This window comes from Nocardia sp. NPDC059240, from assembly GCF_042753865.1.
GTDB lineage: Bacteria > Actinomycetota > Actinomycetes > Mycobacteriales > Mycobacteriaceae > Nocardia.
The window spans coordinates 1-114,003 of record NZ_JBHZAC010000010.1 but is presented as its reverse complement, the minus strand read 5'-3'; the positions used below and the strand labels follow the sequence as shown (position 1 = coordinate 114,003).

The 114,003-nt window shown below is 67.1% G+C and carries 112 protein-coding genes; 68 read left to right on the top strand and 44 right to left on the bottom strand.

The genetic code is table 11. The features are described from left to right. The first annotated feature begins 130 nt into the window (after positions 1-130). The 3 genes from ACFXHA_RS32490 (at position 131) to ACFXHA_RS32480 (ending at position 4,546) form a co-directional block, all read left to right on the top strand. Positions 131-1,897: a protein kinase gene (locus tag ACFXHA_RS32490; RefSeq protein WP_379362886.1), complete on the top strand. Its 1,767-nt coding sequence runs from the start codon at positions 131-133 to the stop codon at positions 1,895-1,897. A 236-nt stretch (positions 1,898-2,133) separates the two neighbouring features. Next, a complete protein-coding gene (locus tag ACFXHA_RS32485; RefSeq protein ID WP_379362884.1) occupies positions 2,134-3,306 on the top strand; it encodes a cytochrome P450 in 1,173 nt (390 codons plus the stop codon). A 10-nt stretch (positions 3,307-3,316) separates the two neighbouring features. Continuing rightward, on the top strand, positions 3,317-4,546 hold the full coding sequence (locus ACFXHA_RS32480) for a cytochrome P450 (protein ID WP_379362882.1): 1,230 nt from the start codon (positions 3,317-3,319) through the stop codon (positions 4,544-4,546). A 45-nt stretch (positions 4,547-4,591) separates the two neighbouring features. Here ACFXHA_RS32480 and ACFXHA_RS32475 read toward each other — a convergent pair whose 3' ends face one another. Next, positions 4,592-6,010, bottom strand: a complete 1,419-nt coding sequence (locus tag ACFXHA_RS32475; RefSeq protein WP_379362880.1) for an amidase — start codon at positions 6,008-6,010, stop codon at positions 4,592-4,594. Between the two features lie 282 nt (positions 6,011-6,292). Between ACFXHA_RS32475 and ACFXHA_RS32470 the strand changes: the two genes are divergently transcribed. Both ACFXHA_RS32470 and ACFXHA_RS32465 read left to right on the top strand, forming a co-directional pair. Further along, complete coding sequence (locus tag ACFXHA_RS32470; RefSeq protein WP_379362878.1) at positions 6,293-7,534, top strand: PucR family transcriptional regulator; 1,242 nt, start codon at positions 6,293-6,295, stop codon at positions 7,532-7,534. 77 nt (positions 7,535-7,611) lie between these two features. Then, complete coding sequence (locus ACFXHA_RS32465) at positions 7,612-8,580, top strand: transcriptional regulator (protein WP_379362876.1); 969 nt, start codon at positions 7,612-7,614, stop codon at positions 8,578-8,580. A 37-nt stretch (positions 8,581-8,617) separates the two neighbouring features. On the opposite strand, the gene ACFXHA_RS32460 is transcribed toward ACFXHA_RS32465, so the two are convergent. Further along, complete coding sequence (locus ACFXHA_RS32460; RefSeq protein ID WP_379362875.1) at positions 8,618-9,625, bottom strand: MaoC family dehydratase N-terminal domain-containing protein; 1,008 nt, start codon at positions 9,623-9,625, stop codon at positions 8,618-8,620. Positions 9,626-9,799: 174 nt separating this feature from the next. On the opposite strand from ACFXHA_RS32460, the gene ACFXHA_RS32455 reads away from it, so the two are divergent. Continuing rightward, positions 9,800-10,990, top strand: a complete 1,191-nt coding sequence (locus ACFXHA_RS32455) for an esterase/lipase family protein (RefSeq protein ID WP_379362873.1) — start codon at positions 9,800-9,802, stop codon at positions 10,988-10,990. Here ACFXHA_RS32455 and ACFXHA_RS32450 read toward each other — a convergent pair. Next, on the bottom strand, positions 10,907-11,638 hold the full coding sequence (locus tag ACFXHA_RS32450; RefSeq protein WP_379362871.1) for a TetR/AcrR family transcriptional regulator: 732 nt from the start codon (positions 11,636-11,638) through the stop codon (positions 10,907-10,909). The genes ACFXHA_RS32455 and ACFXHA_RS32450 overlap by 84 nt on opposite strands. A gap of 104 nt (positions 11,639-11,742) precedes the next feature. Between ACFXHA_RS32450 and ACFXHA_RS32445 the strand changes: the two genes are divergently transcribed. The 4 genes from ACFXHA_RS32445 (at position 11,743) to ACFXHA_RS32430 (ending at position 16,679) form a co-directional block, all read left to right on the top strand. Further along, positions 11,743-13,119, top strand: coding sequence for an ABC1 kinase family protein (locus tag ACFXHA_RS32445; protein ID WP_379362869.1), 1,377 nt, complete (start codon positions 11,743-11,745; stop codon positions 13,117-13,119). Between the two features lie 137 nt (positions 13,120-13,256). Further along, the gene (locus ACFXHA_RS32440) at positions 13,257-13,664 is read left to right on the top strand and encodes a hypothetical protein (RefSeq protein WP_379362867.1); all 408 of its coding nucleotides are present in this window, start codon (positions 13,257-13,259) and stop codon (positions 13,662-13,664) included. A 212-nt stretch (positions 13,665-13,876) separates the two neighbouring features. Beyond that, complete coding sequence (locus ACFXHA_RS32435) at positions 13,877-14,902, top strand: alpha/beta hydrolase (protein WP_379363449.1); 1,026 nt, start codon at positions 13,877-13,879, stop codon at positions 14,900-14,902. Between the two features lie 94 nt (positions 14,903-14,996). Beyond that, a complete protein-coding gene (locus ACFXHA_RS32430; RefSeq protein WP_379362865.1) occupies positions 14,997-16,679 on the top strand; it encodes an MFS transporter in 1,683 nt (560 codons plus the stop codon). Between the two features lie 457 nt (positions 16,680-17,136). On the opposite strand, the gene ACFXHA_RS32425 is transcribed toward ACFXHA_RS32430, so the two are convergent. Further along, positions 17,137-18,573, bottom strand: coding sequence for a DUF222 domain-containing protein (locus ACFXHA_RS32425; RefSeq protein ID WP_379362863.1), 1,437 nt, complete (start codon positions 18,571-18,573; stop codon positions 17,137-17,139). A 285-nt stretch (positions 18,574-18,858) separates the two neighbouring features. On the opposite strand from ACFXHA_RS32425, the gene ACFXHA_RS32420 reads away from it, so the two are divergent. Continuing rightward, entirely contained in the window at positions 18,859-19,422 is a 564-nt protein-coding gene (locus ACFXHA_RS32420) for a flavoprotein (RefSeq protein WP_379362861.1), read from the top strand. A 57-nt stretch (positions 19,423-19,479) separates the two neighbouring features. Here ACFXHA_RS32420 and ACFXHA_RS32415 read toward each other — a convergent pair whose 3' ends face one another. Continuing rightward, positions 19,480-20,928: an MFS transporter gene (locus ACFXHA_RS32415; protein ID WP_379362859.1), complete on the bottom strand. Its 1,449-nt coding sequence runs from the start codon at positions 20,926-20,928 to the stop codon at positions 19,480-19,482. A gap of 148 nt (positions 20,929-21,076) precedes the next feature. Between ACFXHA_RS32415 and ACFXHA_RS32410 the strand changes: the two genes are divergently transcribed. After that, the gene (locus ACFXHA_RS32410) at positions 21,077-21,643 is read left to right on the top strand and encodes a TetR/AcrR family transcriptional regulator (RefSeq protein WP_379362858.1); all 567 of its coding nucleotides are present in this window, start codon (positions 21,077-21,079) and stop codon (positions 21,641-21,643) included. Positions 21,644-21,689: 46 nt separating this feature from the next. Here the strand turns inward: ACFXHA_RS32410 and ACFXHA_RS32405 are convergent, their stop codons facing one another. Continuing rightward, positions 21,690-22,214, bottom strand: a complete 525-nt coding sequence (locus tag ACFXHA_RS32405) for a PadR family transcriptional regulator (RefSeq protein ID WP_379362856.1) — start codon at positions 22,212-22,214, stop codon at positions 21,690-21,692. A 98-nt stretch (positions 22,215-22,312) separates the two neighbouring features. Between ACFXHA_RS32405 and ACFXHA_RS32400 the strand changes: the two genes are divergently transcribed. Next, positions 22,313-22,876: a hypothetical protein gene (locus tag ACFXHA_RS32400; protein ID WP_379362854.1), complete on the top strand. Its 564-nt coding sequence runs from the start codon at positions 22,313-22,315 to the stop codon at positions 22,874-22,876. Positions 22,877-22,898: 22 nt separating this feature from the next. Further along, positions 22,899-24,203, top strand: coding sequence for a carotenoid oxygenase family protein (locus ACFXHA_RS32395; RefSeq protein WP_379362852.1), 1,305 nt, complete (start codon positions 22,899-22,901; stop codon positions 24,201-24,203). Positions 24,204-24,260: 57 nt separating this feature from the next. Here the strand turns inward: ACFXHA_RS32395 and ACFXHA_RS32390 are convergent, their stop codons facing one another. Beyond that, positions 24,261-25,238, bottom strand: coding sequence for a sigma-70 family RNA polymerase sigma factor (locus ACFXHA_RS32390; RefSeq protein ID WP_379362850.1), 978 nt, complete (start codon positions 25,236-25,238; stop codon positions 24,261-24,263). 136 nt (positions 25,239-25,374) lie between these two features. Between ACFXHA_RS32390 and ACFXHA_RS32385 the strand changes: the two genes are divergently transcribed. Beyond that, positions 25,375-25,956: a dihydrofolate reductase family protein gene (locus tag ACFXHA_RS32385; RefSeq protein WP_379362848.1), complete on the top strand. Its 582-nt coding sequence runs from the start codon at positions 25,375-25,377 to the stop codon at positions 25,954-25,956. Positions 25,957-25,986: 30 nt separating this feature from the next. Here ACFXHA_RS32385 and ACFXHA_RS32380 read toward each other — a convergent pair whose 3' ends face one another. The 3 genes from ACFXHA_RS32380 to ACFXHA_RS32370 all read right to left on the bottom strand — a co-directional run bounded on the left by ACFXHA_RS32380 (position 25,987) and on the right by ACFXHA_RS32370 (position 29,914). Next, positions 25,987-27,408, bottom strand: coding sequence for a S1 family peptidase (locus tag ACFXHA_RS32380; protein WP_379362847.1), 1,422 nt, complete (start codon positions 27,406-27,408; stop codon positions 25,987-25,989). Between the two features lie 125 nt (positions 27,409-27,533). Next, on the bottom strand, positions 27,534-28,631 hold the full coding sequence (locus ACFXHA_RS32375) for a ferredoxin reductase (RefSeq protein ID WP_379362846.1): 1,098 nt from the start codon (positions 28,629-28,631) through the stop codon (positions 27,534-27,536). A 32-nt stretch (positions 28,632-28,663) separates the two neighbouring features. Further along, positions 28,664-29,914 carry a fatty acid desaturase family protein gene (locus ACFXHA_RS32370; RefSeq protein ID WP_379362844.1) on the bottom strand — a complete coding sequence of 417 codons (1,251 nt, stop codon included), beginning with the start codon at positions 29,912-29,914 and terminating at the stop codon, positions 28,664-28,666. Positions 29,915-30,176: 262 nt separating this feature from the next. Here ACFXHA_RS32370 and ACFXHA_RS32365 point away from each other — a divergent pair, with 262 nt between their 5' ends. From ACFXHA_RS32365 to ACFXHA_RS32340, 6 genes are read left to right on the top strand one after another with little or no spacing between them, the layout of a single operon-like run. Beyond that, positions 30,177-31,364: an NAD(P)/FAD-dependent oxidoreductase gene (locus tag ACFXHA_RS32365; RefSeq protein ID WP_379362843.1), complete on the top strand. Its 1,188-nt coding sequence runs from the start codon at positions 30,177-30,179 to the stop codon at positions 31,362-31,364. A 43-nt stretch (positions 31,365-31,407) separates the two neighbouring features. Then, positions 31,408-32,745 (top strand): type III glutamate--ammonia ligase, encoded by a 1,338-nt coding sequence (glnT, locus tag ACFXHA_RS32360; protein WP_379362841.1) that lies wholly within the window; start codon positions 31,408-31,410, stop codon positions 32,743-32,745. A gap of 30 nt (positions 32,746-32,775) precedes the next feature. Next, positions 32,776-33,675, top strand: coding sequence for a glutamine amidotransferase family protein (locus ACFXHA_RS32355; protein WP_379362839.1), 900 nt, complete (start codon positions 32,776-32,778; stop codon positions 33,673-33,675). After that, positions 33,660-34,355 (top strand): protein glxC, encoded by a 696-nt coding sequence (locus ACFXHA_RS32350; RefSeq protein WP_379362837.1) that lies wholly within the window; start codon positions 33,660-33,662, stop codon positions 34,353-34,355. The genes ACFXHA_RS32355 and ACFXHA_RS32350 overlap by 16 nt, the downstream gene beginning before the upstream one ends. A gap of 35 nt (positions 34,356-34,390) precedes the next feature. Then, the gene (locus tag ACFXHA_RS32345) at positions 34,391-35,719 is read left to right on the top strand and encodes an FMN-binding glutamate synthase family protein (RefSeq protein WP_379362836.1); all 1,329 of its coding nucleotides are present in this window, start codon (positions 34,391-34,393) and stop codon (positions 35,717-35,719) included. After that, complete coding sequence (locus ACFXHA_RS32340) at positions 35,716-36,969, top strand: allantoate amidohydrolase (protein WP_379362834.1); 1,254 nt, start codon at positions 35,716-35,718, stop codon at positions 36,967-36,969. The genes ACFXHA_RS32345 and ACFXHA_RS32340 overlap by 4 nt, the downstream gene beginning before the upstream one ends. 6 nt (positions 36,970-36,975) lie before the next feature. Here the strand turns inward: ACFXHA_RS32340 and ACFXHA_RS32335 are convergent, their stop codons facing one another. After that, complete coding sequence (locus tag ACFXHA_RS32335; RefSeq protein ID WP_379362832.1) at positions 36,976-37,635, bottom strand: helix-turn-helix domain-containing protein; 660 nt, start codon at positions 37,633-37,635, stop codon at positions 36,976-36,978. A gap of 84 nt (positions 37,636-37,719) precedes the next feature. On the opposite strand from ACFXHA_RS32335, the gene ACFXHA_RS32330 reads away from it, so the two are divergent. From ACFXHA_RS32330 to purU, 7 genes are read left to right on the top strand one after another with little or no spacing between them, the layout of a single operon-like run. Beyond that, positions 37,720-38,112, top strand: a complete 393-nt coding sequence (locus tag ACFXHA_RS32330) for an ethanolamine utilization protein (RefSeq protein WP_379362831.1) — start codon at positions 37,720-37,722, stop codon at positions 38,110-38,112. 17 nt (positions 38,113-38,129) lie between these two features. Next, positions 38,130-38,591 carry a dimethylamine monooxygenase subunit DmmA family protein gene (locus ACFXHA_RS32325; RefSeq protein WP_379362829.1) on the top strand — a complete coding sequence of 154 codons (462 nt, stop codon included), beginning with the start codon at positions 38,130-38,132 and terminating at the stop codon, positions 38,589-38,591. Next, positions 38,588-39,520 (top strand): PDR/VanB family oxidoreductase, encoded by a 933-nt coding sequence (locus ACFXHA_RS32320; RefSeq protein WP_379362827.1) that lies wholly within the window; start codon positions 38,588-38,590, stop codon positions 39,518-39,520. The genes ACFXHA_RS32325 and ACFXHA_RS32320 overlap by 4 nt, the downstream gene beginning before the upstream one ends. Continuing rightward, positions 39,517-40,509 carry a DUF3445 domain-containing protein gene (locus ACFXHA_RS32315; RefSeq protein ID WP_379362825.1) on the top strand — a complete coding sequence of 331 codons (993 nt, stop codon included), beginning with the start codon at positions 39,517-39,519 and terminating at the stop codon, positions 40,507-40,509. The genes ACFXHA_RS32320 and ACFXHA_RS32315 overlap by 4 nt, the downstream gene beginning before the upstream one ends. Further along, positions 40,510-42,804, top strand: a complete 2,295-nt coding sequence (locus ACFXHA_RS32310) for a DUF1989 domain-containing protein (protein WP_379362823.1) — start codon at positions 40,510-40,512, stop codon at positions 42,802-42,804. Between the two features lie 12 nt (positions 42,805-42,816). Continuing rightward, positions 42,817-44,154 (top strand): flavin-containing monooxygenase, encoded by a 1,338-nt coding sequence (locus ACFXHA_RS32305; RefSeq protein ID WP_379362821.1) that lies wholly within the window; start codon positions 42,817-42,819, stop codon positions 44,152-44,154. After that, positions 44,106-45,002 carry a formyltetrahydrofolate deformylase gene (gene purU / locus ACFXHA_RS32300; protein ID WP_379362819.1) on the top strand — a complete coding sequence of 299 codons (897 nt, stop codon included), beginning with the start codon at positions 44,106-44,108 and terminating at the stop codon, positions 45,000-45,002. Before ACFXHA_RS32305 ends, purU begins: the two co-directional genes overlap by 49 nt. 63 nt (positions 45,003-45,065) lie before the next feature. On the opposite strand, the gene ACFXHA_RS32295 is transcribed toward purU, so the two are convergent. From ACFXHA_RS32295 to ACFXHA_RS32280, 4 genes are all read right to left on the bottom strand, one after another. Then, positions 45,066-45,539, bottom strand: coding sequence for a hypothetical protein (locus ACFXHA_RS32295; protein ID WP_379362817.1), 474 nt, complete (start codon positions 45,537-45,539; stop codon positions 45,066-45,068). Next, the gene (locus tag ACFXHA_RS32290) at positions 45,536-47,026 is read right to left on the bottom strand and encodes an APC family permease (RefSeq protein ID WP_379362815.1); all 1,491 of its coding nucleotides are present in this window, start codon (positions 47,024-47,026) and stop codon (positions 45,536-45,538) included. Before ACFXHA_RS32290 ends, ACFXHA_RS32295 begins: the two co-directional genes overlap by 4 nt. A gap of 321 nt (positions 47,027-47,347) precedes the next feature. Beyond that, a complete protein-coding gene (locus tag ACFXHA_RS32285) occupies positions 47,348-48,667 on the bottom strand; it encodes a family 1 glycosylhydrolase (protein ID WP_379362813.1) in 1,320 nt (439 codons plus the stop codon). Between the two features lie 53 nt (positions 48,668-48,720). Continuing rightward, positions 48,721-50,403, bottom strand: coding sequence for an ABC-F family ATP-binding cassette domain-containing protein (locus ACFXHA_RS32280; RefSeq protein WP_379362811.1), 1,683 nt, complete (start codon positions 50,401-50,403; stop codon positions 48,721-48,723). A 189-nt stretch (positions 50,404-50,592) separates the two neighbouring features. On the opposite strand from ACFXHA_RS32280, the gene ACFXHA_RS32275 reads away from it, so the two are divergent. Both ACFXHA_RS32275 and ACFXHA_RS32270 read left to right on the top strand, forming a co-directional pair. Beyond that, the gene (locus ACFXHA_RS32275) at positions 50,593-52,224 is read left to right on the top strand and encodes an ABC-F family ATP-binding cassette domain-containing protein (protein WP_379362809.1); all 1,632 of its coding nucleotides are present in this window, start codon (positions 50,593-50,595) and stop codon (positions 52,222-52,224) included. Positions 52,225-52,588: 364 nt separating this feature from the next. Next, positions 52,589-52,834 (top strand): helix-turn-helix domain-containing protein, encoded by a 246-nt coding sequence (locus ACFXHA_RS32270; RefSeq protein ID WP_033087059.1) that lies wholly within the window; start codon positions 52,589-52,591, stop codon positions 52,832-52,834. Positions 52,835-52,959: 125 nt separating this feature from the next. Here ACFXHA_RS32270 and ACFXHA_RS32265 read toward each other — a convergent pair whose 3' ends face one another. The 6 genes from ACFXHA_RS32265 to ACFXHA_RS32240 form a co-directional block, all read right to left on the bottom strand. Beyond that, positions 52,960-53,919 carry a hypothetical protein gene (locus ACFXHA_RS32265; RefSeq protein ID WP_379362807.1) on the bottom strand — a complete coding sequence of 320 codons (960 nt, stop codon included), beginning with the start codon at positions 53,917-53,919 and terminating at the stop codon, positions 52,960-52,962. A gap of 11 nt (positions 53,920-53,930) precedes the next feature. Then, complete coding sequence (locus ACFXHA_RS32260; RefSeq protein ID WP_379362805.1) at positions 53,931-54,392, bottom strand: hypothetical protein; 462 nt, start codon at positions 54,390-54,392, stop codon at positions 53,931-53,933. 192 nt (positions 54,393-54,584) lie between these two features. Further along, on the bottom strand, positions 54,585-55,001 hold the full coding sequence (locus ACFXHA_RS32255; protein WP_379362803.1) for an acyl-CoA thioesterase: 417 nt from the start codon (positions 54,999-55,001) through the stop codon (positions 54,585-54,587). Positions 55,002-55,140: 139 nt separating this feature from the next. Beyond that, positions 55,141-56,694 carry a multicopper oxidase family protein gene (locus ACFXHA_RS32250; protein ID WP_379362801.1) on the bottom strand — a complete coding sequence of 518 codons (1,554 nt, stop codon included), beginning with the start codon at positions 56,692-56,694 and terminating at the stop codon, positions 55,141-55,143. A 44-nt stretch (positions 56,695-56,738) separates the two neighbouring features. Further along, on the bottom strand, positions 56,739-57,311 hold the full coding sequence (locus tag ACFXHA_RS32245; RefSeq protein ID WP_379362799.1) for a hypothetical protein: 573 nt from the start codon (positions 57,309-57,311) through the stop codon (positions 56,739-56,741). Between the two features lie 101 nt (positions 57,312-57,412). After that, positions 57,413-57,925 carry a cupin domain-containing protein gene (locus ACFXHA_RS32240; protein WP_379362797.1) on the bottom strand — a complete coding sequence of 171 codons (513 nt, stop codon included), beginning with the start codon at positions 57,923-57,925 and terminating at the stop codon, positions 57,413-57,415. Positions 57,926-57,996: 71 nt separating this feature from the next. On the opposite strand from ACFXHA_RS32240, the gene ACFXHA_RS32235 reads away from it, so the two are divergent. Beyond that, complete coding sequence (locus tag ACFXHA_RS32235) at positions 57,997-58,503, top strand: MarR family winged helix-turn-helix transcriptional regulator (RefSeq protein WP_379362795.1); 507 nt, start codon at positions 57,997-57,999, stop codon at positions 58,501-58,503. A gap of 16 nt (positions 58,504-58,519) precedes the next feature. Here ACFXHA_RS32235 and ACFXHA_RS32230 read toward each other — a convergent pair whose 3' ends face one another. Further along, positions 58,520-59,098 carry a TetR family transcriptional regulator gene (locus ACFXHA_RS32230; protein ID WP_379362793.1) on the bottom strand — a complete coding sequence of 193 codons (579 nt, stop codon included), beginning with the start codon at positions 59,096-59,098 and terminating at the stop codon, positions 58,520-58,522. An 85-nt stretch (positions 59,099-59,183) separates the two neighbouring features. On the opposite strand from ACFXHA_RS32230, the gene ACFXHA_RS32225 reads away from it, so the two are divergent. From ACFXHA_RS32225 to ACFXHA_RS32215, 3 genes are all read left to right on the top strand, one after another. Beyond that, positions 59,184-59,489, top strand: coding sequence for a hypothetical protein (locus ACFXHA_RS32225; RefSeq protein WP_379362791.1), 306 nt, complete (start codon positions 59,184-59,186; stop codon positions 59,487-59,489). Between the two features lie 403 nt (positions 59,490-59,892). Then, complete coding sequence (locus ACFXHA_RS32220) at positions 59,893-60,498, top strand: DUF4291 domain-containing protein (RefSeq protein ID WP_379362789.1); 606 nt, start codon at positions 59,893-59,895, stop codon at positions 60,496-60,498. A gap of 68 nt (positions 60,499-60,566) precedes the next feature. Beyond that, a complete protein-coding gene (locus ACFXHA_RS32215) occupies positions 60,567-61,442 on the top strand; it encodes a hypothetical protein (RefSeq protein ID WP_379362787.1) in 876 nt (291 codons plus the stop codon). Here the strand turns inward: ACFXHA_RS32215 and ACFXHA_RS32210 are convergent, their stop codons facing one another. Beyond that, positions 61,443-62,009: a TetR/AcrR family transcriptional regulator gene (locus ACFXHA_RS32210; protein WP_379362785.1), complete on the bottom strand. Its 567-nt coding sequence runs from the start codon at positions 62,007-62,009 to the stop codon at positions 61,443-61,445. Between the two features lie 199 nt (positions 62,010-62,208). Continuing rightward, entirely contained in the window at positions 62,209-65,001 is a 2,793-nt protein-coding gene (locus ACFXHA_RS32205) for an aconitate hydratase (RefSeq protein ID WP_379362783.1), read from the bottom strand. A 182-nt stretch (positions 65,002-65,183) separates the two neighbouring features. On the opposite strand from ACFXHA_RS32205, the gene ACFXHA_RS32200 reads away from it, so the two are divergent. Next, positions 65,184-65,726 carry a DUF6676 family protein gene (locus tag ACFXHA_RS32200; protein ID WP_379362781.1) on the top strand — a complete coding sequence of 181 codons (543 nt, stop codon included), beginning with the start codon at positions 65,184-65,186 and terminating at the stop codon, positions 65,724-65,726. Positions 65,727-65,993: 267 nt separating this feature from the next. Then, positions 65,994-67,409, top strand: coding sequence for an NlpC/P60 family protein (locus tag ACFXHA_RS32195; protein ID WP_379362779.1), 1,416 nt, complete (start codon positions 65,994-65,996; stop codon positions 67,407-67,409). Positions 67,410-67,442: 33 nt separating this feature from the next. Here the strand turns inward: ACFXHA_RS32195 and ACFXHA_RS32190 are convergent, their stop codons facing one another. After that, positions 67,443-67,865: a hypothetical protein gene (locus tag ACFXHA_RS32190; protein ID WP_379362777.1), complete on the bottom strand. Its 423-nt coding sequence runs from the start codon at positions 67,863-67,865 to the stop codon at positions 67,443-67,445. A 112-nt stretch (positions 67,866-67,977) separates the two neighbouring features. Between ACFXHA_RS32190 and ACFXHA_RS32185 the strand changes: the two genes are divergently transcribed. The 5 genes from ACFXHA_RS32185 (at position 67,978) to ACFXHA_RS32165 (ending at position 72,157) form a co-directional block, all read left to right on the top strand. After that, a complete protein-coding gene (locus ACFXHA_RS32185; protein ID WP_379362775.1) occupies positions 67,978-68,373 on the top strand; it encodes a hypothetical protein in 396 nt (131 codons plus the stop codon). A gap of 161 nt (positions 68,374-68,534) precedes the next feature. Next, positions 68,535-70,190, top strand: a complete 1,656-nt coding sequence (locus ACFXHA_RS32180) for an FAD-dependent oxidoreductase (protein WP_379362773.1) — start codon at positions 68,535-68,537, stop codon at positions 70,188-70,190. 32 nt (positions 70,191-70,222) lie between these two features. After that, on the top strand, positions 70,223-70,699 hold the full coding sequence (locus ACFXHA_RS32175; RefSeq protein WP_379362771.1) for a hypothetical protein: 477 nt from the start codon (positions 70,223-70,225) through the stop codon (positions 70,697-70,699). A gap of 52 nt (positions 70,700-70,751) precedes the next feature. Continuing rightward, positions 70,752-71,654, top strand: coding sequence for an aminoglycoside phosphotransferase family protein (locus tag ACFXHA_RS32170; protein ID WP_379362770.1), 903 nt, complete (start codon positions 70,752-70,754; stop codon positions 71,652-71,654). Between the two features lie 146 nt (positions 71,655-71,800). Continuing rightward, positions 71,801-72,157, top strand: a complete 357-nt coding sequence (locus tag ACFXHA_RS32165) for a hypothetical protein (protein WP_379362768.1) — start codon at positions 71,801-71,803, stop codon at positions 72,155-72,157. A gap of 10 nt (positions 72,158-72,167) precedes the next feature. On the opposite strand, the gene ACFXHA_RS32160 is transcribed toward ACFXHA_RS32165, so the two are convergent. Continuing rightward, the gene (locus tag ACFXHA_RS32160; RefSeq protein WP_379362766.1) at positions 72,168-72,656 is read right to left on the bottom strand and encodes a GNAT family N-acetyltransferase; all 489 of its coding nucleotides are present in this window, start codon (positions 72,654-72,656) and stop codon (positions 72,168-72,170) included. Positions 72,657-72,739: 83 nt separating this feature from the next. Here ACFXHA_RS32160 and ACFXHA_RS32155 point away from each other — a divergent pair, with 83 nt between their 5' ends. Continuing rightward, positions 72,740-73,942 (top strand): alginate lyase family protein, encoded by a 1,203-nt coding sequence (locus ACFXHA_RS32155; protein ID WP_379362764.1) that lies wholly within the window; start codon positions 72,740-72,742, stop codon positions 73,940-73,942. 58 nt (positions 73,943-74,000) lie between these two features. Here ACFXHA_RS32155 and ACFXHA_RS32150 read toward each other — a convergent pair whose 3' ends face one another. Further along, the gene (locus ACFXHA_RS32150) at positions 74,001-74,480 is read right to left on the bottom strand and encodes a diadenosine tetraphosphate hydrolase (protein WP_379362762.1); all 480 of its coding nucleotides are present in this window, start codon (positions 74,478-74,480) and stop codon (positions 74,001-74,003) included. A 75-nt stretch (positions 74,481-74,555) separates the two neighbouring features. Between ACFXHA_RS32150 and ACFXHA_RS32145 the strand changes: the two genes are divergently transcribed. After that, positions 74,556-75,146, top strand: a complete 591-nt coding sequence (locus ACFXHA_RS32145) for a hypothetical protein (protein WP_379363447.1) — start codon at positions 74,556-74,558, stop codon at positions 75,144-75,146. Between the two features lie 100 nt (positions 75,147-75,246). Here the strand turns inward: ACFXHA_RS32145 and ACFXHA_RS32140 are convergent, their stop codons facing one another. Continuing rightward, positions 75,247-75,816 (bottom strand): TetR/AcrR family transcriptional regulator, encoded by a 570-nt coding sequence (locus tag ACFXHA_RS32140; RefSeq protein WP_379362760.1) that lies wholly within the window; start codon positions 75,814-75,816, stop codon positions 75,247-75,249. Between the two features lie 39 nt (positions 75,817-75,855). Here ACFXHA_RS32140 and ACFXHA_RS32135 point away from each other — a divergent pair, with 39 nt between their 5' ends. Beyond that, positions 75,856-79,107, top strand: a complete 3,252-nt coding sequence (locus tag ACFXHA_RS32135; RefSeq protein ID WP_379362758.1) for an arabinosyltransferase domain-containing protein — start codon at positions 75,856-75,858, stop codon at positions 79,105-79,107. Here ACFXHA_RS32135 and ACFXHA_RS32130 read toward each other — a convergent pair. After that, positions 79,104-79,433, bottom strand: a complete 330-nt coding sequence (locus ACFXHA_RS32130; RefSeq protein ID WP_379362756.1) for a winged helix-turn-helix transcriptional regulator — start codon at positions 79,431-79,433, stop codon at positions 79,104-79,106. The genes ACFXHA_RS32135 and ACFXHA_RS32130 overlap by 4 nt on opposite strands. 108 nt (positions 79,434-79,541) lie before the next feature. Here ACFXHA_RS32130 and ACFXHA_RS32125 point away from each other — a divergent pair, with 108 nt between their 5' ends. Continuing rightward, complete coding sequence (locus tag ACFXHA_RS32125; RefSeq protein ID WP_379362754.1) at positions 79,542-80,411, top strand: alpha/beta hydrolase; 870 nt, start codon at positions 79,542-79,544, stop codon at positions 80,409-80,411. A gap of 77 nt (positions 80,412-80,488) precedes the next feature. On the opposite strand, the gene mqo is transcribed toward ACFXHA_RS32125, so the two are convergent. After that, positions 80,489-81,964, bottom strand: coding sequence for a malate dehydrogenase (quinone) (mqo, locus tag ACFXHA_RS32120; RefSeq protein WP_379362752.1), 1,476 nt, complete (start codon positions 81,962-81,964; stop codon positions 80,489-80,491). A 92-nt stretch (positions 81,965-82,056) separates the two neighbouring features. Between mqo and ACFXHA_RS32115 the strand changes: the two genes are divergently transcribed. Further along, positions 82,057-82,980: a LysR substrate-binding domain-containing protein gene (locus ACFXHA_RS32115; protein ID WP_379362750.1), complete on the top strand. Its 924-nt coding sequence runs from the start codon at positions 82,057-82,059 to the stop codon at positions 82,978-82,980. Positions 82,981-82,992: 12 nt separating this feature from the next. Here the strand turns inward: ACFXHA_RS32115 and ACFXHA_RS32110 are convergent, their stop codons facing one another. From ACFXHA_RS32110 to ACFXHA_RS32095, 4 genes are all read right to left on the bottom strand, one after another. Beyond that, positions 82,993-83,529 (bottom strand): dihydrofolate reductase family protein, encoded by a 537-nt coding sequence (locus ACFXHA_RS32110; protein WP_379362748.1) that lies wholly within the window; start codon positions 83,527-83,529, stop codon positions 82,993-82,995. A 3-nt stretch (positions 83,530-83,532) separates the two neighbouring features. Next, on the bottom strand, positions 83,533-84,450 hold the full coding sequence (locus tag ACFXHA_RS32105; RefSeq protein WP_379362746.1) for a helix-turn-helix domain-containing protein: 918 nt from the start codon (positions 84,448-84,450) through the stop codon (positions 83,533-83,535). A gap of 65 nt (positions 84,451-84,515) precedes the next feature. Then, positions 84,516-85,856, bottom strand: a complete 1,341-nt coding sequence (locus tag ACFXHA_RS32100) for an FAD-binding oxidoreductase (RefSeq protein WP_379362745.1) — start codon at positions 85,854-85,856, stop codon at positions 84,516-84,518. A 32-nt stretch (positions 85,857-85,888) separates the two neighbouring features. Continuing rightward, entirely contained in the window at positions 85,889-86,308 is a 420-nt protein-coding gene (locus ACFXHA_RS32095; RefSeq protein WP_379362743.1) for an NUDIX hydrolase, read from the bottom strand. A 236-nt stretch (positions 86,309-86,544) separates the two neighbouring features. Here ACFXHA_RS32095 and ACFXHA_RS32090 point away from each other — a divergent pair, with 236 nt between their 5' ends. From ACFXHA_RS32090 to ACFXHA_RS32050, 9 genes are all read left to right on the top strand, one after another. After that, entirely contained in the window at positions 86,545-87,216 is a 672-nt protein-coding gene (locus ACFXHA_RS32090; protein WP_379362742.1) for an NAD(P)H-binding protein, read from the top strand. A 117-nt stretch (positions 87,217-87,333) separates the two neighbouring features. Further along, the gene (locus ACFXHA_RS32085) at positions 87,334-88,563 is read left to right on the top strand and encodes an AAA family ATPase (RefSeq protein ID WP_379362741.1); all 1,230 of its coding nucleotides are present in this window, start codon (positions 87,334-87,336) and stop codon (positions 88,561-88,563) included. Between the two features lie 26 nt (positions 88,564-88,589). Then, entirely contained in the window at positions 88,590-89,564 is a 975-nt protein-coding gene (locus tag ACFXHA_RS32080) for a DUF58 domain-containing protein (protein ID WP_379362740.1), read from the top strand. Next, positions 89,561-90,586: a VWA domain-containing protein gene (locus ACFXHA_RS32075; protein ID WP_379362739.1), complete on the top strand. Its 1,026-nt coding sequence runs from the start codon at positions 89,561-89,563 to the stop codon at positions 90,584-90,586. The genes ACFXHA_RS32080 and ACFXHA_RS32075 overlap by 4 nt, the downstream gene beginning before the upstream one ends. 49 nt (positions 90,587-90,635) lie before the next feature. Beyond that, positions 90,636-91,355 carry a 3-oxoacyl-ACP reductase FabG1 gene (gene fabG1, locus ACFXHA_RS32070; protein ID WP_379362738.1) on the top strand — a complete coding sequence of 240 codons (720 nt, stop codon included), beginning with the start codon at positions 90,636-90,638 and terminating at the stop codon, positions 91,353-91,355. Between the two features lie 73 nt (positions 91,356-91,428). Beyond that, complete coding sequence (gene inhA, locus ACFXHA_RS32065) at positions 91,429-92,268, top strand: NADH-dependent enoyl-ACP reductase InhA (RefSeq protein WP_157387901.1); 840 nt, start codon at positions 91,429-91,431, stop codon at positions 92,266-92,268. A gap of 34 nt (positions 92,269-92,302) precedes the next feature. Then, positions 92,303-93,391: a ferrochelatase gene (locus tag ACFXHA_RS32060; RefSeq protein ID WP_379362737.1), complete on the top strand. Its 1,089-nt coding sequence runs from the start codon at positions 92,303-92,305 to the stop codon at positions 93,389-93,391. A gap of 10 nt (positions 93,392-93,401) precedes the next feature. Next, a complete protein-coding gene (locus tag ACFXHA_RS32055; protein WP_379362736.1) occupies positions 93,402-93,635 on the top strand; it encodes a hypothetical protein in 234 nt (77 codons plus the stop codon). Between the two features lie 38 nt (positions 93,636-93,673). Next, on the top strand, positions 93,674-94,192 hold the full coding sequence (locus ACFXHA_RS32050; protein WP_379362735.1) for a hypothetical protein: 519 nt from the start codon (positions 93,674-93,676) through the stop codon (positions 94,190-94,192). 12 nt (positions 94,193-94,204) lie between these two features. Here the strand turns inward: ACFXHA_RS32050 and ACFXHA_RS32045 are convergent, their stop codons facing one another. Further along, a complete protein-coding gene (locus ACFXHA_RS32045; RefSeq protein ID WP_379362734.1) occupies positions 94,205-94,897 on the bottom strand; it encodes a hypothetical protein in 693 nt (230 codons plus the stop codon). Between the two features lie 112 nt (positions 94,898-95,009). On the opposite strand from ACFXHA_RS32045, the gene msrB reads away from it, so the two are divergent. From msrB to ACFXHA_RS32030, 3 genes are all read left to right on the top strand, one after another. After that, positions 95,010-95,465 carry a peptide-methionine (R)-S-oxide reductase MsrB gene (msrB, locus tag ACFXHA_RS32040; RefSeq protein WP_379362733.1) on the top strand — a complete coding sequence of 152 codons (456 nt, stop codon included), beginning with the start codon at positions 95,010-95,012 and terminating at the stop codon, positions 95,463-95,465. After that, entirely contained in the window at positions 95,462-95,971 is a 510-nt protein-coding gene (gene msrA, locus ACFXHA_RS32035; RefSeq protein ID WP_379362732.1) for a peptide-methionine (S)-S-oxide reductase MsrA, read from the top strand. Before msrB ends, msrA begins: the two co-directional genes overlap by 4 nt. 173 nt (positions 95,972-96,144) lie before the next feature. Next, on the top strand, positions 96,145-97,362 hold the full coding sequence (locus tag ACFXHA_RS32030) for an FAD-dependent oxidoreductase (protein WP_379362731.1): 1,218 nt from the start codon (positions 96,145-96,147) through the stop codon (positions 97,360-97,362). Here the strand turns inward: ACFXHA_RS32030 and ACFXHA_RS32025 are convergent. Together ACFXHA_RS32025 and ACFXHA_RS32020 are read right to left on the bottom strand one after the other, a co-directional pair. Then, positions 97,359-98,303: a DUF4232 domain-containing protein gene (locus ACFXHA_RS32025; RefSeq protein ID WP_379363445.1), complete on the bottom strand. Its 945-nt coding sequence runs from the start codon at positions 98,301-98,303 to the stop codon at positions 97,359-97,361. The genes ACFXHA_RS32030 and ACFXHA_RS32025 overlap by 4 nt on opposite strands. Positions 98,304-98,369: 66 nt before the next feature. Further along, the gene (locus ACFXHA_RS32020; protein WP_379362730.1) at positions 98,370-98,849 is read right to left on the bottom strand and encodes a hypothetical protein; all 480 of its coding nucleotides are present in this window, start codon (positions 98,847-98,849) and stop codon (positions 98,370-98,372) included. A 471-nt stretch (positions 98,850-99,320) separates the two neighbouring features. Here ACFXHA_RS32020 and ACFXHA_RS32015 point away from each other — a divergent pair, with 471 nt between their 5' ends. Then, on the top strand, positions 99,321-99,947 hold the full coding sequence (locus tag ACFXHA_RS32015) for a class I SAM-dependent methyltransferase (protein ID WP_379362729.1): 627 nt from the start codon (positions 99,321-99,323) through the stop codon (positions 99,945-99,947). On the opposite strand, the gene ACFXHA_RS32010 is transcribed toward ACFXHA_RS32015, so the two are convergent. Beyond that, entirely contained in the window at positions 99,936-100,130 is a 195-nt protein-coding gene (locus tag ACFXHA_RS32010; RefSeq protein WP_379362728.1) for a hypothetical protein, read from the bottom strand. The two genes, ACFXHA_RS32015 and ACFXHA_RS32010, sit on opposite strands and share 12 nt — an antisense overlap. A 236-nt stretch (positions 100,131-100,366) precedes the next feature. On the opposite strand from ACFXHA_RS32010, the gene ACFXHA_RS32005 reads away from it, so the two are divergent. Both ACFXHA_RS32005 and ACFXHA_RS32000 read left to right on the top strand, forming a co-directional pair. Further along, complete coding sequence (locus tag ACFXHA_RS32005) at positions 100,367-100,699, top strand: hypothetical protein (RefSeq protein ID WP_379362727.1); 333 nt, start codon at positions 100,367-100,369, stop codon at positions 100,697-100,699. Positions 100,700-100,784: 85 nt separating this feature from the next. Beyond that, positions 100,785-101,840 (top strand): FAD-dependent oxidoreductase, encoded by a 1,056-nt coding sequence (locus ACFXHA_RS32000; protein ID WP_379362726.1) that lies wholly within the window; start codon positions 100,785-100,787, stop codon positions 101,838-101,840. Positions 101,841-101,937: 97 nt separating this feature from the next. On the opposite strand, the gene ACFXHA_RS31995 is transcribed toward ACFXHA_RS32000, so the two are convergent. Then, positions 101,938-103,173 carry a lipase family protein gene (locus ACFXHA_RS31995; RefSeq protein ID WP_379362725.1) on the bottom strand — a complete coding sequence of 412 codons (1,236 nt, stop codon included), beginning with the start codon at positions 103,171-103,173 and terminating at the stop codon, positions 101,938-101,940. A 446-nt stretch (positions 103,174-103,619) separates the two neighbouring features. Between ACFXHA_RS31995 and ACFXHA_RS31990 the strand changes: the two genes are divergently transcribed. Further along, positions 103,620-104,276 (top strand): hypothetical protein, encoded by a 657-nt coding sequence (locus ACFXHA_RS31990; protein ID WP_379362724.1) that lies wholly within the window; start codon positions 103,620-103,622, stop codon positions 104,274-104,276. Positions 104,277-104,390: 114 nt separating this feature from the next. On the opposite strand, the gene ACFXHA_RS31985 is transcribed toward ACFXHA_RS31990, so the two are convergent. Continuing rightward, positions 104,391-105,533: an acyl-CoA dehydrogenase family protein gene (locus ACFXHA_RS31985; RefSeq protein ID WP_379362723.1), complete on the bottom strand. Its 1,143-nt coding sequence runs from the start codon at positions 105,531-105,533 to the stop codon at positions 104,391-104,393. Positions 105,534-105,607: 74 nt separating this feature from the next. Here ACFXHA_RS31985 and ACFXHA_RS31980 point away from each other — a divergent pair, with 74 nt between their 5' ends. Both ACFXHA_RS31980 and ACFXHA_RS31975 read left to right on the top strand, forming a co-directional pair. Further along, positions 105,608-106,204, top strand: a complete 597-nt coding sequence (locus tag ACFXHA_RS31980; RefSeq protein WP_379362722.1) for a TetR/AcrR family transcriptional regulator — start codon at positions 105,608-105,610, stop codon at positions 106,202-106,204. A gap of 104 nt (positions 106,205-106,308) precedes the next feature. Beyond that, the gene (locus ACFXHA_RS31975; RefSeq protein ID WP_379362721.1) at positions 106,309-107,823 is read left to right on the top strand and encodes an FAD-binding oxidoreductase; all 1,515 of its coding nucleotides are present in this window, start codon (positions 106,309-106,311) and stop codon (positions 107,821-107,823) included. A 2-nt stretch (positions 107,824-107,825) separates the two neighbouring features. On the opposite strand, the gene ACFXHA_RS31970 is transcribed toward ACFXHA_RS31975, so the two are convergent. After that, complete coding sequence (locus ACFXHA_RS31970; protein ID WP_379362720.1) at positions 107,826-108,572, bottom strand: S1 family peptidase; 747 nt, start codon at positions 108,570-108,572, stop codon at positions 107,826-107,828. A 73-nt stretch (positions 108,573-108,645) separates the two neighbouring features. Between ACFXHA_RS31970 and ACFXHA_RS31965 the strand changes: the two genes are divergently transcribed. Both ACFXHA_RS31965 and ACFXHA_RS31960 read left to right on the top strand, forming a co-directional pair. Continuing rightward, positions 108,646-109,161: a pyridoxamine 5'-phosphate oxidase family protein gene (locus tag ACFXHA_RS31965; RefSeq protein WP_379363443.1), complete on the top strand. Its 516-nt coding sequence runs from the start codon at positions 108,646-108,648 to the stop codon at positions 109,159-109,161. Positions 109,162-109,263: 102 nt separating this feature from the next. Continuing rightward, entirely contained in the window at positions 109,264-110,034 is a 771-nt protein-coding gene (locus ACFXHA_RS31960; RefSeq protein WP_379362719.1) for a helix-turn-helix domain-containing protein, read from the top strand. On the opposite strand, the gene ACFXHA_RS31955 is transcribed toward ACFXHA_RS31960, so the two are convergent. The 3 genes from ACFXHA_RS31955 to ACFXHA_RS31945 are packed head-to-tail and all read right to left on the bottom strand — an operon-like array spanning position 109,974 to position 112,082. Next, on the bottom strand, positions 109,974-110,366 hold the full coding sequence (locus ACFXHA_RS31955; RefSeq protein WP_379362718.1) for a VOC family protein: 393 nt from the start codon (positions 110,364-110,366) through the stop codon (positions 109,974-109,976). The two genes, ACFXHA_RS31960 and ACFXHA_RS31955, sit on opposite strands and share 61 nt — an antisense overlap. Before the next feature lie 59 nt (positions 110,367-110,425). Continuing rightward, positions 110,426-111,235, bottom strand: a complete 810-nt coding sequence (locus ACFXHA_RS31950; protein ID WP_379362717.1) for a hypothetical protein — start codon at positions 111,233-111,235, stop codon at positions 110,426-110,428. 22 nt (positions 111,236-111,257) lie between these two features. Then, positions 111,258-112,082: a DUF3097 domain-containing protein gene (locus ACFXHA_RS31945; protein WP_379362716.1), complete on the bottom strand. Its 825-nt coding sequence runs from the start codon at positions 112,080-112,082 to the stop codon at positions 111,258-111,260. Positions 112,083-112,245: 163 nt separating this feature from the next. Between ACFXHA_RS31945 and ACFXHA_RS31940 the strand changes: the two genes are divergently transcribed. Next, complete coding sequence (locus ACFXHA_RS31940; protein WP_379362715.1) at positions 112,246-112,677, top strand: NfeD family protein; 432 nt, start codon at positions 112,246-112,248, stop codon at positions 112,675-112,677. After that, complete coding sequence (locus ACFXHA_RS31935) at positions 112,677-113,927, top strand: SPFH domain-containing protein (RefSeq protein ID WP_379362714.1); 1,251 nt, start codon at positions 112,677-112,679, stop codon at positions 113,925-113,927. Before ACFXHA_RS31940 ends, ACFXHA_RS31935 begins: the two co-directional genes overlap by 1 nt. Positions 113,928-114,003: the final 76 nt, after the last annotated feature.

Here is a 114,003-nt window from a genome sequence, read left to right as displayed (position 1 = left end):
AAAGTTCCAGCCAGAAGCATATCGAATTCGGGGGTATCGCGGCCAGGCCGCTTGACAGGGGGCGGTGTCACTGCTTCGGTGTCGGCGATGCCCGGTATTGTCTGCGGTGCAGGTGGATCGGGAGGATTGGTTGGGTGAGCAGCTCCGGCAGGGAATGACCTTCGCCGGGTATCGGATCGAGCGCCTCCTTGGCGCCGGCGGAATGGGTGAGGTGTACCTCGCCCACGATCGGGATCTACCCCGTTTCGTCGCATTGAAGCTGCTCAACCGCGTGGTCGGGGATGACGGCGAGGTGCGGCAGCGTTTCCTGCGCGAGGCCAACATCATTGCGCGGCTGTCGCATCCGAACATCGTCACCATCTTCGCGCGCGGCGAGGAGGACGGGCGACTGTGGCTGTCGATGGCCTATGTCGACGGCTCGGACCTGGCCGCCGAACTGCTGACCGGACCGCTGGAACTCGCGCGCACCGCCGCCCTCACCGCCGATGTGGCCCGCGCCCTGGACTACGCACACGATGTGGGCGTACTGCATCGGGATGTGAAGCCCGCCAATATCCTGCTCACCGCGCAACCACGAGAATGGGCGCTGCTCACCGACTTCGGCATCGCGGAGTCCAATCACGAAACCCGCGGCATCACCGCCAGCGGCGAGGTGATGGCCAGTTTCCAGTACACCGCGCCCGAACGTTTCCACGGCGAGGCCCGCGTCGACCGCCGGGCCGACGTGTACTCGCTGGGCTGCACCCTGTTCCAGATGCTCACCGGCGCCGCCCCGTTCGCCGACGGCGACCTGCCGCAGCTGATCTACCGGCACATGAGCGCTCCCGTGCCGTCGGTGCGCGATATCAACCCGGCCTTGCCCGCCGCGTTGGATCCGGTGCTGGCGCGTGCGATGGCCAAGAATCCGGACGACCGCTTCGCCACCTGCGCCGAGCTGGCGGCGGCCCTCGCCGACGCCGTGGCCGAGCCGCCGGCGCGCGCCTCACGCTCGCGCGCCACGATTCCGCGCTCGCATACCGCGACCGCGAGTCCACGTGCCTCGGCAGCACGCCCACCGGTATCGACTCCGGGCGCTCGCGCATCCACCGCGGACCCGCACGGCTCGAACAGCGGACCGCGCAGCTCGACGACGGGTCCGCGCGGGTCGGCGACCGGTTCGCGTGGCTCGACCACCGGCCCGCGCGGGTCGACCACAGGTCCGCGCGGCTCCACCACCGGCCCGCGTGCCGCTGCGACAGGCCTACGGGTTTCGGCACCGCCGCAGCGAGAGGCGGGCCGCCACAGTGCGATCGAGCAGCCCGGACCCTGGACGCGATCGCGCGTGTTGCTGGTGGCCCTGACCGTCACCGTGCTCGCCGGTGCGGGGGCGGCCGCCGTCGGACTGCTGTCCTCCCTGCTGGGTTCGAGCCACGACTCCACCACCCCCGAGGTGCTGGCGCGCCCGTCCACCCTGCTCTCGACCAAGCCGCTGCCGAGCACGACGCCCACGTCCATCAGCACGTCCGCCGGGATCGCCGCCGACGGCTGCCCGTCCCGCCGCACCCCGGACGCGGTCTCGGGTATCGATTCCGGCAGCACCGCCAGCGGCCCCGACGCCATCCTCGGCTTCCAATACGCCTACTACGTCCTGCGTTCCGGTACCGCGGCCCGCCAGTTCGTCGCCGAGGACGCCGCCAGCATTGCCGACGCCGCCAAGATCCAATCCGGCATCGACTCGGTGCTGCAAGGCACCCGGTACTGCGTCCAGATCACCCGCCTCGCCCCCACCGACGACGACCACTGGTCGGTCCGCATCACCCAGCAGCCCCCGGGAGAGCTCCCCGACGTCTTCACCCAGACCGTCACCACCCGCACCGCCGACGCCCGCACCCTCATCACCTCCATCGTCGACAGCTAGTGCGTGGGCGCGTGTTTCACGCAGTGCTGTTTCACTGAAGGGGTGGCCGTGCTGACGGGCTGCTAGGGTGCGAAGGTTCGACTCGCCCCGGCACTTCGGGCCGGGGTCGGGTGAAAGCTGTTATTCGATAGGGAGTTTCGGGGTTGGACACAGCAGGATCATGGGGTGGGTCGTCGGGGGCGTCGGGTGGTTGTCCGGTGACGGGCGGGGCGCACAGGGTGGCCGAACCTCGGATCATGCTGGGGACAGAGGAATTCGTGGCCGACCCGCACGGCGCGTACCAGGACATGCGCAGTGCGCACGGGTCGATGGTGCCGGTCGAGCTCGCGCCTGGAGTGCCCGCGACGCTGGTGGTGAACTATCGGACCGCGCTGCGGATTCTCAATGATCCCGAGCACTTTCCGGCCGATCCGCGCCCGTGGCAGGACACCATTCCGGAGGATTCGCCGATCCGGCCGATGATGCAGTGGTATCCCAACGCCTTGCGCAATGCCGGCGCCGAGCACGCCCGCTACCGGCAGGCCTACACCGCGAGTATCGACGGCATCGACCTGCACGCCGTGCACGCCACCGTCGAGGGGATCGCGGGCCCGCTGATCGCGGGCATCGGCGCGGAGGGCTCCGCGGATCTGGTGTCGCAGTACGCGCTGCCGCTGGTGTTCGAGGTACTCAACCAATTGGTCGGCTGCTCAGCGGATATCGGCCAGCGGGTGGCCACCGGCATGGCGGCGTTGTTCGACACGGTGAACGCCGCGTGGGGCATGCAGACCCTCGGCGAGGCGCTGATGGAACTCATCGCCCTGCGCCGCGCCGCGCCGAGCGACGACGTCACCTCCCGCATGGCGCACAACTCCGCGAACCTCAATGACGAGGAGATGCTGTATCAGCTGGTCAGCTTCTACGGCGCGGGCATCGAACCCATGCAGAACCTGATCAGCAACACGCTGCTGCTGATGCTCACCGACGACCGCTTCGGCGGAGATGTGCTGGGCGGCAGCCTGTCCACGCGCGACGCGCTCGACGAGGTGCTCTTCAACGACCCGCCGATCGCGAACTTCGCGACCAGCTTCCCGAAGCAGCCGATCCTCATCGACACGACCTGGTTGCCCGCCAATCAGCCGGTCGTGATCAGTCACGCCGCCTGCAACAACGATCCCGAGATCGCGGGCGGCGACCGCACCGGCAACCGTTCGCACCTGGCCTGGAGCGCGGGCCCGCACGCCTGCCCCGCCCGCTCGGTCGCCTACCTGGTGGCGCAGACCGCCATCGACGAATTGCTGGACGCGCTGCCGGATCTGCGGCTGGCCGTCGGCAAGCACGAAATCTCCTGGCGTCCCGGCCCGTTCCACCGCGCCATGGTGGCACTGCCGGTCGATTTCCCGATTAGCCCCGCGCTGAGCGCGGTGTAAGGAGCAGTTCATGTCCCAGAGCCCGATCGTGCTGGATGTCACCGGAACCGACATCCAAGGCGAATCCGCGCGGATTCGCGCACAGGGCCCCATCGCGCTCGTCGAGTTGCCCGGCGGCGTGCCGGCCTGGTCGATCACCGATCAGGCGGTGCTCAAGAGCCTGCTGGCCGATGCTCGCGTGTCGAAGGATCCGCGTCAGCACTGGGCCGCGTTCCGCAATGGTGAGATCACCGAGGCGTGGCCGCTGCTGCCGTGGGTGGTCGTGGAGAACATGTTCACCGCCTACGGCACCGACCATCGCCGGCTGCGAAAGCTGGTGTCCCCGGCCTTCACAGCCCGCCGCACCACCGCCATGCGGGAGCGCATCGAGGCCATCGTGGCCGAGCTGCTCGACGGCCTGGCCGCGCTGCCGGCCGGTGAGGTCGTGGACCTGCGTTCGCTCTACGCCTACCCGGTGCCGATCCGCGTGATCAGCAGCCTGATGGGGGTGCCCGAGCACCTCGACGCCGCCATCCACAAGTGTGTCGACGGCTTCTTCGACGGTTCGCTCACCGCCGAGGAGTCGATGGCCAACTTCATGGAAATGTACGGGCGGGTGGGCGAACTCGTCGCCTACCGCCGCGAGCACCCGGGCGACGACATCACCTCCGCCATGATCGCCGAGCGCGATGACGAGGACGGCTCGCAGCTCAGCGAGAAGGAACTCGTCGAGACCCTCATGCTCGTCATCAATGCCGGGCACGAGACCACCGTGAACCTGATCGACCAGGCCGTGGTCGCCCTGCTCACCCATCCCGAGCAGCTGGCCGCGGTCGTCGCCGAGAAGGCTTCCTGGAGCGACGTCATCGAGGAGACACTGCGCTACCAGTCGCCGGTCGCGCACCTGCCGCTGCGCTATGCGGTGGAGGACATCGAGATCGACGGCTTCACCATCCCCAAGGGCGAAGCCATCCTGGCCTCGTACGCGGGTGCGGGCCGCGACCCGAAGATCCACGGTGAGAACGCCGACGGCTTCGACGTGCACCGCGAGACCAAGGAGCAGCACGTGGCCTTCGGGCACGGCGCGCACCACTGCCTGGGTGCGCCGCTGGCCCGCATGGAGGCGACCATCGCGCTGCCCGCGCTGTTCGAGCGGTTCCCGAACCTGCGGTTGGCCACGGACGCAACGGAGTTGAAGCCGCTGGGCAGCTTCATCTCCAATGGGCACGTCAGCTTGCCGGTGTTCCTGGCCGCGGAGTAGCAGGCTCGCCGCGGGCCGGTGCACCACCGGCCCGCGGTATCCGGGTCAACCGGCGGTGATCGGCGGTCGCACGGTGCCGAATCCGGTGGCCTGTTCGAAGGCGTGACCCACCTCCAGGACCAACCGGTCGGCGCGGTGGGGTCCGACGATCTGCAGGCCCACCGGCAGCCACGCGGTGGTGAACCCGCCCGGCACCGCCAGCGCCGGAGATCCGGTGGCGCTCACCAGATACGCCGAGCGCATCCAATCCAGATAGGTGTGCATCGGCTCGCCCGCGATCTGCTCCGGATACTCGAGCTCCACATCGAACGGCGGCACCTGGCTGACCGGCAGCAGCAGAATGTCGTAGCGCTCGAAGAACTCCCGCACCCGATGGAACAGGATCGTGTGCAGCACTTCGGCTTCCGCGATATCGCGGCTGGTCAGCGTGAGCCCCTGCTCGATATTCCAGACCAGGGCGGGCTTCAGCCGATCCCGGTGCGCCAGTAGCGGTCCCAGCCCGCACGCGAACTGCCAGGCCCGTAACGTCCGGAACACCTCCTCGGCCCCGGACAGATCCGGGCAGTCCACACTGACCACCGCACCCAGATCCGAGAACACCCGCACCGCGCGCTCGAGCACGTCCCGCACCACCGGTTCGACCGGCACCGCGCCGCCCAGATCCGGTGACCAGGCCACCCGCAGCCCGCGCAACTCCCGCTCCAGCGAGCCCGCGAAGAGTGAGCCCGGCTCCGCGATCGCGATGGGGGAGCGCGGATCCGGCCCCGCCAGCACCGACAGCAGCAGCGCCGCATCGGCCACCGTCCGCGCCATCGGCCCCTGCACCGCCAGCGTCGCCCAGGCCATCGGATCCGGCCAGGTCGGCACCCGGCCCGGCGACGGCCGGAAGCCGACCACATTGCAGAACGACGCCGGATTGCGCAGCGACCCACCCATATCGCTGCCGTCGGCGAGCGGTTGCATGCCGCAGGCGAGTGCGGCTGCCGCGCCGCCACTGCTGCCACCCGCCGACTTGCCCAGGTCATAGGGGTTGAGTGTCGCGCCGAACACCGGATTGACCGTGTGCGACCCTGCCGCGAATTCCGGCACGTTGGTCTTGCCGAGCGTGATCACCCCGGCTGCCTTGAGTCGCTCGATCAGCAGTTCATCGCGCTCGGGCACATTCTCGGCCAGCAGCGGGCTGCCGTAGGTGGTGCGGATTCCGGCCGTGTCGTGGGTGTCCTTGTGCGCCATCGGGATCCCGTGCAGGGGGCCGGGCTCCGCACCGGCGGCCAGTCGCCGGTCGGCGTCGCGGGCCGCCGCGAGTGCTTGTTCGGGGACGAGCGTGACGATCGCGTTGACCTTGGGATTGAGCCGCTCGATCCGGTCGAGATGGGCACGGGTCAACTCCACCGCCGACAGCTCGCCCGCGCGCAGCCACCCGGCCAGCTCCCGCGCCGACGCATAACAGAGATCGGAATCCACAGGCGCTCCTCATCATTCGGACGCGCATTCATGGTCCACCTTCGCGCGCCGGCCCGCGACCGCAACGGGTGATTCGTTGATCTATCGAAAGTGAGCGGATCTCATCAACCGACTCCGGTATCCGTTGCCTACCGGTTACGTCAATCCGGTGTTCACACAGCTCAACCCGATGATCTTCGCGTGCAGGGTGATGTCCGGGAAAGAGAGTAGAAGGTGAGCTCCCGGTCACCTTAGAGTTCGAGAGCCACCGCGGAGACGCGGTAGATCGGAAGGAAGTCGACGATGACAACCGACGGAACTCTCCGGGTGGGCCTGACCGTCTCGGGTCAGCCGATGTCCGCCCCCTTGCAGGACGTCCGCACCGTATCCCGGCAGCTGGTGGGTCATTTCGTGGACCATGTCGTCCCGTGCGGAACCCTGCCGGGCGACCTCATTTCCGGCGAGGTCACGGATGTCACCCGGGTCTGCCTGGAATTCGCGGTGAGCATGCTCGACGGCCGCGACATCCCGGCCAAGTCGGGCCGGCTCGCCGAGGCGGCGGCCGGGTGGGCGCGCGAGAGCGTGCCGATCGACACCGTCCTGCACGCCATCCACGAGGGCTTCCGGATCGGCCTGGACCGGGTGGTCTCGGGCGCGACCGCACGGGATTACCAGCATCTCGTCGACGGCGCGAAACTCGTGGTGAGCCTGCTGGATACGATCAGCGCGACCGTGGCGCGCGCCTACGTGCGCGAGCATCGGTCCGTGGTCGGCGAGCATCACACCGCCGTGCACACCCTCACCTCGGCCCTGCTGGGCGGGCACCCCACCTCGACCATGGCCCGCGAATGCGGTATCGAGATCGCCGACTCGTATCACGTGCTGGCCCTCGCGATTCCGCGACACCAGGACGAGGGGCATCCCATGCTCGACGGCAGGGTGGTCGCGCGCCGCAAGCTGCGCAGACTGCAGGCCGAACTCGCGAACCGTTGCGGCGGGACGGCGCTCGCCCTGCTCAGCGTCGACGGCGGAACCATCCTGATACCGGTCGGCGCCCTGGATGACGCGACACTGGACGAGCTGATCACCGGGCTCTCGGCCGCCGCGCGGGTGGCGGTGACCGCGACCCTCGTGGCCGCCTCCCCGCCGGAGATCCCCGCCGCCACCGACCGGGCACACGAACTACTGGATATGGTGCAGCGGCTCGACTGTGTCGCCGGGTTGTACCGATTCGCCGATATGGCACTGGAATACCAGCTCACCCGTCCCGGTCCCGGTCGCGAAACATTGGGCGCCCTACTGGATCCGCTCGACGCCCATCCGGAACTGTTGCATACCCTGCAATGTCATATCAGCAACAATCTTCATCGTCAGCGGACCGCGCGCGTCATGCACATTCACACCAATACCGTCGATTACCGACTCAAGCGCATCGGTCAGCTCACGGGTTTGGATCCCACCCTGACCGCGGATCTGTGGCAGCTGCGTTCCGCGCTCATCGCGCGGACTTTCGCCGATCACAGCCAGACGGAGCGAAATATGTGAAGTGTCCGAAAATGGCGGCGGCACGGCGGAATACGCTCCCACGGCTCGTAGCCTGAGGCCGAAATCAGGAGGGCGCGTTGAACATACGACAACGACCGAATTCCACCGCGGCCGAGGGGCGAGCCGGCGCGGGCCCACCGACCTTCGCCACCAAACTGGCCGAACTGTTCGCCGGTGACACCGAGGGGCCCGGGGCCGGTGATGTGAACGAACGGGTGCGCGCCTGTCTCGCCCGCGCCGCTCGCGCCCCCGGCGCCCAGGGGTCCGGGTGGCTGGTCGAGGTCGCGGAGTCGGCGGCCGGATTCGCGCGGGAGGGGATCGATCTCGACCGGGTCCTGCTCGGCTATCACGAGGCCATCCACGACGGTCTCGAGCTCGCCGTCACCGACTCTCCGGGCGCGGACGCCACCTCGGCGGGCCGCGCCGAGCTGCTGTTGGCCCTGCTGCGGGCGGTCACGATGGCCACCACCACCGCCTACGTGGACGAGTTCCGGTTCGTGGCGCGCGAACATCAAACGGCCGCACAGACTCTGGTCGCGGCCCTGCTGAGCGGTCACAGCCGTTCGACGCTGGCCCGGCACACGGGCATCTGCATCGCGCACGCGTATCAGGTGGTCGCCCTGCGCATTCCGCCGGCGGAGGCGGAGCTGCGGCCGGTGACGGAGATGACCGCGCTGCGCCGCCTGCGCCGCGTGCAGGCGGCGCTGGGCGCGGTACTCGGCTCGCGGGCGCTGTCGCTGCTGGCCGCCTCGGGCGGGATCGTGCTGGTGCCGCAGGACGACAGTGCGGGCTGGGGATTGGCGGGTGCGTTCGCCATGACGTCGCGGTCGCTGACGGCACTGTCGGAAACGGCCGGGGTCGAGTTGACCGCCGTGGTGCTGTCCGGGCCGACGGCGCGGATCCCGGACCTCGCGGTCCGGGCGCACGAACTGCTGGAAAGGGCGCACGCCCTGCGCTACCCGCCCGGTCTGTACCACCCGGCCGACCTGGGGGTCGTGGTTGGAACGGACGAAACCGAGACCACCGGGCAGGACACGCCGGCATGAACTCCGGGCGGGCCGCGGTCGGGGCGGCCCGCCCGGGTCAGCGGTGGATCGCAGGCGCGAAGCTGACCTCCGCGCTCGCGTAGCCGAAGATCTTGCGGCCCTGCGATTTCGCCTCGATGGCGACGGTCGCGGTGCGGCGGCGCTCATCGCGGGCGATCACCCGGCCGGTGAAGTCGATCTCCGCGTCCGCGAGGCGTGGCACGGTCAGATAGTGGACGTGATTGGCGAATTCGGCCCGATACTTGATCACCGCGGCGGGATCCCGCGTCCACGAGGTGACATAACCCGCGGCGAGCGCCAGTACCAGCATGCCGGGCGCGACCAGCGCCGGACCGTCGCCTCGGGGGCCGGGGGCGGGCAGGCCGTCGGCGGGTGGATGGCCCACGGCGCGTGCGTAATCGGTGAGGTCGTTCGCCTTCAGCGTGGTGGCGGCGGTCGGTAGCCGGGTATCCACGGTGAGCCGGTCGAAGTCGATGCGCGTGCGCGGCAGCCGGGTGTGGCGCACACCGGTGGACACCACCGGATCCGCCGTGCCGAAGCCGGCGTCGGCGACCCGCATCGACGCGTGCTCGTGGTCCCCGGTGCGGGCCAGCAGCGCGGTCGAGCCGCGCTGGACCGGCACTCCGTGCTGGTCGGTGAGCACGGCGACGACGGAAAGGACGTCGAAAGACCGGAAGTGCCGGAAGGATTCGAAGTAGACGTCGCAGGTCAGCACGTCACCCGCCAGGAGTGGACGGCCGATGTCGAGGGTCTGGTCCACGTGCACCACCCGGTCGGTGTGATACCCGGTGATCAGCTGCTCGAGGATTTCACGCCGCGCCTGCTGCCACACCACCGCGGCGAAGGTGGGCGGGGCCACCACCGCGTCGAAACCCAGCCGGGCGGCCGCGGCCTCGTGCCAGTGGGCGGGATGGAAAGCCTGGACGGCACGAGCGAACTCGCGGATACGCATCCGCTCCACGGGGAAGGTCCGCGTGCACCGGTAGTGCCTGCCGACCAGTGCCCGCGCCTGCTCGGCCCCGGCGGCCGCAGTTCGGTGGTTCATGAATATCAATAATTCATCCCGCGAATCCGCCCGCGTGGAATCGGCGGGATATTTGGATATTTCACCGAAATCCGCCGGAAATTCGTGAACTGGTCCAAGGTTCGGCGGCAGCCCTTCTGGCGCGGTCGTGCGGCGGCCTACCTTGAGCGCGGTTTCGATGCAGGAAGGCATGAAATGAGAAGAAACACGCGCCGCAAGACGGTAAGGACAGCAGTATTTTTGGGGGTTTCTCTACTGGCAGTCGGATTCTCCGGTGCGGGCGCGGATGCCGATCCCCAATCCGCGCCGACCGAACAGCAATTGGCGGATTACATCGCGGCGGGCGTGAAAAGCGCGCCGATCGCCGACTCCGGATCGGCGTGCACCTCCGGCAGCGGCGCGGGTTCGGGCAACGGCTCCGGGAACTGTTTCGGCGGCAGCGGATCCAGCTCCGGCTCCTCGGGCGGCTACTCCTCCGACACCAAGGGCTACGGGCCGTCGATGACCTCATGGCTGGCGGCCTTCGGCTACGGGTTACTGAATCCGGACGCGACCCCGCCGGGAGCCAACGACTGGAACTGCAAACCGTCGGCCGCGCATCCGCGGCCGGTGGTGCTGGTCCACGGCACCTGGATGAACGCCTACAACGGTTTCGCGTTCATGGGCCAACCCATCAAGGACGCGGGCTACTGCACCTTCACCCTCAACTACGGCCGGTCCAACCTGATCGAAGGCGGCGGGCTGGGCTCGGTGCTGCCGGGCACCATGGGCACCGGCTACATCCAGGACTCGGCGAAACAACTGTCCGCCTTCGTGGATCGGGTGCTCGCGGCCACCGGCTCGTCCCAGGTCGATCTCGTCGCGCACTCGCAGGGCGGGCCGATGTCGAACTGGTACACCAAGTTCGAGGGCGGGGCGGGCAAGGTGCACAACATGATCACGCTGGGTGCGACCAACCACGGCACCTCGCTCGACGGCATCGGCGCACTCGGCCGGGCCATCAACAACTTCGGCATCGACGTGCTCGGCCTCGTCGAGATCTTCGTGGGGCACGCCGGAATCCAGCAGACCATCGGTTCGGACTTCGTCAACCAGCTCAATGCCAACGGTGACACGGTCCCGGGCATCGACTACACCGTCGTCGGTACCCGCTACGACGAGATCACCAACCCCTACGACCTCACCTTCCTGAAAGCGGGTCCGGGGGCGCGGGTTTCGAACATCACCCTCCAAGACGGTTGCGAGCAGGACGTTTCCGATCACTTGACGATGATGTACTCGCCGCGGGCGCTGTCGATCGTGCTACGCGCGCTCGACCCCGTGCAGCATCCGAACCTCGACTGCACCATCAACCCGTGGCTGCTGGGCGGCGGCGGATCGCTCTGACCCGCCAGGTGTCCGCGACTCGGCCTCGATCCAGGCGGAGAGCATGCGGGCGGTCATGGCAATGGCCTCCTGCCGTTCCTGGCTGCCGACCTCGAGCGCCGAGACCCGCAGCACACTCGCGAACCCGGTGTTGATGAGCACGAAGGTCATCATGTCGTAGCGGTGATCGTCGCCCGGGCCCAGAATCTGGATCAGCAACACCTTGACCAGCAACCGCAGCCGGGGCTCGAACTCGGGCAGGCCACTGCTGTAGAACTGCACGCCCGCCACCAGCGCGCGCACCAGTTTGGCATTGGCGACCAATTCCTCGGTGAAGACCTCCAGCAGTTCGGTGATGAGTTGCTCACCGAGGGAGAACAATCGCGTCGTCGGTTGCCGTGACAGTCCGGAAACCCATTGTGTGAAGCGGTGTTCGATGTTCTCGAGCAGCCTGCCGAGCAGTTCTTCCACAATGACGCCGCGATCGGAGAAGTACCGGTACAGGGTGCCGATGCTCACCTCGGCCTCGGCGGCGATCCGGTTGGTCGAGGTCTCGGCGATGCCGCGCTCGCCGAAGAGACGGGCGGCGGTATCGAGAATGTGCTCGCGGGTCGCCTTGGCGCGCTGCTGGGTCGGACGCCTGCGGTTGCGCACGGCCTTGGACGGCATCCGCAGCCTCCTTGCTGCAATGAAAATGAGCGATGCTCAGCTTAGCCCTCGAAGATCGAAACCGGTCGGGTATGTTGTTGCGTCACAACGTCGTGGAGGATCGCATGGCCCACGAACTGCCCCGTGGCCGCCTCGCGCGCGGCGGCCGTCTCGGGCGGCTGGCCGCGGGGCAGGCCGCCCGCGGGTTCGGGACCCGGCTGTCGATGATCGGGCGACCCGAGCAGGCCCGCCGGGTCCTGGCGGAACGCTCCTCGCTGCAGGCCGCGCAGCAACTGGTCACGGTGCTCGGCAGCATGAAGGGCGCGGCCATGAAGCTGGGGCAGATGCTCTCGGTGCTGGACCTGGACCTGGTACCCGAATCGCATCGAGAACTGTTCCGCGACAAGCTCGCCGAATTGCGCGATCGCGCACCGGCGGTGCCGTCCAGTGCCATGCGCGCGGTACTCGAGCAAGATCTCGGACCGCTGTCGCGGGTGTTCGCCGAGTTCGACGAGACACCGGTCGCCGCGGCGTCGATCGGGCAGGTGTACCGGGCCCGGTTGCGTGACGGTCGGACCGTCGCGGTGAAGGTGAAGTACCCGGGCGTCGACGACGCCGTCCGGGCGGACATGCGCAATCTCCAAATGCTCAGTGGCCTTTTGAGATCCGTGCTGCCCAGTGCGGGTGACGCGGCGGTCCTCGACGAGATCACCGGCAATATCGGGGGAGAGCTCGACTACGTGCGCGAGGCCCGCGTCCAGCATGGGGTCGCGGCCCGGTACCGCGGTCACCCCTACATCGTGGTGCCCGACAGCATCGAAAGGTATTGCACGCACCACGTTCTCGTTACCGAGTACGTGGAGGGGGAATCGTTCGAGGGGATGCGGGCCCTGCCCGACGCCGATCGCGACCATATCGGGGAACTCGTCTACCGCTTCTACATCAGCGCGCTGTTCACCGACTACGAGTTCTGCGGCGATCCGCATCCCGGCAATATCCTGCTGGATTCGAGCGGCCGGGTGGGCTTCGTGGATTTCGGCCTGTACCACCGGATGGCCGCCGTGGATGTGGAATACGAGCGCACCGGACTGCGGGCCGCGTGCGAGGGGCGCGCTGATTTTCTCTACGAGCACTGGGTCGGTCGCGGCATCATCGACCCCGACGCGGGCGTCGCCGCGGCGGAGGTCCTCGACTACGTTTGGGCCGCCGCGGGCTGGCACCTGCTCGACGAGGAGATCACGGCCACGCCGGAACTGGCGACCACCGCGGTGGTCCTCGCCATCGACCCGCGGTCTGCCGAATTCCGGGGGCTGCGCCGGCAGTCGCTGCCACCCGAGCACGTCTTCTCCCGCCGCGCGGACCTGCTCACCTTCGCCACCCTCGGGCAATTGCGGGCCACCAACAACTGGCACCGCATCGCGCGGGAATGGCTCTACGGAGAATCCCCGGTGACCGAGATCGGCCGCGGCATCCGGCAATGGCGGTCCGAACTCGGCGCGTGACGCGCCGCGTGGTGCGGGTCTCCCACACGATCGGGGTCACGGGTTGGACCATGGTGACCAGCGGCGCGAACCAGGCCGCACGTTTTTCCCGGTATGTCGGCTTTCCGTATGTCCGAGGCTCAGGAGGAACGAAACTCATGGTCACCATTCGGAATCAGTGGCGTTCGGCGGGTGTCGTCACGGCCCTGGCGACACTCGGTGCGGCCGGATTACTCACCGCGGCACCGGCTTTCGCCGCGAACTCGATCGCCGTCGACTCGGCCACCGCGTCGTCGGTCGCCATCGAGTACACCTGCGAATCGGGTGCGGGGGTGGCGAGCATCGACGCCATGGTCGGCGACCCGAACGCGGAAGGCCCGGCCGCGACCGGCAGCCAGACGGCGGTCACCTGTGACGGCTCCCAGCACAACGCGACCATCGCGCTCACCGCCACACCCGGGCAGCCCGCCCTGGCCTCGGGCGCGGGCGTGCAGGTTCGCGTCGCGCTGGTGGATCGCAGCGAGACCGTCGTCTCCGGCACGGCCAAGCTCCTCACCCTGGGCTGAACCGCCGGTGCGCGAGTTGCCCGCTGCGCGACAGCAAGTCGAAACCTGCCGTTAGCGGGCAGCTGTCAGACTCGCCGCCGCGTGCCCGATGCGCAGTAGGTCGGGTGCGCGGCGGTCATGACCGTCGCAAGCACAGTCGCCGGGGCGCGCGCGTCCGGCGGCACACGAGAACCAGGACCCCGGACGTGCGAATCCGTTCGATCATCTGCAGCATGGCCGTGCTGGCGGCGGTGGTTCTGATCGCGCTGTCCGCCAGCCCGTTCGATCTTCCGGCCGCCGCCGAACCCGATGTGGCCGAGACCGACGATCCGGCCGACTCGCCGAGTTCTCCCGACGGTTCGACCATTGTGGCCACCCACGTCGTCGACGGCCGCCACCTCGAGTTCACCGTCCACTCGGCCGCCATGAACGCGGACTTCCCGGTCGAGGTGCAACGTCCGGCCGACACCTCCGTGCCGCGACCCGTGCTCTACATGCTCAGCGGCGGCAGCGGGGGCACCGGTGCCGCGTCGTGGGCCCGGCGCACCGACGTGTTCGAGTTCCTGGCCGACAAGAACGTCAATGTGGTGCAGCCGATGGGCGGCGCGGCCTCCTACTACACCGATTGGCGGCAGGCGGATCCACGCTTGGGCGTCATGAAATGGACCACCTACCTGACCGACGAGCTACCCCCGCTCATCGACGCCGCGCTCCGCACCTCCGGCGTGAACGGGCTTGCGGGCGTATCGATGTCGGGCACCTCGGTGCTGCAGCTCCCCATCGCCAAACCGGGTCTGTACCGCTCGGTGGCGGCCTACAGCGGGTGCGCCCGCATCGCCGATCCGATCGGCCAGGCGTTCGTCCGGCTCACCGTGGCCTTCGGCGGTGGCGACGCGGCCAACATGTACGGCGCGCCCGGCGATCCGATGTGGGCGGCCAATGATCCCTACCTGCATGCCGAGGCCCTGCGCGGACTGGACCTCTACCTGTCCAGCGGCAACGGCCTGCCCGGCCCGCACGATCGTGCCGGTGACCGCCACTTCGCCGGTGCCACCGACAGTCTCGTGAACCAGATCCTGGTCGGCGGCATTCTCGAGGCGGCCGTCGACCAGTGCACGCGGGACATGGCCGACCGCCTGACCTCCCTCGGCATCCCCGTCACCGTCGACCTGCACCCGTACGGCACCCACTCCTGGGGCTACTGGAACGACGAATTCCCCGCCTCCTGGCCGATCCTCGCGCACGGTCTCGGCCTGTAAGGGCGCGATTCGACCGGTTCCAGCATTCCGTCTGGTCGGTTCATGTAAGGCTGGTCGTCGGCAAAGCGTGATTTCCACTCACCAGGAGAGTGTCATGAACGCCGTCACCGCACCTGTCGACACCGACGTTCCCATCACCGGCCGTCGCCGCACCGTCGCCCTGATCGTGGTGCTGCTGGCCTACTTCCTCGACCTGCTCGACAACACCATCGTGAATGTGGCGCTCCCACCGATCCAACGCGAGCTGGGCGCACCGCTGTCGAGCGTGCAATGGGTGGCGGGCGGGTACGCACTGACCTTCGCGATCGTCCTCATCACCGGCTCCCGCCTCGGCGACATCTTCGGCCGTCGCCGCCTGTTCCTGATCGGCGTCGCGGGCTTCATCGCCGCCTCCGCACTGTGCGGTACCGCGTACGGTGCGAACCAGTTGATCGCCTATCGGCTGGTGCAGGGTGCTTTCGCGGCACTCATGGTGCCGCAGGTCCTCGCCACCATCCAGGTGATGTATCCGCCCGCGCAACGCGGCAAGGCGATCGCGGCCTTCGGCGGCCTGGCGGGCCTGGCCACCGTCGGCGGCCCGATCCTCGGCGCGCTGCTGACCTCCGGGGACATCGGGGGACTGGGCTGGCGGTCCATCTTCTACGTGAACGTCCCGATCGGACTGCTGGCCCTGGCGGCCGCGTACTTCGCGCTCCCGGAATCGCATGCGCCACAGGCGGAACGGCTCGACATCCTCGGTGTCGTGCTGAGCAGCGTCGCGCTGTTCCTGTTGGTCTACCCGCTGATCCAGGGCCGCGAGGCCGGGTGGCCGCTGTGGACCTACGGATGTGTCGCCGCGTCGGTCGCGGTATTCGTGGTGTTCTTCGCCTATCAGCGGCACCGTGCCGCGACCGTCGGATCCCCGCTGATCGAGTTGCGGCTGTTCCGGTTACGCACGTTCGACGGTGGATTGCTCACCGCAGCACTGTTTTTCGGCGGCGTCATCGGCTTCTTCATGACCATGACGCTGTACTTCCAGATCGGCCTCGGATACAGCGTGCTGCGTGCGGGCTTGACCGGTCTGCCGTGGGGGATGGCGGTCCCGATGTTCGCCGGTGTCTCCGCGGGCCTGCTGGTGCCGAAGATCGGGCGCGCGGCGCTGCAGCTCGGCTTGGTGCTCTACCTGACCGGCCTCGTCGGATTGATCTGGACCGTAAGCCATTTCGGCCCACACGTCACCTCCACCCAATTCATCGTCCCCCTGCTGATCGGCGGTATCGGCATGGGCCTGGTGGTGGCCCCACTGGTCGACTTCTCCCTGACTGACGTCCCCATCCAAGACGCAGGATCCGCCTCCGGCCTCTTCAACACCACCCAGCAATTGGCCTCCGCCATCGGCATCGCCGCACTCGGCACCGTCTTCTTCGGCCTCCTCGGCACCCAGGCCGCCCCCGCCCTCTCCCACATCCAGCCCCAAGTGCACGCCGAACTCACCGCCGCCGACATTCCACCGGACGCCCAGGATCAAATCTTCGCCCAATTCGGTGCGTGCTTCACCGACCGAGTCCGAGCCTCCGATCCTGAAACCGAACCCGCCTCCTGCCGGGCTGCCGGACCGCAATCAGCCCCGCCCTCGCCCGCCATCGAACGTGCGATGGGCACGGCGGCCTCGACCGCGATGGCCGATGACTTCGGTCGTTCGTTCCAGCGCACGCTCTGGGTGGTCATCGGGACCGGAGCGCTCGCTCTGCTTGCCAGCTTCTGGCTACCGCGTCGGCCGACCCACCACGAGGGTTAACTGCAAAGACGAAAGAACAAGAGCCAAAATACAAAAGCGGCCAGGAGGAGGAGTAGGTAGGTGGCTGGGTTGGGCTGGCCTGCCGGCGGTTCCAGCCTGGTTGCGGTGCGGCCGTTCATCGTCTCTGTGGAGTTGTCAAAGAGCCTCGAGATGCCCCCACCCCGAGTTCCTTTCGTCGAGTGGCACATTTCGGAGGGGTTTTGGGTGATTCGTCCTGAAATATGTGCCACTCGGCGGGGTGTCGTTTGTTGTTTTGTCTCGAGTTGGTGATGCGTGCGGTCCGTGGGCTGGGATCGGCGGGTTGCGGCTCCCGGCTCGGCGTCAGCCCAGGTCCGGTAGGGCAGGTGACGTAACCACACTTCTTCTTTTCAGTTTCTGCGTACGCCGGTGTCGGAGGAGCTATTTCGGTGGGCAAGCAACCCGAGGGGCCCCACCTTTGGTGAGGCTGCCACGAGAATTAGGGACGTAACGACCGTTCGAACGCGGCGGTCGCTTGTTCCCCCGCGTGGTGACGATCGTTGACCTGCGGGGTCTGCGTCGGGTCGACAAGCCGGGGTGCGATCCAGCCGATACGCCCGGCATTCTCGGAATCGCGCGGCATGACAACCGTTTTCCAGTTGTCCGGGCCGTCACCCACCAGGGAATGGCAGGCATCGCAAGCGAGCGTGAGGTTTTCGATGTCGGTCGCTCCGCCTTTGGCCCAGTCGGTGACGTGATGGACCTGGGTCAAGGTGGCGGGGGCGTTGCAGCCGGGGCGGGTGCAGCCGCGCTCGGCGGCGATCAACGCCAGCCGTTGCGCCGGGTTGGCGAGCCGGTTCTTCTTGCTGTGGCCCAGGTGCAGGGGGCGGCCGTGGTGGTCGAAGATCGCCAGGAACGGCTTGGACTTCTCGGCCAGGACCAGCGCTTCCTGCAGCGGGACGGTGCCGCCGGAGGCGGTGGTCGCGACACCGGCGGCGGCCTCGACGTCGGCCAGGCTCATGGTGATGATGGTGGAGACGGGCAGGCCACGGTGCTGACCGAGGTTGGTCGGGCCCATTTCCGGACGCAGGAACGCCACCAAAGCGTCGTGCTGACGCTGCGCGGCAGTGCGGGTGTCACGCTTGGCAGCGGCCTCCAGCACTTCAGCGGTGATTCCTTCTGCCTGCCAGGGGCTTTCGGGGTCGGCGGGGTTGCACATGCCGGGCCGTGCCAGGTCGGCGAAGATCGGGTCGAGCAGCGCGCGTGCGGTCGGGGTGAGTTCGCCGCTGATCGTGGACATACCGTCGATGCCCTGCTTACCCAAGACCACGCCGCGGCGGCGCTGACGGTCGGCCTCGGTAGTCAGTTCACCGTCGGGGTCGAGGCGATCGAGGACGCGAGCTCCAGCCTTGGACAGGTCATCAGGGGTAGAGCGGGTCGCGAGCTCCGCCAACTGCGCTTCGGTGACCTCACGCTGCACAGGGTCGGTCTTGTCCGGGATCCGGTCGACGAGCTTGGCGATCACACGAGCGTGATCGGCCGAGATCCGTCCCTGCTCCTGCAGCTCCGCCGTCGAAGCCAGCACCGGCGGCACGACCTGCCCATCCTGCTGGTGGGTGCCCAGCAGTCCGGCCGCGCGCACGCGGGAGGCGGCGTCGGCGTGCCCGAGGTGCAGGGTGGCTTCCAAGTATTTGTCGGTGCGCGCCTTCCAGCCGGCTTTCTGCGGCAGGCAACGGGTTTCGACGCCGTCGATCAGCCGGTGCTCGAACCCCGCGAGGCGACGCTTACCCATCTCGTAGTCGCGCATCACCGCAACGAACTCACCATCGGACAGCGATGCCAGCGACCCCTGCAACAGTGCGTCGGTGGCCTGCGAGAGCATCGCGATCGCGTCTGCGATCGTGATGTCGTCGAGAACCGTTGCGCCGCTGGTCATACCCCCATTCTACTCCCATCGCACACATATTCGAACCGAATTACATTGTGATATAAGGAGTTTCAGAAACAAATCTAGCCCGTAGCTGGGAAATGCTTGAATTCGATTGCCCGCCAAGCATCGAGAGGGTTGGTGAATTCGTTGATCCAGCCCCTGTATTAGGTCATTAGTCCGAATGCGATGTTCCGGCTGTCTTCGACGATTTCCTGGTACAGCGACTGAGATGCTGGCTGGGCACCTCACTGTGAGGGCCGATTCTGCTGTCGGACTGACAGACTGGTGGGCATGAACGATCACCGGCAACCGGTTCTGTACGCGATCGTCACCGGTTCGCCCGCCGCCCGCGACGTCGGCAAGCTAGTGGATCTCGCTCATTCCGACGGGTGGGAGGTATGTGTGATCGCCTCCCCGGACGGCCGCCGGTTCATCGATGCCGACGCGCTCGCCGTGCAGACGGGGCATACGGTGCGGAGCCAGTGCAAGGAACCCGATGCCCCCGATATCCTGCCCCCGCCCGATGCCATGATCGTCGCTCCGCTCACGGGAAACTCGCTGGCCAAGTGGGCGGCCGGGATCTCGGACACGTTGCCGCTCGGGCTGCTGGTCGAAGCAATCGGCAAGCGCCTGCCCGTGGTGGCCGTGCCCTACTCCAACCGGGCGCAACTCAGTTTTCCGGCGCTTCAGACCGCGGTGCGCAACCTGTCCGAGTGGGGCGTGACGATGCTGGCCGGTGACGACGTCTATGAACTGCACGAGCCCGGTACCGGCGCGGACTACATTCATCTGTTCCCTTGGGAGAAAGCGTGGACTGCGGCGCTGGCCCACCCGTGGCGCACGGCTGAGAGCTAGCCGCCTGATACGGGCGCTACCTGAAACGCAGTCATCGCCACCGGAGACCTCGCTCGGTCAATGCGCGAGTTCCACCACTTCGGTGGGGTGGTGCGGGGTCGTGGAGTCTTCGGTGGGCTTGGGCTTGGGCTTGGTCAGCCACAGGCCGGTGAAAACTGCTGTGGCCAAGGTGATTACGCCAGCTGCGGCGAAGGCGGTGTTGAGGCCGGATTCGAAGGAGGCGCCTGCGGATTGGCGGGTTCGGACGATGGCGCCGAGGAGGGCTACGCCGAGTACCGCGCCGATCTGGCGGGTGGTGCTGCTGATGCCCGAGGCGAGGCCGCCCTCCTGGGGGCTGACCGCTTGGATGGCGGCTCCCGTCAGTGGGGACATGGTCAGGGCGAAGCCGATGCCGACGACTCCCAGTCGCCACCAGACGTTTTCGTAGCCGGTGTCGGCGTGCACCATGCCGAGCGCCAGCAGGCCGAGTCCGGCCAGGGCCAGGCCGACGGTGACCACGATGCGGAAGCCGTAGCGGGCGGCGAGCCGGCCCGCGTACGGGCTGACGATCACCATGGCGAGGGATACCGGCAGGGTTTGCAGACCGGCCCGCAGGATCGAGCTGCCCTGGACGTACACGAAGAACTGGGAGAAGAAGAACGACGAACCCATGAGCGCGAAACCCACGACGATCATGGCGGTGTTGGACACGGTGAACAGCCGCTGCCGGAACAGTTGCAGCGGCAGCATCGGTGCGGTACGACGCGCTTCGACGGCGACGAAAGCGGCGAGAATGATTGCGGCGGTGGCGAAGCTGCCCAGGATCACCGGGGAGGTCCAGCCGCGGGCGCCACCCTCGATCAGCCCGTAGGTCAGCACCCCCACCCCCAGCACGGACAGCACCGTGCCCGGGATGTCGATGGCCGGGGCGCTCGGGTTGCGGGTCTCCACGAGACTGCGCCGGCCGACCACCAGCAGGATCAGGCCGATGGGCAGATTCACCAGAAAGATGGCGGGCCAGCCGAAGACATCGGTCAGCACGCCACCTGCCACGGGCCCCGCTGCCAGGCCGATGCCGCTGAATCCGGCCCACAGGCCGATGGCCTTGATTCGTTCTTGCGGAACGGGATACGCGGCGGCGAGCAGGGCCAGTGAGGCGGGACTCAGCGCCGCGGCCCCGATGCCCTGCAGCACCCGGCCGGCGACGAGCCAGCCGAGCGAGGGCGCGAAGCTGCACAGCACCGACGCGGCGGTGAACACCACGACGCCGGTCAGGTACACGCGCTTGCGGCCGAATCGGTCGGCGAAAATGCCGCCGGACAGCAGCAGCATGGCGACCAGCAGCACGTAGGCGTCGACGATCCATTGCAGGCCGGTCAACCCGGTGTGCAGCCGGTGCTGCATATCGGGCAGTGCCGCTCCGACGATCGTGTTGTCGAGCAGGACCATGCATTGGCCGAGGCAGGTCACCGCGAGCAGCACCGCCCGGTTCGATCGACTGTCTTGGGCCGCATGCGATTTCGCCACGGGAATTCCTCTCGATCATTGATCGCGTGGCCGAGGTGGACGCGGACGGCGATACACCTCGGCGAGCTAATGCAGTCCATGACTGCGTTAGACGACCATAAGGAGAGCGCCTCGCAAACGCAAGTGGCAACTGCGTTAAGGTGAGGGCATGGACGAGCAGCAGCGAGGCCGACGCCCCGGCGGGCGCAGTGCCCGCGTCGGCGCGGTGGTGCATCAGGCCGTCACCGACCTGATCAGTGAGCGCGGTTACGGCAACTTCACCGTCGGCGAGGTCGCGGCCCGCGCGGGAGTGGCCGACAGCAGCATCTACCGCCGGTGGGGCAGCCTGGAAAAACTGCTCAGCGACGTCGCGCTCGCCCGCCTCAATGCGCGGTCGCCGATGCCCGACACCGGGAGTCTGGACGGCGATCTGCGCACCTACGCGGCCAACGTGGCCCGCGAGATCACCGGACCGGACGGGCTGGCGGTGGTGCGCCTGGCCGTCGCCTTGTCGGGCAGCGGCCGAGACGGTGTGCAGGCGGGTGAGGACCTGCTCACCGAGCGAACGCGGCAACTGCAGTCCATGCTCGACCGCGCCCGCGACCGTGGCGAGCACCCACCCGACGCGTTAGCCGTGCTGGACCACATCATGGCCCCGATGTACATCCGCGTGCTGTTCGGTCTGGTCCCGCTCACGCCGGACTACATCGACGGTCTGGTCGACCGATTGCTGTGATCGGAGCGGGTATCCCGGCGTATCCGCCGGGCGAATTGTCAACCGGCTAGCCCTCTTCCGGGGGCAGCTGCTCCAGCGCCCACCGTGCCCATTCCCGGTTCGTCGCGGTGATGCGTTCGCCGTATTCGAGGGCGATGCGGCCGTAGCGGGAGAGGTTGCTGTCGGTCCAGTCGACGGCGTGCTCGAGTTCGATCAGCTCCTCGTGCGCCTGATCGGATCGTTCCTGCATTCCGGCCAGGTAGGCGCGGGCCTGGTCGCGGGGGATTACGCCGAGGAAGAAGATGCGTAGCAGGGCCTCGTTGCGGACGTTGCGTTTGGGGCTGGTGGTGGTGAGCCAGGCGCGGAGGTCGTCGAGGCCGGCGGGGGTGAGGGTGTATTCCTTGCGGCCTCGGGGGCCCTGGTCGCTGACTTCGATGAGGCCGGCGTCGGCGAGCTTGGTGAGCTCGGTGTACATCTGGCTCTGGGTGGCGGGCCAGACGTTGGCGAGCGAATCCTTGAAGGTGCGCAGCAGGTCGTAGCCGCTGGCGGGGCCTTCGGACAGCAATCCGAGCAGGGCGTACCGGAGACTCATAAGAATCACTCTACATTCCACTATTGACATGTCGTAACTGGAGGCTCAATCTTGGACATGTCAGAAGTGGAATATCGTGTCGCCGAGGAGTTCTCGAAGTGTCGTACCTGCGCACATTCGCCCCGTGGATCGTCTACGCCGTGATCCCCTCGCAGTACTGGCAGTGGTCGGCGCTCATCGCGCTCGTCATTGCGGTCGCGGGGATCGTGCCGCAACTGCGGGCCGGGCGCAGCCTGGATTCGCTCATCATCGATCTCGGATCGGCAGCGTTCTTCGCCGTGGTCACGGTGCTGGCGTTCGCCGATCCGAATACCGCGTTGCACCCCTACCTGCCCGCACTCTCCAGCGGAGTACTGGCCCTCATCGCCGGTTTCTCCCTGCTGATCCGGGTGCCGTTCACCCTGCCGATCGCCAAACAGACCACACCGCAGGAGTTCTGGGACCAGCCGCTGTTCATCCGAACGGCCTATGTGCTCACCTCGGTGTGGACGGCCAGCTTCGTGGTCGGCGCCATCGCGCTGACCGCGCTCGCCCACGGTTCATCCGGGCTCCGGACCACCGTGCAGGTGCTGGCCTTCGTCATCCCAGTCACCTTCACTCTCCGCTACGTCGCCCACGTCCAGGGCAAGGCCCGTGCCGCGCTCGGCGAGCTCGCGGACTGAGCCAGGAAGTCAGGAAACGATCATGACCGTCCCGTATCTCACCGGCAACTACGCGCCCGTGACCGAAGAGGTCACCACGCACGAACTCCCTTGTACCGGAAGCATTCCCGAGAACCTGACCGGCTGGTACCTGCGTAATGGCCCGAACCCGCATGCCGCCGCCTCCACCCACTGGTTCCTCGGTGACGGCATGCTGCACGGCGTCCGCATCGAGGGCGGGCGTGCCGTCTCCTACCGCAACCGGTGGGTGCGAACCAGCACCTTCACCGACGGTGCGACCGGCCTGGACGCCCACGGGCAGCGCGACTTCACCGCCGGTGTCGCCAACACCCACATCGTCCGCCACGCCGGGCGCACCCTCGCCCTCGTCGAATCCTCGTTCCCCTACGAATTGACCTGTGACCTGGACACTCTGGGCCCGCACGACTTCGACGGCAAGCTCACCACCGCCATGACCGCGCACCCAAAGACCTGCCCGGTCACCGGTGAACTGCACTTCTTCGGCTACGACTTCCGCGAGCCGTACCTCACCTATCACCGCGCCGACGCCTCCGGCACGCTCGAATTCAGCCGCCCCATCGACGTTCCCGCCGCCACCATGCACCACGATTTCCAGCTGACCGCGAAGCATGTCGTATTCCTCGACCTGCCGGTGGTTTTCGATCTGGAGACGGCCATGGCGGGTGGGGGCATGCCGTTCCACTGGAGTGACGACTACCAGGCGCGGCTGGGCGTGCTGCGTCGGGACGATCCGCACGGCGCGGTCCGCTGGTTCGATATCGAGCCCTGCTACATCTTCCACACCCTCAACGCGCACGACGATCAGGACCGAATCGTGTTGCACGCCATGCGCCATCCGGACATGTGGCGGACCGGCTCGGAGGGGTTCGGTGCGGGTGCGACGCTGTGGCGCTGGACCATCGATCTGACCACCGGCACCGTGCGTGAGGAGCAGCTCGACGATCGCATCGCGGAGTTCCCGCGCATCGACGACCGGCTGGCCGGACTGGATTCGCGCTTCGGCCACGTCTCTGTCGCCCGCGACGGTCACGGTGCCCTGTTGCGTTTCGACCTGCACACCGGTGCCAGTACGGCGCACGAGTTCGCCGGTGGTCGGATCCCCGCCGAGGCCGCCTTCGCCCCGGCCGACGAAAACGCCGGCGGCGACGGCTATCTCATGACCTATGTCTACGACCCGGCCACCGACCGCAGCGACCTGGTCATCCTCGACGCCACCAACCTCGCGGCCGATCCGCTCGCCACGATCCACCTGCCCACTCGCATCCCCTACGGCTTCCACGGAAACTGGCTGCCCGACAACGGCTAGGGCCTGTGTCGAATCGAGTGGAGGGTGGTACCGCCGCGCGGTGCCACCCTTCACCCGTCAGTCGATGGTCATCGGCAGGTCGAACAGTTCGAAGATCTCGGTCTGGAGGAACACGAGGATCCGCGCGATCCCGTCGGGGGCGGGGGTAAGCACGTGGAGTGCGTGAACGCGATAGGAACCATCGTCGTGCCGCATGTACAAGGCGACAGCGGGTTGGCCGTTGGCCGAGGCGGCGATCACGCGGAACAGGCCGGGTCCGGTGCGGAACGGTCGGGCGAAGAAGTCGATGATGGTGGCACGGCCGGAGAACCAGGTCGATACGGGCGGCATCTCGAGGGATGCGTCGGCCAGCAGGATTCGCTGTAAGCGCGGAATGTCGGAGTTCGCGAAGGCGGCCATGTATTCATCGAGCGCATGCTGTTGGTCGGGTTCGAGTGTGTCGCTGACGGTTTGCGCCGAGGGTGCGGCTTCCGCCAGTTTGTCCCTGGCGCGTTGCAGTAGACCGTTGGCCGCCGCGAGGCTGATGTCGAGCAGTCCGGCGACCTCCGACGCTCGAAACGCGAGTACGTCGCGCAGCAGCAGCACGGCGCGTTGCCGTGGTGGCAGATGCTGGATCGCGGCCACGAACGCCAGCCTGATGCTCTGCCGTTGTGCGACGGCGTCCGCGGGATCCTGTGGTGCTGACGTCGTGTGTAGCAGAGTGCTCGGAATCGGTTCCAGCCAGGCGATATCCAGCCGTTCGACCATCCGGTCGTCGGTCGGTTCCTGAACCGGATTGCCCAAACCGGATGGTAGCCAACGCCGGTGGCCCTTCTCGAGCTCCCGCAGCGCGGCATTGGTTGCGATCCGGTAGAGCCAATGTCGAAGTTTGGACCGGCCCTCGAAGTCGTCGAACGAGCGCCAGGCCCGCAGATACGTTTCCTGTACCGCGTCTTCCGCGTCGTGCACCGAGCCGAGCATGCGATAGCAGTGCACAAGCAACTCCCGGCGATACGGCGCGAACAGAATCGCGAATTCCTCGCTATCGATCGGCATGGCCACGCTCGCTTCCGGACAGGACTCTCCACGGCTCGAATTCCGTGCCCGCGGTGAGTTTTCGGGATCGCTCGGATCACTACAGCGGACACCGTATCGAGCGTGTCAATGGGTACAGAACGAACTGGAGACGACAATGCGTAAGGTCATCGCGGCTTTCAAGATTTCGGCCGACGGGAAGTACGGCGGGCCGGACGGATACGCGGACTGGGTCGAGAGCTGGCCGGAGGACTTCGGTTCGTGGCTGACGACGCAGATCGACGCGTGTGTGCTCGGTGCGGAGTTCTATCCGATGTACGAGCAGTACTGGTCGCGGGTCGAGGCCGCGCCCAACGAGATTCACCCGTTCAGTGGGCGGGTGCCGACGGCAGCTGATGTCGAATGGTCCGGGTTCGCGGCGAAGACCACCCATTACGTGGTGTCACGCACGCTGGATTCGGTGGCGTGGCCGAACACCCGAATCCTGACGGACCTGGACGCGGTGGCGGCGATGAAGCGGGAACAGGGCAAGGACATCTACCTGATCGGCGGCCCGTCGATCGTGGGCGCCGCCCTCGACGCGGGTCTGGTGGACGAGTTGCGCCTGATCGTCTATCCCTTGATCGTGGGAGAGGGCAAGGCGTTGTTCTCGTCCGCGACGCGACACACGATGGAGCTGAACAAGGTCGAGCAGTTGCCTGATGGTCGGTTGAGCCTCGTGTACGGAATCAGGCGATGACGGAGTTCCTTCGCGACTTCGACACCGGCCTCAGCGAGTTCGCAGGGCCAGTCCCGGATTCTCCTTCAGCACGGTGTCGATCGGCTGGGAGGTGAGGATGTCGCTCGGCACGCACTGATGGTTCTTGCTGGTGCCGCCGCTGATCAGGCCGAGCGCCTTGGTGCCGCTGAGCACCGACCCGCCGCTGTCGCCCTGCACACTGCAGGTGGTGACGGTGAAGAAGCCTTCGACGGTGACCTTGCGGTCGGTGCCGGGCAGTCCGCCCTCCTCGAAGGTCTGATCGACCAGATCGACGGTGCCGCAGGTGTATCCGGTGATGGCGCCGGATTTGCAGGCGGGCATCCCGGTGACGGGCACGGCAACGCCGTCGATGGCGATCGTCTCGGCGGCAGCCGCGGCCGAGAGTGCGGCACTGAACGCGGGGAGGCCGCCGCTGCTGCCCGATGCCAGTCGGTCGGCAGCGGCGGCCGAGCCGCCCCCGGCCGGTGCCGCCGGGGAGGGCGTGGCCTGCTCGGCGGGACCGCCGATGACCCGGTTGTTACGGAACCGGGCGGCTTGATCGGTGTTGATCCGCAGGATCGAGTAGTCGTGCGGCCCGAACGTGGAGCTCGCGAAGTATCCGAGTTCGTCGCCGAGACCGTCCTCGCTGTAGTCGTAGATCTTGTGCGGCTCCGCGGTTTTCGCGGCGGGATCGACCAGATTGTTGGGATCGCAGTGCCCGGCGGTGATGGCGACATCGTGACCGTCGGCATCGACGGCGTTGAACCCGAGCGAGCATTTCGCGAACCGGGTCGCGTCGAAGGCGATCCGGAACGGCTGACCGCCCAGATACGGCTCCCCGGGGGCCGCGATCGTGATCGGCACCTCGGGATCGTCGGTCGGGGGAGCGGTCCGCGGCGGATCCACCACGACCAGTTCCACCGCACCGAGTTCGGCGGGCGGCCGGGTGCTCCCGCTGGTGTAGAGGACAACGGTATTGCGTCCGATATCGACCGCGTCCCCGTGGAAGGTCTGGGCGGCCTCGTGCGGCTGGGTGCCGATCCAACGCCGGATCGCGCCCCGCCGCTGCTGTAGCCCCGCGACGCTCGTCCCGACCCGGATCACCTCGAATCCGGCTTCCTGGACCGCCTTCGTGGCGGCCTCGAGGCTGGTGCCGTCGCTCAAGGCCACCAGCGCCCGGGCCCCGTCCATCCGGACCCCGGCGAACACCATGGGATATGCGGCGCGCGCGACCTTCTCGAAGGCGGCCAGCCGTTGCGCGGTAGCGGCTCGTGCCAGGTATTCCTGCATGTCGATGTGCAGATCCCGGCGGACCGCGGTGGCCAGGTCGGTGGGTGCCGGCTCCGGGCGGGTGGGCGTCGCCCCCGAATCACCGGGTGCCGCAGCCGATATCGGTACGGCGCTGAGCAGTGCGGCGCAGACGAGCACCGGAACGACAGTGGTCCGACCCATGCGCCACTCCCAGCCTGAGATGGTCCGCGGATACCGATTCCGAACTGGTGTTATGCCGAAGTGGAATGGTATGTCACATCGGTCGTCAACCGGATGAAACGGACTACCGGCATGTCGCGAGCGACCTAGGCGTCGATGGCGCAGTCCCCGGCGGCCGCGCAGACACAGGCTTGAACCTGTTCCCCGGCTTGGTGTTCCAGGCCGGTGCGCAGGTCGCGGACGTGCCCCTCGGTCACGGTGACGACGCAGGTCCGGCAGATGCCGACCCGGCAACCGGCGGAGAGATCGACGCCCATGCTCTCGCCGGCCTCCAGGACGGTGGTAGCGCCATCGGTGTCGATCGTGTGCCCGGTGCGGGCGAAGGTCACGGTGCCGCCTTCGCCGATCTCCGCACGCTCCAACTCGAATCGTTCGGTGCGCAGGCGACTGTCGATACCCGCTGCCGCCCAGTGGTTTTCGATATCGGAGAGCATGTCGAGGGGTCCGCACGCCCAGGTCTCGCGGTCGCGCCAATCGGGCTGGAGGCGATCGAGGTCGGCCAGGTCGAACCGGCCCCACTGGTCGGTGAGATGCAGGTACGCGGTGAAGCCGGGGTGCTGCTGATCGAGCTCGGACAGCTCCTCGGCGAACACCACGTCGGCGGCGGTGCGCGCCGAATGAATATGGACGACATCGGAGATGGTCTCGCGGCGGCGCATGGTGCGCAGCATGCCCATGATCGGCGTGACGCCGCTGCCCGCGGTCAGGAACAGCAGCTTGGCGGGCGGCGGCTCCGGCAGCACGAAGCCGCCCTGGGGCGCGGCCAGTCGCACGATGGTGCCCGGCGGGACGCCGTTGACCAGATGCCCGGACAGGAAACCCTCGGGCATGGCCTTGACCGTGACGGAGACCAGCCGTTCACTCCGGCGTGCCGGATCGATCCAGCCGGGCGGACTGGTCAGCGAGTAGGACCGCCAATGCCAGCGGCCGTCGACGCGAATACCGATCCCGATGTACTGGCCGGGTGTGAAGGCGAAGTCGAAACCCCAGCCCGGCTTGATCACCAGGGTCGCGGAGTCCGCGGTCTCGGTGCGTACCTCGACGATTCGGCCCCGCAGCTCCCGCGCCGACCACAGCGGATTCACCAACTGCAGATAGTCGTCGGGCAGCAGGGGAGTGGTGAAGCGCGCGGCAATTCCGCGCATCGTGGTGAGCCGGGTCGGCCCGGCAACGGTGTGAACCATGCGAATGTTCCTTGTCTGTCGGCGTATTCGCGTCAGCTGACGGCCACGAGGTGGCGGCCGGTCACCCGGCGTCGCCCCTCGCGCAGGGCCGTGCGCAGCCCGCGACGGCGGCCCGTCATCGGATCGATGGACGGCCGCCCGCCCACGGCACGCTCGGATTTGGTCTCGGGTGCGTCATCGCTGCCGCGGCGCAGCAGCGCGTTCGGCAGCGAGAGCTTCATGATGGTGCGCCAGGCCTTGCCGTACTGCACGGGCAGCGGACCGGTGGTGTACGGCAGATCGTATTTGTCGCACAGTTTCCGGACCCGCACGGAGGCTTCGGCATAACGGTTGCTCGGCAGATCCGGGAACAGATGATGTTCGATGTGGTAGGAGAGATTCCCGGTCATGAAATGCATGACCGGACCGCCACTGATATTGGCCCCGCCCAGGATCTGACGCAGATACCACTCGCCTTGCGTCTCGTTGTCGGCATCGAATTTGGTGAACTTCTCCGCGCCGTCGGGGAAGTGGCCGCTGAAGATGACGGTATTCGTCCACACATTGCGCACGATGTTCGCCGCGAAATTCGCGGTCAGTGTGCTGAGGAACGCCGGTCCGGTGAGCAGTGGGAAGAGCACATAGTCCTTCGCGATCTGCTTGCCCGCCTTCTTCAGTACCTTCCGCTTGTCCCGATCGAACTGCTCGCGTTCGGGTCCGTTCTTGGGCAACCGCCCGGTGAAGATCCGGCCCAACTGCAGATGCTGCGTCGCTACACCCCACTCGAAGAGCAACTGCAACAGCACGTTGTACACCGGTTGCCCCAGGTGGAACGGCTTCCAGCGCTGGTCGCGGGTCACCCGCAGCACGTCGTAGCCGATATCCCGGTCCATACCGAGCACATTGGTGTACTTGTGATGCAGATAGTTGTGCGTGATCTTCCAGTGCTCGGCCGGATCGGCGATATCCCACTCCCATTTGGTCGAGTGGATCTCGGGATCGTTCATCCAATCCCATTGGCCGTGCATGACATTGTGGCCGATCTCCATATTCTCGATGATCTTCGCGGTACCCAGCAGTGCCACGCCCGCCAGCCACGCGGGTGGCAGGAAGCTCGCGAAAAGCACGGTCCGCCCGCTGATCTCGAGTGCCCGCTGCAGGCGGATCACCTTCCGGATATAGGCCGCATCGCGTTCGCCCAATGATTCGCGAATCTCCCGTTGAATCGCATCCAGTTCGACGCCGATCGCCACTACATCCGAATCACTGAGATGCGCATATTCTTTGACATCCGATATCGCCATAGCGGTTACGGTACCGAAGGTTACGGTCCCGTAGGTTCGGTCAAGCGCGATTTCGGCTGTGGCCTTGAACTCATGACATATGTCCCGGGCTGACCGTGGCAGTGGACGGTGTGTCGCACTGGTGGATCCAGCGGCGTGTTTCGAAGTGCTGCGTGACGATGAAAACTGCGTTAACGACCCAACCCGCGCGCACCGGTGTGGTTTCATGTGATGCAACAGCGATTCACGTAAGAAGACACGGCCGAAGTTGAGGTAGCGCACCATGACCCGCAGTACGGAGTTCCTGATCATCGGAGGGGGACTGGAGGGCCTGGCCATCGCGTGGTCGCTGGCCGAGCGCGGGGCGACCGATGTGGTTGTGCTGGAACGCAATACGCTCTGCTCCGGCATGACCGGCAAGTCCAGTGGCGTGGTGCGCTGCCACTACGGCGTCCCCGCGCTGGCGGCCATGTCGTGGTGGTCGGTGCCGTTCTTCGAGAACGCCCGCGAGATCCTCGGCGACGATCTCGGCTTCCGGCAGTGCGGCTACGTGGTCGGCGTCGGCACGGACAATGTGGACCCGCTGAAGGCGAATGTGGCCATGCAGCAGGAACTGGGGATCGCGGTCGAATTCATCGGCACGAGCGAGATGGCCGAACTGTGGCCGGGCCTGCGCCTGGACGACTTCGCGGCCTTCGCCTACGAACCCCGCGGCGGGCGCGGCGAAGCCTATTTGACCGGAATGGCATTCGGGGCGGCCGCGCGGGAACGCGGAGTCCGCATCCGGCAGCAGGCCGAGGTCGTGGAGCTGCTCGAACGGTCCGGCCGAGTCATCGGCGCACGCCTCGCGGACGGGACCGAACTACACGCGGGCACTGTAGTGCTCGCGGCCGGTCCATGGACGCCCGCCCTCACCGCCCCGATCGGGGTCGATGTGCCGGTGAAAGCCCAACGCGCCCAATTGATCCTGGTCGATCAGGGCACGCCGCTGGCCCCCGTGCCGGTGCTCTCGGACCTCGCGAGCCTGCAATACCTGTGCCGCGAACCCAATGGTGAACTGCTGGCGGGCAACAGCGATCACGCGATCCCCGAATATGTCGACCCCGACGACTTCGTGAACCGGGCCGATGATTCCGCGGTCGAGAAGGTGATCGCGCGGCTCGGGCATCGGCTGCCGGAGATGCCCGACCCGCGCGTCACCGGCAGCTACGTCGGCGCGTATGACGTGACGCCGGACTACAACCCGATCATCGGCCCGGCCCCGATCCCGGGCCTGTTCCTGGCGGCCGGGTTCTCCGGCCACGGTTTCAAGATCTCCCCGGCGGTCGGCCGACTCGCGGCGGATCTGCTGCTGGACGGCCGCACCGACCTCCCGCACGTGGACGCCGCCGACTTCCGCTACGCACGCTTCGCCGAAGGCCGCCCGCTGCTGAGCCCGCACCCGTACGCCGGTGCAGGCGAAATGCGCTGACCCCGAACCACATCCGATCCACCCCGCAGTTCCAGGAGCCGAGATGGCGATAGACGCCGCGACCGTTACCCCGATCACCACCCACCGCACCCTGTCCGAGCAGGCCCGCGCCACCGAGACCAGCTTCATCCTGGCCGTTTTCACCACCCTGTCCGGAAAGCCCTGCGCCAAGCTGGTTCCGGTGCAGGCCGTCGACCAGTTGGCCGAGGACGGCGTGGGTTTCGCGGGATACGCGGCCGGCATGATCGGCCAGCAACCGCGCGACCCGGACCTCATCGCGATCCCGGATCCGGAGACCTTCACCCCGATCCCGTTCGTGCGTCCGGGCCTGGCCATGGTGCATTGCACGCCGCACGTCGAGGGCAAGCCGTGGCCGTTCGCGCCGCGAGTCATCCTGCAGCGCACCCTCGCCCGCGCCGCCGAACGCGGCTACACCGTGAATGTCGGCGCGGAGATCGAATACTTTCTGGTGGACCGGACCCCGCAGGGCTTGGCCCCGGCCGACACCGCCGACGTGAGCCTGCAACCCTGCTATGACGCCCGCGACGTGACCCGCATGTACGACCACCTCGCCGAGGTGTCGACGGCGATGAACGCGCTGGGCTGGGGCAACTACGCCAGCGACCACGAGGACGGCAACGGCCAGTTCGAGCAGAACTTCGACTATGCGGACGCGCTCACCACCGCCGACCGGGTGATCACCGCCCGCTATCTACTGTCGGTGATCGCCGAGAAGCGCGGCATGAAGGCCACTTTCATGCCCAAGCCGTTCACCGACCGCACCGGCACCGGGATGCACCTGCACCTGTCGCTGTGGGCGGGGGACCGGCCGCTGTTCCCCGACGGGGCCGACCCGCGCGGCCTGGGTCTGTCGCCGACCGCCTACGGCTTCCTGGCCGGAATGCTCGAGCACGCCTGCGGTCTGCAGGGGGTGATCGCGCCGACCGTCAACTCCTACAAGCGAACCGGCGCGACCAGCACCGCCAGCGGCGCGACCTGGTCGCCGCGCTACGCCACCTACGGCGGCAACGACCGCACCCACTACCTGCGGGTCCCGGACTCGCACCGGGTGGAGTTGCGTGGCGCGGACGGTTCGGCGAATCCGTATCTGGCCGTCGCCGGGGCGGTCGCGGCCGGGCTCGACGGCATCGACCGGGCGCTGGATCCCGGTGCGCCGGGGGAGCGGCGCGGCGACATGCTGCCGATGACCCTGGTGCACGCCATGGACGCGCTGGCCGCCGACCCGATCGTCAGCGCGGCCCTCGACATCGCCGGTCCCGGCGTCGCCGACTACTTCGTGGAACGCAAGCGCGAGGAATTCTTCGCCTGGCACAACACGGTTTCCGACTGGGAGATCCAGCAGTACCTCACGGCCTTCTGAGCCACTACTTCCCAAGGATTGGAGGACACCATGTGCGGCATCGTCGGCCTGCACCTGCGCGACCCTGCGCTGTACCCGCGCCTGGGCGAACTGCTCACCGGCATGCTGGACCAGATGTGCGACCGCGGACCGGATTCGGCCGGGATGGCGGTCTACGGCGACCCGGTGTGGTCGCCGCCCGGCACCGCCACGGTTTCACTGCTGGACTGCCCGCTGCCGGCGGACGAACTCGCCGAAAGACTCACCGCCACACTGGGAATCGCGGTGACCGCACTGGATCTCGCGCCCACCGTGGTGCTCAATGCTCCGGTGGCGTCGCAAGATCTGGTGGCGGCGGTGCGTGCCGTCGCGCCCGGAGCCCGCGTGATCGGCTTCGGCTCGGATCTGACCGTGCTCAAGGGAGTCGGCAATCCCACCGAACTCGCACACGCCTTCGGCCTCCCCGCCGCGCAGGGCTGGCAGGGTGTCGCGCACACCCGGATGGCCACCGAGTCCGCCGTCACCGCCGAAGGCTCGCATCCCTTCTCGGTGGGCGAGGGCCAATGCCTCGTGCACAACGGCTCGTTCAGCAACCACATGAGCATCAAGCACGAATTGCAGCGGCGCGGCGTCGAATTCGACAGCGAGAACGACACCGAGGTGGGCGCGCGCTTCGTCGCCGACCAGCTGGCCCGCGGCGCGGACCTGGAGAAGGCGCTGCTGCTGGTGAACGAGACCTTCGACGGTTTCTACACCCTGCTGGTCTCCACCGCCGACTCCTTCGCGGTGGTGCGCGACCCGATCGCGTGCAAACCGGCCGTCATCGCCGAGACCGACCGCTGGGTCGCCATGGCCTCGGAATACCGGGCCCTGGCGGGCCTGCCGGGCATCGAGACGGCCCGAATCTTCGAACCGGAACCGGAAGAGGTGTACCTATGGCGGCGATCGTGACCGAGCGCGTCCAACTCGACGCGGCCGCATCCGGCACGCGCGCGGTCAATGCCGCGCTCGGCGCGCCGGACGCCCCGGCGGCGGTGACCATCACCGACCCGCGCGGCGCGCACGCGCTGGCCTGCGGGCTGGACCGGGATCTCGACGTGGTCATCGAGGGGCACGTCGGCTACTACTGCGCCGGAATGAACCAGCACGCGAACGTCACCGTGCACGGCAACGCCGGAGTCGGCGTGGCGGAGAACATGATGTCGGGCACGGTCCGGGTGTGCGGCGACGCGTCGCAGTCCGCGGGCGCGACCGCGCACGGCGGACTGCTGGTGATCGAGGGCAATGCCGGTGCGCGCTGCGGCATCTCGATGAAGGGTGTCGACATCGTGGTGGGCGGCAATATCGGCCACATGAGCGCCTTCATGGGGCAGGCCGGGCGGCTGGTGGTGCTCGGCGATGCCGGTGAGGCCCTGGGTGATTCGCTCTACGAGGCCCGGATCTACGTGCGCGGCACGGTGGCGTCGCTGGGCGCGGACTGCGTCCGCAAACCCATGCGCGAGGAACACCTCGCCGAACTGCGGGAGCTGTTGTCGCTGGCCGGATTCGACGCCGACCCGGCGGATTTCACCCGCTACGGCTCGGCCCGGCAGCTCTACCACTTCCACGTCGACAATGCCGCCGCGTACTGAATTGCCGCCGCGTACTGACCGCAGGAGCGCTTCCCATGACTGATCTACCGACCCATCAACCGCCGCTGCGGGAATCGGCGACCTTCGACCGCCGCGTCATCGCCGAGATCCAGCGGGCCGCCGAGACCGGCATCTACGACATCCGCGGCTGGGGTGCGAAACGCCCGCTGCCGCACTTCGACGACCTGCTCTTCCTGGGCGCATCCATGTCCCGCTACCCCCTCGAGGGCTACCGCGAGCGCTGCGACACCGATGTGGTGCTCGGTGACCGGTACGCGAAACACCCACTGCACCTGGATATCCCGATCACCATCGCGGGCATGAGCTTCGGTGCGCTGTCGGGTCAGGCCAAGGAGGCGCTGGGCCGGGGCGCGAGCGCGGTCGGCACCTCCACCACCACCGGCGACGGCGGCATGACGCCCGAAGAACGCGGGCAGTCCAAACACCTGGTCTACCAGTACCTTCCGTCCCGGTACGGCATGAACCCGGCCGATCTACGACAGGCCGACGCCATCGAGATCGTGCTGGGTCAGGGCGCCAAGCCCGGCGGCGGTGGAATGTTGCTCGGGCAGAAGATCAATGAGCGGGTGGCCGGGATGCGCACGCTGCCGCAGGGCATCGACCAGCGCAGTGCCTGCCGCCACCCGGACTGGACCGGGCCCGACGATCTGGCCATCAAAATCCTGGAACTACGCGAGATCACGCACTGGGAGAAGCCGATCTACATCAAGGTCGGCGCCACCCGCACCTATTACGACGTGAAACTCGCGGTCAAGGCGGGCGCAGACGTCGTGGTGGTGGACGGCATGCAGGGCGGGACCGCCGCCACCCAGGACGTGTTCATCGAACACGTCGGCATCCCCACCCTGGCCGCGATCCCGCAGGCCGCGCGGGCGCTGCAAGAGCTGGGCGTACACCGCAAGGTGCAGTTGATCGTGTCCGGCGGCATCCGCAGCGGAGCCGACGTGGCCAAGGCCATGGCACTGGGCGCGGACGCGGTGGCCATCGGCACCGCCGCACTGATCGCGTTGGGCGACAACCATCCTCGCTTCGCCGCCCAGTACGCGGCCCTGGGCTCGGCGGCCGGTTACTACGACGACTTCCAGGACGGTCGCGATCCGGCCGGAATCACCACCCAGGATCCGGGCCTGGCCGCCCGTCTGGACCCGATCGAGGGCGGCCGCCGGCTGGCCAACTATCTGCGGGTGCTCACCATGGAGGCGCAAACCCTGGCCCGCGCCTGCGGCAAGTCTCATCTGCGCAACCTCGAACCCGAGGATCTGGTGGCCCTCACTATCGAGGCGGCCGCGATGGCACGGGTGCCGTTGGCGGGCACCGGCTGGATCCCCGGAGCGGTCGCATGAGTACCCAAGCAGCCACGGCCGCACCGATATTCGATCCACTGTGGGCGGAGATCGAAGCGGTCGGCCGCGACGGCGGCACCGGTGGTTACCGCCGCTACGCCTGGTCGGACGCTGATCTCACCCTGCGCGAATGGTTCCGGGGCTGCGCGGCGGCCCGCTCGATGGATGTCGAGGAGGACCGCAACGGCAATCTGTGGGCCTGGTGGCTGCCGCACGACTGGGTGGGAGATCCCAAGGGCGCGTTCGTCACCGGATCCCACCTCGATTCCGTCCCCGACGGCGGCGCGTTCGACGGCCCGCTCGGGATCGTATCGGCGTTCACCGCGGTCGACCTGGTGCGCGCGAGCGGCATTCGACCCGCGATACCGATTGCGGTGGTGGCCTTCTCGGACGAAGAGGGCGCACGGTTCGGCGTCGCCTGCATCGGATCCCAGCTCAGCACCGGCGCACTCGCCCCGGAACGCGCGCTGGGACTGCGCGGCCAGGACGGAATCACCTTGGCCGAGGCCCTGATTCGTGCGGGACGCGACCCCGACGCCCTGGGCCCCGACCACACCCTGGCCGACCGGGTCGGCGTCTTCGTGGAGCTGCATGTCGAACAGGGCCGCGCCCTCGACGTGGTGGATCGCCCCTTGGCGGTGGCCTCGGCCATCTGGCCGCACGGCCGCTGGGAATTCGACTTCACCGGCGAGGCCAATCACGCCGGGGCCACCCGGCTGGTGGACCGCCACGACCCGATGCTGCCGTTCGCGTCCACCGTCCACACGGCCCGGGCCGAGGCGGTGGCGCTGGCGGCCGTGGCCACCTTCGGCAAGGTACTGGTCTCACCCAACGGCACCAACGCGATTCCGTCGCGGGTGCGCGCCTGGTTGGACGCCCGCGCCGCCGACCAGCCCACGCTGGAGGCGCTGGTGGACCGGATCGCGACGGCCGCGCGATCGCATGCCGGAGCCGAGGGCGTCGGGTTGGCCGTGCACACCGAATCCGTCACGCCCATCGTCGATTTCGCGCCGGAACCCCGCGCCCGGCTGGCCGCCGCACTCGCGCACCTCGGCGAGATCCCGGTGCTGCCCACCCAGGCCGGGCACGACGCGGGCATCCTGTCCGACCGGGTGCCGACCGCGATGCTGTTCGTGCGCAACCCCACTGGGGTCTCGCACTCACCCGCCGAACACGCCGACGCGGCGGACTGTCACGTGGGCGCGGCCGCGCTCGCCGATGTCATGACGGCCTGGGTCACCACGACCTGAGCCGGCTCAATCCTCGACGTGGTTGTCCGGGTAGGCGGTGATCGCCAGGAACCGGATCGGCAACCGCACCAACTCGCTGGGCCCGTGCGCGCCCTCACCGTCCAGCAGCAGCGAATCCCCCGGGCGCAGTGTGTATTCGGAGTCACCGTGACCGTAGACCATGACCCCCTCGAGCATGTACAGCAGCTCGGTGCCCGCGTGCTGGAACAGCGGGAACGTCTCGCTCGCCTCGGTGAGCGTGACCAGCACCGGCTCCAGCCGCTTGTGTTGTCCGCGCAACGCGCCCAGCAATTCGTAGTGGTGCCCGACGCGAGTGCCGCGGCCCACGATCACCGCACCGTGCCCGGCGGTGGTGAACACCGCCTCGCGGGTGCTGTCCGCACCCCGGAACAACGAGGTCACCGGAACATCGAGGCCCGCGGCCAAACGAGCCAGCGTCGAGAGGCTGCACGAGGTCTGTGCGTTCTCGATCTTGGACAGCATGGCCTTGGAAATGCCCACCCGCGCGGCCATATCGCCTACCGACAGTCCGCTGGCCGCGCGCAGCGCGCGCACCTGCTTGCCGATCACCCGCTCGAGCTCGACCCCGGTCGGCGCTTCGGGTGACACCTCCCGTTGCACCGGGGCCGGATCGCCGGTGTCGCGGTGTTCGGGTCGAGAGCTCATACACCACCTGCCATCGGTCGTAACCCCATCGCCTGTTTCCTCACATTAACCTACGTTTCTCCACACTAGAAAACCGGAGTCATCATGGCCGAGTCAGCCGCCCCCGACACCAGCACCGCCACCCCGTTCCGGGTCACCACCGGATTCTGGAAAACGTTGCCGCCCATGTCGATCGAACAGTATCCGGGCACCGACGCCTACATCGCCGACGTCTACGCCAACCCCGAGGGCTCACCCATGTGCTCGGGCTACTTCGAACTCCGCCACACCGACGCCCCCCTGGACTACTACTACGAATACGACGAGATGAAGATCATCCTGGAAGGCGAGTTCCGGCTGGAGAATCCGGACACCGGCCAGGTGCTGACCGCCAGGGCCCACGACGCGATCTTCTTTCCCAAGGGATCGCGCATCCTGTTCTCCACCCCGGACCGGGCGCTGGCGTTCTACGTCGGCTACCGCACCTTCGCGCCCTAGCCGCCATGCCGGTCAGTATGCCCCACACCAGCGTTCCCCGCTGGTCACCGGCCCTTCCCGTCCCCGCGCACGCGGCCCTCGTCGTGCTCATCGCGGAGTCTCCCGACACCACCGGGCTAACCGGCGAACTGGGGGAGCGGGTCCGGGTGGTGTGCCCGGAGGATCTGGAACCACTCCTGGAGAAAGCCTGTGTGGGATGGCATTTCGTCATCCACGGCACCGACGCCACGGTGTCCGAGGTGCGGGCCCGGTTGCTGGCAGCCGGCGCACTCGATGCCGAGATCACCACCCTGGTGGAGGACTCGGCCCGGCGACGCGTGAGCTGTACCCACTGCTGGGCGGACACCACCGCACACGTCGACGTCGGCGATGTCGTGTCCTGCGCGGGATGCGGTGTGCCGCTGGTCGTCTACCACCACTTCTCGCGGCGACGAGGCGCGTACATGGGTTATCGAGTCGATGCGGAGGAACTGCCATGAGGGAATTGCGACTCGCGACCGCGACCCTGCGCACCCCCACGGTGCGCGAACTGATCCTGGTCGACCCGGTCGGTGCGCCCCTCCCGTCCTTCGCGCCGGGCAGTCACATCGCGGTCGAAGTGCCCGGGGGACGGCGGAATTCCTACTCGCTCACCGGTCCCGCGGTTGCTCCCGGCCACTACGCGATCTCCGTGCGCCGGGAACGGGAGGGGCACGGCGGATCACGGGAGCTGCACGAACTGCCGGTGGGCGCGACGCTGTCGGTGTCCGCGCCGCGGAGCGACTTCCCGCCCGTGGCCGCCGCGCGCCACCACCTGTTCGTGGCCGGTGGCATCGGCATCACGCCGCTGCTGTCGCATGTGCGGGCGGCGGTCGAGTGGGGCCGCTCGTTCGCACTGCATTATGTGAGCCGCCCGGACGACATCGCCCATCTGGACGAGCTGCGTGAGCTGTGCGGTACCCGGCTGATCGTGCACGCGGGCCGGGCGGCGCTGTGGTCGGAACTCGGCCCCGCGCTGCGCGATCAGCCCCTCGGCACCCACCTCTATACCTGCGGACCAGCCGCCCTGATTGACGAAGTGCACGCCCGGGCGATCGAGGCGGGCTGGCCCGCCCAGCGGTTGCACGCCGAACGTTTCGCCGCCGCTTTCACCGAACCGGGCGCGCCGTTCGCGGCCAAGCTCGGGCGCAGCGGGCTGCTGGTGAAGGTCGCTCCGGAGGCGACGCTGCTGGATGCCCTGCTGGCCAAGGGGATTCGGGTGCCCAACCTGTGCCGTCAGGGTGTTTGCGGGGAATGCCGATTGGGTGTGCGCGGCGGCGGCATCGAACACCGCGACCACTACCTCACCGAGGACGAACGCGCCGCCGGCGACGCGCTCATGGCCTGCGTCTCCCGTGCCACGGGCGACCTACTGGAGCTGGAGCTATGACCACCATCGAATACTCGGCAGCGTTGCGCCGCTTCCCGTTCCCGTTCACCAAGGACGAGTACCGCTACAGCACCAACATCGAACCGGCCGGTTCCGTGGCCACCACCGCGGCGGGCTCCTGGGGCGCGCATCAACTCGACATCGACGAGCACTACCTACCCGAACTGGCCCAGCGGACCGCGATTCTCGATCGTGACCCGGGCCGCTACCAGTGCCTGCCGCACATGGCCGCGGCGGCCTGGGACGCCATGCTCACGCTCATGGACCGGCTCGCCGCCGAATACCCGGCGGACATGTCGCTGGCTCGCGACGGATCGCGTTGGCGCTGGCGCAATGACCGCCTCGGCGCCGACCTCTCGTTCACCTACGGCGACGAGGACAGCCTGCCCGCGCCGCCGCTGCGCTTCATCGCCGACCAGGTGCAGGAGGACATCGTGCTGCTCGATCAGCGCGAAGGCGGGCTGTGGGGCGACGCGGGGGTGGTGACCTTCGCCGCGGACTGGTCCATGGGATTCGACTGCGGCATGAGCTTTCTCGAGATCCACGGCCCGGTACCGCGCATCCACACCGAACGGGTGATCACGCGGGCCCACGATTTCCTCCTGCGGCTGACCCCGGAACAGGCGTATCGGCGCACCAATTGGACGCTCACCGTGGACGGCAAGCTCGACACCTCCACCGAGGGCTATCCCGAGTGGGGCCGCGACCGGCGCACCCTCGCCGAGGGCCCGCTCAGCGCGGTGGGCGACCGGTTGTACCTGCGCGTGGAGGTGCAGCATCTGATCCGGCTCGCCAATTCCGGTGCGGTCATGTTCCTCATCCGCACCTATCTGCGGTCCCTGCGCGAGGTGGCGAGCGTGCCCGAATGGGGACGCCGGCTGCACCGGGTGCTGGCCGAATTGCCGCAGGACATGGCCGATTACAAGGGCCTCACCCGCACCCGGGAACCTGCGGTGGCGTGGCTGGGCTCGATCGGAATGGACGCGTAGATGAGCACCGCCGAGCGCTATCGGGTTCATCCCGGCGCGGTCACGGCGGTGCGGGCCGGACCCGGTGATCGGCTCGACATCATCGATCCGCACGGGCGGCAGGTCGCCGAAGTGACCGTGCTCGCGGGGGTTCCGGATGCCGTACCCGAGGTCGCCGCCGACGCCCCGGCCACGGTGCTGGGCGGCCTGCGAGCGGGGACCGATGAGAACGGGTACGCGGCGGGACGCATTCTCGCCCTGCTGGCCGCACGGGGGATCGATGCCCGAGAGGCCAGGGCCACACGGCTTTTCGGCCCGTTCTCGCCCGCCGGCGCCCGGGTCGGGCTGCGCGTCGAGGCTGCTGCCCTCGTGCTGGTCGCCGCGCCCGCCCCGACCACCCGACTCGATCCCGTCGACCCGAATCCGGCCTCGGAACTGCTCCTCGAACTCCGTCGCGCCACCCCGCCGCCACCCGGCCCGCCCGAATTGCCGCCCCCACTGCTCGAACCCGTCCTGGACCTGCGCATCGACGCCGCGACCGCGCGCGGCTACGAAGTCCGTGCGGGCCATTACATTCAGATCCTGGACGTCGCCGGGCGACAGTGCTCGGACCTGCTCGCCTTCGACGCCCGCGCCCTCCAGGACGGTCTCGAATACGGCTTGGACCCGACCACCACCCGCACGATGATCGGTCACGCCTTCCCGAAACCCGGCCTGTCCGGCCGCTTCTTCGACCGCCGCACCCGGCCTCTGCTCGAGGTGGTGCGCGACACCGTCGGCCGCCACGACACCTTCGCGCTGGCCTGCACCGCGAAGTACTACGCGGACATGGGCTATCCCGGCCACCTCAACTGCACCGACAACTTCAATGCCGAACTCGCCCGCTACGGCATTGGCGCGCGCCGCGGGTGGGAGGCGCTGAACCTCTTCTACAACACCGCTTTCGACGCCGATCACCAGTTCGTCGTGGACGAACCCTGGTCGCGGCCTGGCGATTACGTGCTGTTGCGGGCGGCGACCGACCTGGTCTGCGCCTCCTCGGCCTGCCCGGACGATATCGACCCCGCCAACGGCTGGCAGCCCACCGACGTGCACGTGCGCGTCTACGACACGGACAGGAAGTTCTCCGTGGCCTTGGCCTCCCGAGTCACCCCCGACGCACCGGCGGTACTGACCAGCGACAGCGGATTCGCGACCCGCACAAGGGCACTCACTCAGCAGCTCACCGACTATCGTGGGTTCTGGCTGCCGACGGAATTCGACAATCACGGGCCCCGGCAGGAGTACCTGGCTTGCCGTGAACGTGCTGCCGTCATGGACCTGTCCGCGCTACGCAAGTTCGAGATCCTCGGACCCGATGCCGAGGCGTTGCTCCAGGCGACGCTCACCCGCGATATCGGCAAGCTCGCCACCGGGCAGGTCGTGTACTCGGCCATGTGCAACGAGACCGGTGGTATGATCGACGACTGCACGGTATTCCGGTTGGGGGAGAACAACTTCCGATTCGTCGGCGGCGACCCCTACGACGGGGTGTGGCTGCGCGAACAAGCCGACCGGCTCGGGCTGGATCGGGTATGGATCAAGGACTCCACGCCACAGCTGCACAATATCGCCGTCCAAGGTCCCGTCAGCCGTGAACTTCTCGGCCCGCTGATCTGGACGCCACCCACCCAACCGGCCCTGCGCGAGCTGGGGTGGTTCCGGTTCCTGATCGGCCGCCTCGGCGGACCCGACGGCATCCCGCTGGTGGTCTCGCGCACCGGCTACTCCGGCGAGCTCGGCTACGAGCTGTGGGCGCATCCCGACGACGCGCCCGCGCTGTGGGATGCGGTGTGGGAGGCCGGAATCCCGCACGGACTCGCCCCGCTGGGCCTGACCGCGCTGGACATGATCCGCATCGAGGCCGGGCTGGTGTTCGCGGGCTACGAGTTCTGCGATCAGACCGATCCCTTCGAGGCCGGAATCGGCTTCACCGTGCCGCTGAAATCCAAGACCGTCGATTTCGTCGGCCGCGACGCCCTGCTCGAGCGCAAGGCGCATCCGCAGCGCACCCTGGTCGGCCTGCGCCTGGACGGCCCCGAAACCGCCGCCCACGGCGACAGTGTGCATGTCGGCCGCTCTCAGGTCGGCGTCGTCACCTCTGCCGCCCGCACCCCGCTGTTCGGGTCGATCGCTTTGTGTCGCATAGCGGTTCGATACGCGACCCCCGGCACCACGGTAGAGGTCGGCAAGCTCGACGGTCACCGCAAACGACTGACCGCCACCGTCGTCCCCTTTCCCTTCTACGACCCAGACAAGACCCGTCCCCGCTCCTGAGGAGGAATCATCATGACCCGCATCGCCATTATCGGCGCCGGACCGAGCGGGCTGGCCCAGTTACACGCCTTCGAAGCCGCCCGTCGCGACGGCGCAGACGTCGGTGAGATCGTCTGCTTCGAGAAGCAGAGCGACTGGGGCGGCCTGTGGAATTACACGTGGCGCACCGGACTCGACGAACACGGTGACCCGGTGCACGGCAGCATGTACCGCTACCTGTGGTCCAACGGCCCCAAGGAATGCCTCGAGTTCGCCGACTATCCGTTCGACGAGCACTTCGGCGGACCCATCCCGTCGTTCCCGCCGCGCGCGGTGCTCTACGACTACATCACCGGGCGTGCCAAGAAAGCCAATGTGCGCCCGTACATTCGGTTCGACACCGCGGTGCGTGAGCTGGCTTGGGATGCGTCGGGCGAGGAGTTCCGGCTCACCGTCGAGGATCTCGCCGAGGGCGGCCTGACCACCGAGGTCTTCGACCGCGTCATCGTCGCCACCGGGCACTTCTCGACACCGAACATGCCGGAATACCCTGGCTTCGCGGACTTTCCTGGCCGCATCCTGCACTCGCACGACTTCCGCGACGCCGCCGAATTCGCGGGTAAGGACCTGCTGGTGCTCGGCAGCAGCTACTCCGCCGAGGACATCGCGCTGCAGACGCTGAAGTACGGGGCACGGTCGGTCACCATCGCCTATCGGCACGAGCCCATGGGATTCGACTGGCCCGCAGGTATTTCCGAGGTGCCCGCGCTGGTGCGGGTGGAAGGCCGCACGGCCCACTTCGCCGACGGCACCAGCCGCGAGGTGGACGCCGTCGTGCTGTGTACCGGCTACCGGCACCACTTCCCGTTCATCGCACCGGAATTGCGTCTCACCACGGGCAACAACCTCTACCCGGAGGGCCTGTACAAGGGTGTGGTGTGGACGGCCAATCCGAAACTGCTGTACCTGTCGATGCAGGACCAGTACTTCACCTTCACCATGTTCGACGCCCAGGCGTTCTATGCCCGCGACGTGGCGCTGGGCCGGATCACTCTGCCCGACGCCGACACCATGACCGCGGACGTCGCGGCCTGGCGGCAACGACTGGCGGCATGCGACGGACCCGCCGACGACATCGACTTCCAAACCGACTACGTGCGCGAACTCATGACCCACACCGACTACGCGCCTTTCGACCTGGACCTCGTGCGCGAGCACTTCAACACCTGGGAACACCACAAGGTCGAGACCATCACCGGATACCGCGACCGCGCCTTCGCCTCACCCGTCACCGGCACCGTCGCGCCCCTGCACCACACCCCATGGTGGGACGAGCCCGACGACAGCCTCGCCACCTTCCTGGGCGGCTAGCCGTGGAACGCTACGTGGTGACCCTGCGGTGCCGGGACCGGCCCGGCATCGTGCGCGCCCTGTCGGAGGCGGTCTTCGAGCTGAAGGGCAATATCGTCGAGAGTCAGCAGTTCTTCGACGACCGCAGCGGAACCTTCTGCCTGCGTATGACATTCGACAGTCCCGAGACCGATGTGGACGCCGCCCGCACCGAACTCGGCACCCGGCTGGCGGCCTTCGAACCGGCGCTCAAGGTCCGGCCCATCGGGGACCGGCCACGGGTGCTGGTCATGGTGTCGCGCGCCGACCACTGCCTCGAAGACCTGCTCTATCGGCGTCGCATCGGGGAACTGCCCATCGACGTGCCGCTCGTGGTGTCCAATCACGACGGCGCGCGCGGTGAGGTGGAGCGGCACGGCATCGAGTTCGAATATGTTCCGGTGACCCCGGATTCGAAGCCGGCGGCCGAGGCGCGACTGCTGGCACTGATCGCCGAGCACCGCATCGACCTGGTGGTGCTCGCCCGCTACATGCAGGTGCTCAGCGACGACCTGTGCCGGGCCCTCGACGGGCGGGCCATCAATATCCACCACTCGTTCCTGCCCGGATTCAAGGGTGCCCGGCCCTACCATCAGGCGCACCTGCGGGGCGTCAAACTCATCGGGGCCACCGCGCATTACGTGACCGCCGAGCTGGACGAGGGGCCGATCATCGAACAGGACGTGGTGCGGGTCGATCACCACCACGGTCCGGAGCAACTGGTCGCCCTGGGGCGGGATGTGGAGCGCATGGTGCTGGCCCGGGCCGTGCGACTGCATGCCGAGGACCGGGTGCTGCGCAATGGCGATCGGACCGTGGTCTTCGCCTGATCGGAGCGGGCATACGAAAGGGTCCGGGACACTGTCCCGGACCCTTTCCTTCTGCGTAGTGGCTCAGGCTGTTTCGACCGTGGCCGTGTGCTTTACGCGACGGGCGAGGGCCCGGACCGGATCACCCTCGACCAGGCGGCGCAGACGACCGCCGACCGGCTGTTCCATCAGCACCTGCCGGGCACCGCGGCGGTGCACGATACCGGCGATCGCCTTGGTGGCCTTGCGGGTGACCACGATCTGACCGTCGGCCTCCACACCCGCCTTGCGCAGCCCGGCCAGTGTCGAAGCGACCGCCTCCTCGGCCCGGGACCGTTCCGAACGGGTCGGCAGCAGACCGGGATTGGGGAGGCCGAAGGCGAATCCGTGCACCCGCAGGATCGCCACCACCGTGACCGGGCCACCGGCGCGGCGGGCCGCACCGAGCAGTTCGGGGGAGGCCGGGGTATCGGGGCGCAGCACCACGACGGTGTCGCGCGGCGAACCCGGCGGCGGGCCACCCCGCCGCCGGGCCGCACCCGGAAAACCGGACGTCATGCCGCGGACTCCGCGGGCGTACCGGTCAGCACCGCGGCCGCGGGCTGCCGCCGGTCGGTGAGGCGCCGCCAAAGGTGCAGCGGCACATAGGCGGCCACGATCGCCACCCCGAGCAGGAACAGGTCGTGACTGGGCGTGCCGACCACGATCGCCGGACTGTTCCAGCCGCCGAAGGCCCACAGGATCGCGCAGAAAACGCCGAGCGCCAGCGACACCCAGCGCATGAATCCCGGCAACCGGAGCGGGCGCACCGCGTCCGGACGGGTCTGGCGATGCACGGCATAGCTGAAGAACGCCACCGTGACCGCGAACAGGTACCCCATATTGGAGAACACGTAGATCCGCAGCGGACTACCGAACAGCACCACCGCGATCGAGCACACCACATTGAAGGCCATGGCCCGCGCGGGCACCCGGTGGGTGTTGAGCTTGCCGAACCAGCGCGGCAGCATGCCGTCCTCGGCCGCCTGATACAGCGAACGCGCACAACCCATCAGGGCATTGAGTACCGAGAGCATGAGCGCCACGATCAGCGGAATGCCGATCAGATACTGCACCCAGCTGCCCGACTGCCCGGTCACCTTGGAGATCAGGGTGGAGAAGATGGTCAGCGGGTCCACATTCTCCGCGCCACCCAGCACCGCCACCAGGACCACCGCGGTCAGCACGAAAACCGCGAAACCGTAGAGACTTTCGGCGGTGGTGGCGATCTTCGCGTCCCGTGCCGGGTTGCGGCACTCCGGCACGTAGCAGGCCACCGCCTCCATGCCCAGCACCGACCAGCTCATGACGAACATCCAGGACAGGATCAGGGTCGGGCTGCCGGTGACACCGGAGGCGAAATGGAAGCCGGACAGGTTCGAGAGATGCATCGAGCTCGGCCGGGTCAGCGGCAGCACGATCAACAGCGTCAACGGGGCCATCGACACGATGCCCATCACGGTGGCGAAACCCGCGCCCAGGCGGATGCCCAGATACGAGGGCACGAACATGACGAGGATCCCGGCGACGGAAATCAGCAGCACCGCAAGGGAAATGGGGCTGCCGATGGAGCCGAACGGCAGGAACGACCGGCCCTGCGGAATATGGAACAGCTGAGTGATGTAGGCCGAGGCCAGAATCATGTTGATCGGCGCCACCGGAAACCAGCCCAGCCAGTACGCCCAGGCCGAGACGCCACCCAAATGCCGTGCCGCACCGGCGTGCAGCGGCTGCAGCGATTCGGTGGCGTAGGACGGCAGGCCGCCGGTTCGATGCGGCATGGAAGCCGCGAGTTCCGCCACGACCAGGCACAGCAGCACCCCGACCACCGTGGTCAGCGCCAGGATCGGAATGGCGGCGGCCCCCAACGCCTGAATGGCGGGCGGGTCGATCCCGGTCACCAGAATCGGTGCCGCCAACCCGATGACGAAGGCACCCCACCAGTTGGTGCCCTGATGCAATTTCGATTCCCCCGCCGTAGAACTCGCGGTGTCGCTGATTGTCATTGGTCTATCCATCTCACTCGGACCAGGCATCACGTGGACGGTGATCGCCTGCTAGGAAGTAGACGGCCCAACTGTTTCAGCGCAATAAATCGCGTGTAACCATATGAGACGGCGTCGGTGGCTGTCGCCGGAACCGAGCTCGCCTGACCGGCTTCTCTTCACCTGCAAGCCATCCCGGCACTATTCGCCGACCACCCGCAGGATCCGGTCGAGCTTCGGGCGAGGAGGGCCGTCGGAGTATCGGTCTGCGCATCTGGGATCTCGACCCGGACAGCACTCGCAAACGGGACATGCGATCGAAAACCCCTGCCGCTGAACTGATCAGCGGGGGACCGTGACCGGATCGCCGCAGCTCGATGGCAGGTCGACCAATGAGCATGCGGCCGGATCGCGAGTGGGCAGGTAGTCGTGGGGTACGCCGTCGGCGGTGGTGATCTCGCGGTAGGCGGCGACGGCGTCGGTGGGCCTTCGGGTCAGGGTGGGGTCGGTGCGCACCTCTACGCTGTAGAGGCCGTAACGCAGGTCGTAGCTGCCCCATTCGAAGGTGTCGGTCAGACCCCAGTAGTTGTAGCCGATGACATCGATCCCGTCGGAGCGGGCGCGTTGGATCCAGTAGACGGTGTCGCGCAGGTGGTCGGCTCGGTCGTAGCCGTCTTCCCGATAGCCGTTCCAGGACACGATCCCGTTGTCCACCACATACAGTGGCTTGCCGGGATACCGTCGGGCGCAGTAGCGCAACGCGTAAAAGATCGATTCCGGTTGTACCCAATACGCGAGCGGGCTGCTCAGATCATGTGGGGCGATCACCGCGTGTTCCGCGAGATCCGGCAGATTTTCGAGCGATACGCTGATGTAGTTTCCCAGGCCGACGTAATCCACTCGGTCGACAACCTGATCCAGGATCACGCTCTCGGTCACGTCGAAGATGCCGACGTTCATCGACATGCCTACCCGGGCGTCCGGCCGGACCCGGTGGATGTGGTCGTAAATGGCGTTGTGCGCCTGGACGATTCGGGCTGCCATGGCCGGTACGTCACTCAGCGGCATACCGTCCTGCACCTCGTATTTCACATACCCGGCAGGGGTGATGAACGTGATCCACAGCGGATCGCGATCGGCGTAGCGGTCCACCACCTTTCGCGCGTTCGCCACCCACGCGTCGACCACCTGCGGACTGCGCCAGCCGCCACGCTCACCGACCCACACCGGATACACCCACGAATCCAGGACCAGCATCGGCCGGATCCCTTGTGCCGCCATCGCATCGAGGACTCGGTCGTAGAAGGCGAAACCGTCCTCGTCCCACGCGCCGGGTTCCGGCTGCAGCCGCGCCCATTCGATCGTGATGCGATAGACGCCGACTCCCAGATCTGCCGCCAGCCCGATGTCCTCGCGATAGCGAGTGTAGAAGTCGACGGAATCGGGGAACTCCGCGAGTTGCGATCGGGTCAGGAACGACCGGCGCTGGTGGCTGTCGGGCGAGTGGCCCTCACTCTGGAAGCCGCAAGTGCCTACGCCCCAGCAGAATTCCGTGCTCGGCGGTGTGGGGTCGGCGAGTGCGGCGCGGGGGCGTCCGGAGAGCGCACCGGTGACAACGGCCGCGGTCATACCGAGCACACTGCGTCGAGAGATCTTGCGCATGATCCATCTTTTCCGGAAGCGCGCGGACGACGGTACCGTTTCGCTGGTTTGTCCTACCGTGCGCGTTGGACGCGCTTCTCGTCCCACACCGGTGAGTCGCTCTCGTAAACGACTCCGTCGGAACCGAATACGAGGAAGCGGTCGAAGTCGCGGGCGAACCAGCGGTCGTGGGTCACGGTGATTACGGTGCCCGCGAACTCGCCGATGGCCTGTTCGAGGGCTTCGGCGGAGGCGAGATCCAGGTTGTCGGTGGGTTCGTCGAGCAAAAGCATGGTGGCACCGGACATTTCGAGCAGCAGGATCTGCACTCGGGCCTGCTGGCCGCCGGACAGGCTGTCGAAGCGTTGTTCGGCGGACTTGGCGAGACCGTAGCGATCCAGCAGCCGGCTGGCTGCCTCCCGGCCCATGCCGTCGCGATGCTCGTCGCCCATATGCAGAATCTCGAGCAGGGTTCGGCCGTTCAGATCCGGCCGGGAATGGGTCTGCGCGAAATAGCCGGGGCGCACCCGGGCGCCGAGCGCGGCGACGCCGGTGTGCGACACGGGTGCGAGGCCGCGGTCGCCGACCGGGCGGTGCTCGATATCGGGATCGGTGCCGCCGGTGGCGAGCAGCCGCAGGAAATGCGACTTGCCGGATCCATTGGCGCCCAGCACCGCCACCCGGTCGCCGAACCAGATCTCGGTGTCGAACGGCCGCATCAATCCGGTCAACTCCAGCTGAGTACAGACCAGCGCCCGCTTGCCGGTCTGCCCACCGCGCAACCGCACGGAGATGTTCTGCCGCAAAGGAATCGCTTCCGGCGGCCCGGCCACCTCGAACTTGGCCAACCGCGTCTGGGCGGCGTGATAGCGCGCCGCGATACCGTCGTTGAACTTCGCCTTCTCCCGCAACCGCAGCACCAGCGCACGCAATTTGGCGAGATCTTCGTCCCAGCGGCGACGCAGTTCGTCCAACCGCGCGTTGCGATCCTCGCGGGCCTGCTGATAGCCGGCGAAGCCGCCGCCGTGAATCCATGAGGTGGCGCCGTTGACCCCGGGCTCGAGGGTGACGATCCGGGTGGCCGCGTTCGCGATCAACTCCCGGTCGTGGCTGATGAACAGCACCGACTTGCTCGATCCGGCGATCGTGCGTTCCAGCCACTGCTTGCCCGGTACATCGAGGTAGTTGTCCGGTTCATCGAGCAGCAGCACTTCATCCGGCCCGGCGAACAGGGCCTCGAGGACCAATCGCTTCTGTTCACCGCCGCTGAGCGTGCGGACCGCTCGCCATTTCGCGCGGTCGAAATCGACGCCCAGGGCCGCGGTGGTGACCTTGTCCCAGAACGTCTCGATCTCGTAGCCCCCGACGTCTCCCCACCCGGTGAGAGCGTGCGCGTACGCCAACTGGGTTGCCTCGTCGTCGGTTTCGATCATCGCGTCCTCGGCGGCGTCGAGCGCCCGCGCGGCCGCGCCGACCGCCGGTGCGGCCACCGACAACAACAGGTCGCGCACCGTCGATTCGTCATCGATCTGACCGATGAACTGCCGCATGACCCCCAGCGACCCGGTTCGTGCCACCGCACCTTCGTCCGCGGTGAGATCTCCGGCGACGATCTTCATCAACGTCGTCTTGCCCGTGCCGTTCGGGCCGATCAACGCCGCCTTCACACCATCACCGATCCGAAAGCTCACTCCATTGAGCAGCTGTCGTCCATCGGCGAGGAAATACTCGACATCGGAAACGTTCACATGGGCCACGGGACTACAGGCAACCGCACCGGTGCGCGGGATGCAACCGAGTTGCCGTCCGGAAGGGGGTGACGCAACCGACCTTGCCCCTGACCTCGGGGTCTCCGGGAGTTGCGATAAAATCGGTGATTCTTGTGCGTTTCGATGTCGCACATAGCTCAGTTATCGACCCGCCACCGCTGCACCGAGGAGACGCTTGTGATCACCGCGACCGACCTGGAGGTCCGGGCCGGAGTCCGCACCCTGCTGACGGCGCCGGGGTCGGCGCTGCGGGTGCAGGCCGGTGATCGGATCGGGCTGGTGGGGCGCAATGGTGCGGGCAAGACCACGACCCTGCGCATCCTGGCCGGTGAGGGTGAACCTTACGCGGGCAAGGTCATTCGTTCGGGTGAAATCGGTTATTTGCCGCAGGATCCGAAGGAAGGCAACCTCGACATCCTCGCCAAGGACCGGGTGCTCTCGGCGCGCGGACTCGACGTGCTGCTGCGTGAGATGGAGAAGCAGCAGGCGCTCATGGCCGAGGTCGCCGATGAGAAGCAGCGCGATAAGGCGATCCGCAAGTACGGGCAGCTCGAGGAGCGGTTCTCCGCGCTCGGCGGCTATGTGGCCGAGAGCGAGGCCGCGCGCATCTGCCACAGCCTGGCCCTGCCCGATCGGGTGCTCAACCAGCAGCTGAAGACCCTCTCCGGTGGTCAGCGTCGGCGAATCGAGCTGGCGCGCATCCTGTTCAGCGCCTCCGACGGCAGCGGCGGCAAGTCCGACACCGTGCTGCTGCTCGACGAGCCAACCAACCACCTCGACGCCGACTCCATCAACTGGTTGCGCGGCTTCCTGCAGCAGCACGACGGCGGGGTCATCGTGATCTCCCACGATGTCGAACTGCTCGGTGACGTGGTCAACAAGGTGTGGTTCCTCGACGCCGTGCGCGGTGAGGCCGACATCTACAACATGGGCTGGAAGAAGTACCTCGACGCCCGCGCCACCGACGAACAGCGCCGCGTGCGCGAGCGTGCCAATGCCGAGAAGAAGGCGTCCGCGCTCAAGCAGCAGGCCGCCAAGCTCGGCGCCAAGGCCACCAAGGCCGCCGCCGCCCATCAGATGGTCAAGCGGGCCGAGCGGATGCTGAACGAGGTCGACGATATTCGCGTGGCCGACAAGGTGGCGCGCATCAAGTTCCCCGAACCCGCGCCCTGTGGCCGCACCCCGTTGATGGCCACCAACCTGACCAAGCTCTACGGGTCGCTGGAGATCTTCACCGGTGTGAACCTGGCCATCGACAAGGGCTCTCGCGTGGTGATCCTGGGTCTCAACGGTGCCGGTAAGACCACGATGCTGCGCCTGCTCGCGGGCGTCGAGACCCTGACCGCCGGGCAGATCGATCCGGGCCGCGGCCTCAAGATCGGCTACTTCGCGCAGGAGCACGACACCCTCGACGATCGGGCCACGGTGTGGGAGAACATCCGCCACGCCGCCCCCGACGCGGGCGAGCAGGACCTGCGCAGCCTGCTGGGCGCGTTCATGTTCTCCGGCCCGCAGCTCGACCAGCCGGCCGGCACGCTCTCCGGTGGTGAGAAGACGCGTCTGGCGCTGGCCGGTCTGGTCTCCTCGGCCGCGAACGTGCTGCTGCTCGACGAGCCGACCAACAACCTCGATCCCGTTTCCCGCGAACAGGTTCTCGACGCGCTGCGTAGCTACGCCGGTGCCGTCGTCCTGGTGACCCACGACCCGGGCGCGGCCGAGGCCCTCAACCCCGAGCGGGTCATCATGCTGCCCGACGGCACCGAGGACCACTGGTCGCAGGACTACCTGGACCTCATCCAGCTGGCCTGACGGGCTGTCCCCCAGGCGATCTCATCGACTCCGGCCCGGCTCGGGCCGGAGTCGTCATTTCAGGTGGCGGTGCCGGGCCGAGCAACGGCCCACCCTCCAGGCTCCGTCGTCGAGAGCCCATATTCCGGCCGGTCCGAGTTGCCCGTGGCGTGGAAGCGGCTGTGTCTCAACGGAATCGAAGCCGTTGTCGGACCGTGTCCGAAACCCTCCCGGTCGGTGAGATCGTGACCTCCGACCCGATTCTTCAAGACAGTCCGGTTTGTTTGCGGGGATTGCGGTGACTCGGATCACAGCGTTTCGTTGATCACGGAAGAACAAGTCTCTAACCTGGAATGAGGCGCCCACGGCGACTCGGAGGATAGCCATGAGTGACAGGCCCGCACAGGGTAAAGCCGTATTGGGTAAAGGCACGCGCGTCACCGGGAAATCCCGCGATCGCTTGCAATCCCAGTTGAAGAAGCAGTACGAGGCCGGAGCGAGTATCCGGTCCCTGGCCCGGGAAACCGGGCGGTCGTACGGCTTCATCCACAACGTGCTGGTGGAGTCGCATGTGCAACTCCGCAGCCGGGGTGGCGCGAACCGCCGCAAGGCCGCCAAGGCCGGCAAGTAGCGTCATCCCGCTCCGGGAACGGAACGTGAGGTCCCGACCGGCGAAAGTCGGTCGCGGACTTGCGATCACGGACGGATCGCGATGACGCGTGCGCATTGCGTGTATGGCGTGCGCGGGTGTGCCACCTAGGGGATCACGGTCCCGTCGCCGAGTACCAGCAGGTTTGCGAGACTCTGGAACATCGGCAGACCGGTCTTGATCTCGAGGTAGGCGAACTGCCCCTGGGGGTTGACCTCCAGGAAGTAGAACTCGCCGTCGATACCCACCCGCAGATCCAGCACGCCGAAAGCCAGCCCCAGCGCACCCATCAGCGTGGTGAGCGACTTGCTCACCGAGGCGGGCAGGCGGTCGGCGGTGAAGGCCACCGAGGTGTCCAGGCGCGAATCCACCCGTCCCACACCGGATTGCGAATCGATGCGCACCACCCACTCGATACCGTCCACCCAGACGATCCGCAGATCGCTCTCGGCGCGGATGTAGTCCTGGAAGATGGTGGGGGAGTTGCGGATCGTGGCCAGTCGGTCGAAATCCGCCGGGGCGAACAGCCGGGTCTCGGTGAACGCGCCACGACCCGTGCCCGTACGCTTGTAAACCACTGGGCCGGGCCGGGATTCGATGAACGCGCGAGCCTCGTCGGGATCATTGGTGACCAGGGTCTCCGGGACCGCGAAGCCCGCGCGATACGCCGTCTCCAACTGCACGATCTTGCGTGAAGCCGTGCGGTCGGCTCCGGGGTCATTGACCCACAACGCCGGAACCGACCACAGCAGACCCTGCAGGAAGCCATCGCATTCGGCCCTGCGGTAGGTGTCGTCCTCGTCGCTCAGACCGGTCGGCACCTCGCAGGGGTGCGGTCGCCGCCACCACACGGAGGTGACATCGTCGAGCCCGAAGATGTGCGACAGGCTGCGGTAGGAGCCGTCGCCGCCGAGCCGGAAAGTGCCGTTCTCACGCGGGAAGTCGCGCATGTCGAGGCGAATCGGGTTGTGCCCGTGGTGTTTGCGCAAGGTGGCGGCCAGGGCATCGCCGTGCAGGTCCTCGGCCTCGGTGACGATGAGCACCGAACCCATTGTGCGGGCGGGCATGTGCGCCCCCGTCAGTCCAGGCTGTCGCAGGCGATGCCGTCGTCGCTGCCGCGATGGGATCGGGTCTGACAACAGGTCATGGTGGCTCCGCCGACCCCCGGGCGAGTGGTCAGTTCCAGTCCGCGGGCCCAGATTTCGGTCTCGCGGAGCAATTCGTCGTCACCGCGCGCCGGGCTCTGCTCCGGTGCCAGGGTGAGCGGACGATCGGTGACCTCGACCCGGCGGCGTCGCGTGAAATCGGCAGTGGCGCCGGACCGTACGTGCACCAGCACCGGCCGACCCTCACAGCCGGTCTGTGCCGCCGCAGTGTCCCACCGGGTGATGTCGAGGACGTCGGTCCGGTGGAAGGTCCAGGTGCCGTCACCGACCCGCACGCTGATACTTCGCTCGGTGGCTGCGACAAGGTAGCCAGGTAGCGGTGGCGAGGTGCCGACGGCGGCGGTCGATCCGGTTCGGTGCAGGGCGCCGGTCATGCTGAACTCCGATCTGCTCGGGATTTGCTGCGCGGCCGAGCGTGATCTGAATCATATCCCTCGAGGCGCCGGAATCGGTCCGCAACGAAAGATTTCAGCCACCCCGGCAAACTTTGCCGGGGTTTCGGAAACCGCTCCCGCTGAAAGATTTTCGCTGATTAAACGAGGTGCGGTCGGCGCGAGAGCATTCGTTCAGAGACTCAGCACTTCCGGAGACTCGGCAATGGCCCGCAGTGCCGCACCGGGATCCGCAACCAGTTTGCGGGCGTGCAGATCGAGAATGCCGGAGACGACCTCGATCTGCGCCGATACCGTCCCGTCGATTTTCACGATCTGCTGGTGCATCCGGAACGTCTTTCCCCCGGTCCACTCGAACGTGCAGGTCACGCTGACTTCGTCACCCAAATGCAGTTCCCGCCGGTACTTGACGGTCTGCTCCAGCACCACCGGGCCGATGCCCGCGGCGACCATCTTCTCGCCCGGCAGGCCGCTCGCGCGCAACAACTCCCAGCGCGCGTGCTCGGCATACTGCAGATACACCGCCTGATTCAGATGCCCGTTGATATCGAGCTCGTACCCGCGCACGGTGATGGGAACAGAGAAGGCCATGGCACTGTCAACCCGGCTCTGCGCGCTGTCCATTCCGTATTTCCAGTGGTCTACGGCACAACGCCCCGCGATCGCGGGGCTACCGGCCGGTCTGGAATCCGGCAATTGACCGAATAGTAGGTTGCCACGGCGTCGATGATCACCCCGCCACCGTCAGGTTGGCCATCATGGCCATGTCCTCGTGCTCGAGATTATGACAGTGCACGAGGAACCGTCCGGTGTAGTCGGTGAAACGGACGGCGATCTCGAGTTCCTGACTGGCGGGTAGGTGCACCGTGTCCTTCCAGCCGCGATCCGCCGGTCGCGGGTCACAGCCATTGCGCGAGAGCACCTGGAAATGATTCAGGTGCACGTGGATCGGGTGATCGAAGTTGGTCGTCAGCCGCCAGACCTCCAGCTCGCCGAGCCGGGCGGTGAGGTCCGTGCGATCCGGCTCGAAGGGCCGATCATCGATGAGCCATCCCTTCGCCCCGGAATCGCCGGACATTCCTTCCATTTGGGGCATATCGCCCATGCGGAAGTGGAGGTCGCGGCGACGAACCGCGGTTTTCGGATCGAGCCGCTCGAATTCGGCCAGCCGATCCGGAATTCTGGAGGTGTCGGGCTCGGACCGGGTGACCCGTAGCCGCAGCACCTCCACGGTGCGCCCCTCGCCGAGATCGTTGACCACGGTGACCTCGTCACCCGGCCGGTAGCCGGTGAGGTCGACGACCGTGTCCAGACGTTCCCCGGGCGAGAGGTCGAGCGCGTCGAGATGCTGTGGCGCGCCGAGTAGCCCGCCGTCGGACCCGATCTGCACGAACGCGGGCGCGGATCGGTGCGGGCCGTCGAGCCGCAGCCGATACACCCGGGCATTGGAGGCATTGAGCCAGCGCAGCCGATACCGCACCGAGGCCACCTCGTAGCGCGGCCACGGCACACCGTTGACCAGCATCACATCGCCTTGGACGCCCTGCATGTAGTCGCCGGTCACGCCGGGGGAGTGCATCGAGCTGGGATCCGCAGCGGGATAGATGAGTCGGCCGTCGGCATCGAAGGCACGGTCGCACAACAACAGTGGCAGTTCCCGGTCACCGGACGGCAGCCCGAGCCGATCCTCCGCATCGTCGCCGATGAGATGGAAGCCCGCCAGGCCACGCCACACCGCGGGACCGGTGAAGTCCATACGGTGATCGTGATACCAGAGCGTGGCTGTGGGCTGCTCATTGGGATAAACGTAGGTCCTTTCGGTCGCTGGGAGTACGTAATCGGTTGGGTAGCCGTCGGATTCGGCGGGTGTATGACCGCCGTGCAGATGGGCGACGGTCGGCACCCCGAGCTCGTTGCGGTGCGTGACGAACGCCGGACGGCCACGCCGCGTCCTGATCGTCGGCCCCGGGAATTGCCCCTCGTAGCCCCAGATTTCGGTGCGATACCCCGGCAGGATCTCCCGCACGGCTGGTCGCTGGATGATCCGGTAGTGGTCGCCGGCCGCGTCGACACGCTCGGGTGCCAGGACGGCCGGGACTACTCCCGGCATGGTGAACGGATCGGGTAGCCGTGCGGAGCTGTGCAGGGTCGCGCCGAGGGTGCGCGGCCCGGACAACTGCCACGAGATTCCCGCGCCCGTCGCGGCGACGGCACCGACCGCGATCCCGCCCGCACGCAGAAACTGGCGGCGAGACGTGGCGAAGCCGGGCGGGGCGGCGTCCACGGGCGAACTCGAATCTGTGGGCCGTGTGCGAAACAGCAAGGGAATCACCGGACGACGCCCCTGGCAGGCAGCACCATGCCTCGAGCAGACAGAGCTCCGCCTCGAGTAGTCGGGGTTGCGACTTGGGCGGGAGCGGTTGCGACTTGGGTGGGCGGGGTCGGACATTCCGCGGGCGAGGTTGTGACTTGGGTGGGCGAGGTCGTGCTGTGGGCGGACGGTGCAGTGCCCTGGGCGGACGAGGCCGTGTTCAGATTGAGCAGTTTGTCGGATTCGACTGTCGTCTGCCAGGCCCAGGCGGTGAGCAACCCCAGCGTCGCGATGATGCCGACTCCCAGTGGCACATGCAGCTCGAGTAGATTGCGCTGCGCGAACCAGACTTGCGCGCCCTCGGCGGCCACCAGCGCGAGCATCACCGCCGTCGGCCGCCACGGACCGCGCTTGTTGCGGCACCACATGATCACCACGCCGAGCAGCGTGATTGTCAGTGCCGCAAGCACACTGGTGTTGGCGCCGTGCAGTCCGAGCGCGTCGAAGTTCCCGGCAAGGAACCGTCCCGCCAACAGCGCCTGGAACACGCCATCGGCGGCGGTGAGCGTGGCTACCGTGCGCAGGGCCATCAGCAGGATTCGAGTTCGTCTCGGGCTCGGCCAGGAACCTCGCGAATTCGCCGGTGCCGGTGTTGTTTTCATGATCGTCCCCCCCGGTGTGTGGTGCGCGCTCAGGCGCGGTTGGCGTTGCGCTCCGCCGCCCACATCGGTGCGTCTGTGAAGTAGTTGTCGTAGTCCTCCTGCACCGCTTCGAACTCGGCGGGCGTGACCGCACCGGTCGCGAGGCGCTCGAGGAAGCGGAAGTAGCCGTGCCGCTCCACTCCGGGCATGAGAGCGATGAGGATGCGAGCCGAGCTGTCGGGGGAGGCGCCGAAGGCGTGCGTCATCAGCTTCGGCACGACGATCGTGCCGCCCGCGCCGACCGTGACGATTTTGTCGCCGGCCAGCACCTGGAGTTCCCCGTCGGCGACATAGAACAGCTCGTCGGACAGCGTGTGATAGTGCGGCACCGCGCCGTCCACGCCGCGGGCCATGGTGACCTCGACCGTGCTCACCGACCCGCCCGCCTCGTTCGAGTCGATGAGCAGACGCACCGAAGCCTTCTCGGTGCCGAGGATCTCGGCGTCCTGGGCCTGGCGGATGGCGGCGGTGCGGGTGGTGGTGGGGAGGGAAGCGGCGTTCATGACTAGCTCCGAACTATTAGGTCGTTGATAATTCGCTACCGAACTATATGGCATCGAATAGAGTGTTGTCCATGCCTGACAAGAAGATCGATCCGGTGGACGTGATCCAGCAGCAGTGGCAGCGTGAACGACCGGACCTGGACGGCGCGGCCATGGCCATCCTCGGCCGCCTCGGCAGGCTCTTTGCGGTGGCGACCGGTCGGATCGAATCCGTCTTCACCGCACACGGTTTGCAGAGCGGCGAGTTCGATGTGATCGCGGCGCTACGGCGTTCCGGGGAGCCCTATGAGCTCAACCCCTCCCACCTCGCGGACACTCTGATGATGTCGCGGGCAGGCATGACCGGGCGTCTGGACCGCCTCGAAAAGGCGGGCCTGGTCCGCCGCATCGCCGACGCGGGCGACCGCCGCGCCATCAAGGTCGCCCTCACCGACCGTGGCCTCGAGCTCATCGACATCGTCGTCACCGAGCACTTCCAGAACGAAACCCGCATCCTGTCGGTGCTTTCCGACGCGGACCGCGACAACCTCGACCGCATCACCCGATTGCTGCTGGCCGACCTCGAGCGCGACGCCTGACCGAACCCGATCGGCGTCAGGCGGTGGGGTCGGGCTCGGGTCGACCGTGTGCCAGATCATGGAAGACGGACCGCATCAGCGCGGTGATCCGTTCCGGCGGAGCGTCTTTCAAACCATCCAGCTGCAGCAGGTGACGGCCGATCACCACGCCGAGGGTGACCGCACCGAGTAGCCCCGCCCGCAGGTCGGCCTCGTCGGCCGCCAGATGTCCGGCGGCCTGGCGCTGCTGCTCGGCCATCGCCGCGCGCACCCCTTCGGCGGCTTCGGTGTGGGTCAGCATCGATCGAATGGCGGCAAGCGCGTTCACCGGCTCATCCTCGAGCTTGGCCCCCAACGCCGCCAGCAACGACTCGGCCGCCTCCGCGGGCGTCCCCCCGATCGGCTCCCCGGCCCCGACCACCGCCGCCCGCGCGAACAGCTCCTCCTTGGACCCGAAATACCGCATCACCAGCCCCGGATCGGTCTCCGCCGCCGCCGCGACCGCCCGGATCGTGGTCCGGTCGTACCCGGATTCGGCGAAAAGTCGTTCCGCTGCCGCCAGAATCCGAGCCTCGGTATTACGCCGCTGCTGCGCGCGATTGGTGGCTGGGTGCATCGATTCAGTCTACGACCGTTGACCCGGATCGCCCGCCGGCGTACTTTCAGTCTACCGCTGTTGACTGAAACCGAAGAGGCTCCCCATGCTGTCCACGGTCGTGTTCTCCACTCTCGCAGGCGTAATGGGCACCAACGCCCTGCCCCATTTCGTGAAAGGCCTACTCGGCGAGCAATTCCCGAACGTCCTCGGCAACTCACCCCTCCGGAACGCCCTCGCAGGCTGGCTCGGCCTGATCCTCGCCGTCCTCCTCGTCACCGCCGCACACCTCCCCGATCACCCCTGGCCGGGCGCTATAGCCCTCGGCGCAGGGGCACTCGTCATGACGGTGTTCCACGGTCGCCGGGGCGCATTCGGCCTGAATGACGCCCTCCGCCTACCCAATCCGTAGCGTCAGGGGGAGTTCCTGGAACGCTCGGCGCTACGACGGCAGCGGCCGTTTGAGAACGCACAAGACGCTCCATGCGGTGTGCGTGCCGCCTGTCGTGAGATGCGATTGAGTCGTGAAATTGACCATCTCCCACCCTTGTTGCCCCAAATTCGCCGCCCACGCCATCATCTCCTGAATTGCGATATTCAGAGTGTCCCGGCGATTGGCGTGGGGCGTTGTGATGCACATGTACTCCCACCGCGTTGGGTACCACCGACCATCGGGCGCCTGCCACCAACCCGGTCCGGGCGAGGGAGCGTTCATCTCGCCATCGTAGGTCGACCGGGTCGGCGCTTCGATGAGATCGAGGCGGGAACCGAAAATGGTTGGTGGACAAGAGCGGGTGCGGATAGCGTGCTGGTGCGTGACAGGGAAGTTCGAGATCAGGGCCGATTATGACCGCGACAGCATCGTGGTCTACCAGGCGTATCGGGCGGAGATCGCCGACGCTGCGGTGGCGGCGCAGCAGTTCGTGCCGCCGTTCTCGACGGGGCGGATGACGTGGATCAAGCCGTCGTTTCCGTGGCTGATGCAGCGCAGCGGGTGGGGGCGCAAGGCGGGGCAGGAGCGGATTCTGGCCGTGCGGATTACTCGCGCGGGGTGGGAGGAGGCGCTTGCCCAGGCGGTGCTGACCAGCCCCGAGCGACGCGTCTACACGGGAAATGAACAGTGGCGCGCGATGTTCCGGCATGCGGTCGTGCACGTTCAGTGGGATCCGGAGTACTCGCTGCGGGGCGCGAAGCTCGACCATCGCAGCATCCAGGTGGGGCTGTCGCGGCACATTATCGAGCGGTATGTGGAGGATTGGACAGTGGAGATCCGGGACCTGACTCCGATGGTGCGCACCATCTCCGAACACCTGCGCGCTGGCCGCGTCGACCGCGCACGCGCCCTGCTGCCCCCGGAAAGGGTCTACCCGCTCGGTGATGAGCTCGCGCGGACAATCGGAGCCGAAGGCGCCCGAGGGTAGGAAATGCCTGGCGCCTCGGGCCCGGGTACGGTTCGGGCTGCTCATCGACCAGGAGCGGGAGGCGATTCATGACGGCGATTCTGCGATCGGACGATCGGCTGCCCGAGGGATGGAAGCTCCTTACGGCAAAGCTGATATTCGGCGTCGCTCTGGTGACCGGGTTCGCGATCTTCACCGGAATTGTCGCGGTGACCTCCGCGGCCGCGGGCGAATGGGTGAAGGCTGGATTGACGGCGGCGTTCGCGGTGAGCGCGGGACTGCTCGTCTACGGTGTGCTGACGTCATTCTTCTACCGCAGGCACGGGTTCGCGGGCGGGGTGGCGATCGATTCGACCGGACCCGACGGGCCGGGCACGGTGCTGCGCGCCGGGCGGCTCGGCGGTCTGCTCTTCCTGGCGATCCCCGCCCTACCCATCGCACTCGGCTGGTGGGGGATTCTCAAACTGCAGGATCGGCTGCCCTGGTCGGATGGCGGCCTGTTTCATTCGCGCGTGTTCGGTGTCATCGCACTGATATTCGCCGTGTACCCGGTCGTGGTCGGCGTGGAATTTCTGCGGGGCGGGTTCCGGACGGTCCGGATCACCCTGACGCCATCCGGATTGCGCTATCGCGCAATGGCATTCGAAATGTTCATCCCGTGGACCCGGATCAGCGCCGTCGGGCCCGCCGTCGCCGCGCGCCCCGGGACGAACCGGCCGTCGATCATGGTGGCGTTCACCGACGGACCGGACGTGTGCCGGTCGGAATCTTCTCGCCTGGGCCGCAGACTCGACGGCTACCCCCAGCCGGATCCGACCGACGGTACCGCCGTGTTGCGCATCGCGGCCTTCGCCCTCGACATCGGCGGTGTGCGCACCCTGTCGACGCTGACGTTCTACGCCGAGCACCCCGAGGCCCGGCGCGAATTGGGCACCGCCGACAGCATTTCCCGGATCACCGGATAGCTACTGCTTGCGGCGGACCGAGGCTTCCACCAGATCCAGCACGGCCTCGAGGTTGTCGTTGGCGTGCCCCGAGGCGATGCGGGCGATGAGACCGTCGAGGATGAGGTCGAGGTAGCCGAGGATGACCTCGGTGGGGACGTCGTCGCGCAGGGCGCCGGCGGCCTTGCGGCGTTCGAGGCGGGCCACGGTGGCGGCGGTGAGTTCGGTGGAGCGTTCTTCCCAGTTGGCGCGGAATTCCGGGTCGTTGCGCAGGCGGCGAGCGATTTCCAGGCGGGTGCCGAGCCAGTCGAAATCCTCTGGGCGGGCGAGCATGTCACGCATGACCTGGATGAGGCCCTGGGTGGCGGCGACTTCGGCCATGCGGCCCGCGTCTTCCTGGGCCAGCGCCAGGAATAACGCGTCCTTGTCGCGGAAGTGGTGGAAGATGGCGCCCCGTGACAGGCCGGTGGCTTCTTCGAGGCGACGCACGGTCGCGCCCTCGTAGCCGAACTCCGCGAAGCAGCTGCGCGCTCCGTCGAGGATCTGGCTGCGCCGGGCGGCGAGGTGGTCGTCACTGACCTTGGGCACTGGACTCCTCCGAAACGTGTTGTGCGGGTTCTCCTTATCGATCTTGCGACCAAAACGGAGAACCCGCACGAGCGACGAGCGAAGCGACCCGGGAACGGGCCGCGTGGCGGGCGGCGGAACACCGGCTTTCGCCAGGTCCGCTGCCCACCACCACGACTCGGCTTCGAAACAGCCCTTCGAAGTCCGAGCGCTGCGGTTACTAGCCGCGGATCATGTTGCGCAGCACGAACTGCAGGATGCCGCCGTTGCGGTAGTAGTCCGCCTCACCGGGGGTGTCGATGCGAACGACCGCGTCGAAGACGACCTTCTCGCCGTTCTCCTTGGTGGCGGTGACCTTCATGGTCTTCGGAGTCACACCCTCGTTCAGCTTGGTGATCCCCTCGATGTCGAAGGTCTCGGTGCCGACCAGGCCCAGCGACGCGGCGGACTCGCCGGCCGGGAACTGCAGCGGCACAACGCCCATGCCGATCAGGTTCGAGCGGTGGATGCGCTCGAACGACTCGGTGATGACGGCCTTGACGCCCAGCAGGCTGGTGCCCTTGGCGGCCCAGTCACGCGAGGAACCCGAGCCGTACTCCTTGCCGCCCAGCACGACCAGCGGGATGCCCGCGGCCTGGTAGTTCTGCGAGGCGTCGTAGATGAACGCCTGCGGGCCACCGTCCTGGGTGAAGTCGCGGGTGTAGCCACCCGAGACGTCGTCCAGCAGCTGGTTGCGCAGCCGGATGTTGGCGAAGGTGCCGCGGATCATGACCTCGTGGTTGCCACGACGCGAACCCAACGAGTTGTAGTCCTTGCGCTCCACACCGTGCGAGTCCAGGTACTGCGCGGCCGGGGTGCCCGGCTTGATCGGACCGGCGGGGGAGATGTGGTCGGTGGTGACCGAATCGCCCAGCAGGGCAAGCACGCGAGCGCCCTTGATGTCCTGCACGGGGGCCGGGTCCATCGACATGCCGTCGAAGTACGGGGCCTTGCGGACGTAGGTGGAGTTCTCGTCCCACGCGAAGGTGTCGCCTTCGGGGGTGTTGAGACCCTGCCAGCGCTGGTCACCGTCGAACACGGTGGCGTAGGACTTGGTGAACATGTCCCGGCTGATCGCCGACTTGATGGTGTCGTCGATCTCCTGCGGGGACGGCCAGATGTCCTTCAGGAAGACGTCGTTGCCGTTGGTGTCCTGACCCAGGGCGTCGACCTCGAAGTCGAAGTCCATGGTGCCGGCCAGGGCGTACGCGATGACCAGCGGCGGCGAGGCCAGGTAGTTCATCTTGACGTCGGGGGAGATACGGCCTTCGAAGTTACGGTTGCCCGAGAGCACCGCGGTGACCGACAAGTCGTTGTCGTTGATCGCGGCCGAGATCTGCTCCGGCAGCGGACCGGTGTTGCCGATGCAGGTGGTGCAGCCGAAGCCACCCACGTAGAAGCCCAGCTTCTCCAGGTACGGCCACAGGCCGGCCTTCTCGTAGTAGTCGGCGACGACCTGCGAGCCCGGGGCCATGTTGGTCTTGACCCACGGCTTGGACGCGAGGCCCTTCTCGACGGCGTTGCGGGCCAGCAGGGCCGCGCCGATCATGACCGACGGGTTCGAGGTGTTGGTGCAGGAGGTGATGCCCGCGACCACGACGGCGCCGTGATCGAGCACGAACTCACCGCGCTCCGGATCCGAGACCTTGACCGGCTTCGACGGACGACCGGCATTGCCGTTGGCGGCGTTGGGAACCCGGCTGTCGTCGTTGGCGGTGCCCGACGCGACCGGATCGCTGGCCGGGAAGGACTCCTCGATCGCCTCGTCCAGCGCGGTGTGCGGGACCGGATCGTTGGTGTAGGTGCGGATGTCCTTGCGGAACGCGTTCTTGCTGTCCGACAGCAGGATTCGGTCCTGCGGGCGCTTCGGGCCGGCGATGGACGGCACCACGGTGCCCAGGTCCAGCTCCAGGTACTCCGAGTACGCGGGCTCCTTGGCGGCGTCGTGCCACAGGCCCTGCTCCTTGGCGTACGCCTCGACGAGCGCGAGCTGCTCGTCGCTGCGGCCGGTGAGGCGCAGGTAGTTGATGGTCTCCTCGTCGATCGGGAAGATCGCCGCGGTGGAACCGAATTCGGGGGACATGTTGCCCAGGGTGGCGCGGTTGGCCAGGGGAACCTCGGCCACACCGGCGCCGTAGAACTCGACGAACTTGCCGACCACACCGTGCTTGCGCAGCATGTCGGTGACGGTGAGCACGACGTCGGTGGCGGTCACACCCGGCTTGATCTCACCGGTCAGCTTGAAGCCGACGACGCGCGGGATCAGCATGGAGACCGGCTGGCCCAGCATGGCGGCCTCGGCCTCGATGCCGCCGACGCCCCAGCCCAGCACGCCCAGGCCGTTGACCATGGTGGTGTGCGAGTCGGTGCCGACGCAGGTGTCGGGGTAGGCCTGGCCGTTGCGGACCATGACGGTCGGGGCCAGGTACTCGATGTTGACCTGGTGCACGATGCCGACGCCCGGCGGGACGACCTTGAAGTCGTCGAAGGCGCCCTGGCCCCAGCGCAGGAACTGGTAGCGCTCGCCGTTGCGCTGGTACTCGAGGTCGACGTTGCGCTCGAGGGCGTCGGCGGTGCCGAACACGTCGAGGATGACCGAGTGGTCGATGACCATGTCGGCGGGGGAGAGCGGGTTGACCTTGCTCGGGTCGCCACCGAGGGTGGTGACGGCCTCACGCATGGTGGCCAGGTCGACGATGCAGGGCACGCCGGTGAAGTCCTGCATGATCACGCGGGCGGGGGTGAACTGGATCTCGGTGTCCGGCTCGGCGGAGGGATCCCAGTTGGCGATGGCACGGACGTGGTCCGCGGTGATGTTCGCGCCGTCCTCGGTGCGAAGCAGGTTCTCCGCGAGGACCTTCAGGGCGTAGGGCAGCTTCTCGGTGCCGGGCACGGCCGCGAGGCGGAAGATCTCATACGAGTTGCTTCCGACCTCGAGGGTGCCTTTGGCGCCGAAGGTATCGATACTCGTCACGTTCAGCTCCACTCGTCTGTGAATGGGATGGCCACCGGCGGGGCTGTGCCGATGGCTCGTCGGGGCGCTCGGCCCCGTCCGTTTTCCGACATTAACAGTACGCTTGTCCTGTGAGCACATCGGGGGCGTGAATCGCGAGGCGTGGTGAGGTGATACGACAAGTCGTCCCGTACTCTGCGTTCGTGACCGTCTCGCACAACTCGGTTTTCACGCCCTTGCGGGCGGAACTACCGCCCAACACCGACCTGAAGTCCATCATCGCCGATCTCGCCGATGATCACGTCTCCGCCCCCGTCGGGCGCGACCATGAGGCGTTGGCCGCCATCGCCGCTCAGGCGCGCGAGCAGGGCGTTCCACTGGACATCATTGTGGTGCAGGGCAATCCGGGCATCGAGGCGAACCTGCGGGATCTGGCCAACGAGGTCGGCAAGGTCGAGCACGGCACCGTGGTGGTCTTCAGCGACGACTGGGTCGGCACCTACAGCGAGCAGTTCACCCGCGGGCATCTGGAGTGGGCCGAGGACAAGGCCAAGTACCGCGGGCCCGATCACACCACCGAGGCGGCGCGGGTGTTCGTGGATCGGCTCGAGCAGCCGGAGGCGGTGTCGTGGACGGTGATCACGCTGGTGGCGCTGGGTGTGCTGATCGCGTCGATCGGCGGGTTGTATGTGGTGAAGCTCCGGCGCGCACAGTCGGAGGCGGGTCCGCTGACGCCGGTGGCGTGAGCGGTTAGTCGGTTTTCGGAGGCGTTGCCTCCGTGCAGGGTCCGGGTACTTCCCGGGCCCTTTTTTGTGGCTCGTGTCCGTTTCTGTGCAGCGTGTCGCGCGCTGTGTCGCAGGGTGTTTCGCGCTCTACCAGCGAATACATAGCTAATCACTAATTACATCGTTGTGATTGTGGCGTGGCTGAACGATCTAGTCCTTGACGTGCCGTACGGTTTCGCGATGGCACGGTTGGGGATGGTGTGCCGGATGGGACTCCAGGGAGGTGCGATGCGACGATCGGCGAAGCCACGCAGGCACTGGCTGCGGGTCGCTACAGAGTTGCTGGTAGCGCTGATTGTGTTGGCAACGGGGATTGCCAGCGGGCATGCCGTGCCCCCGCCACCCCCGAATCCCAGCGACAGCGACCTCAATGCCGCGGGCGCCCAGGTAGACGCGGGCGTCGGCGAGGTGGGTGCGCTCATCAACCAGGTGGCGTCGGCCGAACAGCAGCTGCAGCAGCTCGACGACGCGGTCGCCACCCGTCGCGAAGCCGTCAACAAGGCACTCGTCGACCTTCAAATCGCCCGGGACGCAGCCGATGCCGCGGCCCGCGCGGTCACCCAGTGTCAGCAGGACCTCACCGACGCGGGCACGAAAGTCGATGGGGCGCACCGCGACTTCGACAAGTACGTGGCCCAGGTCTACATGCGGCCCGGCTCCACCTCGCTGATCAACTACATGGCCGCCCCCACCCCGGAGATCGCGCTCAACCGCGCCCAGGTGCTGACCATCGCGTCCAAGAACCAGCAGCAGGTGGTCGAAGGCCTGCGGCACGCCCAGATCGACCAGGCCAACAAGACCTCCACCGCCAAGCAGGCCCGCCAGGCCGCCGATGCCGCCGCGGCCGACGCCGACGCCAAGAAGGTCCAGGCCCAGAACGCGGTCACCGCCGCCCAGGCCGAACTCGACCAGCAGAACGTTCTTCGCAACGGCCTTGTCTCCCAGCGTGACTCGGCCCAGCAGCGACTCGACTCGGCCCGTGCGAACGTGGTCGGCCTGCAGGGTCAGCGCGACGCCTACCTGGCCTGGGATCAGCGCCGCAAGTCCGAGGAGGCCGCCGCCCGCGCCGCCGCGATCGCCGCCGCCGCCCGGGTGGCCGCCGACCGCGACTCCGCCGACCGCGCCGCCCAAGTCGGCTCGGGCCATCGCCCGCACGTCGTGCAGGACACCACCCCACCGCCGCGCCGCTCCACCGCGCCCGTGCGCCCCAACGGTTCCAGCTCCCAGCTCGTCGAAACCGTCGTCGACCGCGCCATGGCCCAGCTCGGCATCGAATACGCCTGGGGCGGCGGCGACGAGGACGGCCCCACCCTCGGCATCCGCGACGGCGGCACCGCCGACCGCTACGGCGACTACAACAAAACCGGCTTCGACTGCTCCGGCCTGATGATCTACGCCTTCGCCGGCGTAGGCGTCTCCCTCCCGCACTACTCCGGCTACCAATACACCATGGGCACCCGAGTCCCCGTCTCCGACCGAGCCCGCGGCGACATGCTCTTCTGGGGCCCCGGCGGCAGCCAACACGTAGCCCTCTACATCGGCAACGACAAAATGATCGAAGCCCCCCAATCCGGCGACGTAGTCCGAGTCTCGACAGTCCGAGAAGACGGCATAATGCCCTACGCCATCCGCATCATCTCCTGACCGCTTCCGCCGCCGTGGGATCGGGAAACCGATCTACGTAGCGGTCTCGCGCTCGGCGAGGAACTTGTCGAGAAGCGCGAAAAGGGTGTCCAGCACATGCTTCTCCTGTTCCGGCGTGCGGTCCACTCCGAAATCCTGGCCGGGTAGCGCGATTTCCTGGACGTACCCCGGCCACCCGAAGCTGTTGTGCCGAACGACGTAGTTCGCTTTCAGCCACTCGGCGAATCGATCGAGCACCGGTTCAGCGTGTCGGCCAGCCGCAGCGTCGTAGCCGTGGAGAAAGTTCGTGACGCCCCGCAGATCCGCGCGGGCGACGTACATGCCAACGCGTTTGGCAACCTGCGCGAGAAATTCACGTTCGGTGAGTCTCTGCAAATCAACCTCGGCCGTGGGACCGTACGCTGCCGATCGCCTGATGTCGGGACCCGACGACTGATCTGGGTTTTCCTGTACCACGACCTCATCTCACCACAATGGACCCGTGGCTCAGTCCGCCGGCGAATCTTGCCGCGGGTCACCGAATCCGGGGTTGTTGCATTGTCGTGCCGTGGATCCAAGGGTCAGTGGTGTGGCGCAGAATCCAGCTGCGCCGACGGCAGTGCTCCTGTCGATCTTGCGGGCGGGGCGGATGGGGGCCTTCTGGGTGCTCCGTCGGACGGACTTACCCGAGGTCGTCTACGACGCGGTTATTGCCGACCCCAGCCCGGGTGTGCGGAACGAGCTGGCGGAGAGCTGGTATGCGCCCGGTGCACAGCGAGCACGACTGCGGGCCGATCCCGATGCTCGTGTCCGCCGTCGTCTGGCAGACGGCCCGCACCCGTTCCGGCAAAAGGTCGACCCGCTGCCCGATTCGACCTACGCCGATCCCGATCCGGAGGCGGTGGCCGCCGAAGCAGCCAGTAATCCCAACCTGCCGGTCGAAGCGATGCAGGTGATCGTCGCCGACATCGGCATCACGTCGTAGCAGCGCTCTGCAAGTGGGAGAAGAGCGTTGTCTACCACTGTGATTGGGACGATGCGCGGCTGATCAATGCCGCCGGGGAACCTCAGTTTGCGACAAAGTCCGCCAATGGTCATTTGTCCACATAGACTGCCCTGGTTCGTCCAGTGTTAAGAGGGTTTGCAATGCGTGTACCAGCGGTTTCCGGAGCGTCGGGTCAGGGTATCGGGCGTCGTGGGTTTCTGGTCGGTGCTGGTTTGTTGGCAGGGCTCGGTGGGACCGTACGGCTGGGCGGCGTACCGCGGGCGCGGGCGGCATTGCCGATCGGCGGGCTGGAAGACGGTGTGACAGTGCCGATCCTGGTGATCGGGGCCGGGTATGGGGGTGCGGTCGCGGCGTTGCGGCTCGCGCAGGCCGGACAGACTGTCACGATCGTCGAGCAGGGTATGGCCTGGAATACGCCGGGGTCCGACGGCAAGATTTTCTCCGGAACCCTGCCCCCTGATGGTCGGTCGTCGTGGTTGTCGACCATGACCGATCAGCCGACCGACCACCTGCTCGGCGTCCCTATCGATATGCCGGTCGAGCGGTACACGGGGGTGCTCGCCGCTGAACATTTCGAGGGTATCCGGGTGTATCAGGGCCGTGGCGTGGGTGGGGGTTCGCTGGTCAATGGTGGCATGGCGGTGACACCGCGACGCGAGTTCTTCCCCGATATCCTGCCCTCGGTAGACCCCGACGAAATGTATGGCACCTACTATCCGCGCGCTAATTCCATGTTGCGGGTGAACCACATCGACGAGCAATGGTTCGAGAGCGCGGAATGTTATCAGTATGCGCGGGTCGGGCGGGAACTGGCTGCGCGCGCGGGCTTTTCGACCACGTTCGTGCCCAACGTGTACGACTTCGACTATATGAAGCAGGAACAGGCCGGGACGGTGCCGCTGTCGGCGCTGAACCGGGAGTCGTTGTACGGTAATAACTTCGGCAAACAGAGTTTGGATAAGACCTACCTCGCCGAGGCCGCCGCGACCGGTCGGGTGACCGTTGTTCCGCTGCACACTGTCACCAGGGTGGCCCCAGCGCCCGGCGGTTACCGGGTGTGGATGGATCAGATCGGCACCGACGGTCACGTCATCGCCACCAAAACCGTTGTCGCACAGCGTGTTTTCTTCGCCGCGGGCAGCGTCGGTACGAGCAAACTGTTGGTCACGCAAAAGGCGACCGGGGCGTTGCCGGGCCTCCCGGACTCGGTGGGGTCCGGATGGGGCAACAACGGTAATGTGATGGCTGCCAGACAGAATCAACTCACCGATCCGACCGGGGTCAACCAGTCCACCATCACCGCTCTCGGCATCGACAACTGGGATGACACCGCCGGCCCCGCGTTCGCCGAAATCACCTCATTCCCCATCGGCATCGAAACCTTCGTCAATTTGCACCTGGCCATCACGAAGAACCCGAATCGCGGCACCTTCCGCTTCGACCAGGCCACCGGCCGCGTGGACCTGGATTGGCAAACTGCCTGGAATCAGCCGAGCATCGACGCGGCCAAACGTATCCTCGACCCGATCAATGCCAGCGCGGGCACCACGTACCGCAACGACCTGTTCGGTGGCGGCAAAATCTGGGGCGACGATTTCGCCTACCATCCGCTGGGTGGCTGCGTGCTGAACGAATCGACCGACAATTACGGGCGTCTGACCGCGTATCCGGGCCTGTATGTCATTGACAGTTCACTCATTCCCGGCTCGACCACCGTGAATCCGTTCGTCACGGTGACCGCGTTGGCCGAACGCAATATTGCCGCCATTCTCGCCAACGATCTGGGGAATCGGTGATCTACTCGCGTTTCAACCCTTACGATCACCGGGTGAAAGCTGTTGCCTCGGTTCCTCTGGCCGCCATCGCCGTATTGTTTGCCACCGGAATCGCCTCGGCCGCACCGGATATGACGGCGGCATCGGCACGCGACATCGCCTTGACCTACCTGCGGGCGTTGCCCGGTCGCGATGACGACACCGTGCCTTTCGCACCGGATTGCACCCGTGTCGAAAACGGCATTATGACCGGACTTTCCGGCCCCGACCTAGCCAACTATATGGACACCGGCACCCAATCCCAGACCGTGCTGCGCATCTACAACCTCACCTTCGCCGACACCGACGACGGGGTCATCGCGCACTACAACGTCGACGGCGGCATCGCCGGTACACGCATCGCCACCGACGATGTCACCGAGCGCTTCGTAATCGCAAACGGCCAGATCAAATACATCGAAGCGACCAACGTCCCAACCCTCGCCGCCCTCCCCGACCGCCCCGGCACAATCGTGCTCTACCACCGCTGACGATCAGCTCCACCGAAGCCGACGCACCGGCGGACACGCCTACAGTCGGGTTGTGATCGATATCCCCGACGACTTCACCCAGTTGACGGCACGCCGCGAAGGAGCACCAGGCCGGGAATGGCTCGACACGCTTCCCGGCCTCGTCGACGAACTGCTGCAACGATGGTCCTGCACACCCGTCGGGACTGTCATGCACGGCCAGGTCGGAATCGTTGTGCCGGTCCAGCATCCCGCCCTGCCGCCGGCAGTCATCAAGATATCTTTCCCGCACCCGGGCAACGTCCACGAACCCGACGCATTCACCGCCTGGAACGGACGCGGCGCGGTACACCTCTACGAACGCGACGACGAGCACTTCGCGATGCTGCTCGAACGAGCCGGACCGGGCACCCTCGCCGATGTCACCGACTTCGACCAAGCAGTCACCGCGTTGGGCGAACTGTCTCGACGACTGTCGGTCACCGCGCCGGCCGGGCTTCCCCGGATCAGCGATATGGTCGCTGACTGGGAGTGCGAAATCCTTTCCGCCGCAGCGGAACTGGAAAACCCACTGCCTGGCAGGGTCGTGGACGCGGCACTGGACACGCTCCGGGAACTCGGACCGGACCAGCCCGATACCCTTCTCCACGGCGACCTGCACGACGCTAACGTCCTGACTGGCGGCCGCGAACCCCTGCTGGCGATCGATCCCAAAGGCTATGTCGGTGAACCCGCCTACGACAGCCTCACTGTGATCCGCAGCCGCCGTTTTGCCCCACTGCTCTTCGCTGCAGATTCTGATGCCGGACTGCTGCGCGGACTCGATCTCTACTGCGAGGCAGCCGATCTCGACCGCGACCGGGCCCGACGCTGGGCCCAGGTCCGCGCAGTTCGGTCCGCGCTCTGGGGTCGCCGGTACGGAGATCCGGACTGGATCATTCAATCCACCGACCATCTCGCGGCCATCTTCGCCTGACACTGAACGGGAGTCCGAGCAAGATCGGGTGGCCAGATGAGGTCGTGCAAGGTAAATCAGCCGAATCCGGCTAGTGTTCGTTCAACCATTTCAGCTCACTGCCAGGAAGATCGATGGATTCACTTGATGACTCGCTGCTCGTCCGCTTGATCGGTCTCGAGCTTGCCTCGGTGGTATTCGTCAGGAATTACGTTCAGCTCGACTTCGACGGTCCACGCTTGACCTGCTTCGTGTGGCCAACGGTCGAGATCGGCGGTGCGGCGCGGTCGCTGGGGGACTCCGGGTATCGAGATGCGTTGTGTGCCTTCATCAGCCAGACTGTCACGTCGGTCGATGAAGCTGTTGGTACCGGGCTTGTCCTGCGGTTCGCTCTCGGTGCCGTCACCATCGATCCGACGCCCGATGAGGTGGAGGGTCCCGAAATCGCGATGCTTGCCGGATTCCCTGACGAGGCATGGGATCTGTGGCGTCCCGGTGAGAACATCTTCGCCGACATGGGATGAACAGCCACACTCACAATTGCTTTGCCATCAGGGTGCACATCGTCTCGTAGCGATGGATCGATCCGTCCGGTGCTTCCTCGTCCCAGGCATCGGGCTCGCGCCCGTAGGCCACGTACCCGAGTCGCTCGTAGAGAGCGCGGGCGCGTGGATTGCTTTCCTCGACACTGAGTTCGGAGCGCGTCATACCGTGCGCCCGCATCCGTGTCTCGGCGGCGCGCACGAGCATGCTGCCGAGCCCGACCGACCGCAATGCCGGGTGGACCGTGACCTGCCACAGCATCCCCGCCTCGGCCCGATGGTCGATGGCGCCGATCGCCACGGGGAGATCGGCGGGGGTGCAGATCGCCAGATAGTCGGCATCGCCGCGTGCCACCCGCGCCAATTCCTTTGCCACATAACGTAAATGCGTGGGTGTCCCGGACCATGCGCAGGCGGGTAGATCCGCAATCGTCAGATCTCGGACATGAACAGGCACCATGATCGCCTTGTCACCGGTCATGCTGACATCTCAGCCGGTCGGGCCCGGGTTTGCCCATCTTTTTGGTGCTACCGAAATCCGCTGTGTGGACGATGATTGCGTGCGTGAAGCGATTCGTCGGGCCGCACCTTCCGCGCGCTGTGTGGCCGGTGCTGGCGGTATTGGGGGTATTTGCACTGATCGGGTGGGTCGCCCTGCCGCAGAACACTTTCCGGGCCTCCAAGGCCGCGGCCGCGCCCAATTCGTTCGTCCATCCAGGGGTCCTGGTGTCTCGGGCTCAGCTGGACCTGATGAAGGTGCGGGTGGCTACCGGCATGCAGCCGTGGAAGGCCGCCTACGACGCCATGCTGGCCAATGAGTTCGCATCACTGAGTCATGCGGCAAAGCCGCGGGCAGTAGTGGATTGCGGGGCGCGGGATGAACCCAACAACGGGTGCAGCGATGAGCGTCGGGACGCCGATGCGGCATACACGGATTCGCTGGTTTGGTATGTCACCGGTGACGCGCGGTATGCGCGCAAGGCGGTGGAAATCATGGATGCCTGGTCGGCTGTGTTGACCGATCACACCGGGTCCAATGCGACGCTGCAGAGTGGGTGGGCGGCGTCGGTGTGGACGCGGGCGGCCGAGATCGTGAAGTACGCCTACGGGGACTGGCCGCAGGCGGACAGGTTCGGCGAGCTCTTGCGCAACGTCTATCTGCCCCAGGTGATCGTCGGCTCGCGCTCGAACGGGAACTGGGAGCTCACGCAGGTCGAGGCGACCCTCGGCATCGCGGTATTCCTCGAGGATCGCGATAGCTACGACAAAGCGACGGCCATGTTCCTCGACCGCGTGCCCGCTTACATCTATCTCACCTCGGATGGACCGCAACCCAGAACCACCGCCCACACCCCGCCCGACCTCACCAAATTCTGGTGGGGCCAAACAACACTCGTGGACGGCCTCACCCAGGAAACCTGCCGCGACTTCGCCCACACCGGCTACGGCCTGTCCGCCATCGCCCACATCGCCGAAACCACCCGCATCCAGCAGCGCGACCTCTACCCCCAAGTCGCCGACCGCCTCCGAGCAGCCCTCGAACTGCACTCCAAATACCAACTCGGCGAACCCCTCCCGGACTGGCTGTGCTCCGGCCACCTCGACCGCTCCCTAGGCCCGGTCACCGAGATCGCCTACAACGCCCTCCACACCCGCCTGGGCATGGACCTCCCCAACACCGCCCGCCTAACCCTCCAACAACGCCCCGCCGGCGCCGACATGTTCACCATGTGGGAAACCCTCACCCACGCCGACACCCCGATCTGACATTCCAGAAGTCTGTCGAGAAGCGCGATCTCGGCCTCGACAACGCGCGTCCCCGGCGTCATAGGCCCAGGATGGTCCGGTCGAGTTCCTCGGTGATGAGGTTTTGGAGCGGGGTGTGTTGGGGTCCCAGGGTGTGGTGGGGGTCGGTCCAGTTCTCGCGGGGGTAGAGCCAGACCGGCCCCTGGACGAGATCGGCGGGTTCCCAGTCGAATCGGGGCCAGATGTGGGCGTGCAGGTAGGGCTCGTAGTTGCCCAGGATCTCCAGATTCACCCGGCGGAAGGCTGGATCGGTGGCGCGGCAGGCTCGTTCGACCGCTTCGGCCAGCGCGTCCATTTCGGTGAGGAACGCCAGGCGTTTACCTCGGGGGAGGTCCGAGAGGCGCTGGGTGGACGGATCGTCGGTGAGGAGCAGCGAATAGCCGGGGAGGAATTGGGTCTCGCCGATCATCGCGAACCCGGATGTCAGTCTGCGGAGGACCGTGGGGTTCTCGCCACGGTGGGCGCTGCCGATGCGATCGGCTCGAAAATCATCGGTCATCAACGGAATCTAGCGTGGCCGCGCGGCTCAACTGCCGGTATCGACGCTGCCCGGTAGGGTTCGGGTGTGCCAATCATGTTCGACACCAGCGGGTTCAGGCAGAGCGGTGAGGACGTGTGGGACCACCCGCCCACCGGTGACCGGGTGATTTGCCAGTACACCCCCGGACCTCCGATTATTCCGGCGCCCTTGGAGGACCTACCGGCCCTGCGAAGCATGCTGGCCGAGGCCAGTGCCGAGAACGGCTGTCTGGTTGAGGCCCACGTCATTACCTTCGCGGGTTTGCCGACGCTGTTACGGGTCGAGAAGGTTCCGCATTGGAATCGGCCCGGCGGGCTGATCTTCACTATGTCGCTCATCGTGCCCAGGGCGACCGGTGCGGCGGCGCTGCTCGTGCTCTGCGCCGAGAACGGTGTCACCGGTGAACGCGACGCGTTGATCGGGACCAAGCTGGGTAGGGACCACATGTACCCACCGCACCCATATGCCCCGAATATCCGTGGCGTTCTGCCCTACAGCGCAGCCGACGACGCCCAGTGGGACCCGGAATTCCCTGATCACCCGCTGACCCGTGCCCGCCGCTGGTTCACCCGAATCTCCCAATCCGCCAGAATCGATGCGCAATTCGCCGCCCTCCCACCCTTCGCCGGTCCACACTCGCAGTGATTCCAAGATCAGGGAGTACTCAGCGCGGATTTCTGTCCGTTTCCCCGCGCTGAGTACTCCCTGATCTTGTGCGGGGCTGGGCATGCGAGGGGGGTGGGTTCTAGAACGGTGCCAGGATGACGTCGTCGATGAGGCGGGTGAATTCGTGGTCGATGGGGGTGGGGTCCTCGGCTGTGAAGTAGCGGATCAGGAAGCCTTGGAGGGCGCTGAGGCAGAGGGTGGCTCGGGTGGCGGCGGTGGCGGGGGGCATGCCGACTGCCAGGAGGCGGGCTTCGAAATTGTGGATCAGGGTGGTGAGGGTTTCGGTGGTGTAGGTGGCGTAGGGGCTGTTCTGGGCGCAGGAGGCGCCGAAGACCTGCAGCAGGATTCGGACGCCGATCCGGCGTTCGCCGCGGGTGATCGTCGCCCAGTCGGCGAGGAGGTAGGCGCGGAGGTCGGCGAGGGAAGATGAGATCTCGGGGTCGGGGGTGAAGCGGCGTTGCATGTGGGTCAGGACGTCGAGGATCAGTTGTTCCTTGGAGCCGAAGTAGTAGATGAGCATGCGGCCGCTGGTGCCCATCTGGGCGGCCAGGGAACGCAGTGAGGTGTCGACAACGCCACTGCGGGAAAGTATTTCGCAGGCCTGATCCAGCAGCGCTAGGCGCTTGGCGGAGTCGGCTCGGGCGGTCACCGCTTGACTGTAACAAGTGTTTCAACTAGATCTTGCACGGTGACTCGTAGCCTGGAGCGTGTCCCCGTTCGTGTTTCGCAGGACCCCGCGGTCGGCGGTGCCCGCCGGTGGCGTCGAATCGCGGTGGTGGCCGGGCTGATCGGTGCGTTCCTCGCAGTGCTGGTGCCGATATTGCCGGTGAATCAGCAACAGGCGTCGGTGCGGTGGCCGCAAGCGAACGCGGGCAGCGTGACCATGCCGCTGGTGTCGTATTCGCCGGTGAACGTGACGGTCGACATACCTTGCGCCGCAGCGAAAGAACTCGGTTCGAACGGCGGCAACCTGGTGTCGACGGTGCCGCCGGGCTCCGGTCAGGCGTGGCACTACGGCTTGAATGTCGTTGTCACACCCCAGCAGAGTGGGAGCCGGTTGCAGGTGGTGCTGCGCGACCGGACTCTGCTGGACGCAGCGGTCGCGGATCTGCCGTCGGGGTGTGCGGTGTCGATCATGTCCGATGGGGACCACACCGTCGTGGCTGCCGGAGTCGGCGAACCGGTCACGGTGCCAGGGGATTTCCGTCCCCAGGTGGTCGGGATCTTCACCGATCTCCCTGATCCGCGCGGCTCGGGCGTGCGTGCCGATGTGCTGATCGATTCGCGGTTCACGACCTCGCCGACGGTGTGGAAGCTGGCGGCGATCCTCGGAGCGTTGGTGGCGACGGTGCTGTCCCTGTGGGCGCTGCACCGCCTCGACGGTCTCGACGGCCGTCGCAATCGGCGCGTGCTGCCGCGGCGCTGGTGGCGGCCCCGCCCGGTGGACGGTGTGATCATCGGGACCCTGGTGCTGTGGTACTTCATCGGCGCGGGCACGGCCGATGACGGCTACATCCTCGGTATGGCCCGAACCGCCAGGCACGCAGGCTATCTGGCCAACTACTTCGCCTATTTCGGTGTGCCGGAGACGCCGATCGGCATTCCTTTCGACTACTTGTTCGGCGCCATGGCCCAGCTGTGGCCTGCGAGCATCGCGGTGCGACTGCCGGGTCTGCTGATCGCGATCGTGTGTTGGTTGCTGATCAGCCGTGAGGTGGCGCCCCGGCTCGGTGTCGCCGCGCGGACCGAGCGGGCCGCGATCTGGGCGGGCGGCCTGTTGTTCCTGGCGTTCTGGCTGCCCTACAACAACGGTCTGCGTCCGGAACCCGCTGTCGCCCTGGGGGTTCTGCTGACCTGTGTGTCGATGGAACGCGCCCTGGCGACCCGCCGATTGACACCCGCCGCGCTAGCCCTGCTGCCGGCCGCGCTGGCGGTCGTCACCAACCCGTCGGGCCTGATCTGTATCGCGGCCCTGCTGGCCGGGGCCCGCCCACTGGCACAGATCGTTGTCGAGCGTGCCCGCAGCACCGGCTATCTCGCATTGATCGCGCCGGCGTTGGCGACGGGCGCGGTCATCCTGACCGTCGTGTTCGTCGGCCAGCCGATCTCCTCGGTGGCGCCCATGCTCGCCGCCCACCAGGCGGTCGGCCCGAAAATGCCTTGGTACGACGAGTATCTCGTGTACCAGAACCTTTTCCAGCCGATCCCCGACGGGTCGCTGGCCCGCAGATTCGCCATGCTCGCCCTGTTCCTGGCACTGAGCGTGGCGGTGCTGGCGTTGCTGCGCCACGGCGGCCGGATACCGGGGCTCGCGGCGGGGCCGACCCGGCGGATCGTGGGCACCACAATGGCCGCGATTCCACTGATGACGTTCTCGCCCACCAAGTTCACTCATCACCTGGGCGTCTTCGCGGGACTCGCCGGGGCGGTCGCCGTGGTCGCGGGTGTCGCGGTCGGCCCGCGCGTGATCCGGTCGGCGCGTAACCGCGCACTGGTGGCCGCCGCCGTGCTCGCTCTGCTGGCGATGTCGTTCGCCAGCTCCAACAGCTGGTGGTATGTGGCCAGCTACGGGATCCCGTGGTGGGACAAGCCGATCTCGATTCACGGAATCTCCATCGGCACCGTGTGTCTCGTGCTCTCGCTGCTGGCCGTCGTGGCCGCGGGCTGGTGGCATGTGCGTGAACCGTTCCGCCGCATCGAGCGAGCACCGCGCAGGCGTGTCCCGATGTTCACGCTCGCCGTGGCGCTGGTCGTGGTCTTCGAGGTGGCCTCGTTCGTGAAGGCCGCGGTCGACCGATATCCGGCCTATTCGATCGCGAAGTCGAATGTCTCGTCCCTGGCCGGAAGTCCGTGTGGATTGGCCGACGATGTCCTGGTCGAGCCGGATCCGAACGCCGGAGTCCTCCAGCCTGTTTCGGGTGACGCCGCCACCGCGCTGGGAGCAGGATCCAGCGACGGCTTCACAGCGGACGGCGTCAACGTCAACGATCTGGTCCCCGACTCCTCGGATGCCGCGGCCGCATCGGTCGGCCAGTCGCTCGGCAGCTCCGGCACGACGACGAAGTCCGCGACCGACAGTGCGAGCGGTCCCGGCGCAGGCCCCCGCACCGGCATCAACGGCAGCACCATCCCACTGCCGTTCGGCCTGGACCCGGCCACCACGCCGATACTGGGCAGCTACGGAAGCCCCGGTGCCGCCAAGACATTGATCTCCGGCTGGTATCGCCTGCCTGTTCCACGGACCGGTGTCGGCCGCAGCGAGATCATCTCCGTCGCCGCCGCGGGGCGCATCGCCTCGACCGACCTGGACAACCTGCCGGTGGCGGGCCAATCCGTACAACTCGAATACGGTGTCATCGACGCAGGCGCCATCACCCCGCTGGGCCGCGTCACCCCCGACGATGTGAGCGTGCTGCAGCCCTCGTGGCGCAATCTCCGCATCCCCCTGAATCAGCTACCGGCGCAAGCAGATGTCGTCCGGCTCGTCGCCTCGGTCGACAGCACCGACCCACAGCAATGGGTGGCCCTCACCCCGCCCCGCGTCCCGCACCTGCAAACTCTCGACGCCTTCGTAGGCCATTCGACCCCGGTCCTGATGGACTGGCTCGTCGGCCTGCAGTTCCCTTGCCAGCAGCCCATGCTCCACCGCAACGGTGTCGCCGACCTCCCGAAATACCGCATCACCCCGGAGTTCTCGGCCACCATCATGACCACGAACTGGGAGAGCCACACCTCGGGTGGCCCGCTGGGCTACACCGACCTGCTGACCTCCACGCAGGCGATCCCCACCTACCTCCGAGACGACTGGAAGCGCAATTGGGGTGACCTGCTGGCACTCACGCCCTACGTCGGCTCCGCAACCCCGGCGCAGGTCGACACCACTACCGTGCAGCGCTCCGGCCTGTGGACTCCGGGACCACTCAACCTGCTGATCCGCTAGCGCGGGTGGTCGACGGCCCAAGCGCAGATGGCTGCAAGGGGTACCTCGAGGGATTTGCCGAGTTCGGTGAGGGAGTACTCGATGTGCTGCGGGGCGGTCTGCTTGTAGACGTGGCGTTCGACGAGCCCGTCGGATTCCATGCCGCGCAGCGTTTCGGTGAGGACTTTCTGCGTGATGCCCGGCAGCCGGTTTCGCAGCCGCGCCGGGCGTTGGGGGCCGTCGAGTAGGGCGTAGATGAGGAGGATTCGCCACTTGGCGGACAGGCGTTCGAGGGCCTGGCGGGTGGTGCAGGATTCCTCGAGGACGTCCGGGATGACCAGTGACATCTCGCCTCCGTTCGGAAGGGCACCGCGAAGTGCCTTCTATCGGTGGCGGCGGTGCGCGCCTACCGTCATCTCCACCGTAATCGGACGACATCGAGACGAGAGAACGAGATGACAGTCAGCACAGTGCCGTTCACCTTCACCAGCGCGGGCGACCGGCTGGTGGGCAATCTGTACCTGCCCGAGGGCGAGCCGACGGGCGTGGTGGTGACGACCGGGCCATTGACCTCGGTCAAGGAGCAGGCGGCGGGCGTGTACGCGGAGGCTTTGGCGCGGCGTGGGTTCGCGGCACTGGCCTTCGACCACCGGACGTTCGGTGAAAGCGAGGGTGTGCCAAGGCAGTTGGAGGATCCGCTGGGCAAGGCGGCCGATATCAGCGCAGCGATCACCGCACTGCTGGCCGACGAGCGGCTAGCCGGGAAACCGGTGCTGGCGGTGGGTGTTTGCGCGGGCGGCGGGTATATGGCCCGTGCCGTCGCCGACGATTCGCGTATCCGGGCATTCGCCGGTGTCGCGGGGGTCTATCCCGACGCGGCGGCCAACCCGGCCGACCCGGCGGTGGTCGAGCGCGGCCGCTTGGCTCGTGAGCGCCGTCTGGCGACCGGAGAGGTCGAAACCATCCAGGCCGTGGCCGCCGACAACGGTGATGTGGCCATGCCCCTGACCGAGGCGTTCGAGTACTACGGCACCCCGCGCGGCGCGGTCCCCAACTACACGAACGGTTTCGCGGTCGAATCCTATGAGCACACCCCAGGTTTCGACGCCCAGGAGGCGGCCGCGCGGCTGGCGGTCCCGTTCCTGCTCGTACATTCCGAGCATGCCCTGGTACCGCCGTGGGCGCGCAAGTTCTACGGGGCGGTGACCACGGACAAGTCGGAGCTGTGGCTGAATTCGGTCGGCCAGATCGACTTCTACGACGATCCCCGCCTGATCGAACCCGCCGCCGACGCCGCAGCCGAACTGTTCCGCAGCGTGCTGTGAGCGCGACGCGTCGCGCCGGATGACGACGGCCGGGGCCCGGGAACGGTCATTCGACGGTTCCCGGCCCGGTCCGGCGGTCACGCGATGGCGGCGGGAACCTCCGGCTCCGATTCGCTGGGCCGGTACGCGTTGTCGGCGTAGCCGGGCATGAGCTGCCGCAGCGTGGGTTCCCAATCCGAAAGCCGCTGGGGGAAGCAGCGATCGAGGAGCTCGGCCATGATCGCGGGCGCGGTCGAGGCACCGGGGGAGGCGCCCAGGAGACCGGCGATGGTGCCGTCGGCGCCGGTGACGAGTTCGGTGCCCATGGTCAGAACACCGATGCGATCCGGGTCGGGCTTGACGAGTTGGGCTCGCTGTCCGGCCGACACCAGATACCAGTCGGCGGGGTCGGCGTCGGGGTAGAACCGTTGCAGCTGAGCGAATTTGCGGCGACGCGTGGCGAGTAGTTCGCCGATCAGATAACGCACCAGCGGCAGGTTCTGCACCCCCGCGGCGAGCAGGATGACGATATTCGTCCACCGCAGCGTCGTGAACAGGTCCGTGAGCCTGCCGTATTTGAGCAGTCGGGTGCTGAAGGTGGCGTAGGGGCCGAACAGTAAGGATTCCTGCCCGTCGACGACGCGTTTGTCCAAGTGCGGCACGGACATCGGGGGAGCGCCCACCGGGGGTTGGCTGTAGACCTTCACCTCGTGGCGTGCCACCACTTCGGGATTGTCGGTGCGCAGGAACTGCGCGCCGACCGGCAGCACCCCGTAGCCGCGCACCTCGGGCAGGCGTGCGCGTTGCAGCAGCCGCAACGCGTACCCGCCCGCACCGACGAACACGAATCGCGCGCGAATACTGAAGCGCTGCCCGGTGTTTCGATCTCGCCCCGAGACCCTCCACAGGCCGTCGTCGCCCCGCCGCAGCCGCGTCACCTCGTGACCGGTGCGCAATTGCGCGCCGCCGGCGGCGGTCATCGCATCCACCAATGACCCGGTGAGCGCACCGAAGTCGACATCGGTGCCTGCCGCGATGCGGGTCGCGGCCACCGGTTCGGCAGTGTCGCGCCCGTCCATGAGCAGGGGAGCCCAGCCCGCGATGACGGCCGGATCCTCGCTGTACTCCATCGTCGCGAACGCGGGCAGCGCGCGCAGTGTCTCGAACCGCTGCCGCAGGTAGGCGACATCCCGTTCGCCGAACACCACGTCCATGTGTGGTGTCGGTGTGACGAATGCCGTATCGGTGAGCGCTCCCCGGTCGGAGAGTCCGGCCCAGAACTGCCGCGACAGCGCGAACATCGACGCGATCTCGACGGTCTTACCCGGATCGCTCGCGTCCGGCATGTAGTTGAGCTCGCAGTACCCCGAGTGCCCGGTGCCCGCGTTGTGCCACGGGGCGGAACTCTCGGCGGCAACCCGGTCGAGTCGTTCCAACAGCACCATCGACCAATCCGGTTGCAGCGCTGCGATCATCGCGCCCAGCGTGGCGGACATGATGCCGCCCCCGATCAGGACGACATCGAGAACCTCGGTCCCGGCGGATGATTCGGTGGTGGCGGGCTGCGCGTTCATGTGGCTGACCTCCTCGGCTCCTGGTATCCGTCATCGTCACGCCGCCACGATCCATCCGTCCAATGTCGATTCCGGACGAATATGATCCGAATATGGATGAATTATCGTCGTCCCAGGTCGAGGCCCTGATCCCGCTGCTGGCGGCCTTCGATGCGGCCGCCGATGAGGGGCACATCACTCGTGCGGCCCAGCGTCTGGGCGTGCCGCAATCCTCGCTGAGCCGCCGCTTGAAGGCCGTCGAGCAGGCGGTCGGGGTGCGGTTGTTCCAGCCGGTCGGTCGCCGGGTCGCGCTGACGGCGGCCGGGCAGGAGCTCTTCGAACGCACCCGCGGCCTGGTCCGGGCGCTCGGCGACGCGGTCGACGTGGTGCGTGCCGACGCGGACCCCGACAGCGGCCTGGTGCGTTTCGGCTTCCCCTTCACCCTCGGCCCGGTCAGCATCCCGTCGCTGCTGGCCGACTTCCACGCGGGCGCACCGCGGATCAGGCTGCATCTGGTGCAGGCGCACGGCACCGCGCTGGTCGACATGGTTCGCGACGGCCGCCTGGATCTCGCGGTCACCATCCCGGCCCCCGACGATCTGCCGACCATCGTCCTGGGGTTCCAGCGCATCGACCTCTACGTCTCCGACCGGCACCCCCTCGCCGGACGCGCCGAGATCGAGCTGTCCGAGCTCGCCGACGAACCGTTCATCGCCAACCCGCCCACCTACCATCTGCGCAGGCTCTTCGACTCCTGGTGCGCCGCAGCCGGATTCACCCCGAACGTCGGGTTCGAGATCACCGAGTTCGACACCCTGCGCGCCCTGGTCGCCCAGAACCTCGGCATCGCGGTCCTCCCCGCCCCCGAACTGCCCTATCCCGGCCTGGCCCGCGTCCCCCTTACCGGCGACCGCGACCGCAGCATCGGCCTGGTGGCGGGAGATCACCGCCCCACCCCGGCGGTGGAGCGGTTACGCGATCACATTGCGGCCCATGCCATGTCGTATCTGGACCGGGCCCATCACCAGGGCCCGTAGTGCTTCGCCCGACTACGTGCGGACGACTTCGTAACGGGCGGCGGCGAATTCACCGTTCGGCGCGAGTTCGGTGAGCTTCAATTCCAGCCGCCGGGGCAGCAGCGGAGCGCCCGCACCGAGGGTGACCGGTGCGATGGACACCACCACCTCGTCCAACAGTCCTTGATCGGCGAACTGCCCGGCCAGATCACCACCGCCGACGATCCAGATGTCCTTGCCCGCCGCCGCTTCCGCCATCTGCTTGTGCACGACCTCCACCGGGTCCTGGATGAAACGGATATCCGCACCGTCGAGGCGGGGCGGGAAGACCCGGTGCGTGAACACCCAAGCGGGAACGTTGTAGGGCCACGGGTCTTCGGGGGCGTTGTCGAGCAGCCATTGATACGTGCTCGATCCCATGGCGAGTGCGCCGATGTTCGCGATGAACGGGTTGTAACCCATCGGCCCGTCGGCGTCGGTGTCGCGGGTCACCAGCCAGTCCAGCGAATGCTCGGTGGTGGCGATGAATCCGTCGAGGGAAGTGCCGGTGTAGTACACGGTGCGGGTCATGGGTCAGCCTCTCTTGCGGAGCCAGAGAATGGGATCTCCGCTGTCGATTTCGGTGGTGTGGCCGGGTAGTTCGGTGCGCAGCCAGCCGCGTGCCAGCTGTCTGCGATGCGCCGCGAAGGTGAGCACGTGGGCGATCACGCTGCCGAGCACGAAGCTTTCGGGCGGATCGCAGAGCGCGTCGATGAGGGTGTCGCCCCAGCCGCCGCGCCGGTCGATCTCGCGGATCGTGCCCAGCCAGCGCGGTGTCAGTTCGTCGAGTTGCCGGAGCAGCGTGGCCGGGTCGTCGCCGTACGGTGCGGGCGTATCGGTGCCCTCGAGGCATGCCAGCCACACCTCCTTCGACCACACCACGTGATGCAGTGCCGCCGCGATGGAGTCGTCCGGGCCGTCCCACTCCAGCACCGTGTGCGATGCGCGGGGCAACCGATACCGGTCCTCGTCGAGTCCGGCTGCGAGGCCGAGCAATTCGCGCGTGTCCTCCAGATCGTGGTGCAGCAGCAGCGATGTCGGGTCCATGTCGTGCCTGCCTTTCGCTTCGCTCTCCACCCACAGCGCCATCGGCGGATGGAAGTGGATCCCGTTGGCCGCCGGCAGCCACGACGTTCGCGCGCCGGCCGGGGTGCGGCTCGGCGGATGCCCGTAGGCGCGCCCGAAGGCACGGGTGAACCCCTCCAGCGAGTCGTACCCGGCCGCGAACGCCGCCTCGGTGACCGGTGTCCCGCGGCTCAATTGCCACGCCGCCCGCTCCAGCAGCACCCGCCGCCGCATGGCGACCGGCGACTCCCCGGTATTGCGGGAGAACTGCCGCGCGAAATGGAACGGGGAGGAGTGCACGTCCTGCGCCATCGCATCGAGGGTCGCGTTGTCCTCGTCGAGGACGGCGTCGAGGAAATCGCGCAGGCGGTCACGTCCGGTGGTCACGCTGACGAGTCTGCTATGCCACGGACCTGGATCGCTTGACCGTTCTTGCGCAATGTCCGCGCGGTTCAGGAACGGGTGGCGTCCTCGGCGTCTAGGACCTTGCCGGGGTTGAACAGGCCCAGCGGGTCGAGGGCACGTTTGACCGCGATCATCAGGTCCACACCGGAGCCGTGCTCCTCGCGCAGATACTTCTTCTTGGTCAGCCCGATGCCGTGCTCGCCGGTGGCGGTGCCACCGACCTCCAGGGCGTGCCGCACCACCAGATCGGAGAACACCTGCGCGCCCGCGTATTCGTCCTCGTTGTACGGGACGATGGTGTGCACGTTTCCGTCGCCGATGTGCCCGGCGACGGTGATGTTCAAGCCCAGTTCGGTACCCAGCCGGGTGGCGGTGTCGACCGCCCCGGCGATCCGTGAGTAGGGGACCGCGGTATCGGTGATCAGGAATCGGCGGCCCGGATTGCACGCCTTGACCGCGAAATACAGGTTGTGGCGGTCCTCCCACAGCGCATGCCGATCCCCGTGCGTGCGCGCGGTGGCCACCTCGATCGCCCGGTGCGCGTGTGCGATCCGCTGGATCTCGGTCTCGTTGGCCGTCACCGCGGCCGCCGAACTGGACTCGATATCGATGAACAGCGCGGGCGATTCGGCGTACGCGGTACCCCGGAAGGCGTTGATGGCAGCCATGCTCGGCGCGTCCACGAGTTCGAGGCGGCTCACCGGCAACGCCAGACCCAGCATCTCGACGGCGGTGTCGACCGCGTCGGTGACGGTGGGGAACGAAATGCGCAGTGAGTGAATCCATTCCGGAATCGGATGCAGCCGCACCGTCAGCTCGGTGATGATCCCGAGCGTGCCCGCCGAGCCGATCAACAGATCCTTGAGGTCGTAGCCGCTCGACGATTTGCGCACCGCCCGCCCGAGCCGGGTCAGCGTGCCGTCGGCGAAGACCGCCTGCAGGGCGAGCACATTGGCGCGCATTCCGCCGTAGCGCACGGTGGTGGTGCCGCTGGCATTGGTGGCCGCCATGCCGCCCAGCGAAGCGTCCGCGCCGGGATCCACCGTGAACTGCAGCCCGTATTCGGCCGCCGCCGCATTCAACCGGGTGCGAGTGACACCGGGCTGCACGGTGGCGGTGAAGTCCTCCGGCGTGATCGCGAGGATCTTGTCGGCCTGCGAGAGATCCACGATCAACTCGTCTCCGCGCGCCAGCAGATGCCCTTCCAGGCTGGTGCCCGCTCCGCGCGCGATGAGCGGTGTCGCGTGCTCGCGCGCCCAGTCGACCACGGTCACCACCTCGTCGGCATCGACCGGGTACACCACGCCCCGCGGGCGGTGCCCGGGCCGTCCGGTTTCATCGACGGTGAACTGATCGAGGACCACTGGGCGAGTGTCGATCTCGAGCATGTGGACCTCCGCGTTCCCGGGTGCGACCGGTACTACTCCTGGTACGTCATGAGGATACGGCGGACGGACTGGGTGACGGGCAACTCGCCCGTCAGCGGCACCCAGCGGTAGTCGGCGTAGTTGGTCACCCGCACCGGCCCCGCGGTCGCCACCTCGGCGGCGAAATGCTCTCTGCGGACCGGTTTTCCGGCTGCCGAGAGGTACTCGAAGCTGCCGAGGTGCCGCACGATGTCGGTCACCGCCAGCCCGGTCTCCTCCCGGACCGCGCGGACCACCGCGCTGGCCAGCGTTTCCCCGGCCCGCACCACCGTGCCGGGTAGGTGCAGCGGACTGCGCCCCTCGGCATGCTCCTCGTGCTCGAGCATCAGCACCGCGTCATTGTTCGCGACCACGACACCGACGCGCAGCGCCACCTCATCGGTGGTCGCTCGCCGCTGAAGTTCTTCCAACACCGGCTCGCCGATCGATTGCCTGGGCGAAACCTCGAAATCCCACACTGCACACCACATCCCGTATCACCGGACACCGTCGACCGATACCGACAACGCTACCGGCGGAGAAACGGTCGGCGGCAGAGACATTCGCAAGATTAGAAGCATATTCGCCGATCCGATCCCCAACCCGGAAACTTTCTGGGCGTGGCGGGTGCGAAGCTTGACACGGTGCCAGCCGACGAGAGGAGATGCTCGTGAAGGTGTTCCAGATCGGTGCGGCCGGCGGGATCGGCCGCCGGCTTTCGGGGTTGCTGAGCGTGCGCGGTGACGAGGTCAGCGGGATGCATCGCAATCCGGAGCAGGCCGGGGTGATCGTGGCGAGCGGGGCGACGCCGGTGCTCGGCGATCTGATCGCGGATTCGGTGGATGCGCTGGCCGCGAAATTCCACGGTCACGACGCGGTCGTGTTCTCCGCGGGCGCGCACGGCACGGGAATCGACCAGACCAGCCTGATCGATGGCAGGGGGCTGGAGAAATGTGTCGATGCCGCCCGCTTTGCCGGTATTGCCCGATTCATTCTGGTGTCCGTGTTCCCGGAGGCCGGTCGCGATCGCGACACCAGCGCGGGTTTCGAGCACTACATGAAGGTGAAGAAGACCGCCGACGCTTATCTCGTCGCGACCGGTCTGGATTGGCTCATCGTGCGCCCCGGAACACTCCGCGACGAACCCGGAAAGGGTCTGGTCGCAGCCGGACTCGCGATCGAATACGGGGACATCGCCCGCGACGACGTGGCGGCCTTCCTGGATGTCGCCCTGCATCGGCCCGCGCTGAACCGCCTCATCATCGAACTGACCGGCGGACACACGCCCGTCGCCGACGCGGTAGAACTGGTGCTGGAACGCTCCACCACGGCCAGGGAATAGCCGAAAGCCACATTTCACGGCCGAAATTCGCGCGCGGATCGCAACCGGGTGCGGCATATGCGCGAGATACCTGGAATAGTTGGGGCGGAACGCACAAGGACCGAGGCGAAAGCGGGGATGTTGGTGACTTCGACTGACGGTGTGAGCGGGGTAAGCACGGTGAAGGATGCGGTGCCCTCGCCATCGAACACCCTCGAGCGCGATGTCCAGACCCTGGAAAAGGCGATCTACGAAGTCAAACGGGTGATCGTCGGTCAGGATCGCCTGGTCGAGCGGCTGTTGGTCGGAGTACTCGCCAAGGGACACGTCCTGCTGGAGGGTGTGCCGGGCATCGCGAAGACCCTGGCCGTGGAGACGTTCGCGACGGTGGTGGGCGGTAGTTTCTCCCGCGTCCAGTTCACGCCGGACCTGGTGCCTACCGACCTCGTCGGTACCCGCATCTACCGGCAGGGCCGCGAGGAATTCGATACCGAGCTGGGCCCGGTGGTCGCGAACTTCGTGCTCGCCGACGAGATCAACCGCGCACCCGCGAAGGTGCAGTCCGCGTTGCTCGAGGTGATGGCCGAGCGGCATGTGACCATCGGTGGCAAGACCTATCCGATGCCGAATCCGTTCCTGGTCATGGCGACTCAGAACCCGATCGAATCCGAAGGCGTGTACCCGCTGCCCGAGGCGCAGCGCGACCGCTTCCTGTTCAAGGTCGTGGTGGACTACCCCTCCGTCGAGGAGGAGCGCGAGATCATCTACCGGATGGGTGTCACCCCGCCGGCCGCGAAGCCGGTGCTCGATCCCGAGCAGCTGGTGCGCCTGCAGGCCGTGGCCGCCAATACCTTCGTGCACCACGCGCTGGTCGACTATGTGGTCCGCGTGATCGCCGCGACCCGTAAGCCCGCCGAGTTCGGCATGCACGATGTGGCCGGGTGGATCTCCTACGGTGCGTCGCCGCGTGCGTCGCTGGGCATCATCGCCGCCGCCCGCGCGGTCGCGCTGATCCGCGGCCGCGACTACGTGGTGCCGCAGGACGTGGTCGAGGTGATCCCGGATGTGCTGCGCCACCGCCTGGTGCTGTCCTACGACGCACTCGCCGACGAGGTCAGCCCCGACGACGTGATCAAGCGCGTGCTGCAGACCATCGGTCTGCCGCAGGTAGCCGCGCAGGCCAATGTGCCGGCCGGTGCCGCACCCGCCGCCCCGATGCCGGCTCCGGCCGCGCCGCCGGCGATGGGTCCGCACGGCGGTCAGCCCATGGCTGCGGTGGGCGGTATCCCGCAGCCGCCGCAGCAGGGTATCCCGCAGCCGCCCAACGGGCAGCTGTCCGGGGTGCCCGGTCAGCCGCAGGGTAAGTGAGGCCGGTCCCGGAATCGATTGCGCCCGTGACGATCTCACCTCCCAGCGGCTCCACGCACGCCCCGCCCTCGTTCCGGCAGGGGCAGCTGACCGACCCGCGGTTGGCGGCGGCGTTGAAGACGCTCGAACTCACCGTGCGCCGCCGCCTCGACGGCGTGCTGCACGGTGACCACCTGGGCTTGATCCCGGGTCCCGGCTCCGAGCCGGGCGATGCCCGCATGTACCAGCCGGGCGACGATGTGCGGCAGATGGATTGGTCGGTCACCGCCCGCACCACCCATCCGCACGTGCGGCAGATGGTCGCCGACCGGGAACTCGAGACCTGGCTGGTCATCGACCTGTCGGCCTCGCTGGATTTCGGCACCGCGCTGTGTGAGAAGCGGGATCTGGTGGTCGCCGCGGCGGCCGCGGTCACGCATCTGACCAGCGGCGGTGGTAACCGCATCGGCGCGGTGATCTCCAATGGCCAGCAGTTGATCCGCATTCCGGCCCGCAGCGGCCGGGTGCACGAGCAGGCCATGCTGCGCAAGATCGCCACCACGCCGCACGCCCCCGACGGGGTGCGCGGGGATCTGCGCGACGCCATCGAGGCGCTGCGCCGTCCGCAGCGCAAACGCGGTCTGGCCGTGGTCATTTCCGACTTCCTCGGGGATATCGACTGGCAGCGTTCGCTGCGTGCCATCTCCGGCCGTCACGATCTGCTCGGAGTCGAGGTGCTCGACCCGCGCGATCTGGATCTGCCGGATGTCGGTGACGTGGTCCTGCACGACCCGGAGTCGGGCCGGACCCGCGAATTCAGTGTGACCCCCACGCTCCGTGCCGATTTCGCGCGCGCGGCTCAGCAGCACCGTGAACAGGTGGAGGCTGCGCTGCGCAGTTGTGGTGCGCCGGTGATGACCCTGCGCACCGACAGCGACTGGATCGCGGACGTGGTGAGATTCGTGTCGACCCGGCGCCACACCTTCGGCGCCTCGACTGCCGGACGGGTGCCGCGACAGTGACCATTGGCGATTTGACCTTCAGCCTCTCGCATTTCGTCGACCAGAACTGGCTGGCCTTCCTGGTGGTGCTGGCCGCGATTGCCGTGTTGTACGCGGTGATGCAGCGGCGGCGGCGAAAGCACCTGCTGCGCTTCACCAATATGGATCTGCTGGAGAAGGTGGCTCCGGCGCAGCCGCGGCCGTGGCGGCACATCTCGGTGGCGCTGACGCTGGTGGGCCTGATGTTCCTGACCTTCGCCGCGGCCGGTCCGACCGCCGCGAAGAAGGTGCCGCGCAACCGCGCCACGGTGATCCTGGTGATCGACGTGTCGCTGTCGATGGAGGCGACCGATGTGCCGCCGAGTCGAATCCAGGTGGCCAAGAAGGCCGCCAAGGAATTCGCGGACGGTCTGACCCCGGGCATCAACCTGGGCCTGGTCACCTTCGCGGGGACCGCGTCGGTGCAGGTTTCGCCGACCACCAACCGGGAGGCGGTGAAGGCGGCCATCGACAATATGAAGCTGGCCGAGCGCACCGCCACGGGCGAGGGCATTCTGACCGCGTTGCAATCCATCGACACCCTGGCCTCGGTGCTGGGTGGCGCGGAGAAGCCGCCGCCGGCGCGCATCGTGATGATGTCCGACGGTAAGCAGACCGTTCCGGACGACAAGGACACCGAGAATCCGCGCCACGGCTTCACCGCCGCGCGTCTGGCGAAGGAGAAAGGTGTTCCGGTGTCGACCATTTCGTTCGGCACGACATGGGGCACCGTCGAGATTCCGGACCAGGACGGTAAGGGTTCGCAGCGGGTGCGGGTGCCCGTCGACGACGATTCCCTGCGCGAGATCGCGAAACTCTCCGGCGGTGACTTCTATACCGCCTCCACGCTCGAGGAACTCAAGGCTGTCTACGACACTCTCGAGGAGCAGATCGGCTACGAAACCACCATGGGCGATGCCAGCAAGCCATGGTTGTGGGCCGGTCTCGTGCTGACCGCTATCGGCGTTCTCACGGCTCTGCTCTATCGTCAGCGTCTGCCGTAAATCGGTACCGCGCGCCGAGTCCCGAACACGAACAGATAGGTTTGCGTCTATGTCGAACATCACATCCCGGTCGGTACTGGTGACCGGAGGTAACCGCGGCATCGGTCTCGCGGTCGCTCAGCGCCTGCTCGCCGACGGCCACAAGGTGGCCGTCACCCATCGCGGGTCCGGTGCGCCGGAGGGTCTTTTCGGCGTGAAATGCGATGTGACCGACAGCGAGTCGGTCGATCGCGCGTTCACCGAGGTGGAGGCGCACCAGGGTCCGGTCGAGGTCGTCGTCGCCAACGCGGGCATCGTGGACAACACGCTGCTGATGCGCATGACCGAGGATTCGTTCTCGAAGGTCATCGACGCCAACCTGACCGGTGCGTGGCGAGTCGCCCAGCGCGCCAACCGCAATATGCTCAAGAACCGTTTCGGCCGCATCGTCTTCCTCGGCTCGGTCGTCGGCCAGATGGGTTCGCCCGCGCAGGTCAGCTACGCGGCGTCGAAGTCGGGTCTGATCGGTATGGCGCGTGCCATCACCCGTGAGGTCGGCAAGCGCAACATCACCGCGAACGTGGTGGCGCCCGGCCTGATCGACACCGACATGACCCGCCAGGACATGACCGAGGAGATGCGCAAGAACGTCCTCGAATTCATCCCGGCCGGTCGCATCGGCGAGGCCGAGGATGTCGCGGCGGCGATCAGCTTCCTGGTCTCCGACGACGCCTCCTACATCTCCGGCGCGATCATCCCCGTCGACGGCGGTATGGGCATGGGCCACTGAGCGTCTCGCTCAGGCCCGACCCAGAAACCCTCAGCCCCCAGCATTCTTAAGAACGAGGAGAACCGACCACCCCATGGCTGGATTGCTCGACGGCAAAACCGTCCTCATCACCGGGATCATCACCGATTCGTCCATCGCCTTCCACGCGGCCGCGGTCGCGCAGGAGCAGGGCGCGAAGGTGATCATCACCGGTATTCCGGAGCGCCTGCGGCTCATCGACCGCATCGCCAAGCGCCTGCCGCAGGAGGTCCCCCCGGCCATCGGCCTGGACGTGACCAATGAGGAGAACCTCGCCGAGCTGGCCGACAAGGTCCGCGAACTCGCCCCCGAGGGCATCGACGGCGTGCTGCACTCCATCGCGTTCGCGCCGCGCACCCTGATGGGCCCCGAGGCCCTGCCGTTCCTGGACGGTCCGGGCGCCGACGCCGCCAAGGCGTTCGAGATCTCGGCGTGGTCCTACGCCTCGCTGGCCCGCGCCGTGCTGCCGGTCATGAACGAGGGCGGCTCCATCGTGGGCATGGACTTCGATCCGCGCACCGCGATGCCGTACTACAACTGGATGGGTGTGGCCAAGGCCGCGCTCGAGTCGGTGAACCGGTACGTGGCGCGAGAGGTGGGCGAGGCCAAGCGCGTTCGCTCCAACCTGATCGCCGCGGGTCCGATCAAGACCCTCGCCGCCAAGGCCATCGCGGGCACCGCCACCGATGACGCCAAGCAGCTCAACATGCTCAACACCTACTGGGACGGCGCGAGCCCGATCGGCTGGGATGTCGACGACCCGACGGTGGTCGCCAAGTCCGTGGTCACCCTGCTGTCGGATTGGCTGCCGGGCACCACCGGGTCGATCATCTACGTCGACGGCGGAGCCTCGCACAACACCTGGTTCCCGGCCGACGGTTTCGGCGCGAACTGAGCACGACGGTAATTTCGGAGTAAGGAGGAGAGCAGTGGCTGCGGAGCCCACGGCTCATGAAGTGGACGCCCTGCTACTGCTGTCCTTCGGCGGTCCCGAGCGCCCCGAGGACGTGATGCCGTTCCTGGAGAACGTCACTCGCGGCCGGGGCGTGCCGCCGGAGCGTCTCGCCGAAGTCGCACAGCACTATCTGCACTTCGGCGGGGTCTCGCCGATCAACGCCTTGAACCTCGACATTATCAAGGCGATCGAGGCGGAATTCGCCTCGCGCGGCCTCGATCTGCCGGTGTATTTCGGCAACCGTAACTGGCATCCCATGGTCGAGGAGACCGTGGAGCGCATGCGCGCGGACGGAATCCGTTCCGCGCTGGTGTTTCCCACCTCGGCGTGGGGCGGCTATTCGGGCTGCCTGCAATATCACGAGGACATCGTGCGCGCCCGGACCGCGGTCGAGGACGCACCGGACCTGGTGAAGCTACGCCAGTATTTCGACCATCCGCTGTTCATCGCGGCATTCGCGGACTCGATCCGCGCGGCCGTCGCGGAATTGCCCGCAGACAAACGCGCAAGCGCCCGTTTGGTTTTCACCGCGCATTCGGTGCCGAACTCCGCCGACGCCGCCTCCGGCCCGCCGTCCGAAACCAACCTCTACAGCCGTCAGGTCTCAGAGGCGGCCCGTTTGTGCGCGGCCGCAACCGGTTTCGACGACTACGACCTGGTGTGGCAGTCGCGTTCGGGTCCGCCGCAGATCCCGTGGCTGGATCCCGACATCGTCGACCATATCGACGCGCTCGCCGAGCGTGGCGTGGACGCGGTCGTGGTGTGCCCGGTCGGCTTCGTCTCCGACCACCTCGAGGTCATCTGGGACCTCGACAACGAGGCGAAAGAGCGTGCCGCCGAACTGGGTATGGCGTTCGCGCGTGCCGCGACGCCCGGCCCGGACCAGCGTTTCGCCCAGATGGTCGCCGACCTGGTGGACGAATACCGCACCGCTGCGGCCCCTGCTCGCCTCAGCGAAATGACCGGCCTGGGTTGCACCCTCAACGGTGCCCCGTGCGTGGTCGGCTGCTGCGCGCTGCCGCCACGCCGCCCCGCGGTCGCGCCGACGTCCGGCGAATTGTAGTCTCGCCCAGGTGACTACACCCGGACGCGGAACCACCCAGCAACGCCGCCAGCCCGCCGCGAGCGGCAACGCCGCCCGCAAGCGCACTTTCGGCCCGCCGGACATGTTCGTCTGGGCCCCCGTACTGACCCTGTTCCTCACCGCGGGAATCGTCGGCACCATCGGCCAATCCATCATGTACGCCTCGATCTTCGTCGTGGTCGCCGTGATCATGGTCATCGCCGATATGTGGTTCAACCGCTAGCGATGATTTATCAGCAGGCCTACGTTCCACAGCAGCCGATGCCCCAGGCTCCGCCACCGAAGCGCTCGGTGGCGGCGGTGGTAATCGCCTGCGTAGCGGGATTTCTCGCGGTGCTGGGCATCGCGGGGACGGTGACCGGATTCGTGCTGTACTCCGGTGAGAAGAACAAAACAGTGCCCGACACCGACAATGCCCTACGGCAGGCCGCGTGCGACTACATGACGTTGTTCGGAACCTACGACTACACGGATTTCGAGAAGAACAAGGCCGCGCTCATGGACGCGAGCACCGAGGACTTCCGGAAGACGTACTCCGGTATGGTCAACGGCATCAAGGACTCCGTGGTGTCGCAGCAGCTGCACAGCAAGGTGACCGAAAGTCATTGCGGGGTGCTGTCGGTCGGTGATCACCGGGCGCAGGTGCTGGTGTCGACCAAGCAGGCGACATCCAAGCCGTCCGATCCCGACATTCAGACCAGACTCCTGATGATGACGGTGTCGCTCGAGGAGCAGCCCGATGGGCGCTGGCTCGTCGGTGACGTCAAACCGATCGTGTAGTCGCCGGGCCTGTCACTTCAGGACGTTGACCGCGCGGGCGATGACGAGGCTGACGGTCAGCAGGGAGACTGCGGATTGGGTCATCATCAGCGTTTTCGCCCAGCGGGACATCGGCATGACGTCCGTGGGGCTGAATGCTGTTGCGTTGGTGAAGGATAGGTAGAGGTAGTCGGGGAACTGGGGTTCCCATTCGGGGTCGGTGAGGTCGGGGTTCTGCATTTGGACCCACAGGAAGTCGGGGTACGGCTTGCGGGCGTGGGCGCGGGCGGCCGGGCCGCCGCGATCGAATTCCCAATACCAGAGCGCGAAGACGAGGACGTTGGTCAGCCAGATCGCGCCGCCCGAGGTCAGCAGGCCCGCCGCGTTGTTGCTCACCGATCCGTTGATCAGGCCGCGGACCAGTTGGCCCACCGACCACAGCATGGAGAAGCCGAGCAGGCCCATCAGCAGCAGACTGAAGCGCCGCAGGCGCATCTCCTCGCGGTCGAGGCGCACGGGGCTGCCGATCACGAGTACGACCAGCAACACCAGCCCGATCGCCGGTACCAGCCAGCGTGGCCCTGCGGTGAATTGTTCGGGCAGGAAGTACTGGACCACCAGAATCCCGATGATCGCGGCCGTGGCCGCCCAGCGGGCCTCCCCGGCTGTGCGTCGCGCCCATGCGGGGACCGGGTTGTCTGTGCTGTTGTTATCGGCCGTGCTCACGCGAGTGAGTATGCCTTCCGGACGATTGGTGACAGAAGTATGACGCGGGGTTGAGACCGGACTTTCCAACGGGCAGGGTGGGTTGTAGCTGAGGCCGATACAAGGAGGTCAAGTGACACGGGAGTACAACCGCAATCCGGCGGCCGTGGCCGCACTGTCGCCTGAGCAGTACCACGTCACCCAGGAGAACGGGACCGAGCGCGCGTTCACGGGGGAGTACTGGGACAACCACGAGCCCGGGATCTACGTGGATGTGGTGTCCGGCGAGCCGCTGTTCGCCTCGACCGACAAGTTCGAGAGCGGATCGGGCTGGCCGAGCTTCACCAAGCCGATCGACACGGGCACCGTGGTCGAGAAGAAGGATCGCAGCCATTTCATGACGCGCACCGAGGTGCGGTCCAGTTTCGGCGACAGCCATCTCGGGCACGTGTTCACCGACGGGCCGCGCGATGCGGGCGGGCTGCGCTACTGCATCAATTCCGCGGCGCTGCGGTTCATTCACCTCGACGAGCTCGAGGCACGGGGTTACGGACAGTACAAGTCTCTGTTCACGAAGGAGGAAGCGTGACCGACACACGGACCGCGGTCTTGGCCGGCGGATGTTTCTGGGGCATGGAGGATCTGATCCGGCGGCAGCCGGGCGTGCTCTCGACCCGGGTGGGTTACACCGGCGGGCGCAACGACAACCCGAACTACCGCAATCACCCGGGGCATGCGGAGGCCGTGGAGATCGTCTACGACCCCGAGCAGACGGATTACCGTGCGCTGCTGGAGTTCTTCTTCCAGATCCACGATCCGAGCACCAAGGATCGGCAGGGCAATGACGTCGGGACGAGTTACCGCTCGGCCATCTTCTACCTCGATGACGAGCAGAAGGCGGTCGCGGTGGACACCATCGCCGATGTGGACGCGTCGAAGTTGTGGCCGGGCAAGGTGGTTACCGAGGTGACGCCCGCGAGCACCTTCTGGGAGGCCGAGCCGGAGCATCAGGATTACCTGCTGCGCTATCCGGACGGCTACACCTGCCACTTCCCGCGTCCGGGCTGGAAGCTGCCCAAGCGCGCGACCGCGTAGCGACCGCCTGATACCGCTCTGACGGCGGGTCTCACCGGGTTCGTCCCGGTGGGGCCCGCTGTTTTCTTTGAGACGATCCAACGGAACTAGTTGCGGCGAAACTAGTTATGTGGCTACTATTGGGTCCGTGATCGCGAAGGCGATCGAACGAGACTTCTCGGAGGGCAGTAGTTGTGAGCGGCATCAAGACGGCACTGATCATCGGCGGCGGCATCGCGGGACCGGTTGCGGCGCTGGCACTTCAGAAGGCGGGCATCGAAGCGACGGTGTTCGAGGCGTACGAGAATGCTGCAACCGATACCGGCGCCATGCTCACCGTCGCACCCAACGGCCTTGCGGCACTGGGCATCATCGGTGCGGACAAGCTGGTGATGGCGGCGGGCACCCCGCTGCACAGCATGGTCATGGAAACCGGCGCCGGCCGTCAGCTCATGCGAGTGGACACCTTGCCGGGCCTGTCGCCCAGTTGCACCATGCTGCGTGCCGACCTGTTCCGCGCCCTGCATGATCACGCGCTCGCCAATGGCATCGAATTCCGCTACGGCAAGCGGCTGGTCGATATCGAGCAGTCCGAGACCGGCGTGGTCGCCGTCTTCGCCGACGGCTCCACCGCTGCCGGTGACATTCTCATCGGCGCGGACGGCATCCACTCCACCGTGCGCACCCTGATCGACTCCGACGCGCCCGGCCCGGATTACACCGGTCTGATGAGCTTCGGCTTCGGCGAATTCACCGCGGAGGGAACGCTTTCCGGCGGCGGTGACGGCGAGATCGAGGCCATGCACTTCGCCTTCGGCAAGCGTGCCTTCTACGGCTACTGGCGTCAGCCCAACGGCAAGAACGTCTTCTTCAGCAACTACCCGCAGGCCGAACCCATGACCCTCGCCGAAGCCAAAGCCGTCCCCGCCGAAGAGTGGCTGACCAAACTGCGTGCCGCCCACGTCGGCGACACCCCCGGCGAGCGACTCTTCGCAGAGACGAGCGTCGACCAAATGATCGTCACCGGTCCCATGGAACGGATGCCCCACGTCCCCAACTGGTTCCGCGGCCGCGTAGTCCTCCTCGGCGACGCCGTCCACGCCCCCTCGTCCAGCTCCGGCCAGGGCGCCTCCCTCGCCATCGAATCAGCCATCGAACTGGCCCGCTCCCTGCGCGACATCACCGACCCGGCAAAGGCTTTCGCGGCCTACGAGTCCCTCCGCCGCCCCCGCGTCGAAGACATCTCCGACAACGCCGCCAAAACCAACAACGGCAAAACCTCAGGTCCCGTGGCGAAGGCCCTGTTCGGCCTCATGATGCCGATCGCCACCCGCACCTTCCTGAAGCCGGAAAAGATGTTCGGCCCCGTCCACCGCTTCGTCATCGACTGGGACCAGCCGGTCAGCGTCTAGTAGGCCACCAGCCTGCCGATCCCGAATCCGCCGCCGCAGTACACCTTCGCGCTGTAGGGAACATCCACCGTCGCGGGATCGCCGGGGACCGTGGCCCGCAGATACGCCGTCGGCACGGGGCTCTCGTCGAGTCCGTACTTGTTGCAGACCGCGCCGTCGGTGTAGTTGCCGGTCATGACTCCGGTGGAGCCCGCGGGCAGGACCGTGACTCCAGGCGCGCCGGGCGGCAGGTTCGCCCCGGCCGCGTCCGGGTACTGGAGATTGTGGTTCGCATCCACCAGTTGCAGGCCCGGCCCGTAACCGCCGATGACGCAGTCGTGTTCGCCACGATTGGTGATCTTCACCGAGAAGTATTCGCGACTCATGTTGTGCCCGCCGACACTCGCCTGAAACGTCAGATCCGCTGTTCGACAAGGCGATACCGGGGATGGTGCGGTGTCGGCATGGTAGACGGCGGCGACGAGCGGTGTGATGCCGACCGGGCGCTTCTTGCACACCAGCGGTGCGTCGTAGCTCATGGGCGCGACCAGTTCGCCCGTCTCATCCGGAACGCTCACCAGGAGAGCAACCGCCTCCGGGCAACCACCGACCGGCGCATTGACCGACGGTTGGCCGTCGTAGTCGAGCGTGGAACTGGCAATTGCGCCCGGCGGCAGACTGACGCGTTCAGCCACTGCACCGGTCCGATGCCCGGCGGCATCGTGTGCGGCACCGGTCCGGTCGCGCAAGCGCAGTGCCGGATACCCCTGAACCAAGCACGTGCGCGCAGCGGTGTTGGTCACCCGAATCTCCGCGATGACATGGTCCACTGACGGACTCTGTCCGGCACTCACCACATCGGTCCGCACGCTCAGATCCGCCGCGTGACAGCGATCGGCCGCCGGAATCGTGGATTGCGGTGCCGCAACTTTGTCATTCCCGCATCCCGCCAGTGCCAGCACCGCTAACGCCGCGACATATCGACGCCCACGCACCTCGTCCCCTCCCTGTTGATTTAGTATTGCCGGTCACTGCACCGGTATGGCCGGGTAGGTCTGCTCGGCGCAGAACCGTTGCACCACTTCGGCATCGCTGAGGCCCGAGTCTCCCCGCTCGCCCTCATCGTCCACGCCGCACTCAGGGTTGCCGCCGATGGTGATCAGAACATGTGCGACCAGCTCGAGACGTGAGCCGACGAAATGGTAGAACTGCCGATAGTGCTTCGACGGTCCGCTTTTGGACATCGCCGAGACGTATCCGTCGGCGGTTCGCTGTATCGCGATCGGTACATTGGCGATTCCCTGAAGTGAACCGGTGTAGACGAAATCGGGTGCGGCATCCGTGGCCCGGTAGATGTCGAAGCCCGGGCCGCCTGTACCGCCGCCGTTGGGAATCACGAGCTGGTCGCGCCCGTCGTCGGCGAGATTCCGCAGTTCGGGTGGCCCGGGCACTATCGGACTCAGTGTGGTCGTGAAGGACTGGCGCGTGGTGCCGTCGGAGGTGATCACGCTGATAGCCAATGGGACTCCGTGACCCACCGGTTCCGGGCTGCCATACCGCGCGATGAAGGTGTATCCGGAACGGTCGCGCGAGACCAGCTTGCAGTCCCGAACATCCACCCCGCCGGCCCCGCGTTCGAGATCCGCGCACAGCGGTAGCGCGGCATCGGGAACCGGAGTCGTGGCGGTCGCGTGCCCGGTCGTGACGGGTGGGACTGTCGCGGTCGCGGATGCCTGCGGCGTACTCCCGCCCGCATCCCGCCCACAACCCGCGACCAGCAGGCCAAAGCCCACGGCTGTCAACGCCGCGCTCGTCCCCACAAACTCGATCTTCCTCCCCATGGGGCCAGAGCGTAGCGGTCTGCCCCCGGCACGGGGTGTGGCCGAAACACCTTGCTGCCGAGAGAAACCGCACAACCGGCAGTGTTAACGTCCGAGGTTCGCTGTCCTCAGCGGGCGGCCTCCATTACCGTTGTGGCCATGGGACTTTCGGCTGCCGAAGTGTTCGATGGGCTCGGCAAGGATTATGAGCAGGCGTTCGCGGGGCTGACTGCGCAGCGTGAGGAAGTCGAATGGCTGCTCACTCAGCTGCCGGGCGCGGCGAAGGTGCTCGATATCGGGTGTGGGACGGGGCGGCCGACGGCGGAGATGCTGGTGGCGGCCGGGCATGAGGTCACGGGATGTGATGTCTCGCCGGGGATGATCGAGATCGCTCGTGCGCAGGTGCCGGGGGCCCGGTTCGAGGTCGCCGATCTCAGAACCCTGTCGTATCCGTCGGGGGCCTGGGACGCGGTGGTGGCGTTCTTTCCGCTGCTCCAGCTCACCCGCGCGGAAATCGAGGCTGCATTGCGGACATTCGCGCACTGGCTGCGGCCGGACGGGATCTTCTTGTTCGCGACCGTGCCCGCCGATATCGAGGGTCTCGACATCGAATTCATGGGGAAACCGGTCACGGTCAGCAGTTATCCGGTAGTGGAATATCGGCGGCTGCTGGCCGCCGCGGGTCTGCAGATCGTTCGGGAACGGGTGGTCGAATTTCTGCCCGACCATCCGTCGGCGACCACGGAACACGACCTGTTCGTGGCCGCACGCCGTTCAGCGCCGTAGCGACCGGTACCCGGTCCACAGCAGTACACCCGCACCGACCACGACGAGAACGCCGCCCAGATAACTCCATTGGGAGTGCCCGGTCATCGGGGACCCGTGCAGCGACCCGGCGCCCTGCGCAATCCAGATCACCCCGACGAGACACAGCAGCACGCCGACTACGGCGGAAACGATTCGCCCCATGACAACTCCTCGGTAGCGTGTTTTCAGCATAGGAGTTCGGGGTGTTCCCTGCGCGGTCCGGCAGGTTTAAGCTGGACGAAGACCGAGCATCGATCTTCCGGGTACCTGCTGGCAGCTGGTCCCGGATCCCGTGCCACGGTCACGAATCCGCCGGTAGAGCGCAAGCGTGGATGCCACGTCGGTCGAGGGTGCCCCTTCCTGACGCTCTTGTGGCCGTGCCGAAATGAGGTATGGCCATGAACGTTTCCGTGCAGACGCCCGTACGCCACCGATTGGCTCGGGCCTTCGTCCTGGGCTCGCTGATCTTGCTGCCCGTCGGCTTCGCCGCCCCCGCGATCGCCGACCCACTGACCTTGGTGGACAACGACAACGACCACAATTGGCGCCAGGACTGCGACCACAACGGCCAGTACAGCTGGCAACAGGACCGCGGCCAACAACGCTGGAGCGACTGCGACCAGAACCGCGGCCACTGGGAATGGCGCGACAACGACTGGCGCTGGCACCACGACCGCGACGACGCCCCCGCCCCCCAACCCCAACAGTGGAACCCCTTCGGCAGCCTCTGATCGTTCGGCCCGGCCATCCTGCGTGAACCCCTTGGCGGAGGGAGAATTTCGTACGGCCCTCGCCGCTGTTGGGCAGACTGCAGGGATGACGACCATCATTGGCGGAGGCATTGCCGGTATCGCGCTGGCCGCGGCGCTGGCTCACGCACAGCACAAGGTCACGCTCTATGAACGGCAGGACACCGCCGGTGGTGGCGGGGGAGCGTTCCTGTTCCTCGATCAGCGCGGTCATGACGCGCTGATCGGCCTCGGCGTGGATATCGCCGAGTTGCACGCGGCCTCTCACGCCGTCACCGGGTTGGACTACACCAACAGCGCGGGCGTGCACAGCTCACGCCAAGATGGCGGGCATCGATTCTGGCTGCGCCACAACCTCATCCAGGTGCTCACCCGTGCCCTGGACAGCTCCGGCGCCGAGGTGCATCACGGATTCGGGGTCACCGGGATCACGGTGGAGCCGGGCTCCTGCGTGCTGCACCGCGACGGCGAACAACCGGTCACCATTGCCGACGAGTTGGTCATCGGCGCGGACGGGATCGATTCGGTGGTGCGTTCGTGCCTGGAACCCGCGCGGCGGCCCACCTATTCCGGGGACGTAGTGCTCTACGGCATGACCAACACCCGGCTCCGATTGGACACGGTGCCCGACGTATTGCACTTCTACGCCGAGATCACGCCCGACGGACCCGGCAGCACCTTCGGCCACGTCTGGTCCCCGACCGAAGGCACCACGGCGTTGTGGTTTCTGCGGATTCCCCGAGCCCCACTCGACCGCGATGACCTGGGCTTGCGGCCGGTCGAGGAATGGGCCGCCACCGTTCTCGATGCGGCACCGCACAATCGGGGCATTCTGGAAACCCTGCTCGCGCATACCGACTCGATGCACGTGTCCAATGCCCGCGACGTGCTGCTCGACGGAGCAAGTGAGCCCGGAGGGCAGCTGCTGCTGGTCGGGGACGCCGATCACGCCATCACACCTGCCGCCGGGATCGGAGCACGTGACGCGGTCGAGGACGTCCACGCGGTCTACGAGGCCATTCGCGCCGGGCAGGATCCGGCAGTGGCCATGGCTGCGCGTCGCGCGAAGATTCTTACCGATCGAGAAAACGCCCGTCGCGTCAATCCCCGCTCGCGTCCATGAACAGTCGATCCGGTGGAACGCTTGTGGGTTTCGCCTGCGCTGCCGGTACTTTCACCGACAACTCGGTTGGGGGTAGCCCACATGCTTCGGGCGGCGGTCATGCGATGAGCGCTTGGCCGGGCATGCCGCAGGTAGTGGTGGCGCCGGCGGCGGTGAGGCGCTGGCCGAGCCAGTCGAGGGCTGCGGGGCTGCCTGCCACGTTTCCGGTGAGGTGTTCGACGCCTGGGTGTTTGACGTAGGTGACGTTGACGCCGCGGGCGCAGTAGTCGCCGACGAGTTGGTCGGTGTCGGCCATCGGCGCGTCTTCGTCGTTCATCGCCTGGTAGATGTACAGCGGTGCCGACGGTGTGCCGTAACCGCCCGCCCGTAACCCACTGACGACGGCGGCGACCGCCGGGACGTCGAGCAGCCCGCCACCCCCGGGTACAACGGTGTGATCGCCGAGCCTCAGGAACGGGTACGACGTTTCCATCTGCAGGATGCACGAGCTACTGACGGCGTTGCGGAATCCGGCGTCGGGGAAGTAGGACTCGATCCCGAGCTCGGGGTAGGCACGGCCGATGCCGAGCGCTGCGGCCGCGGCGAGGACTCCGGAGAAGCCGCCGTCGAGTGCCCGCGCGGTGGAGGAGATGTCCACGGTCACACCGCCGGCCGCGACACCGCGCAGGTTCAGTTCCGGGGCGTAGGAGGGGGCGAGTTCGGCGGCGAACTCGCTGCCGCGGGCCCCGCCGGAGTACCCGAAGATCGCGGTCGGGGTCGCGGGGCCGGAAAGTCCTGCAGGAGGGAAGTTCTCGGCCGCGCGGATCGCGTCGAGGGTGTCGCGACCCTCCACGAACCCGGCTCCGAACTCACCGTCGGGGCCCAGGTAGTCGGGGACGACAACGGTCCAGCCGCGCTCCAGCGCCCGGCCTAGATAGATCATGTCGACTTCCATCACGCCGGTAGCGGCCTGCGCGGGGATCCCCGCCTGCAGCTGATCCGATGGGAAACATTGTGGCGCAAGGGCGTCGATGATCGCGTCGTAGGCCAGCAGCACGGGCGGTTCGATCCGGTTGGCCGGGCGCAGTACCGTCGCCACCGTCGTCCATGGCATGCCTTGGGTGTTCTGGCTGACGTAGCGCAGCTGCCACGCCGAAAAGGCCGCGCCCGTAGGGATACTGGGGATCGTCACCGGATGACTTTCGACGACCTGGCCCATTCCACCGGAACCGGGCTCGGCGGTCGCGGGGGCGTTGACCGGCGACCCCGCCACAGTGCCGATTCCGACGGTCGCCGCCGTGAGCAAGGCTACGACCGCCAGCGCCCTGACCCTGCACAGCCTTCGGTACCGCATCGACTCCACCTCGTCTCAGGAAAGGGAGCAAGCCAGAAACAGTCGCATGACCGGCGAATCCAGCGCCAACTTATCGGCGAGGCGGCCGCAAGTCATTGGTGACACGCCGCTGAGACGGCCGTTCGCGCGGCCCGGCTACCCGACCGTAGACGTCCGGGGAATTGCCGTCGCCCTCAACTCGCAGCATATGCACAGTAATTCCGGCGAGAATTCTAACTTTTCACATACCGTCGTGAATCGGTGCCCTGTAGGGTCTGTCGCCCAGTGAATCAATGCCATGAACTGCACTGATGTCGATCTTGTCGGATCCTGGAAATTCCTGTGATTTGATTCACCGTCGGCTTCCCCGGGGTGATTGGACGCCTACCCTCGAAATTGCAAATTGCTGGCTCGCTGAATTTCGAAGCTCGATCCCGAAACCATTCACTCCTCGTAAGGAGGGATCAATGTCGTCCATCATCGACGCGACGAAGAAGGCTGCTACCGAGGGCGATAAGCAGAGTTTGAAAGAGGTGCTCGATTTCCTGGTCACCGAGGAGGCGCTCGGCGTCACCTTCGTGAGTGCCGCCATCGAACGCGCGGCGGGCACGCCATCCGAGGCATATCTGCCGGTGCTGCGCAACGCGGTCACGCAGGAGTATCACCACGTCCAGGCGCTCGAAGATGCCGGAGGCAAACCGCTGACCCGGAAGTACTGGTTCCCCGATGCGGCATTCGACAATGGCGGCGTCGGCCTGTTCTCGACACTGGAGATCGTCGAAACGGTGGAGATCAGCCTGTACCTGCTGGGCGTGACCGCCTACGCCGAGGGACGTGAACCGTTCGGCGCTCGCCTGTGCGCCGAAGCCCTCGGCACCGAAGCCGTGCATCGAGCCCTCGTCCGCCAGGCCCAGAACGAATTGGGCCGTGACGTCGGCGTCCCCAATGATGTCGGCTTCGAGAACTTCGACTGGCAATCCGTCGCCAAGGTTCGAGATGCCCTCGAGGGGCTCGGTATCGGCTACGGCGTCGAAACCGGCCAACCCGGCCGCTTCTACGACTACCCGGGCGATCCCCTGGCCTCCGGCATCGGCACCCCCGTCAGCCACATCACCCCGGCCTGACATCGAAATCGCTACCGGCCACGCCGAAGGTGTGAAACCTGTTCCACCGCAGCGATTCCTGGGACACCGTGCGGTGCCCTCATTCTGAACGATGACGACAGATTCTGGCAGGGATCAGTCGTTTGCGAGGCTTCGGGCGATGACCAGGCGCTGGATTTGGTTGGTGCCCTCGAAGATTTGGGTGATTTTGGCTTCGCGCATGTAGCGCTCGACGGGGAAGTCTTGGGTGTAGCCGTAGCCGCCGAAGACTTGGACGGCGTCGGTGGTGACTTTCATGGCGGCGTCGGTGGCGGTTAGTTTGGCGACGCTGGCTTGGCGGGAGTAGGGGAGGCCGGCGTCGCGGCGGCGGGCGGCGTCGAGGTAGGTGGCGCGGGCGGTGTCGACGGCGGCGGCCATGTCGGCCAGGACGAAGCCGAGGCCCTGGTGGTCGATGATGGGGCGGCCGAAGGCTTCTCGCTGTTTGGCGTAGGCGACGGCGTCGTCGAGGGCGCGCTGGGCGATGCCGGTGGCGACGGCGGCGATGCCGAGGCGGCCGGAGTCCAGGGCGCTGAAGGCGATCGGAAGGCCTTGGCCCGGTGCGCCGATGAGGCGTTCGGCGGGCAGCAGCACGTCGTCGTAGGCGGCGGTGGTGGTCGGGACCGCGCGTAGGCCCATCTTCTCCTCGGGCTTGCCGAAGGAGAGGCCCTCGGCGTCGGCGGGCACCAGGAAGCAGGAGATGCCGCGCGAACCCTCGCCGGTGCGGGCGAACAGCGTGTAGTAATCGGCCTTGCCGCCGTTGGTGATCCACGCCTTGGTCCCGGTGATGCGGTAGCCTTCAGCGGTCTCGGTGGCCCGGCAGCGCAGCGCCGCCGCATCCGATCCGGCATGCGCCTCCGAGAGGCTGTACGCCCCGATCAGATTGCCGGACAACATCTCCGGCAGCCACCGCTGCTGCTGCTCGTCGGTGCCGTAGGCGAACAGCGGATGGCACGACAGGCTGTGCACGCTCACCGCCACCGCGACCGCCGCCCACCGCGCGCCCAGTTCCTCGAGCACCTGCAGGTAGACCTCGTAGGGCTGCGCGCCACCGCCGAACTCCTCCGGATACGGCAGGCTCAGCAGCCCGGCCGCGCCGAGCGCCCGGAACGCCTCGGCCGGAAAGCGCTCCTGCTTCTCGTACTCGACCACCGACGGCTCGAGCACCTTGTCGGCGATCTCGCGGGTGAGCTCGAGCAGGTCACGGGCTTCGGACGTGGGCAGCAGGCGATCGACGGGCATGTCGACACATTACGACCGACACCCAATTACATGCAAGGCAGCACGTAAAATTCGAGAACGGCTACACTGACCAGGTGGTTTCCGGTCTACCCCCGAACAAGCATCAGGAGAAAAGTCTCCGCACCCGTGCGCTGCTGCTGGATGCCGCCATCGACAGCCTGGCCGAGGTCGGCTACGCGAGCGCCTCGATCGCGGATATCACCGCCCGCGCGGGTGTCACCCGGGGTGCGCAATTGCATCACTTCCACACCCGGCAGGAACTGTTCGCCCAGACCATCGAGCATCTGACGCAACGTCAGCGGGAGGCCCTGCAGCGGCGGGCGCGGACGTTGCCGGGGGAGTTGGCGGCCGGGGAGGTGCTGGTGGAATTGGTGACCGCGCCGTTCGCGGGCAAGCTGGGCAAGGCCGCGGTCGAACTGTATGTCGGCATCGCCAACGACAAGGAGTTGCGCCGCAACATGTTGCGGGTGCAGCACGACCTGACCGTCGAACTGCTCGATGCGTGCGGCCGCTGCCTCGAGGCGTCGCCCGCGCGACTGGAAACCGCGTTCTGGCTGACGATCAACCTGGTCCGCGGCGCGACCCTCGACGAAATGGTGGGCCGGGATCGCTTGCGCCGCAAGCAGGTTCTGGCCGATTGGGCGCGCCTGGCCGAGGGCATGCTGGCCTGAGCGAAACGCGAACGTTCCCGGTCGCGATAACCGACCGTTGAATGGTTCGTGTGCGCTCGGCCGATCGGAGGCTGCCGGGCGCACCCTTGGGGAGGGGTGCCACTATGGCGATCAATCGTCGAAATCTGCTGCGCGCGGCAGGAGTTGGCGTCGGCCTGGCCGCGTTGGGTGCGTCGACCGGCTGCGATCCGCAGGCGCCGGCGGCGCAGCCGTCGACGGGCAAGCCGACCGTGGAACCGCCTGCGGGACAGGTGGACTGGAACAAGCTGCGGCAAAGCACCACGGGGACTTTGAATCTGCCATCGGATTCGGGATATTCGACGGCGAAGCTGGCCTACAACCCGATCTTCGACACCCGTCAGCCTGCTGCGGTCCTGCAGTGCGCCAACGCCTCCGACGTGCAGGCGGGCGTCTCGGCTGCCGCGGGCGCGCGCATCCCGGTGGCGGCACGCAGTGGTGGGCACAGCTACGCCGGGTACTCGACCCCCGACAACGGCCTGGTGCTGGATCTGGGCGGCATGACCGGCGTGGAGGTGAAGTCCGACGGCACCGCGGTGATCGGCGCGGGCACCCGCTTGATGGACGTCTACTCGGGCCTGGCGAAGGCGGGCCGCTGCCTGCCCGCCGGCTCCTGCCCGACCGTCGGGATCGCCGGGCTGACCCTCGGCGGCGGGGTCGGCGTGCTGGCCGGAAAGTACGGATTGACCTGTGACAACCTGGTTTCGGCGCAGGTGGTCACCGCCGACGGGACGGTGCGGACCGCGTCGGCGACCTCGGAGCCCGACCTGTTCTGGGCCTTGCGTGGCGGCGGTGGCGGCAACTTCGGCATCGTCATTTCGTTCACCTTCCGGACCGTCGCGGCACCGCAACTGGCCGTCTTCCAGGTCCGCTTCCCGGCCGGATCGCTCACCGACGTACTGGGCGCCTGGCAGACCTTCACCGCCTCGGCCCCGGACGAATTCTGGTCCACCCTCGGCATGTCCGCGGGCAGCCCGCCGACCTGCCGGATCAATGGCTGCTATGTCGGATCGGAGAAGGAGATGAACGCCCTCCTGGACAAACTGGTGGCAGCCACCAAGACCCAACCCGCCAATCGGTATTCGCTGTCGAAGGATTACCTGTCGGCGATGATGTATTTCGGTGGGTGCGCGAATTACTCGGTGGAGCAGTGTAAGCCGAACTGGAATGGCGGGGGAGCGCTCGGCCGTGAATCGTTCACGGCCTCCTCGCGAGTATTGACCAGGCCGCTGTCGGATCCGAGCCGGCTGACCGCATTGCTCACCGGACGGGAAGGCATGGATATTCTCCTGGACAGTCTTTCGGGCGCGCCCTCGCGAATCGGGGTAAAGGACACGGCATTCGCGTATCGGGGCGCCTTGGCGACCGCGCAGATCTACGTCGGCGCGACTACCACCGAAGCCCGGAATTCCGTGAACGAAGTGCGCGACAAGCTCGGCGACTTGACCGGGAACACCGGCTTCGTCAACTACATCGACCCCGGACTGTCGAACTGGGCCAGTGCCTACTACGGCGACAATGCTTCCCGACTACGCGGAGTCGCGAAGCACTACGACCCGAACGGAGTATTCGCCTTCGACCAGTCGGCATCGAAGGTGTGAACTCAGAACGCGGCGGGCAGCCGCGCATAGACACCGGGATACCCGGCCAGCGCGGTACCGCGCGCCCACGACGTGATCCCGACCAGCTTCCCGTCGACGAGCAACGGCCCGCCACTGTCGAATTCGCCGGTATCGGCCTGAGTCGAGCCGGCGCACACCATCTCCTGTGCGTCGAACGCGCCCGGGTAGGCGGTGGCGCAGTCGGCATCCGGCACCATCGGCACGGTCGCGCCACGCAGCACGGTGTTGCCGAGGTCCCCGTCTGCGGTACCGCCCCAGCCCAGCACGGTGGCGGCGTTGCCCGAGGGCGCTGCGATCGGAACGGTCGGCCGGTTCTGGGGCTTCGCGAGGGTCAGGATGGCGAGGTCGTGGTGATAGACGTCGACCCCGTCGATGGTGTCGGTGCGGAAGTCCGGGTGCAGCCGGACCGCGGTGACGTTCACGCTGGTTCCGTCGTGCGAGGTCAGATCGTTGCGGTCGAAGGTGACCGTCAGCGCCTGCGGTAGCAGCTGCGCGAGCTCCACGCAGTGCGCGGCGGTGAGCACCTGGTCGGGTGCGATCAGTTCGCCGCCGCAGAACTGGCCGGAGGCGCGGGGGAAGAACAGCGGGGTGCCGACGGCGGCGAGCCAGGGATACTGCGCGGTCGTGGTTTCGGTGCCGCCGACGATGGCGTGCGCGGGAGCGGCGGCCGGCAGTACGCAGCCCAACAGCGCGGCGGTCGTCATCGCGATGCGACGGGAGATCGACATGCGGGCCATTCAAACAGAGATCGGCCGTCTGCGGCGTCCGCAGGTGTCGGTGCCCGGGAGTACGGTCGCCGATATGACGTCCTGGACCGAGTTCGTCGCTGCCGCACCGCGCATCTCGAGCATCTTCACGCGCCGGCAGGCCGCCACCGGCAACCTGTGCATGCTCGCGACCCTGCGCAAGGACGGCTTCCCGCGCATCAGTCCCCTCGAACCCCGGGTGTTCGAGGGCGAACTGTGGCTGGTCGGCATGCAAGGCACCAAGAAATTCGCCGACCTGGCCCGCGACCCGCGCTTCTGCCTGCACACGGCCACGATCGACGGGCAGGTGACTGACGGGGACGTGAAATTGTTCGGCACCGTGCACGATGTGCAGGATCCGGAGCTGCACCAGCGCTGGGCTGACGATCTATTCGCCGAGAGCGGGTTCGATCTACGCGGCCGCACGTTCGAACCGTTCTACGCTGCCGACCTGACCGGGGCATCGTCGGTGGAGATCGTGGACGGGCATATGCAGGTGCTGGCATGGCAGCCGGGTCGGCCGGAACATATCGTCGAGGTGGCCGATCAAGGAGCGCCCGCGGGGGCATAGCGTGCAATATTGCATCGAGTGCAAGCATGCACACCGTGCGTGTGTGCGTGATGTGCCGAACAGAGCTGTGTTTCAGCGCTTTTCGGGGTGAAGTAGGGAGCGATGGTCGATATTCATCCGCCACGAGGCTATCGGGAACGACCCTCGAGCGTCAGCGGCGCCACGCTGTGGACCCGTGCGGGAGTATCGGATTCGGATCTGCCGGTGCTGCCCGACGGCAGTATGGATCTGCTGTGGATGGATGGGCGGCTGTCGGTGGCGGGCCCGGACACCCGGGCCTACCGCCCGCCGACCGGATTCGCCGATCGCATCACCGGCGTTCGCTTCTTCCCCGGCACCGCGCCGGCGCTGCTCGGCGTGCCCGCCCACGAGTTGCGCGACGCGCGAGCCGATCTCGCCGACCTGTGGTCACCCGCCGACGCACGCCACGCGACCGAGTTGATGGCCCGGGCTGCCGACCCGACGGCGGGTCTGGAAGCGATCGCGCGCTGGCGTGCAATCGAATCCGAACCCGTGGAGCCGATGGTGCGTTTCGTCGTGACGTCGCTGCGCGCGGGAATGTCGGTGTCGGCCACGGCGGGTGAATTGGGCACCGGGCCGCGGCGATTACACCGACTGTCCCTGCACGCCTTCGGGTACGGACCGAAAACGCTGGCGCGTGTCCTTCGCATGCAACGCGCATTGGCTTTGGCTCGCCGCGGAACCGGACTCGCCGAGGTATCGGCGATTACCGGCTACGCGGATCAAGCGCATCTCACCCGCGATATTCGTGAGTTGACGGGAATGTCCCCGATAGCGCTGTTGAAGACCGATCAAGCAGAGGCGGCGTACAGGTCGACGCCATTGCCGTCGGGGTCGAGGATCACCGCATAGCGCTGTCCCCAGAATGCGTCGAACGGCTTCAGCTCCGCCTGGTACCCGGCCGCCACCAATTCTTCGAATTTGGCATCCACTCCGGCGGGAGAACCGCAGTCGCAAGCCACGCCGAGGCGGCCGTTGCCGCTCCCGGCCACCCACGAGGGATGGAACGAGCGGACCACGTCCTCGGTGTCGAGCATCAACTTCACCCCGCCACCGAGGTCCGCATCGACGTGCGGCTCCTGCGCGGCGCCCTCGGCGAACTCCACTCCGAGCCGGCGATAGAAATCCACGGACGCGCCCATATCGGAAACGACGATCCCGATCACATTCAGTCGAATAGTCATAGCAGAAACCTTAGGTACCGCAGGCACCGATGGTCTTGAAGAAATCGGACACCGAAGCGTCAGCGGGCGTGGATGGCCGCCAGCCGCGCATCCCGGATCGCGTTCCACAGCGGCCGCAGCAGCGCCTCCTGAGCGGCGACCGCGGTCGCGGAGGTGGGGGCGGAGGCCGGTTCTCGTTCGGCGACGGTCAGTATCGCGGCCACCTGATCGGCGGTATCGAGAATCCGCCGGGCCCGCAGCGGCATGGAATCGGGGTATTGGTGCCGGGTATGCCCGGCCAGTTCGGCCTCGACCAGCTCGCGCGGCCCGACACCACCGGACCCCAGCCGAGTGGTCTGGAGCTGTTGCAGCGCGTCCGCCGCGTCGCGGACCGCCTCGCGCATGGTGTATTCGGCTTCACCCAAGGGCATTTCGGGTGCGCCCGCGAGGGGGATCGGCGTGGAGTAGACACGCCACTGCAGCGCGTCGTCATCGGCCCAGACGGGCACCAGCCCGGTGCCGATGGAGCCGGGTGCGCCGACCAGGATTCCCTCCCCGGCTTCGGTTGCGGCAGCGGCGAATTCGGTGCCCACAGGTATCCCGCGCACATCCCCCGGAATCGGCAGCACCAGCCGGACCTGAGCGTCGGGCCCACCCACCGCCTCGCGGATGAGTTTGAGCAGCACCATGATTCCGGCCCCCGCGACCGCATCCGACCCGTCATCGGCGGCCCACGGCAGCCCGGTGTGTCCGCCGGTGACCGGATCCCCCGCGGCCACCGTCTGCCGGGCAGCCCAGGCGCGCAACGCGTCCAACACGTCGTCAGGGGCGCTGCGGCCGGCCAGCCAGGCTCCGGCCCAAACCGTCAGCGATGCACTCGGGCTACTCATGCATTCGAGGATAACTGGCGGGCTACTCCTGCTCGGTGACGAAATCGATCAGTCGTTCGACGGCGCCGATGAGAGGGGTTTCCAGATCGCGGTAGGAGTTGACGGAGTTGTAGACGCGGCGCCAGCCCTCTTGTGGGGTGCCCCAGCGTAAGCGCTGGCAGATGCCGGTTTTCCAGTCTTCGCCGCGGGGCACGTCGGGCCAGGCGGTGATGCCGACGGCCTTCGGGCGGACGGCCTGCCACACGTCGATGTAGGGGTGGCCGGTGACGAGAACGTAGTCACCGAGGCCGCGGGTGAGGCCGGTTTCCTTGGAGCCGGTGACGAGATGGTCGACGAGGACGCCGACGCGGCGGGTCGGTCCGGGCTCGAATTCGGTGAGCTTTTCCGCGAGGTGATCGAGGCCCTCGAGTTGTTCGACCACTACGCCCTCGACGCGCAGATCGTGTCCCCACACTCGTTCGACGAGGGCCGCGTCGTGGACGCCTTCGACCCAGATCCGGCTGGCTCGCGCGACGCGCGCCTTGTGCCCCTCGACGCGCGTGGAACCGGAGGCGGTGCGCGTGGACTTCACCGGCGCGGTGGCAGTCGGCTTGACCAGCGTCACCGGTTGCCCGTCGATCAGAAACGCGGCCTCGCGCAACGCGAACAGGCGTACCCGTCCCCGGCCGTCCTCGAGTTTGACGAAGTCGCCGTCGTAGCTGCGATCGAAACCGACTACGGCACCGCAGAATCCGGTGGCCGCGTCCTCGGCGACCAGGTCGCGTTCGGCGACCACGCGGGGCACCTCCCGCTTCTGCTTGCGCGTGTGTCCGGAGAAGATGTCGCCGTACCCTTGGTGCCCACTCACCGCGTCGAGGTTACCGTCGGCGTCGGCAAAGCTCCTCGCGCCGCGCCCATTCCGGCCCCCATGCCGCATTCCCGCACTGTAGGTACCCGATACGTCCGGTTGCCGGGAGCAGAGTGATCACGAACAACGGCCGCAACCCGCCACAACGACTACTGTTGGTGGCGTGGCCGCAATAGTTTGGCTGGTCGCGGGGATACTGCTCGCGGCGGCCGAGATGCTCACGGGCAGTCTCGTGCTGATCATGCTGGGGGTCGCCGCACTCATCACCGCGGGCGTGAGTGGGCTGACCGGTTCGTCGGTGCTCGTGGACGCCATCGTGTTCGGTGGTTCCTCGATCGCGCTGCTGGCGTTGGTGCGCCCATTCCTGTTGCGGCGCTACGCGACTCCGCCTCCGCATGCGACGGGGGTGGACGCGCTGCCCGGAAAGACCGCCAAGGTGCTCGAAACGGTCGACGAGCACGGTGGCCGGGTGAAGCTGGGCGGCGAGGTGTGGAGCGCGCGTCCCTATGACGCGGCGGATTCCTACCCCGTCGGTTCGACCGTGTACGTCATGAAGATCGACGGCGCCCATGCCGTCGTCATGAAAGGGCCGTGATGGCAGTACTCATAGTCGCCCTCGTCATCGTGCTCTTGGTCGTCGTGGTGGTGTTCAAGTCGGTGGCCCTGGTGCCGCAGGCCGAGGCCGCCGTCATCGAACGACTGGGTCGGTATTCGCGCACGGTGTCGGGGCAGTTGACGTTCCTGGTCCCGTTCGCGGACCGGGTGCGCGCGAAGGTGGACCTACGTGAGCGGGTGGTGTCGTTCCCGCCGCAGCCGGTGATCACCCAGGACAACCTGACCGTGCAGATCGACTCGGTGGTCTACTTCCAGGTCACCAGTCCGCAGGCCGCGGTCTACGAGATCTCCAATTACATTGCCGCCGTGGAACAGTTGACGATCACCACGCTGCGCAACGTGGTCGGCGGCATGACCCTCGAAGAGACGCTGACCTCCCGCGATCAGATCAACCACCAGCTGCGCGGCGTCCTCGACGAGGCCACCGGCCGTTGGGGCCTGCGGGTTTCGCGCGTCGAGTTGAAGGCCATCGATCCACCGCCGTCGATTCAGGAATCGATGGAGAAGCAGATGAAGGCCGACCGTGAGAAGCGCGCCATCATCCTGACCGCCGAGGGCCAGCGCGAGGCGTCGATCAAGACGGCCGAAGGCCAGAAGCAGGCGCAGATCCTCGCGGCCGAGGGCGGCAAGCAGGCGCAGATCCTGTCGGCCGAAGGTGAACGCCAATCCCGCATCCTGCGCGCCCAGGGCGAACGGGCCGCGGCCTACCTGCAGGCGCAGGGTCAGGCGAAGGCCATCGAAAAGGTTTTCGCCGCCATCAAGAACGGCAAGCCCACCCCGGAACTGCTGGCCTACCAGTACATGCAGACGCTGCCGCAGGTCGCCAAGGGTGACGCCAACAAGGTGTGGCTGGTGCCCAGCGATTTCGGCAAGGCCCTCGAAGGTTTCGCGCGCGGCTTCGGCAAGCAGGGTGAGGACGGCGTCTTCCGCTACGAACCCTCCGAGGACGCGTCCGCGCCGGAGGCCGGGGATGATTCCGAAGAAGTCGCCGACTGGTTCGACACCGCCACCGATCCGGCCACCCAGCGGGCCGTGCGCGCCGCGGAGGCCGATGCCCGGACTCCGGTCGAGCCCCCGACGACCGGGCTGCCGCCGACCCCGACCCGCCCGCCGCTGGAACAGCGTCTCCCGCAACAGCCGGGCCAGCAGCCCAGTCAGCCGCAATACGGTCAGGAGCCGCCCGACCAGCGGTGGCAGAATCCGCCGCCGCGCCCGCCCCTGGGGCGCTGAGCACTGGTGGGACACTGAAGGTTTCGTGCTGGGATTTGAATACTGAAGCGGGCGAGGCCCTCTCGACATTGTCGAG

Coding starts and splice junctions, on each gene's coding strand:
- ACFXHA_RS32115 (WP_379362750.1), top strand. CDS start 82,057: ATGGATGAATTATCGTCGTCCCAGGTCGAGGCCCTGATCCCGCTGCTG.
- ACFXHA_RS32305 (WP_379362821.1), top strand. CDS start 42,817: ATGACCCGCATCGCCATTATCGGCGCCGGACCGAGCGGGCTGGCCCAG.
- ACFXHA_RS32325 (WP_379362829.1), top strand. CDS start 38,130: ATGCCCCACACCAGCGTTCCCCGCTGGTCACCGGCCCTTCCCGTCCCC.
- ACFXHA_RS32285 (WP_379362813.1), bottom strand. CDS start 48,667: ATGCGCAAGATCTCTCGACGCAGTGTGCTCGGTATGACCGCGGCCGTT.
- ACFXHA_RS32100 (WP_379362745.1), bottom strand. CDS start 85,856: ATGCTCGAGATCGACACTCGCCCAGTGGTCCTCGATCAGTTCACCGTC.
- ACFXHA_RS32385 (WP_379362848.1), top strand. CDS start 25,375: ATGCGTAAGGTCATCGCGGCTTTCAAGATTTCGGCCGACGGGAAGTAC.
- ACFXHA_RS31960 (WP_379362719.1), top strand. CDS start 109,264: ATGGTCGATATTCATCCGCCACGAGGCTATCGGGAACGACCCTCGAGC.
- ACFXHA_RS32320 (WP_379362827.1), top strand. CDS start 38,588: ATGAGGGAATTGCGACTCGCGACCGCGACCCTGCGCACCCCCACGGTG.
- ACFXHA_RS32410 (WP_379362858.1), top strand. CDS start 21,077: ATGGACGAGCAGCAGCGAGGCCGACGCCCCGGCGGGCGCAGTGCCCGC.
- ACFXHA_RS32420 (WP_379362861.1), top strand. CDS start 18,859: ATGAACGATCACCGGCAACCGGTTCTGTACGCGATCGTCACCGGTTCG.
- ACFXHA_RS32150 (WP_379362762.1), bottom strand. CDS start 74,480: ATGACCGATGATTTTCGAGCCGATCGCATCGGCAGCGCCCACCGTGGC.
- ACFXHA_RS32125 (WP_379362754.1), top strand. CDS start 79,542: ATGACAGTCAGCACAGTGCCGTTCACCTTCACCAGCGCGGGCGACCGG.
- ACFXHA_RS32225 (WP_379362791.1), top strand. CDS start 59,184: ATGCTGTCCACGGTCGTGTTCTCCACTCTCGCAGGCGTAATGGGCACC.
- ACFXHA_RS32310 (WP_379362823.1), top strand. CDS start 40,510: ATGAGCACCGCCGAGCGCTATCGGGTTCATCCCGGCGCGGTCACGGCG.
- purU (WP_379362819.1), top strand. CDS start 44,106: ATGGTGGGACGAGCCCGACGACAGCCTCGCCACCTTCCTGGGCGGCTA.
- ACFXHA_RS32050 (WP_379362735.1), top strand. CDS start 93,674: ATGCCCCAGGCTCCGCCACCGAAGCGCTCGGTGGCGGCGGTGGTAATC.
- ACFXHA_RS31990 (WP_379362724.1), top strand. CDS start 103,620: ATGTCGTCCATCATCGACGCGACGAAGAAGGCTGCTACCGAGGGCGAT.
- ACFXHA_RS32430 (WP_379362865.1), top strand. CDS start 14,997: ATGAACGCCGTCACCGCACCTGTCGACACCGACGTTCCCATCACCGGC.
- ACFXHA_RS32145 (WP_379363447.1), top strand. CDS start 74,556: ATGTTCGACACCAGCGGGTTCAGGCAGAGCGGTGAGGACGTGTGGGAC.
- ACFXHA_RS32345 (WP_379362836.1), top strand. CDS start 34,391: ATGACTGATCTACCGACCCATCAACCGCCGCTGCGGGAATCGGCGACC.
- ACFXHA_RS32215 (WP_379362787.1), top strand. CDS start 60,567: ATGACGGCGATTCTGCGATCGGACGATCGGCTGCCCGAGGGATGGAAG.
- ACFXHA_RS31935 (WP_379362714.1), top strand. CDS start 112,677: ATGGCAGTACTCATAGTCGCCCTCGTCATCGTGCTCTTGGTCGTCGTG.
- ACFXHA_RS32460 (WP_379362875.1), bottom strand. CDS start 9,625: ATGAACCACCGAACTGCGGCCGCCGGGGCCGAGCAGGCGCGGGCACTG.
- ACFXHA_RS32240 (WP_379362797.1), bottom strand. CDS start 57,925: ATGAACGCCGCTTCCCTCCCCACCACCACCCGCACCGCCGCCATCCGC.
- ACFXHA_RS32335 (WP_379362832.1), bottom strand. CDS start 37,635: ATGAGCTCTCGACCCGAACACCGCGACACCGGCGATCCGGCCCCGGTG.
- ACFXHA_RS32440 (WP_379362867.1), top strand. CDS start 13,257: ATGGTCACCATTCGGAATCAGTGGCGTTCGGCGGGTGTCGTCACGGCC.
- ACFXHA_RS32130 (WP_379362756.1), bottom strand. CDS start 79,433: ATGTCACTGGTCATCCCGGACGTCCTCGAGGAATCCTGCACCACCCGC.
- inhA (WP_157387901.1), top strand. CDS start 91,429: ATGGCTGGATTGCTCGACGGCAAAACCGTCCTCATCACCGGGATCATC.
- ACFXHA_RS32390 (WP_379362850.1), bottom strand. CDS start 25,238: ATGCCGATCGATAGCGAGGAATTCGCGATTCTGTTCGCGCCGTATCGC.
- ACFXHA_RS32180 (WP_379362773.1), top strand. CDS start 68,535: ATGCGTGTACCAGCGGTTTCCGGAGCGTCGGGTCAGGGTATCGGGCGT.
- ACFXHA_RS32380 (WP_379362847.1), bottom strand. CDS start 27,408: ATGGGTCGGACCACTGTCGTTCCGGTGCTCGTCTGCGCCGCACTGCTC.
- ACFXHA_RS32295 (WP_379362817.1), bottom strand. CDS start 45,539: ATGACGTCCGGTTTTCCGGGTGCGGCCCGGCGGCGGGGTGGCCCGCCG.
- ACFXHA_RS32160 (WP_379362766.1), bottom strand. CDS start 72,656: ATGACCGGTGACAAGGCGATCATGGTGCCTGTTCATGTCCGAGATCTG.
- ACFXHA_RS32425 (WP_379362863.1), bottom strand. CDS start 18,573: ATGACCAGCGGCGCAACGGTTCTCGACGACATCACGATCGCAGACGCG.
- ACFXHA_RS32315 (WP_379362825.1), top strand. CDS start 39,517: ATGACCACCATCGAATACTCGGCAGCGTTGCGCCGCTTCCCGTTCCCG.
- ACFXHA_RS32010 (WP_379362728.1), bottom strand. CDS start 100,130: ATGGGGCGAATCGTTTCCGCCGTAGTCGGCGTGCTGCTGTGTCTCGTC.
- ACFXHA_RS32330 (WP_379362831.1), top strand. CDS start 37,720: ATGGCCGAGTCAGCCGCCCCCGACACCAGCACCGCCACCCCGTTCCGG.
- ACFXHA_RS32235 (WP_379362795.1), top strand. CDS start 57,997: ATGCCTGACAAGAAGATCGATCCGGTGGACGTGATCCAGCAGCAGTGG.
- ACFXHA_RS31950 (WP_379362717.1), bottom strand. CDS start 111,235: ATGAGTAGCCCGAGTGCATCGCTGACGGTTTGGGCCGGAGCCTGGCTG.
- ACFXHA_RS32255 (WP_379362803.1), bottom strand. CDS start 55,001: ATGGCCTTCTCTGTTCCCATCACCGTGCGCGGGTACGAGCTCGATATC.
- ACFXHA_RS32085 (WP_379362741.1), top strand. CDS start 87,334: ATGTTGGTGACTTCGACTGACGGTGTGAGCGGGGTAAGCACGGTGAAG.
- ACFXHA_RS32270 (WP_033087059.1), top strand. CDS start 52,589: ATGAGTGACAGGCCCGCACAGGGTAAAGCCGTATTGGGTAAAGGCACG.
- ACFXHA_RS31955 (WP_379362718.1), bottom strand. CDS start 110,366: ATGACTATTCGACTGAATGTGATCGGGATCGTCGTTTCCGATATGGGC.
- ACFXHA_RS32340 (WP_379362834.1), top strand. CDS start 35,716: ATGAGTACCCAAGCAGCCACGGCCGCACCGATATTCGATCCACTGTGG.
- ACFXHA_RS32350 (WP_379362837.1), top strand. CDS start 33,660: ATGGCGGCGATCGTGACCGAGCGCGTCCAACTCGACGCGGCCGCATCC.
- ACFXHA_RS31995 (WP_379362725.1), bottom strand. CDS start 103,173: ATGCGGTACCGAAGGCTGTGCAGGGTCAGGGCGCTGGCGGTCGTAGCC.
- mqo (WP_379362752.1), bottom strand. CDS start 81,964: ATGAACGCGCAGCCCGCCACCACCGAATCATCCGCCGGGACCGAGGTT.
- ACFXHA_RS31985 (WP_379362723.1), bottom strand. CDS start 105,533: ATGCCCGTCGATCGCCTGCTGCCCACGTCCGAAGCCCGTGACCTGCTC.
- glnT (WP_379362841.1), top strand. CDS start 31,408: ATGGCGATAGACGCCGCGACCGTTACCCCGATCACCACCCACCGCACC.
- fabG1 (WP_379362738.1), top strand. CDS start 90,636: ATGTCGAACATCACATCCCGGTCGGTACTGGTGACCGGAGGTAACCGC.
- ACFXHA_RS32375 (WP_379362846.1), bottom strand. CDS start 28,631: ATGGTTCACACCGTTGCCGGGCCGACCCGGCTCACCACGATGCGCGGA.
- ACFXHA_RS32470 (WP_379362878.1), top strand. CDS start 6,293: ATGACAACCGACGGAACTCTCCGGGTGGGCCTGACCGTCTCGGGTCAG.
- ACFXHA_RS32245 (WP_379362799.1), bottom strand. CDS start 57,311: ATGGCCCTGCGCACGGTAGCCACGCTCACCGCCGCCGATGGCGTGTTC.
- ACFXHA_RS32485 (WP_379362884.1), top strand. CDS start 2,134: ATGCTGGGGACAGAGGAATTCGTGGCCGACCCGCACGGCGCGTACCAG.
- ACFXHA_RS32000 (WP_379362726.1), top strand. CDS start 100,785: ATGACGACCATCATTGGCGGAGGCATTGCCGGTATCGCGCTGGCCGCG.
- ACFXHA_RS32110 (WP_379362748.1), bottom strand. CDS start 83,529: ATGACCCGCACCGTGTACTACACCGGCACTTCCCTCGACGGATTCATC.
- ACFXHA_RS32005 (WP_379362727.1), top strand. CDS start 100,367: ATGAACGTTTCCGTGCAGACGCCCGTACGCCACCGATTGGCTCGGGCC.
- ACFXHA_RS32260 (WP_379362805.1), bottom strand. CDS start 54,392: ATGACCGGCGCCCTGCACCGAACCGGATCGACCGCCGCCGTCGGCACC.
- ACFXHA_RS32455 (WP_379362873.1), top strand. CDS start 9,800: ATGAGAAGAAACACGCGCCGCAAGACGGTAAGGACAGCAGTATTTTTG.
- ACFXHA_RS32265 (WP_379362807.1), bottom strand. CDS start 53,919: ATGCCCGCCCGCACAATGGGTTCGGTGCTCATCGTCACCGAGGCCGAG.
- ACFXHA_RS32355 (WP_379362839.1), top strand. CDS start 32,776: ATGTGCGGCATCGTCGGCCTGCACCTGCGCGACCCTGCGCTGTACCCG.
- ACFXHA_RS32370 (WP_379362844.1), bottom strand. CDS start 29,914: ATGGCGATATCGGATGTCAAAGAATATGCGCATCTCAGTGATTCGGAT.
- ACFXHA_RS32395 (WP_379362852.1), top strand. CDS start 22,899: ATGACCGTCCCGTATCTCACCGGCAACTACGCGCCCGTGACCGAAGAG.
- ACFXHA_RS31965 (WP_379363443.1), top strand. CDS start 108,646: ATGACGTCCTGGACCGAGTTCGTCGCTGCCGCACCGCGCATCTCGAGC.
- ACFXHA_RS32365 (WP_379362843.1), top strand. CDS start 30,177: ATGACCCGCAGTACGGAGTTCCTGATCATCGGAGGGGGACTGGAGGGC.
- ACFXHA_RS32195 (WP_379362779.1), top strand. CDS start 65,994: ATGCGACGATCGGCGAAGCCACGCAGGCACTGGCTGCGGGTCGCTACA.
- ACFXHA_RS32450 (WP_379362871.1), bottom strand. CDS start 11,638: ATGCCGTCCAAGGCCGTGCGCAACCGCAGGCGTCCGACCCAGCAGCGC.
- ACFXHA_RS32405 (WP_379362856.1), bottom strand. CDS start 22,214: ATGAGTCTCCGGTACGCCCTGCTCGGATTGCTGTCCGAAGGCCCCGCC.
- ACFXHA_RS32015 (WP_379362729.1), top strand. CDS start 99,321: ATGGGACTTTCGGCTGCCGAAGTGTTCGATGGGCTCGGCAAGGATTAT.
- ACFXHA_RS32435 (WP_379363449.1), top strand. CDS start 13,877: ATGGCCGTGCTGGCGGCGGTGGTTCTGATCGCGCTGTCCGCCAGCCCG.
- ACFXHA_RS31970 (WP_379362720.1), bottom strand. CDS start 108,572: ATGTCGATCTCCCGTCGCATCGCGATGACGACCGCCGCGCTGTTGGGC.
- ACFXHA_RS32290 (WP_379362815.1), bottom strand. CDS start 47,026: ATGACAATCAGCGACACCGCGAGTTCTACGGCGGGGGAATCGAAATTG.
- ACFXHA_RS32230 (WP_379362793.1), bottom strand. CDS start 59,098: ATGCACCCAGCCACCAATCGCGCGCAGCAGCGGCGTAATACCGAGGCT.
- ACFXHA_RS31975 (WP_379362721.1), top strand. CDS start 106,309: ATGGCGATCAATCGTCGAAATCTGCTGCGCGCGGCAGGAGTTGGCGTC.
- ACFXHA_RS32480 (WP_379362882.1), top strand. CDS start 3,317: ATGTCCCAGAGCCCGATCGTGCTGGATGTCACCGGAACCGACATCCAA.
- ACFXHA_RS32445 (WP_379362869.1), top strand. CDS start 11,743: ATGGCCCACGAACTGCCCCGTGGCCGCCTCGCGCGCGGCGGCCGTCTC.